Below are 96,253 nucleotides of genomic sequence, written 5' to 3'. Positions count from 1 at the left end.
TCTGCTTCCGCTTCAATCGGCGCTTTGCCATGGCTGAGATGACCGAGCGCATCGCCAATGCAGTCTGCTGCTGCATGCCTTGCACGGAGCGGGATCTCAGGCTTGCGGAGGCTTATGGGTAATCAAGTTATGGCTTGAGCTTTTCTTGCTATGGGAGGGAAACGTCTACAACGCCCCCATTGACGATCAATCGTGCCGATAAATTCATTAGACGGGATATGCTTATACCAATAAGCGCACTGATCGCAGTCCTGATCGTTCACCCTGCCTCCACAGATGCCCATACTGAGGCGGATACTAGCAGATTCAGTCCATAGCTAATGTAGCAACCGATCGTTAGCGCGAAATGACAATGCTTATCCAAACTCATTCCAACGGGAAAGAATCCAAGGCCACCTCGAAAACTTCGGGATCTACGGGATCCGCCAATTGAGACTCATTGCACCTTCAGGCCAAAATTGAGTGTTTCGTCTTGGTAGAGGCTATTTATCGAGGTGCTCATATGACTCTTCTCCAAGAGCGAACGAGTATCAAATACCATACTGATCCAAGAACTCAATGAATTCGTTAGTTTCGCTGCTGTCAATGCCTCTGCTGCTGCCTGTCGGGCTTGGCTGATCTATCCAATCCTCGCGAAAACTCACTCTCACTTTTCGCGCAAAGTCCTCATCTCCGGACAATAGCTCTTCGAAACTGCCTATCCAGTCAATTTGTAGCAATGATTTCAGCTGGGAATTGAAGTCGGTAATACTTTGCCGTGGACTAGATTGAAATTCTTTGGCAATCTTACGGAGTGTGTCGCGAAGTTGTAGCCAATCTTCTTCCTCAAATGTCATGTATCCTGCTGGGCTGAGATCGGTTACGAACTCAAGTACATCTTCTAGGCTGTTGAACCACTGAAAAGCGCCTACGCCCCCACCTATTGCGGGAGGTGCGTCCCCCCAAGCGAAAAGTCCCCAGGCGAACACGCGTGGATCACGATCACAGCTCTGCGAAGTGATCTCTTGACAGTGCTGTGTTAAGGCTTCGGGATCCCAGGCCATTGCGAAGGGGGCGCACATGATCTTAATGATAATAGCCGACTGTCTTCGCGCTCCCCGGGCAAGCATTGAAATGCTATTAACTTGGCCAGATACACGCAAGATGCAATGTTGTGTCAATGCCAAGTATAGAATCTCAAGCTATTCTTGGACCGCTATTTCGAAAGGGCACCTCGAAAAATTCGGAATCTGCGGGATCCGGCAATTGAGACTCATTTCCCCGTCAGGCCAGGCTTGAGGGCTCCGTCTTGGTGGAGGCAATTTTTCGAGGTGCCCATGTGTAGCCAACGACATGCCGGTGTCCCCTGAAAATCCCGCCTGTCAGAATAAACTTACGGCGACTCGAGTAAAGGATAGTTAGGAAGAGTCTGGAATAATCCAAAAACGACTGACCTAAGGATTGAGACTTGTGCCCCTCGGGGCTGTGTGTACGGCGCTTGCTCATCGATGGGAGCCCCATTCAGGGGCAGCGGCCTGCCTCAGAGGTGAACGATGGGGGCTGTCCAGAAAAGCCAGACCACCTCACCTATGCCTGCTTAGCCATACATTGTAATATTTGGCAATCCATTAGGTGACTTGCTATCTGATCTTGGCAGGCCCCGTGTCACTCTTAAGAGTTTGCTGAAAAAGCCCCTAGGCCGTCATGCCTTGAGCTTGACCTTTGGGCGCAGCGCCCGTGAACACTGAGCTCGAGGTCAGCTGTTCCCGGGCTGAATTGTCCTTGACGGGGTTTTCAGCAGTCTCTTAGGCAGCCCGTCGGCTCTTCGTACCCACATCTACGCTTGTCCAGCGTGCTTGTGCCTCTCTTATCTGCTGCGGTGCCCACAGGACACGACCTGTCCTCCCCGGCGTCGTCTTTATGAAATGGACACCAGCCTTTAGCCTTCCCATTTGGCGAAGCCTGTAGAGCGAAGCGCGTGAGATGCCAACTTCAACAGCGGCCTTCTCTGCACTTACCCAAGGCCCCGCATGTACTGCGGTAGTCATGAGATCAGCATGTAGAGATTGACAGCCTTCTGGAGTTAGCGGTGTTGCGCCGCTTCGGCTGCGGCACTCTGCCTCACGCAGAGCCAATAGGCGATTGCCTTACACCAGGTCCCTGCCGAGGGGGTGCTGATGCGTCCGCCAGGAAGGACGTCTGGCGTATTTTGAATCTACACGGGCTTGTCTCAATCTGTCAACCGTCGGTAATTGAGACCCCTATTGATTGCAGCATCGATAGTCTCTTGATCACTCCAAGTGCCATAGACCGATTGATGTGTATTGACAGAGTGCCCCATTAATGCAGCAGCAATCCTCGGGCTTAATCCATAGCTTTGGTGCGCCCTTAGTGCATAGCCGTGCCGGAATCCATAGACAGTGCAACCCATGCGCGCAAGGAGCTGCCAAGACTCCTGGCGCACGAGGTAGCGCCTAGCTGCTTCTGCCACACCTCCTCCAAAAGGCGGCAGTGCCTCACCTGACTCCAACCGGTCGCGCAAGGACCACTCCTGCTCCCACTCTGGATGGAGAGCCCTGAGCGGCCGGGGCTTGGTGACCCCTCCCCCACTGCGCTTCTGGTAGTCACACCACAACTGCCCATCAGGCCGAGGCCGCAGATGGAGCAGCTCTACTGGCCGTAGCCCGTAGGCAGCGATCAGCCGCAGTGCGTAGCTCCACCGCTGGCCAGCCGCATCAATGGGAAGCGCCTCAAGTAGACCCAGAATCTGCTCATCCGAGAGCGGCACTGCCACTTCTTTGCTCGACAGGGCTTCTCCGACGAACCGGCGCAGGCTGCTAGGTGGTGTCCAACGGTCGGGCGGCAAGAGATCCTCGTCACAGGCCCAGCGGAGCATTGCCGCAACGTGCTGGACTGCGATCTGGCGGCGGCGGGCGCCTGCAGGCCACTTCTCCCCAAGCGTGCAAAGCAGTTCTTTGGCGTTGGTCGACCCTTCGACCACCTGTGACAACCGCTTCTCGGTTTGCCTGTAATCCTTGGCCCATGTAGTGGGTTTGATTCGCCCGCTGCGGACTTTGTCTTCGCCGAAGCGGGACCAAAGCCCCATGAGGTCTGGGGTCCCTGCTGGGGGGGCGGGAGCCGCCCTCTGGGTGCCGGTGAAGGGAGCAGCGGCCTCGACCAGCGAAGACCCTGCTGCAACCTGCTCCACGATCCGCTCTACAGCCGCCTGGATCTCCCGAGCCTGGGCCGGAACCCACGCATACGGCAGCACTACGGAGCGGCGGCTCCCATCAGCGAAGCGGACGAACAGCTTCGCCTTGCCCCTCATGGGGCTGACGCTCCAGGCCCGACCCACGGACGAGAGGAGGTTGGCCCGCAACCCCCGCACCCACAGAGCGGAGGCCGCTTCCTGCTGCTGGGATGCCATGAGCACTGAGAGCTGTGAGAGCTGAGTGAGAGCTGAGGGGAGCCTAATCGGGACAAAAGGCGACAAGCTGCGACAAGTGTGCAGCCAGGGCCATCCCAATGGCCAGAAGCCATGCGGTGCCTAATCTCAGGCCACATCAGGCGTGGCGGGCCACCACGGCGTAAGGTGGGGAGCAACGGGGCGTGGCGCAGCTTGGTAGCGCGGGTGCTTTGGGAGCACTAGGTCGCAGGTTCGAATCCTGTCGCCCCGACTGACTTTTCACTGATAGGCCAAGGGCCATGTGAGCAACTAGGTGAGCAAATCGCCTGGTGCTCACGTCTCCTGTGCTCTCCCCCATCAGGCCCTGACTGGGTATTTGCCTCAGGCGAAACCGCTCCACGGGAGCTTGGCCATGGGATTGATGCTCACTTCGGCATCGGCCTGGGGGAGCCCTCAGGGGAGGCTTGGAGCCCAGAGGTGAGCAAATTGTGAGCAGGGGCCGGCGCTGGAGCTGGGTGTCAGCGCGCCCGTAGGAGCCGGGCCCAAACACCAAACCCGATCACGGACTCCGACCCCGCTGATGCGGAACAGAGGACGTGATCGGGTTCAGGCACCGACTCTGATCTCATGGTTCAGGGCGCGGTTATTGCCTCAGGTGGCGCCGGCTCCAGCCGGTGATCGTGGCTTCCACGTTCTCCAGATGCCACTGCAGGGGGCCTTTGCCTTTGGTGCAGCCCCAGCGGCGGAAGTGTTTGCCGGGTTGCAGAACACCCCGCAGCCGCAGCTGACGGAGTGTCTCGCGGCTGATACCCAGCCATTCACACACCTCTGCGGTGGTGATCCAGGCCCGTTGCCGGCTGGCGCCTTGGGTGCTGCTCATCTTTCACTCTCCAGTAACGCCACCACGGCCGGATCCCAGAGGATCTGCTGGCGGCGCTCTCCCTGACTGCAGAGCGGCAGGGCGACGCCCCAGTCGCGACCGGCTTCTGTGAGCTGCCAGTCGTCGTCCTCGTTGCGCTGCTGCAATCCGGCGGCAGCGAGCCGCTGGTAGGTGTGGCGGAGCGTGCCATCCAGTCGGTCAGCTAACTGATCAGCCGTCAGCCAGGCCACCCCTGCGCGCTGCGAGACGCTTTGCTTCACGTCAGCGGCGGCGGGACTGCTGTTGGTCTGGATCTCCTCCAGGACGCTGAGTAGGGCCTCGGCATGGGATACGCCGGTGAGGTGGATGATCTCGTCGGCTCCGCGCAGTGCCTCGGCTGCGGTCTGCCTGCGGATCGCCTCGATGCTGCGTCGCGGCAGCTCCCTGTTGCCCTCTTGCCGGCGCTGCAGGGCGGGCAGCAGCTCGTGGGTGAGCCAGCGCCGCATCCGCGGTGCGCTGGGGTTGTCGCTGTTCAGCAGCCTGCGTAGCAGCGTGGCTTCGTTGATCAGCGCCAGGGTGAAACCACCTACACCGGGACCCTCCTCTGAATGGAGGCAGTCCTCCTCATCGCGTCGGTTCGCCATGGCCCAGACCATCGGGCTCTCCGCCAGCGCGGCGCAGGCATCGGCGACGACGATCCAGGCCTCGCCGTGTTGATCGGTGCTCACCCGGATGCGGTGCCCCTCGAACAGGTAGGGCACCAGAGCTGACGTGTTGCTCATGGCTGGGGAGATGAGAGGACAGGGGCGTCATGCCGCGACGCGAACACTGCAGAGCTGAATTGCCGCGGGGCCGCGGCCAGGGGAGCCGGCACCGGGCCCGCGAGGACCAGCAGCACCGTGCTCAGCTGAAGGGCCAGCACCAGCCACAGCAGCCATTGCAGCTGCCGTAGGTCGCCCAGTCGCACGGTGGTGGTGATGGGCCGGCGCGTGCGGCAGAAGGCCGGCAACTGGGGCTGGGCCAGAGGCCGCGGCATGCGGCCGGGGTGTTGGGGGTGGGCCATCAGAACGGCACCTCCTCATCGGCAAACTCATCGCCGTAGTCCTCCCCATCCGCCAGCGGGATCGCCCGCTGCTGGCGGGCAGCAGCTTCATCGGCCCTGTAGGCCTGCTCCGCCGCCTCGATCCAGGCAGCATCGGTGCCCTCGAGGATTCTCAACGGCCCGTAGAAGCCGATCGTGACGTTGCGCGGCACCGCATCGGCGGCGGCCTGGTCTTCGATCTTGGGGCCCTTGGGGTTGCCGTCCTGGTCGTACTGCTGCGCCCAGCGGGTCTCCAGCACCAGCACATCCCCCACATTCAGCCGGCCGTGGCGGTGCTGGCGCCGTGCCTCGATCCACTCGCCGAAACCCTTGGCCTTGAGGATCAAGCGCACCCGGTCTCCCGGTGCTGGAACGCCGCCCTCATCGCCGATGCGGGCCTCCATCGTCGTGCCCGGCATGGCGATCGCATGCACCACCATCTCCTGCTTGACCTTGGGCCGACCCTGGCGGTCGGTGCCGTTGGGGATCGGCTCCATCGCGCCGCTGCTGAGGTTCTTGCGCAACCGGTCGCGCTGCTCGGGCCGCACGATCGCCAGATAGGCCACCTCACCGAGGCGCTGCTGACGGATCACCGGCGCCGCGATGCGGTTGCCGTCGTTGATTTCAATCGCCATGGGACTTGCTCGAAAGAGTGGACGGGGAAGAGGTCAGGGGCAGCAGGGGCTCCAGACCGGCGCCCAGCCGCAGCAGGTGATGGGCGGCGCCGGAGAGGCTCAGCTGGTGCTCAGCGGACAGCTGCCGCACCTGCCGGTAGACATCGCTGTGCACGCAGACGCACAGGTAGTGGCGGCCGTGCTGTGAGCGCGGCTGGGGCCTGGCGTAGGCGCGGCGGCAGACGCTCATGGCGTTCCCCCCGCCAGCTCGCGCTCGAACACGTCGATGAAGTCCTTGTGGCGCCGCTGGGTGATGCGGTCCTTGATCGTGCGCACCTCCCTGGGCACCTGGAAGTGATGGCGGAACTCGATCGTGAAGCGCTTGCGCGCCGCCTGAGGCATCGCCCCCAGGAACTGGTGCAGGGTGGCGATCTCCTCTGCCGATAACGGCTCCAGGCCGGAGTCGCTGGCTTCGGGGCCATCCGGGGTCCCGGTGTCCCACTCGTCCTCTGCTGCTTCAGGGTCGTCAGCAGCGGGGGCGGCGGCCGCAACGCCGGTGGCGGCAGAGGTCACGCCTGCGGAGCCCGAATCCAACGGCCGAGGCTGTTTCGGCTCGATAGTCCGAGGCAGTATGCCCACGGGAATGCCCAGCAGGCCCGCCAGCAGGGAGGCGGTGAGCGCATGCCAGGCCGCACTGCCCTCCTGCGGTGCCTGGGCTTCGCTGAACTCCTCGGCGCCGCCGCGGTGCCGCAGGGTCACCCGCAGCACTTCGTGCTCCTCGCTGATCAGCTTCTGAGCGCTGAACGAGAAGCCCAGGGCAAAGGCAGGCGCCGCCGCCTGAACGACCTCCTGCATGGAGGTCTCGGCGATGGCGGCCATCTGGGACTGGAACTGGGCCAGGCCCTCGGCCCACTGGGCGCGGGCCTGCTCGCGGCTCTGCAACAGGGCCTGGTTGAGATCAAAGGCGGAGGTGGGACCTGGCGTCGGCTCCATCCGCCCGCAAGGGGTGGTGGTCATCGAAGGCACTGCGGGACCGGCGCCCGCTTGTCCAAAATATTAGCGGCTCGCTAATCCGAATCTGTATCTTGCACAACGCAAGACATGGCGTACTCCGAGCCTGTTCATGCTTGCCTCAGCTGGCGCTCGACTTGGTGGACCATTCCTCCAGCCAGCGCTGCGGCAGCCACGCCTCTCCGTCCCACATGCCCTGCAGCTGCTCGGCGGAGTAGGGCTCAAAGCCGGCCAGCATCGCCTGAAAGGCCTGCCGCTGCTTGGCTGGCGCCGCCTTGGCGGCGGAACTCAGGGCCTCCATCACGCCGATGCCGTGCTGCTTGGCGGTCTGCACCAGCTGGCCGCGCCACTGCTCGCTCAGCTTCGCTGCTTCTGCGGCATCGACCTCAGGCTGGGTCGGCACCGCAGGCGCCTGGTAGGCGGCCGGCACCGGCAGCAGGCCCAGGTGGCAGCTCCAGAACTCCGCTGGGCCCCACACCCGCCCCTCGTCATCCACCAGGGGCTTGGCCTGGCTGATCAGGTCCTTGAGGGCGCGGGTGCGCACGCCACTGAAATCCCTGGCGGCCAGGCGGCGATTCACCTCGGCGAGGGCAAAGAAGCTCTCCGGGCGTGGCTTGGGCGCCTTGCCGTTCTCGAACACGCTCAGGGTGCTCGGGGCCATCACTTCAAAGCCGGCCTCCTTGGCCCATTTGTAGGCCGTGTACTGGGTCCAGTTGTTCAGCTCCCGCCAGCGCCTCAGCATCCGGCCGAACTGCTGACCGGCTTCGAGCTGTTTGGCCTCGATGTACCGGTACTCAGAGGACATCAGGACTGGGATCTGGCCATTAGCGAAAGGCTAAGGCTTCTGCTGCCGATTGGAATTGACAGCACCGTGATGCCAACGGCCATTGGCCCTGGCCCGCTGCCGCCAGTGCCGGCCCTTGCCGCGCCGAACATCAGGCTCCACCAGGCCAGAGGAAACGGCTTGATCGGGAGGGAGCAGCGGCGCTGGCCAGCAGATGGCCTCCTGCAGCCGCCGCTCCAGGTGTTGGCGTTGCTCCGGCTCCAACAGCGCCACCGGCTCCACGATGCGGCTGTCGGGTCCCAGGGTCCAGTCGTCGCGCTGACAGCCGTAGACCCAATCACGGCCGTCGGGTGCCTGCGCCCAATGCAGGGCGCCGAGCTGGTCGCGATCGATCGCGATCTCCAGCTGCCAGCCGCTGGCCAGATCCAGTCGAATTCGCCCCCACCAGATCTCACTCCAGGGCCGATCCGCCAGGAAGGCCTCCCCTGCCAGCAGCGCCAGCAAGGCCTGCTGGATCTCGGCGGCGCAACAGCGGCTCAGGGGGAGCAGAGCAGGTGACGCAAGCCATTGCCACGGCACCAGAGCGCCCACTCCCCCGGTGCAATCGGGTTGCCGCAGCACAGGCAGCGGCCGGGATGGCGCACGCGGATGCGGCGAAAGCCCGCCGGGCCTTGCCCCTGCTCCACGCCCGTCGCCACAGGTGGTTTGGCGAGCGAAGGGCGATGGGTGGCGATCTGGAGCCCGTGCTCGCGAATCAGGCGACAGGCCAGGAAGGCGCTGGTGCGCGCCTCCTCCAGATGGGGCGAGGCGCTCATCGCCACCAGCTTCTCGACCTTGGCCAGCGCCTTCTGCGCTGCTGCTCCAGCGTCCATTGCCACTCAGCTCATCGGTTCAGCCTAGCGAGCCTGAGTCAGTGTCGATAGGCTGGTTCGGTCCATCGAAGTCCCCCATGGCTCCGCTGATGACCCCGCTCTCGGTGCAGTTCACCCCCGAGCAGCAGGCCTGGCTGGACCGGCGCACCCGCGGCGGTCTGCTGTCCCGTTCCTCCGTGATCCGCCTGATCGTGGCCGAGGCGATGGAACGCGAGCAGCTCGCCAGCAAGCCCCGCCAGCGCCAGGGGCTCCATGGCCAGCGCTGAACACGCTGCACCCACACAGGTCTGCATCGACCACGGCGCCGCCCAGCAGTTCCTCTCCCTGCTGGGCAAGGACCTTGCCAGCGCCCGGCTGCGCGCCTTCCCCCACCGCGCCAACCCCGCCAAGGCGGTGATCGGTGCCCGCAAAGGGCCCTTCGATTTGGCGGTAGCGGAGCAGTGGCAGCGGGAAGGCCGCGGCATCTACCTGGTGATCAATGACGGCGGTGACCGCAAGAGCGAGATCACGGCCTGCCGGGCGTTCTTCGTGGAGTGGGACGACCGGCCGATCGACTGGCAGCTGAACGCCTGGCGGCAGCTGGGCTTGCCGGAGCCCTCGCTGATCGTGCTCAGCGGCGGCAAGTCGGCCCACTGCTACTGGCTGCTGGAGCAGCCCATCCCGCCGCTGGAGTGGGCGCCACTGCAGGCCGAGCTGATCGCCTATGCCGGCGGCGATCCCCACTGCAAGGACGCCTCGCGGGTGATGCGGCTGCCGGGCTGCTGGTACGTGGATGCCGCCGGTGAGCCCACCGCTCTGGTGGAGCTGGTGCACGTGAGCGGCCAGCGCTACGTGACGGAGGACCTCGCCCTGGCGCTGCTGCCCGATGAGTTCGCCGCACCAGCTGCCGGCACCGCACCGCAACCAGCGATTCCCCTGCAGCAGCCCAACGACGGCCCAGGCACTGGGATTCCACTGCCCGAGCTGGGCGACGAGGACTTCGGGCCGCCACGGCCGCTGGAGCAGATCCGCACCGCCCTGGCTGCCATCCCCAGGCGCGTGGCCGGCAGCAACACCTACGCCGACTACCGCAACCTTCTCTGGGGACTGATCCAGGCCTGCGAGCAGGTCGGCCACGACCGGGAGCTGGCGATCGCCCTGATGGAGGCCCACAGCCCATCGGCCAGCTGCGGCTGGGACATCCGCCAGGTGGCCAGCTCGGGCGGCGAGCAGATCAGCGCCGCCACCTTCTGGTTCCACGCTCGTCAGCACGGCTGGCTGCCGCCGGAGCCGGCCCACACCCCCAGGCCTCCCGGGGCGCAGGCCACAGGCAGCCGCCGAAACCAGGGCGACACGGGCGGGCGCCATCCCGGTGGCAAGAGCAGCGACCACTCCAGCAGCAGCAATGCCAGGGGCGCCAAGGGAGCTGGGTCTGGAGCTGGTCCGCAGCGCTTCTCGCCTCGGCCCGACACCCGGGTGCGCTGGGGAAAGGTGCACCTACCGATCAACCGCCGCCTCAACGCCTTGGAACACTGCATCCGCTCCCTGGTAGGTCGAGAGCGCAACAGCCTGCGCCGCTCCGCCCGCGTGCGCGAGGCCCATTCAGCCCTCCAGCTCAAGACCGCCCTGCGGCTGCAGGAGATCGGCCAGCTGATTCTCGAGGCCCACGACCTGCGAACCGGCAACCGCTTCCGCGGTCTTGATCAGGCCGAGCGCCTGGCGATGCCGCAACCGGTTGTGGCGTGGGAGATCCCCGGCTGCATCCCCCGCCGCGACCTCTCGATCGTGGGCGGCCGGGCCAAGGTGGGCAAGACGCGGCTGGTGCATGCCCTGGCCCGCTGCCTGCTCTGCGCCGAGGACTTTCTCGGCTTCGGGGGGCCGGAGGAACCGCGGCCGGTGATCCTGGTGACCGATGACCAGGGGGACGGCGACACCGCCCAGATGCTGCAGCAGCTGGGGATCTGGGATCACCCGTTGCTGCTCTGGTCACGCCGGTTCCGGGCCACCGAGGCCAACCTCGATGCCTTGTTGGCCTGTCTGGCCGCCCACCCTGGGGCAGTGGTGATCCTCGACTCGCTGCGCTCGATCACGCGCAGCTGCTGCTTTGGCGAAAACGACCCGGAGATGGGGTCTCTGATCTACGACCTCAAGCACCAGATCACCGATGCCGGCGGCACGCTGCTGCTGATCCACCACTGCAACAAGGCCAACGACACCACCGGCACTGAGGCCCTCTCGGGCCACAACGCCATCGCCGGGGCTGCCAACACGATCCTCACCCTGCACTACCTGGCCAAGGGCAATCGGCTGATCAAGGACTCCCCCCAGCGCCGCCTGGTGCGTGAGGCCCGCTCCGGACCACCGGCGGATCTGGTGGTGGCGATCGACGGCAGCAGCGGAGCGTTCGCCCGACTGGGCACTTACGACGACCTGCAGGAAAAGCAGGAGCAGGAGAGCGATCTTGATCGCGCTGGCCAGCGGGTGCGCAAGGCGAGCGAGAAGCAGAAGGAGGCTCTGCGCTATCTCCAGGCCCTGCATGCCAGCGGCCTGGCCGGTATCGGTTTGCTGGAGCTGCTGCAGGCGATCGACGCGGCGCCGGCGGAGGCGCGCTTGAAACGGGAATTGGAGGGAGAGGCGCTGAGCACCTACAACGCGCTCGGCCGTTTCCTCAGCAAGCTCGACGGCCTGGTGACGACCACCCGGGTGGGCACCAGCGGCCAGAGCTACTACCTCCGCTACGGCCTCAGCGATACCGGCGCGGAGTGGCTGGCGCGTGAGTTCGATCTGTAGGGGGTGCTTCTTTGCATTCTTTGCACTCCACTGCAGCGCAACCGATCTGGCCGGTTGCACGGCGTGCGATCTGCCCCACACGCTTTCGATTCTTTCTGCCATCCCGGAGCCTCAGCAACGCAACGCCGCTGCTGCCAACGCTCATCCCATAGGGGCTGAATTCATCGCTTTCTTTCCCCTCCACTGCGCCGCAAGCGTTCTCAGGGATTTCAGGGGTTCATTTCTTTGGCCACTCTTTGCCTTCTTTCAGTGGCGGGGTCTGCGGCCTGCTGGGGGCCAAAGAATGTCAAAGAATCGAAAGAATGCGCTGCGCCCAGACCGGCTCAGAACCCTTGCGCCAGAGGGGAATACAAAGAAACGAACGAATTTGGTGTATCACGTGAGGTTCTGGTGATCAGGCGTTCTCCCACACCAACCAGCAGATCTGCTGCCGCTGTCCCCAGCGACTGGCTGACTCCGATCCCAGGCCTGCGGCGCACCGACCCGGAGCACCGCTACTGGCTGGGGGATCACCTGTTCGCCGTGTCCGTCACCGGTGTGGTCGGCTCCAGCAAGAGCGACTGGGCGATGGCGCGCATCGAAGCCACCCGCCACCTCTGGGAGCCGCGAGGCCACACCGTGCACCTGGCGTTAGAGGCCCTGCTGCACAGCCGCTTTCATCCCCTGCCCCAACAACGCCAGCAAGCAAGCCGGCAGCTGGAGCGCCTGCGCTCTGGCAACTACCGGGACTGGATCGAGCCGCTGCTTGCCCACCCCCACTGGCGGCAGGTGACGGTGATCGCCTCCGAGCGGCCCACCTGCTGCCTGATCCGCAACCTGGCCGGCACCTACGACACCGGCTACATCCAGCACACCAACGGCCTGCGGGTGCTCGCCGACCTCAAGACCCTCTCGCGCCCAGGCTCGGGCAGCTACTGCACCCGCGCGCAGCTGGGGGGCTACATGGCGCTGGATGCGACCTGGGGCGTGGAGTACGACGCCGGGCAGACGATCTGGGCCCGGCCGGGTGAGACCCGCTTCTCGCCGCTGTATTCCCGCGAGGAGTGCCTAGCGGCGTGGGCAGCGGCATGGGCGGGCTACGTGAGTCGCTTTCGGCCGTGGTGACGCGCTATCCGAATCACCTTATTCGGACTATCGAGCCGCTATCCTGCATGGCAGGCCCTGCTGCCTGCACCGCACGACGCTTCTCTTGTTCTCGCCCATGGCTGCCAGCTCCACCACTCCTCCAGCCGCTGGCGACGGTGATCTCGATGCGCTGCTGGATCGCATCACCGTCCTCAAAGCTGAGCAAAAGGCGATCGAGGCAGCACTGACACCGCTGCTGGAGCAGCTCAGCGGCGCCCTGGAGGCCGGCGAGCTGGATGCGAACTTCTCCCACAACGACTGCAGCTTCTGCTGGTCCGCCGGGCGGATCAGCTACGTCTACCCCGAGCCACTGCAACAGCAGGAGCAGGCACTGAAGCAGGCGCAGCGGTTGGCGGTCGCCAGCGGGACGGCCAGCCAGAAGCAGGGCAAGGCGTTCTGGACGATCAAGCCGGGCCGGAGCTGAGCGATGGCCAATCCCCAGAAGCGCAAGGGGGATGCGGCGGAGCGAGAGGCGGCGCTGCTGCTGAGCGAGCTGCTGGGGATGACGGTGCGCCGCCGACTGGGGGCAGGGCGGACCACCAGCGCTGGCGGGGATACCGGTGATCTCGATGGCGTACCTGGCCATGTGATCCAGGTGGCCAGCTGGGCCAACACCGCCGCCGCGGCTCGTACCAAGCCCGAGGAAGCCGGGCTGCAGTCCGTCCATGCCGGTGCTCCGTTCGCTGCGACCTTGGTCCGCTTCCGCGGAGGCACCTGGCGGGTTGTGCTCACTCCCCAGCAGTGGGCTGCCTACGTGAGCTGGATCCTGCAGCAGTCGCCCCAGGGGACGGCGCTCCCTGATCTGCCGCCCAGTAGTGGAGGTGGAGCATGAGCCCCGAGCAGCCACCGACAGCGGGCGCTTGCTCAGACGCGGTCGCTGAGTCGCTGGAGGAGCTGCGTGCTGCCCCGCCCCAGCAGGACGACGACGGCAACCCGATCTGGCCGGCCGCCGACCCCAGCAGGCCGGTGGGCAAGGGCAACCCGCCACGGGGCCGCCGCAGCAAAACCCACAAGCCCCGCGCCACCCACATGGAGGTGGAGACCCGCATCGCTGAGGCGCAGCTGTGGATCGCGCAACGGCTGCCGCTGGCCGTAATCAGGGAAAAAGCTGCCCAGAACTGGGGAATCACCAACATCAAAACGGTGAGCCGCTACCTCGCCCAGGCGCGGCAGCGGATGGTGGAGGAGCTGATCACCGACCGCCGCCGTCACCAGGCCGAGCAGATCTTTGCCCTGAACGATTGCGCCCGCCGGGCGATGGACGCCGAGCAGTTCAACGCAGCGGTCGGCGCTTTCCGAGTGATTGCTGAGATCGGTGGCCTGCTGCGGGCACCGATCAAGCCGCCGGAGCCACGGGCATGACGGCGAGCACCGCCGCCACTGCGATGCCAGCACCAGTGCTCACGTCACCGGCCGCTGCAGAAGGCGGATTGCTGTTGCCTGAGCTCGACCCTTGGGGCGACGGCGGTCTGCTGCACCTCCCCACGGCTACTGCTGCCGAGCCAACGGAACCCCAGAGCCTGCGCAGCTTCATCGCTGAGGCCTACCCCCGCTACGGCTTCCACCGCTGGGCCGATGTGCTGATTGAGCTGCTGCAGGCCGTTGCCGATGGCCAGCTGAGCCGGCTGATCGTGACCTGTCCGCCGCGGCTGGGGAAGAGCCTCCTGGTGTCCAAGCTGTTCCCGGCCTACTTCCTGCAGCGCTTCCCGCAGCTCTTCGCGGCGATCGCCTCCTATTCGGCCGAGCTGGCCTATGCCCACTCCCGCGAGGCCCGTCACTTTTACCGGGTGACTGGCCATCTGCTCGCCCGCGACTCGGCGGCGGTGGGCAACTGGCTCACCCGCCAGCGGGGTGGCTGCATCGCCGCCGGGGTGGATGGACCGTTCACCGGCAAGGGCTACAGCCTGGGAATCATCGACGACCCCTACAAGGGCCCTGGTGATGCCGCATCCCCGGCGCTGCGGCAGAAGCTGATCGACTGGCTGCGCTCGGTATGGCTGACGCGGGCCGAGCCGGCCTCGGTGCTGGGGCCAGACGGCAGGGAGCAGCCGAACCTCTCGGCCCAGGTGGTTGTGCTGACCCGCTGGGACCACCAGGACGTGATCGGTTGGCTGCTGGAGCAGGAACTGGGTGAAGCGCCGCAGCACTGGACCGTTCTGGATCTGCCGGCCATCGCCGAGGACCCGGCAGAACGGCCCAAGCTGCCGCCCACCTGCACCCTGATCCCCGACTGGCGCCAGGAGGGTGAGGCGCTGTGCCCCGAGCGGTTCCCGCTGCCGGAGCTGATCAAGATCCGAGCCCGTCTGGGTACCTACTGGTGGGCGGCGCTGTACCAGCAGCGCCCCAGCCCGGCATCAGGCTCGATCTTCCTGCGCAACTGGATCCGACCTCCAGAGGCCCGCCCGCAGGGAGAGCGCCACTACGCCCTGCTGGCGCTCTCTTGTGACCTGAGCTTCAAGGGGGAGGCGGAGAGCGACTACTGCGGCTTCTGCCTGGCCGGCCTGCTGGCACCACCACCGAGATCCCTCAACCCGCGCACAGGCGAACCCGAGGGGCCGCCTCAAATCACCGCCTTGGAGATGGAAGTGCTCTGGGCGGCCCGGCACCGCTTTGGCCTGCCGGAGGTGATCCGCTTCCTGCTGGGCTGCCTGGAGGCCCTCGAGCAGCAGGGCCTACGGCCCCATGCGGTGCTGATCGAGGACGCCGCCAACGGCCCGGCTGTGCTGCAGACGCTCAGACGTCGGGTGCCGGGGATGCTGCCGATCACCGCTCGCGGCAGCAAGGAAACCCGCGCCCATGCCGTCGCCCCCCTGATGGAAGCAGGGCAGATCCGTTTTCACCACCGGGCCCAGCCGCTGGTGGAAGAGGCGATCCGCTTCCCCAAGGGCAGCAAAGACCTGGTGGATGCCTTCTGCCACGGCGCCCTGTGGCTGGAGGGCCGCTACTGGAAGGCCCAGGGCATCCAGCCGGTGGTGACGCCATTGCTGGTGAGCCGATGAGTTGGTCGATGGTGTCCGCGGTGCGTGAACATTCAGCGCCATCGGTGCTCGAGATCCCAGCCTCTGGAGTGCTGGCGCCGGTCGTTGTGCAGCTGGTTCTGCCGATCGCGGTGGTGCTGGTGGGTGATGCCGCTGGCGTGGAGCGGATGCTGCAGCAACAGCGTTACCGCAGGCCAGCGTGCCACGCCCGAGCAGTGCAGCTGGAGATCAATCTCCAGTCCTCAGCGCGTCATCCGCCCAGACTCCAGGGTCAGCGGCCTCCTCGGCGCAGGCCCCGGCGAGAACGGCCGGTGCGGCCCCATGCCGCGGCCGATGCCCTGGCACTGCAGCACAGGGACCTGGCGGAGAAGATCGCCGGCAACTTCGCTCGCCGCACCGTTCATCCCAAGGAGGACCTGCTGCAGCTGGCAATGATCGGCCTGATCAAAGCAGCGCGGCGCTACGACCCCTCAAGGGGCCCATTCCGGCCTTACGGGCGCACTTATGCGAACGGGGAGATCACACACTTTCTGCGGGACAACGGCTTCCTACTGAAGGTGCCGCCGACGTGGCGGGAGATCCATACGCGGGGGCAGCGGTTGCTTACCTCAGGGGTTGACGTGGGTGAGATGCTGAGGCGAATAGGAGTCAGCCGTGAGCAGTGGATTCAGATTGTCGATGCATGCTCAGTACGGGTGGTTGCTTTCCCTGTTGAGTGAACGCCTGAATTAAGCCGCGCCGCGAAGCGGCGTCGGCTTGAATGAACTGCTAGCCCTCAAAGACTGGGCGGAAGAAGCTGCGCTCATAGCTAATAATGCAGCGCGTTTCCTCAGCATACTTGAAGGCAGCTAGACACTCAGGGTCTTGGAGCGACTTGATGCGGTACTCCTCATAGAGCGCCATGCTGGGAAACGTGAACATTGCCAACGCGACATTGTTTGCGCCCTCGGAGGGCAAGAAGTATCCGTGATGCTTGCCGCCAAATTTTTCGACGAGTGGAATCCAGACCTTGCCGTAATGCTCAAATTCTTTGAGCTTGAACGGGTCGATGATGTATCGAAGATAACAGGTAATCATGATCTCTTTCTTGAGGACTAACGCCCTGCTCACCTGCCGCAGAGATCTTAAAAGACTAGCGGGCCTTCGTGGAGGCGGACAAGTCTAGCGGGATGTTATGCCGATATCTTCAGGCTATAAACATAGAAGTCTTGATCGCGAATCCAACCAGCCTGCTCATACAGATTTTGAGCGGCCTGGTTGCTGATAGCAGTTGAAAGCGTGAGTCTTATGGCTCCGAGCTCCTTTGCAAGCTCAGCCGCGGCCTTGAGGAGCATAGTTGCAATGCCTTGCTTGCGAGAACTCTCCACTACATACAAGTCATTGAGGATAAGGGTTCGTGCCAATGAAACAGAGGAAAAGCTCGGATAGAGTTGACAAAAACCCACAGCAGTCTCCTCGATCGTCGCAATGAAGAGGACTGATTCTCCATGTTTGAAACGCTCCAGCAGGAATCGCCTAGCTGCCTCAACATCACTATCGCTTCCATAAAAGACACGATAGGCATCCAGCAGCGGCGCGAGAAGCTGCAGATCCGAGAGGACGGCTTGTCTAGCTTGAACTTGCTTCATGACCTCAGTATGCAGCATAACGCTTGGCGGATGAACTGTACGCGTCTCAGCCGCGTACAGTTAGATCTGCATGCTGGGCATCACCGTTCGGTGTCATGAGTATCCAGGTCCTTCATGAAGATCACGCGGTCTTCACCCTCCCCGTCATAGCCCAAAGCGACGGGCACGCCGTCGACCTTGTAGTCGAATTCAAGGAGAGAGAGGCCAATGCGACGATGAAAGGCAATCGAGTTGCGATTGACCGGAGCTGTCACGCATAGAGCAGTGCGACAGCCAAGCGAGGCGGCCGTGGCAAAGAAATGCTCATAGAGGAGGCGCCCCAAACCCTCTCCACGACGTGCGGGATGCACGCCGAGGAATTGGATGTAGGCCTGGTCGGGAAAGGTCTGCGAAACGAACCCGATGAGGAACCCAACGATCTGACCTTCATCTACGGCGGTGAAGCTGGTGAAGCTGAAGTGGACGAAGAAGAGTTTGGGGAGCATTGCGGCCATATGCCGACCACCCCACCATTCATCAACTACCGAGATGATCGGTTGATAGTCGCCCTGCTTCACATGTCTGATGAAGACCTCGGTCATAGCCTCCTCCTCAGCAGACAGCATGTCCAACGTTTTAAATCAGCGGCGGGCTGAATTCTCCAATGTTGACAACCATCTGTGGTCCCGTCCGCTGCATTTGAATGTTCGGCGGCAAGTGTCTATAAAACCGCCTCGCATCCTTCCAGTCAATACGACATAACAATTGCCATCAGCATTGACAAAGACCACCAGCCAACCTAACCTAAGACAAGTCAAAGGTACCGCTTAAACCATGGCAACGCTTGAGCGTCCCGCGAAAGCCCAGCTTGACGAGGAGATCATGACTTCGCTTGGTAGCGAAAGTTCTCCCATTACTCTTGAGCAGATTCTTGCAAAGCTCAGAAGTACAAGCAGCAGCTCAAGATCTGTCTACATGCATGAGCTCGCCAGATCAATATGGCGATTAGCCGACGAAGGCAAAGTCATTGTCGAATCTGGACTAATCCGCAAACGTCATTAGCCTCCCTGCATGACTGCCCCTTCTCGGCACGATCGGCAGCACCCAATCTCAGAAAGAATAGATCAGCGCAATGAATTTCAGCGCGACAGAGATCGCATTCTTTATTCTGAGGCTTTCCGTAGGCTGCAGGGTGTAACTCAGGTTGTTTCTGCGGACGAAGGTTGGGTAGTCCATAATCGACTAACGCATTCGCTTAAAGTCGCACAGGTAGCAAGGAGGATTGCTGAACGGATTTTGGATGAAAATCCAGATCCTACTCTCCTAGAAAATCTAGGCGGACTGGATCCTGAGGTATGCGAAGCTGCTGGACTTGCTCATGATCTTGGACATCCGCCATTTGGCCATGTGGCTGAGGAAGCTCTTCAGCTTCTTACTGAAGATTCAGGCCACTTTGAAGGCAATGCTCAGACTTTTCGCATTCTTACAAAAATTGAACCGCACAGCAGTTCCTATCGCGGGCTTAACTTAACTCGAGCCACGTTGGCTGCCGTGACTAAGTACCCAATGGCAAGGACGCGGAGTGGTGGACCTCCTAATTCAAAGTACGGATATTATTCTCAATCCGAAGCTGATGAGTTTACCTTTGCCCATGCGCTGTTTGAGCCAGGAGACAGATTCAAATCTTTGGAGGCCGAGATTATGGACTTCGCAGATGATATTACATTCGCTATTCATGACACCGAGGATTTCTATCGTGCTGGCTTAATTCCATTGAATGAGCTGGGGTCTGACCTCGCTAGCGTTTTAACTCCTGAGGCTCTGCGATTAAAGGAAGATATTGATCGTCGCTGGAGAAAGCGTCCTTCCCCAGCTGTTTTCGAGGACAAGCATCTTGATGCCTTGAAAATGGTACTTGATCCCCTGCGCATGAGTTCTTCCTACTCCGGGCTTCAGGAAGAACGGATTGATATTAAGAAAGCGGCTTCACATTTGATATCTGACTGGATTCGACGAGGAATCAACTTAAATCCGGATTACACCAAAGGCCAGAGAAGAGTGGTATTTGACAGTAGAATACCTCTTCAAATCAAAATGCTCAAAGAACTTGTATGGACATACGTAATTGACAGGCCAAGCTTGGCCCTTCAGCAGGCTGGTTACAGGAGAATTATTAAAGTACTATTTTACTTCTTTTTGAAGAATCTAAAAAGGGGAGAGCTGCGAGCCATTCCGTTACAGTTTCATGGCTTGATAGCTGATCGAGATATGGGGAAGGAGTCTAACCATAGGATTGCCGCAGATATAATCTGTTCATTGACTGATAATCAGGCGCTCATTCTATATCGAAGAATTACTGGTAGCGATCCTGGAGGTATTCTCCGTGGTGCCATCTAGGCAACATGCTGGCTGCCGAACGCTATATGGGCGGACCCTCGCTAAGAGATGCTCCGGCCCTTCGTGGTACGCATAAGATCCCGAAATCATTACCAGTTGACCCCTAATCCCACTGCGTGCCAGCCACTTTCAGGCAGATCGCTCATCCAGCCTGGTTCTTATACGGGTCCGCATATGAACCCATGCCCCACGGTCTGTCCGACATTCTTGCGCCTGCCCGGATGATCTGACTGGAACCATGCAGATCCTGCATGGACCGTCCCGCCGCTCATTGCTCCCTCTGGCAATGGCTCTGATCTCACCAGTAGCCAGTGCCCAGTACCCGCCGCAGGTCAGTCACCTCAAGCAGCCCCACCTCCCCAACCACACCGCAGGCTCAACCCCCAGCTCAGCCCCCCTGGCTGGAACACCCAACCCTCAGCGGCCTACGTGACCGACTCCAGTTGGTCTACGACTGCTGGACCCTGCTGGAGCTCCCCGACGGCACCAGCCGCCGGCCGGTCTACCTGCCCCGCGGCATCGAGGAGCCCGAGACCTGCTACTTCAAGCGCCTGGAGGCGGCCCGTCCCACCGGCTTCTTCCGTGATGCCCTGCGCACCTACGCGGGGATGCTGTCGCGGCTGGCCTGGCAGGAGCTGCCTGATTCCCTGATCCGGGTGGCCACCGATGTGGATGGCCAGGGCACGGACCTGGGGGTGTTCCTGTTCTTGGCCGACCTGCTCACCCTGCGGGATGGCGGCTGCCTGATCCTGCAGCTGCCGCCCCAGCACCGCTGGCCCTCAGAAGGCGACCGGCTTGAGGCCATCGCCAAGGGAGACAGGCTCTCCCTACCCCGCCTGCAGCTGGTGCCCCGTGGCGACCTACTCAACTGGCGCCTGCCCACCGATACCGCCAGTGCGGCTCCGGCGTCGGGCCCGGTGGAGATCGTCTGGCGCGAACCGCGCCGTCAGGCCCTGCCGCCCCGTTTTGCCAGTGGCAATGCCGCAGTGCCCACGGTGGTGATCGACGCCCACGGCGGACTGGTGCCAGACCCGCAGGCCTGGCTCTACCGCAGCCTGTCGGTGACGGATGACGGCCTGGTGCTGCGCAGCTGGCAGGCCAACCCCAATCCCGGTGCTGCCGCTGGCTACGACGTGGTGCCAGCAGGGGAGCCGGAGCGGATGCCGCAGCGTTTTGATCTGCCGGCCCTCTGGTACTCGGTGGATGGCACCGCCTTTGGAGAAGGCGATCTGCCCCACTTGGGCCTGGCCCACCAGTACCTCAACCACTACCGCTGCCGCAGCGAATACGAGGATCTCCTCTCCCGCACCGCCCTGCCGGTGGGTGTGCGCACGGGGCTGGTCGATGCCTACGGCTTCCGGCGCAGTGATGGCGCTCTGGGCTCGGGTTCGGCTACTGGCGGCGCAGAAGGCCAGCGCCCCCAGCGCCTGGTGCTCTCCACCTCCTCCTTCATGGACCTGCCGGAAGGCGCCAAGTTCCAGTGGGTCGAGATTGAAGCCCGCTCGCTGGCTGAGCACCGGGCCTACCTGCAGCAGCTGGAGGAGGCCATGCGTCGTGACGCCCTGATCCCCGCCGGCGGCCACGGTCCAGCCCGGACCGAGCTGGAGGTCTCGCTCACCGCCGGCCAGAGCTTTGCGGTGCTGCAATCGCTGGCAGGCCAGAAGGCCTCGATGCTCAGCACCCTGCTGCGCCAGTGGACCAGCCTCACCGGCGAGAAGCTGACGGATTCGCCGGCTTGCAGCGTGGAGATCAGCCCGCTGGTGCCGCCCCAGCCCCCGCGCCAACCCCAGCCATCGGTGCAGGAGTGGCTGGTGCTGCATGAGCGGGGAGTGATTGACGGCGTGGAGCTGCGCCAGCAGCTGGGGCTGGGCGAGATCAATGGGGGCAGCGGCAGCTGAGCTGGCTGGCAACGGAGGGCATGACCCAGACCTCCCCGCCCACCTGCACCTGGCTCCCCGGTGATGCTGAGGCTCTACGCGTCGCCCTCTCCATCCCCGTCACCAGTGCTGCCCTTGCGGCCCTGAACCGGGAGATGGCCCTGCTGCAGGCCCATTACCCCACGGGGGTTTGCACGGCTCAGGGCCACCTCGATGCCATCGCCCTCCTGGATCAGCAGCTGGCGGCGCTGACCCCGGCACAGGTGAACAGACCGGTGCGCACCAAGCGCAAGGGTGTTGCCGGTGGCGTTGTGCCCAACCCCCTGCCGCTGAGCAAGTTGGCAGTGGTCGAGTACGCCACCGAGCTACTGCTGGAGGAAACCGAGAGTGAGTGGAACCCTGCGGGGCCGTCCCCGGCGATGGTGCTGAACCGGCAGCGCAGCCAGCACATCGGCCAGCTGGCGCTGCTGCTGCCGCGGCTGCAGAACTGGCGCCTGTGCAACCCAGATCCCTTCCGGGGATCCCTGGTGCGGGGCTGAGCGATGGAGCAGCCCCTCTCGCCCCTGAACCAGGGCCTCAATCCTCTGCGAGGTGCTCCGCTGTGGGGCCAGCTGGTGTCTCTGCCTGAAGCCGCCCCGGCGATCGACAGCCGGGTGGCTCAGCCTGCTGCGACTCCCCTGTGGCTGGCGCTGCAGCCCTACGCCAATGCCCGCCTCTGCCTGTTTGAGGTGGACCGGCCCGAGAGCCGCAATCCGGTTCCCATCCGCCGACATGTGATCGACTGCTTCTTGGAGCAGAACGGCATCGTCAGCGGCTACAACGACACCGCTCTCACCGACCCAGGCGACGTGCTGCTGCGCGGCTACCTCTGCCGGGCGGCGATCCTGCCGGTGAGCACCAGCAACACCTTCGACTGGCTAGCGGCCGAGCTGAATTGGGCCACACCAGGCTTCCGCGACGAGGCGCCGCTGCCCTGGGACCCAACGCTGCTGGGCACGGTGCAGGCCCCCTGCCAGGGGGTGATGTGGCTCGGGGACCTGGCACTGCTGCAACCGGAGGGCGGGCTGCCCAGTGGCGGGCGGGCCCAGTTCGCCGGCTGCCAGGTGATGCACTTCGGGGCGGATTACGGCCCCGGCGGTATCGGGCTGCTGCTGCAGCCGCTGCTGGGGGAAGCGATCCAGCTGGTACTCAGGCCGCACAGCGTCTTGGTGCTCAGGGATGGCGACACCCTGAACCTGATCGCCGAGCGCTACGGCACCACCGTGGCCACGCTGCGGCGGATCAACCCCCAGCTGGAAAGCACCCAGACCATCACCTCCATTGATGGGGATTCGCTGGCCGTGCTGGCTGGCCGCCATGGCACTACCGAAACCAAGCTGCGCAGCCTCAACCCGGTGCTGCAGCAGAGCGAGACCTACATCAGCGTCGAAGGCGACACGCTCAGCAGCGTGGCGGCCGAGCAGAACCTCAGCCTCTCTCTGCTGCGCCAGTTCAACCCGGAGCTGAGCAGCTGGCCCAGCGAGGAACCGCTGCCGGCTGGCACCACCCTGCTCCTGCCCGTCTACCGCTCCACCACTTCCATCCCGGCGGGGATGCAGTTGCTGGTGCCTGGTTATCTGCCCTCCACGCCGCTACCGGCGGGGGAGTGGACCTACCTGCCGGCCCGGCGCTCTGCTCCCGTGCTGGATGAGCTGCCTGAGCAGGGCTTTTGAGGAGCTGGCAACAGGGAGAGCGAGCGCAGCCCGGACGGGGCGCCCGCAGCACCACAGCCGTGATGGGTGATGCCCTCCTCCTTCTTCTCCTCTGATTCCAGCGGCGCCAACAGTGGCGCTGCTCCAGGTCCCATGGTCCCTCCTGGCCGATGGCAGACCTACCGCCAACAGCAGCAACAACCCAACCAGGTCCCTGCTGGCTCTGCTCCACCTGCCGCTGACTCCGACCTGCTCGACAGCGACGGCGCCGTTGACGTGGCTCTGGATGCTGCCGACGGCGACGACACCCTCGACCTCTCCCTGCCACAGGACTCCAGCCCCAGCGACAACGACGAACCTCCTGCCGCTGCTCCCAGCAGTGCTGATCCCCTGCGGGCCGAACGCCGCCGCAGCAACCAGCTCGAAAAAGAACTGCGCAAGGCCCGAGCCCAGCTCTCGCGCTTCTCGGAGATCAACCCGGACGAGTACGCCCGCCTGCAGGACGCCGAGCGCAAGCGCGAGGAGTTCGAACGCCAGGTGGGCGAGCGCGAACGCCAGCTCAACGAGGCCAACCTGCGCCGCGTGCGCAGCGTCGAAAAGGAACGGGACGAGGCCCGCTCCCAGGTGCAGAACCTGCGCAAGGAGCGCTTGATGGAACGGCTGTTTTCAGAAGCGGAAGGCCGGGTGGGCGGTGATGAACGGGGGACGTTCTTTGACACCTTCGTGACGCTGTGCGGTGGCCACTTCCAGCTGGGCGAGGTGGACGGCCGCGAGCGGCTGCTGCCGGTGGATGGCAAGGGCCAGCCCCTCACAGCCGACGGTGTCGCCCTCAGCGATGGCGACTACATGGAGGAGCTGCGCCGCCACCCGGTGTACAGCTTCCTGTTCCAGCAGCGCAGCGGGCTGTACTCGGCGGCTGTGCCTGAGAGCGGTCACGAGCACGGCGGAGCCGTGAACCTGCAGACCCTGAGCACCGCCGAGCTCTACCTGGAGGCCGTCAAGGGCACCACCCCCCGGGCGGCTGCACCGCGGCGCTGATCAACCCGCCGGGAGGGAGCAATGGCCTGGTACCTGGTGTTCTGGCGCAACCGATCCACCGCCACGGTGGTGCCGGCCGCCAGTGCCAGCCAGGCCCGTTCCCGCGCCCAACGCAAACAGAAGCGGGGTTACGGGGCGATCGTGGCCGCCCGCCGCGCCAATCCAAACGACACTCGGCTGATTCGCCGGGGTGTCTGGGTACGCCGCCGCCGCGATGGCTCCAGCCCCCAGTTCGGCTCTGCTCGCTCCAAAGCCCGTGCCGGGCGGTATCGCAGCCGTTACCGGTACTGGCTGGGTGCTCACCGCCAACCCATCCCTTGAGCAGTCGGGCTAGTTGGAGTGAGTGGCGCCCAACGATCTGCAGGACGTTGGGCGGTACGCCGATCGGTCATAGCCGTGCAACGGAGCTGGCGTCGGCAATGCGGCTCCGCTTTGCTGTGCCTCAGCGCTTTACGCAACTCGCGCAAAGGATCAGGAAATCCATCGCCTCAATTCCAGCCTCAGCAGTGCTGGCCATTGCCCGCGGCTTGTGGCAGAGGAGTGACGGGAAGAAGGATCTGCGCCTCCAAAAACTTCTCAATTTCTCGGGCGTCTTCGAGTGTTAGGACTCGCTTTCGTTCGGGGTGGCTTTGTCGTCGTGATTGAGCGGCTTGCCATGCACCAAGAAGTCGCTGCCCACGTGCCATTCCCCAGGCAGAGAAGAACTCTCGCTCAATTGTCTGCTGCGTTGTGATTGCCTCATCGCGCCCAAGTTCTATGGCCGTTAGAACCGAGCGTGCGATCGAGTGCAATCTGCGATCCAGGCTGGCCAGAATTACGATCTTGCCAGTGGTGGCGATGTTGCGACAATCTTCCATCCAGGCATAGATCAAGGCGAGATCCCATGCTTGGTTGCGAATTCCTTTAAGAGCCTTGCCTCGATCTTGGCTGCGCAGTTGCTTGAACAAGCCGCCACGGCAGGAATTGGGCGCGAGATACCGATTGGCAAGAATTAACCCTGGCAAGAGGAAGCATAGATCTTCCTCCATCCAGCGGATTAACTCCAGCATCCTGGCCTCGGCGCCCATCTCACTCAGTTCCAGGGTGGCAATCTTCAGGCAAGCCGCATAACTTGCGCTCCACCGATTTAATCTTTTGGCGTAATTGTCCTCCCTCGCGCTGTTTCCTTCCCAGTCGCCAAGTCGCTCTGCTTTGAAGCGATCAGCTCGACCCGTTGCCAGGTCGGCCCAGTGCTGCGGATGCGTATGGTCGATGCGACGAAACAGAGCTAACTGCTCCTCAGCATCTGCATGCGAGCAGCCAGATCCCAACTCATAGAGCGCCGTGTTTGGCTCCACCACGGCCTCCGTGATCTGCGCCAGCACCTGGATGCCGCAGGCCACCCGATGCTCTTCGCTCAACGGCTTACCTTGAACCACCTCCACTAGGCGGCTCAGCACATTGCGGTCGTAGCGGAAGCCGAAGCTCGTCTCCTCCAGCAACTGGTCATGCAGATAGGTCGCCGGGTCATATGCGTCCACTCCTACGCGCTCATACCCAGTAGTGAACACATCCCGCTGCCTCAGCTGCGCCTGGATAACATCCAGGGTGGGGTTGTCCACCGGGAGCCAGACCAACGCTTGCATCAGGGGTTGGCTGGCTCAGGGGGTGAGGTAATTCTGGCGGGGGCGGTCGTCTGACGTCAGTGGGCGCTTGGCCCCGCTTCCCTGGGGCGTAAGGAGTTGTGGCAGACGGTTGCATAGGCATGCAGCAGGGTCTCGGCCTGCTTCTCGATGCCGTCTGCTCGCTGTGCCTTCCCCAACTCTCGCGACTGATGGTTTGCTTGCCACTGATGTCCATGTTGGCCGGCTCAGCCTGTGAAGACCGGAAAGCCCGGCCACCAACCGGCAGCCGGGCCTGCGCCCCCAGGCTCAGCAGACCGAGACGGTGCAGCCTGGGGTGCCCTGCAGCTTGCGGGCAAAGGCGAACGCCTTCTCGGCAGGGATCAGCCGCCTCTTCTTGACGGGCTTGCCGCGGCGGCCCAGGAACTCGACCTCACAGGGGGTGGTGCCGAGCTTCTGGACTCCTGGCTGATAGCGGTGAACCACAAGCAGGCGGACTTCGCAGACGGGGCCTTGGGGAGTGGCCATGGCTGGGGTGGAGCGGAGAACACCGACCAGACGCCCCGCAGGCGCAGTGCTGGCCAGGGGCGAGCAGCGCGAGCCTCGCGTCAGCCCTGGCCAGCGCAAGCCGCAGGGGCAGGCTGCGGAGGGGTTTCGCTCCGCCCGGCCAGCCACGCCCCACTGGCCCTCATGCGGATTCGTGCTGAGCACCCACCGCGCCCGAGGACAGGCGCTGCTCCGCCAACCCTGGGATCGAGGCACAGGCAAGGGGGCCGCAGCTGCAGCCCCCAAACCATGGCGCTCAGGCCATCTGCAGCTTCTGCACAGACAGTGGCTGGCGCTGCAGCTCGAGCTCACAGCGCTGCATCAGCTCCTGCTGGGCTAACAGCCGCTCATCCAGCGCATCGACCCGTGCCAGACACTGCTGGATCGCGGGGATCACCTCCTCCTCCAGCAGGGTGATCTCTTCTTCTCCATAGGGCTGCTCGATCCAGGTGCGGCGCAGCGGCAGCCCACGACGCCGCAGCAGGATCTCCTCCACCGCGCGCAGCGTGGATTCGAGCAGCAGGAACGGATCTTCTTCTGGCCTGCAGAACGGGGAGGTGGCAGCGGAATTGCCTGCAGTGAGCGTGGCCATGACGATCGGCGCCAGGTGTGGCGCAGCGACGGGACCGATCCCAGCGGAGGCGCGGCCGCAGGACGGGCCTCAGACTGGAGAGGCCCGGAGCAAGCCCTCCTCCCGCTCCCAGGCTTTAACGGTCCATGCGCGTCAGCGCTGCACCGCCCAGCAGCGCCAGCAGCAGCTTGAGGGTGGAATCAAAGCCGCCCTGCAGCTGCTCCAGCGTGCCGGGGCAGATCTGGCCAACAGGCCGGCCCTCCAGCGCCCGCTGACCGCAGACCCCAGCGGCGAGGGAATGGATCAGCAGCTGGGTGCCGATCACCACCGCCAGGATCTTGAAGATGAACCGCTCGCGGTCGAACGGCGGCTTGGGCGGTCTGGCCCCAGCCGGTGGCAGCACCAGCCCCGGGGTCACTGTTTTTCCTGGAACACCCCCACATAGACGGTGCCATGCCGGTAGAGGGGCAGCACCTTGTCGCGCAGATCGGCGTTGTGCAGGCGAACGCAACCGAGGGTGGGGTGCAGGGGTTGCTGCGCTGCCCAGGCGCCGGGCCAGCCGCAGGCTGATCCACCACCGTGGAGCATGATCCCGGCCCGGCCGTGGGCGGCCTCCTGGCCCTCCAGCTCCTCCATGTCGAAGGAATACCAGCCGTAGCCCATGGCGGTATCGGAGCAGGGCGGGTTGGGGTTCTGCTCGTAATCGGCGTAGAGCTGGCCAAGCCTGTAGAGCCCTGGCGGGGTGTCGGTGCTGTTCTGGCTCCAGTCGGTATCCGCCCCCTGGCCGCGGGCCAGGCAGGGGATCTTCCAGAGGAACTGGCCGGTGTGGTCGTAGGCCTCCATGTCCTCATCCCGGTCATTCACCAGCAGGTAGGTGTCTCCGGGCTGGACGGGGGCTGCCAGCTGCGGGCCGGCCATGCCAGCTTCCTCTGAACCGCGGGGATCGAGGCCGCCGTCGGGGACTGCTGGTGCCGGGGGCGCAGCGGGTTTCTGGCTGAAGGTGAGCGCCCAGGGGGCCTGCTCATCAAGGACGGCCTCGCTGCCGGGCAGGGCAGCGATCGCGGCATGAAGGGTCCAGACGCCGGAAACCTGCTGGGGTTCACCGCGAAAGGCTTCAAAGCGGTCCTGGAACCGCTCGGGGGTCATGGGGCTGGCCATCGGCGTGGTGCTGCTGAGCCCTGTTGCCAGTGCTGGCTTGGGGCCGCCGGCTGCGGGCAAAAAGAGAGCCCCGGCCGCAGCCGGGGCCAAGGGCCCGAAGACCAAGGGCCCGAGGGATTCGCCCCCTCAGAAGGGCAGCTCGCTTTCGGGGAAGGAGCTCACCAGCGGCGGATTGAGCCGCTGGCGATCAAAGAGGACATCGGCGCAGAGGCGCTCCAGCCGCTCCAGGGGGGTGGGGAGATGGGTGGAGGCCTCCTCGCAGAGCAGCTCCAGGGTGCGGGAGCTGAGGAGCTGGAAGGCGCGGATGCGGGATGCGGAAGCCATGGCAGGCGTAGCGGAGACCCCGAAGCAGGCCGGGCGGGGTCAAGGGGCAGCCCCCTCTGCAATGCGGAGCGCAGCGAAGCCAACGCACCAGTCCGGCTGACTCGCGTCAGCCCTTGAGGCCGCCCGGACCATGAGGAGGGCTGCGCGTAGCCGATCCACAGAGCGCCGGTGGGGCAGGGGCCCAGGCCGCTACCGGGCACGGGATTGGAAACCGGTGCCGCCCACTGCTGTCACAGCGACGAACTGGCCAACAGGGGAACGCTCAGCCTTGGCCGCCGATCACCCGCTGCAGCACCTGCTGGGATTCCGTCTGCAAGGCCAGCGGCAGCAGCCCGATGCGCCGTTTCACCAGTGGCATCGCCAGGGTTGTCATGCGGCTGAGCCGGATCCTCGAGCTCACCTTTAGGCCGGTGTCTGAGAAGCCTGGATGATCGGCAGGGATGTCGAGCTCATCGCGGCCTGGCGGCCCGCTGACGTTGGAGCTGATGAAGGCCAGCAACACATCCCCATGGCGCTCACTGGTGGTGATCACCAAGGCCGGCCGAGGCTTGGCCGCAGGCCCATCCGTGAATGGGAAGGCGACCAGCACGATGTCGTAGCGGCTCAGCATCAGCAGGCGCCGATCGCTTCTCCGTCCGAGAAGCTGTAGAGGTCAGGCTCAGCCGCCAGGTCGTCAAAGGCACCCCCGGCCATCGCCATCTCAGCCAGGGCCCCGTGACTCAGGTCGCTGCTGTCCTGCTCCAGCTGCCTGAGCAGCCAGCGGCGATCGTCAGCCGGCAGGCTGCGGATCACCGCAAGCAGGTTCTCAATGAGCTGGGGATTGGTCATCGCCCCAGGCTAAACAGCCTGAACCTCAGGGTTCACCCTGCCCACAAGCGACCTGGCAACAGCTGCTGTTGTCACTGGGGCCAGGCCCCTGGAGCGTGCCCTTGGGCCTGACCTTGATCGAGGCGCAGAAATACGCCCGCAGAGCAGCTCCAGGGTGCGGGAGCTGAGGAGCTGGAAGGCGCGGATGCGGGATGCGGAAGCCATGGCAGGCGTAGCGGAGACCCCGAAGCAGGCCGGGCGGGGTCAAGGGGCAGCCCCCTCCCTCTGCAATGCGGAGCGCAGCGAAGCCATCGAACAAGCCGGCTGACTCGCGTCAGCCCTTGAGGCCGCCCGGACCATGAGGAGGGCTGCGCGTAGCCGATCCACAGAGCGCCGGTGGGGCAGGGACTGGATCAGCCCTGTCCGGCACTTAGCACCTGCGGCGAGAAGGCCCGCATGACGATGCGTTGCAGCTGGTAACGAGGGATGTGGATCCCGCCGCTGCTCTTGCTGTCTCCAGCCGCCGGATCCATTCTGGCTGCAACGGGATTCGGAGGCTCCATCGATGGAAGACACCCCCCCTGAGCAGCAGCCAGGAGTGCGCTGACGATCCGGCCCCTGCTCCAACACTCTCGACGGATCTACTGACGTTCCTGGCGTGTCAAGCCAGTCGCCGTCCATTGCACCGCCTCAGGTGCCCCGGACCCAACGGAACGTCCCGATTGACACCTGGCCCCAGGTGCCAGCGCCGGCAACTCCGACCACAACCGAAGACACCCTGATCTGCAAACGATCAACCGACCGCGCAGCTGCGCCCGTCCCCCTTGGGACGGCACCACGGCTGAGCAGACAAACGCCCGGGGCCAGCACTCCGGGCTTTGTTGTGCTCTGCACCCAGGTGGGGCCTCATTCCGACAAAGCTGCTCACTCGCTGCCCGTAACAGGGTGGCGGCGACCAAGCAGGGTCTTTGTGAGCTCCATACCTTTTCCGGGCTCACTCCAGGGGCACACTTCAATACAGATTCCGCAGCCACGTGTTTCAGCAAAATAGGGTGCGCACTTGTCAAAGTTGACATACCATCTCTTCTGGCCTCTCACAGTCTGCTTTTCGGAAAAAATCGCGTGAGGCGGGCAATTGGTTTCGCAAATCCGGCAGTTACGGCAAAGGTCGTCAACACCCAGGTCGCGCGGCTGATCGATCGCAAGGGGCAAATCGGTCAGCACCGTGGCCAAGCGCACGTTGGAGCCGAATTCAGCAGTGATCAAGGATCCATGTTTGCCGAGCTGGCCAAGACCAGCCTCAATGGCAATGGGAACATGAAGCACTTCAGTGCTGGAGCCTGGGGCTAGATTGGTGGACGCCTGAGCTGGGTGGCCCAGGGATCGAATGAAGTTCGCAAGCTTGATGGCTACTCGATTGACCTGCCGGTAGGCATCCATGATCTCCCGATTGGAGCGCTGGCTCGGCGTATGCAGCATCTCTTCTCGATCCATAGGCCATGCCACTGAGATCGCATACTGAAAATCGGGCGATGAGTCCCGGTAGCAAAAACTTGCATCCATCTTGGTGATGCCCGCCAGGCTCGCGCCGAAGCGCCTCGCCGCCTCTTTGATCAGGAGGGCGGCATCTGAAGGGTCTGGAGGGGCGGTATTTCTGCGTGCCACAATTCCAACGCGACCACCGTCCTGCCAAAAGATTTGTGCAATCTGTCGGTGAATTGAGGTGGGCTCCATAACCTGGAAATACCAGTCCAGCTTTCCCCAGGCGCGCTTGTAGGAGTCACCGAAAAATACATGGTCAGGCTGGCGGGCAGCCTCCTCGCCCAAGCCATTGATCACATTGCCTGAAAGTGGCGTCTTACGGTAAGCAAATGGATAATCCGTTGCTGGGTAATCGACTTTCATGTGGCGAGCACGCCTTCGAAGTAGCCCGGCATTAGGAGTCAGATCAGCCGGTTGAAATGACAGGTGAGGGAAAGCCTGACTTTGTGGCGGCCCAGGCATGTCTTCCAGCCAGATTGTCTCGCCTTTGTCGATCTTCCGCTGCTGCAGCCAGCGAAGGAGCGGGAATATTGAGTGGGTGGCGATCCCGACAGCAATGGTGAAAGACTTGCTTTTGAAATGTACCATCAGAAGCTTGCTGTAGTCGTTCAACCGGTCGCCAAGCGACGCCGGAGGCGCGAATTTGTGAATGCTCATGGCTTTCGTTCATGAATGAAAGTGCGATCGAGAAGGTTCGGGCTTCCTGTATGCCCGTGCAACAAGATGCGCACACAGGATCGGCTTCTTTCTTCGGGATTTTCAAATGGTTGGCTGGTCAAGCCAAGAAGTGCGCGCACAAATCCAAAACCCTCCAAAAGCCCGAGAAGCTGTTCAGCAAGATCATTGGCACTGTGTTTAGACTTCAGATAGCCAAGATCAACGCCTTGCTGGATCAAGCGTGATAGATCATCTTGTGTTCGACCATAGGCGCAGGAGTAAAAGTCTCCGGCGAGATCGCGGTGTGAACGCGCCTCTTCAAACATCAGCTGTGAGAATCTGATGATCTCAGGTTGATTGAGAAATCTCAGAAGCTTCGAACCAAAACTGATCAGGGCTTCAACGAATTCTTCCTCTGTCTCAACATCAGTAGGAACACCCTGCTCAAAGCTTTCAACCTCAGCTTCCACGACTGCTCGAAGGACCCCATTGAGTCCCTCGAAGTGCCGGTACAGCGTCGCCTTGGAAACCGACGCAGCCTGGGCAAGGTCATCAGTCGAGACCCTGGCGAAACCTTGGCTGAAAAACAGCTCTTTGGCCGCCAGGAGGATTCGAGACCGGGGAGGGCTTGCGGCGCGGACCATCGGACAAAGCAATCGAAGGACGACTTGGCACCAGCATCAATCAGGCCAAACAGTACCGTACCGTACTCATGTTCACACTGTGGCTCGCTTCCGACGCTCCGGCTGGCTTGGCTGCTACGGCTGGTGTTGGTGGTCGCTTGCTGCAGGGGGGAATCGAGGGAGGGCTGTGCTTCTTGCAGCAGCTCCTCAGCCAGGGCTCGCTGTCGAGCGCGACTCGAAGACCCGGTACGCCTCTGCCCGTCGGCGCTCAGTTCCTCGGTGGCTCCCACTGCGGCGCACAAACCTTCCAGCCGGCCTGCAGCTTTTGGGTCCAAAGCTTGATCGCTTCCCCGCGGGTGAGCTCCTTGCGGCGCTTGAGCAGCGCCGGCTCCCCGGCAGGCATCACCTCTCCCAGCGTCACCTCCAGCGACTGGCTCCAGCGGTCGTAGCGGAGCGGCTTGAAGTGGAGCACGTTGCGACCGTCGCTGATCCAGCCCTCCCGGGGCGAAAGCGGCGGGCGACCGGGCCGGTCGACGACGTTCATTGAGCTCTGCTCAGGCCACCTCCGGTGCCCAGCCCGTCTGGCGCACCATGTCGTCGGTCCAGCCCTGGCAGCGGTTGGTGAGGTGCTCGCCCTGGGCGATCAGGCCCTGGTGCAGCTGGCAGGTGAGCAGTGGGATGCAGTTCGCTCCGGCGTGATGCCTGAACCAGTGGCAGGTCATGCAGACCTTGCGGCTGCGGGCTGGCACCAGCACCTCCTGTCCCAGGTAGGGCCACTCCTCGATCGGTGCATCAAGCCGTTGTTCCAGCGGAGAAGCCCCCCGACTCGCAGCCACTCCCATGCAACCACTCGATGCGTACGCCTGTACTAGCACGAAAGGTCTGGGTTGGCGGCGGCTCTGGACGGCCGCAGGCTTCAAGCGCGCAGGGCCTCGATGGAGTCCGGCAGCTCCTCGTAGCTGATGCCTGGGCCATAGGCCCGGATCAGCGGTTGCAGTCCGATCGATTTCCGTCCTCCATGCAGCTTTCCCGTGGGGACCACCCAAAACCGCCACTGGCTGAGGTCCTGGGGATCCACCAGTTCGGGGTCCTGCTCTGCCAGCAGGCAGAAGACGTAGGCGCTGGCAACCCGGTGCTCTCCGGGATCGAGGCCCAAGGCCCGGTGGACCAGCCACTCGGCATAGGCACCTCGGGTGCGGTTCTCCAGCAAATGGCCGGAGTTCCAACGGAGGAACGCGTCGAGGTCGCTCATGGCCGGCTGATCTCTGGGCGCAACGGCACAAAGATCCGATTGCCGTTGGCCTTGTTGGTGAAGACGGCATTGCCCTGCACGTAGATCTCCCGCACCCACAGCCCGCCCAGACTGTCCCGCAGGGTGGAGAGGGGGAAGCCTTCCTGAATCAGCCGGTAGGTCATCGCCTTGCCGTCCTTCCAGACGATCCGCACGGTGCCGTCGCTGCTGTGGCTGTCGCGGCAGGGGATCGGCCGGTCGTTGTAGGCGCAGTTCTTCCAGGGTTCGGCGCGGCTGGGGGCTCCGCCGATCAGCAGGGCCGCCATCGCGGCGATCCCCCAAGCCGACCTGGCACGGTGGCACCGGCCAAGCGCGGAAGGTAGGCACCGCAGCCGCTCACGCATCAGTACCACCATCCACCGCTTGCACTACCCGCAGGATGGAGGCGGTGGACCGTGACGCGCACTGTTCTCGATGCGGTGCTCGCCGAGGGGACGGGCCGATGTGGCGTGATCAACAGACACCCCTCCGCAGAGCGGCGCAGAACCGGATGGCCTGCAGGACCTGGCAACAGGAGCTGTTGTCACTGGGGCCAGGCCCCTGGAGCGTGCCCTTGGGCCTGACCTTGATCGAAGCGCAGAAATACGCCCGCCGCGCTGAACAGCTGGCGGTGCTCAAGACCTTCGCGGAAGGGGAGCTACTGCGCCGCCTTCCCTTCCGCAACCTTGTTGGTGGCTCATTGAGCTTCCCGGCAGAGACCAAGCTGCCCCGCGTCGGTTTCCGGGCCGTCAACGAGGGCTACCGCCAGAGCTACGGGGTGATCAACTCCGATTCGGAGTTCGTGCACCTGTTCGGCGGCGACCTGGATGTGGACCGCTCGATCGTGGACCTGCAGGGTCCTGAGGCCAGAGCAGCCCAGACCGAGATGAAGGTGCGCTCGATGCGGCTGACCCTGGAAGCCGCAATCATCAACGGCGATGACACCTTCGATCCGCGGGCGTTCAACGGGCTGAGCAAGCGCCTGGCGCCTGGCGAGGACCAGACGATCGACAACGGCGGCAGCACGCTCAACCTGCTGGCGCTGGAGGCGCTGAGCGACAGCGTGATCGGCTACGGCGGCGACAAGGTGCTGATCGCCAGCAAGGCCGCCCGCCGCCAGATCAGCACCGCCTCCCGCCAGGCCGGCGGCGACCTCTATGAAGTGATCGACGGCCGCCACTATTTCGAGGGGATCGAGATCCTGCTGGTGGAGGAGGACGCCGAGGGCAACGCGGTGCTCGGCTACGACGAACCCGCTGGCACCACCTCCATCTACTGCTGCGTGCTGGGTGATGCGGCGGTCTGCGGCCTGCAGGGCCCGTTCGAGGGGCGCTACGGCATCTCGGTGCGCGACTTCGGGGAGGTGCATGACGCGCCGGTGTTCCGCACGCGGGTGGATTGGTACGTGGGCTTTGCCGTGTGCAACCGCAAGGCCGCCGCGCGCCTGTTCAACGTGGCGCCCATGCCGCTGGTGCTGCCCTGAACCCTTCATCCCATCCCTACCGGAGACCCTTCCATGACCTCTCACGCCACCCGGCTGCTCGACGCCCAGACGGTGCTCGTCGGCTGGATCAACCACTCCGCCACCGACTGCTATGAGCACACCCGCAGCAGCGGTGATGTGGTGAACCTCGGCACCGATCTCGATGCCTCCGCGTCCTTTGTGTTGGTGGCCTCCCACCCCGGCCACAGCGAGGCCGTGACCGTGACCCTGGAGCTGGCGCCGCTGCTGGCCGATGGCAACGCCGGCAGCTGGATCACCGCCGCGGCCGTCGCCATCCCCGCCGCTGGCGGCAAGGTGGAGGCGATCATCAGCGGCGCCGCCCTGCTGATCAACCCGGCCGACAGCGCGCTGATCACCCCGCCCTGCCTGCGATTGGCGCGGGCGACGGTTTCGCCTGGCACTCCTGCCGGGATGACCGTGGCGCTCACCGCCAACCAGGGGCTGTGAGGTGAGCGCCATGGGCAACCCACTCGACACCCTCAATGTGGCGGCCGGAGCCGAGGCCCTGCCGCTGGAGCTGCTGCAGCCTCTCGACAGCAACAACCCCGCCTCCACGCCTGTTCGCCTCTCGGGCCCGGAGCAGCGGCTCAACGTCACACCGGATCCGGGTGTAGGCGATGCCTCGCTGCTGCCGCCCAGCCAGCTGCTGATCGGCAAGGACGGTGCGACTCGCTCGATCTGGCCGGTGCACCTGGCCGGCTGGCAGGCCCTGGGCTGGCAGTTGCTCAGCCCTTCCGGTGGTGGCGAAGAACAGGCCCCACCCGAGCAGGAGCCGCCGGAGATGGAGCCAGAGCCCGTGGATCTGCTGGACCTCGAGCCTGAGCCGCCGGACGCGACGGAGCCTGCCTCGCCAGTAGATGAGTCCACGCCCACCGGTGAGCCGACGGACACCAGCAGCGCGGCTGGCGAGGCCCTGCTGGCCTCACAGCCCACCGACTTCCAGGCCATGACCAAGGCCCAGATCGTGGAGTTCTGCTCCACCGTCTACGGCGTGGAGCTCGATGGCAGCCAGACCAAGGCTGAACTCGTGGAGCAGGCCACGGCGCTGGAAGCCCAGGCCAGCGGCAGCAGCACGGCCACCAGCGAGGGCACTGGTGTTGCCAGCAGCGATCCTGCCGATCTCGCGGCCCTGGAGCTGGGGGATGCCCTGCTCTGATCCCAGCCAGCGCTGCCCCGGCCAGCGGATCCCTGGCTGGGGGCTGGCAACAGCTGAGCAGCACTGCCCTGGCGCCAATGGCCACTCCCAATCCGGCTGTGCTGGCCGAGCTGACGGCCCAGTGCCGCAGCAGCAGCCGGCCGCAGGGGGTGATCTTCCTGGGCCAGGCCCAGCTGCAGGACGGCGGCACCCCTGAACCACCGCCGTCCGGGGGTGTCAGTGCCGTGCAGGCCCTGGCGCCGCTCATCAGTGCCACTGCCGGCGATGGGGTGGTGGTGATCGCGCTGGACCTGCGCCTGCTCAGCCCCCTACCTCCTTGATCTTTCCTCAACCGCCTTCCCCTTCTGCACGGATCACCATGGCCACCACCACCGAGAGCCGCACCGCCGGCCGTTCCCTGCCCCAGCCGACCGATCTGCTGCTGGTGCAGCGCGGCAGCACGCCCTACCGGGCCACTGCTGATGAGGTCAAGGCGTTCATGCTCAGCCCGGCCACCGCGGCGGCGATCGGGGCGATCAGGCCCGGTACCAACCTCTCGGTGGATGCCGACGGCACCCTCCATGCCGCCATCCCCGGCGCGCTCACCTACAGGGGCGCGATCGACCCCACCACCACCGAGGCCCCGGCTGGGGCTGTGGCCGGAGATGTGTACCTGGCCAGCAGCGCCGGCCCTGCCCTGGCGAGCTGGAGCGGCATCGCCGGAGCGGAGATCGCCCAGGGGGATCTGTTGCTGTTTGACGGCACGAGCTGGAGCGCCAACGCCGCCCTGGGGCCCGATGGCGCCGGGGTGATCCGCATCCAGGTGGCCGTTCCGCTGGCCGTCGATGAGAGCGATCCCGCCCAACCGCTGCTCAGCGTGGTCCTGGCCACGGCCGAGGCGTCGGGGGTAGTGCAGCTGGCCGACCCATTGGCGCTGGCAGACGGCACGCCCGGGCGGGTGGTGGATGCGGCCCAGCTGCAGGCGGCGATGGCCACTGCCCAGCCGGCCGGGGACTACATGCCGCTGGACCTGAGCACCCTGCCGGCTCTGCCCTGAGCGCCGCAGCAGATGACCCTCCAACCAGGCGACCTGCTGGCGATCACCCGTCCCGCTGGGCCCCAGGCCGGCACCTACCAGCTGCCGGCAGCGGCGCTGGCAGAGCTGGCTGGCCCGATACCGGTGCTGGGCATCAGCGGCGTGCTCTGGTCGACCGTGCGCTCGGCGGCGGACAACAGCTGGCAGGCGATCTGCTGGTCGCCGGAGTTGCAGCTCTACGTCTGCGTGGCCAACAGCGGTAGCGGCAATCGGGTGATGACCTCCAGCGATGGCATTCGCTGGAGCCCCCAACCGGCGGCCGCTGATCAGAACTGGGTGGCGCTCTGCTGGGCCGCTGCGCTGGGGCTGTTTGTCGCCGTCAGCGACAGCGGCACGGGCCAGCGGGTGATGACCTCTCAGGATGGCCGCAGCTGGAACCTGCGCCAGACGCCGGCCGACAACAACTGGACCTCGATCTGCTGGGCGCCCGAGCTAGGCCTGCTGGTGGCCGTGGCCAGCAGCGGCACGGGCAACCGCGTGATGATCAGCTCCAATGGCCTCACCTGGACGGCCGGCCCTGCTGCCGCGGATCAGGAATGGCGCTCCATCTGCTGGGCGCCTCAACTGGGGTTGTTGGTGGCGGTGAGCAGCACCGGCAGCAACCAGCGGGTGATGACCTCAAGCGATGGCCGCAACTGGACGCTGCGCACAGCCGCCGCAGCCAACAGCTGGACGGCGCTCTGCTGGGCGGCTGAGCTGGGTCTACTGGTGGCGGTGAGCAGCAGCGGCCGTGGCAACCGGGTGATGACCTCAGCCGATGGCATCACCTGGACGAGCAGGACCTCGGCGGCCGACAACGCCTGGACCGCCCTCTGCTGGGCGCCGGAGCGGGAGCTGTTGGTGGCGGTCAGCAGCAGCGGCACCGGCAACCGGATCATGACCAGCGCCGATGGCCTGAACTGGACGGTGCGCAGCTCCCCCGCCGATCTGGGGTGGCGCTCGCTCTGCTGGTCGCCCCAGCACAGGCAGTTTGCGGCAGTGAGCAACAGCGGTGCTGGCAACCGGGTGATGGTGAGCCCCTGACCCATGCCTGACACCACGACACCCCTGCCGGAGATTGGCTCGCGCTGCTGGCGCAACCTGATCAGCCCAGAGACCGGGGCCACAGTGCTCAACCTGGCGGCAGACAGCAGCGACACCGATCCGATGGTGGAGCTGACCTACGACGAGGGCGGCAGTGGCTGGTGGCCGCTCTCCACGCTGGTGTTTGAGCAGAGCTGAGGGAAGGGGCCTCAGCCCGCCCCCACCAGCTGCTGGCGCAGGGCAGCAATGGCCTTCTTCTGAGCCCGCTGCACCGACATGGCGCTGATCTCCAACCGCTCAGCCGCAGCCCGCAGCGACAGGCTCTCCAGGACCGTGAGCCGGAGCGCTGTGGCCTGGGCGGCAGGCAGCTGCTCGACGAGCTGCTCCAGGGCCGGCCCGGCGAGGGAGGACTCCAGCGCCGGCTCAGCGGCAGGAGCCGCCAGCTGCTCAAGCAGGGAGTGCTCACCAGCGACGGGGGCATCGAGGCTGGTGTGGCCGAGCGGGCAGGTGCCTTTCTAATGCTCGCGGCGTGAGACCCGCACCAGGCGGACGCGATCACGCAGGTGGTGCTGCAGGGCCCCGGCGATGCAGCGGCGCAGATAGGGCCCAGCGGGCTCACCTGCCCTGCAGCGGGGAGCGGAGCGCACCAGGGCCTCCCGTGCCACCTGGATCAGATCCTCCCGCTCCACCAACGGGAACAGGCGCCGGGCGGTGGCGGAAGCCAGGGCATCGGCGAGCGACAGGTGCTCCAGCACCAGGGCATCGCGGGCCCGCAGGGCAGAACGGCTGAGAGCCGGGGACTGCTCCTGGCGGCGGCGGAGGGAGGAAGCGGGGGAAGCCATCGGCAGGACGGCGGAGAATCCCACCCCCACCGGCCGGCCGCAGCGCCGTGACAAGGACGCCCGACAGCGGAGGGCGCCTGGCCCGATCCTTGACGCGACGTGAGGACTGGACGAGGGATGCGGTGGGTGTGCGCCGGCCCAGTGGCCAATCCCCTCCCCTACTGCCGGTGCTGCAGGGCCCCAGCTGAGAGACCGCCAGATCGACCCGTCAGGACGTTGCTGTGAGCCGCTTCGGGCTGGGACCTGCTGCTTTCACCCGCTGGCTTGGGAGAGATTTGATCCATCGCTCCAGGAAGCCCAAGCCCACGGGCGATGTGGCGACACCCGAAAGCCGGAGGCGGAGTGCCTCCGGCCACGGGGGCTCAGAGCACCCGCACCTCGGCCTGGGGACCGAGCGCCCGCTGCTGATTGGCAGCCAGGATCAGGGCCTCTTCCCGGGGCACGTAGTGCGGCTCGGAGGTGATGTGGCCCTCGCGATCGAGGAAGAGCACACGCAGCAGCTGACCGGCGGCATCAAGGAGATGCACCGAGATGATGCGGATCGGGCAGGAGCGGCTGAGGGGAGTGGCGGCCATGGCTGGGCTGGCGAACGACACCGCCGTCAAGCCCCGGCGCCGCCTGCGCCGCGCAAGGGGCGCGGAGCGCAGCGCAGCGACTCGCTTCAGCCCTTGCGCGGTGCGCAAGCCGGGGCAGGCCGGGTGGCGTGATCGCCAGACCACAGGGACGCCTTCCCGTTTCGCTGCCCGGAGGTTCAGCTCTACAGGAGGAACTGGCTGGTGGAGTATGCGCCTATCGGCAGCGGCCGCCAGGTGCACTGGGCCACGACCGGGCTGGACCAAGGCGGATTCGGTATGGGCTGGCGTTGTTGCTGTGAGGGTCTGTGAACCTCCGCTGGCAGTCGCAGCTCCCGGCGGCAGCGCCATAACCCCAGTGCTGCAGGGCATCGCCGCAGGCGTATGCAACTTCTGGATTGTTCTCTGACTCGATGTGGCCTGGGGCAGGGTGCGGCACGAGGCAGAATTGACCCTGAATGGCCAGCCGCATGGTTTTTCTACCCCCCACCTCGGATTTTCCGCCTGACCCCGAGCCCTTGAGTCGGGAGGATCTGAACAGCACCTACCTCGAGCTACGCAACTGCTACAAGAGCTCGATTCGCAGCCGCGGCCAGCACCGCAGCTTGGCCAACAAGGCACGAGATGAAACGGCACAGCTCAAGCAGCGCCTGCTGGATCTTGCCGCACGGGAAGCATCAGTCCGCAAGGACGTGTACGAAATGCTGGAAATCGTCACCGCCCTGGCCGGTGACATTGAAGACGCTGGCGACGATCTGGTGAATGAATTCGGCCGCTACAAGCTCGGCCGCAAGACCTATCAAGGCGGTTCTTTCCTTGGTGGCCTCGTGCAGGCCGTGATCCGCTTCATCAACCGCTGGACCCACACCAAGGAGCGGGTGGTACAGCTGGATCAGAAGCGTCAGGAGTTCATCGAGAAGACCAAGAATCTGCCGCCGCTCCCCCTGGGTGGGAACGGCCACGGCGGCCCCGTGAACCAGACGGAACCGTCTTCTCCCGCCAAGGTGGAGCTCGTGGACAGCCCAGCAGCCCAGCAGGCCCAGGAGGTCAAGGCCGATGGGACAACTCACTGACACCCTGCGGGCCACGTTGCGGGACCTGGCCCAATCCGACGCCAGGCTCTACCGCGGGTTGCACGAGGAGCTGGGCGACACCAAACCAGCCAGCAACTCGCCCGCAGCGCTGCTGGACGGTGACGCCCCTGCCAGTCGAGAAGAACTGGAGGGCCTGTCGATCGCTGCACTCTGGACACTCTGCAAGGCGCGCGGCATCAAGGGCCTCAGCAAGGGCCCGGTGCCGAAACAGGTGGATGCCCTGCTCAGCCACCCGGATGGGCCGCCCCTGCGGAGCGCCCTACCCGTCAAGGCCACCAAGGGCAGCAAGGGTGGGGCATCTGGCGGCAAGGCCATGGCCAAGGCTGGCGCCGCCGAGCTGCAGCTCCTGGAGCAGCGCCTCGATCGGGTGGAGCAGCTGGTGGTGCTGATCGCCCAGCAGGTGGGGGTCCCCCCTGCAGCGATCGCCCAAGTGACGACACCTGCAGCCCTTCCGTCAACCTGAATTACTTCTGTGCTGGCGCCAGCCCATGGCGGTGAACCGGGAGACGCTGGAGAAGCTGGGCCGCATCCTGCTGCGCGGCCTGCGCATCGGCGCCAGCACGGTGTCGATTGTGGAGCTGCTGCGCAACGACTGGACCGGCGGCATCAGCGCCGGTGTGGCCTGGTTGGTGTTCCTGCAGGTGGAGCGACGGCTGCCGCCCCTCAGCTCGGAGCCCGAGGACTGATCCGCAGCTCGGAGTAGCCGGTGGCCGGGTCGAGCTCCCGGCTGAACTGCCAGTCCGGCAGCAGGCCCAGCAGCAGCTCGGCGGTGGTGCGCACCAGCGAGCCGGCGCAGAGGTGACCGCCGATCACGGCGCCGCTGCTGTCGGCAACAGCGATGTGCAGATGGGCGCCATCGGGCGAAAGCGTCCCGGCCAGGCTGAGGATCTCCAGGTCGCCGCGGATCACCGTGGCCTCGGCAGCTCCCGCCAACCTCAGCTGCACCACCGTCAGGCTGCCCACGGAGCTGATCACGCAGCCGGCCTGTGCGTCTTGTTCGGCCATCCAGGTCTGCAGTGCCCGGCGCAGGTCAGCGCCCGGCTGCAGGCGCAACGGCACCACCTTCATGGGGGCGGCCCCTCCACAAGCCCCTGGACCATCACCAAGGCATCGACGTAACCCAACTGCTCGTGGCGGAACGCCCCCGGCAGGGTTCCCACCAGCTGAAAGCCGTTGCGCTGCCAGCAACCGATGCCGGCGCTGTTGGTGCTCACCACCAGGTTGTACTGCATCGCCCGGAACCCCAGCCGCCGCGCCGCCTGCAGGGAGTGCTGACAGAGGCGGCTGCCGACACCCTGGCGCCGGCACTGCTCGGCCACCACATAGCCCGCGTTGGCCACATGGGCACCGAGAGCCAGGGAGTTGGGCCTGAGGTAGTACGTGCCCACAAGGGCACCGGTCGCATCCACGGCCACCATCACCGCGTGGCTCTGCTCCACCCAGGCCACCCGGGCCTCGGCTTCGCAGATCGCCGGGTCGTGCGGGAAGGTTTCGCCGGCGCGGAACACCGGCTCCAGCAGCGCCCACACCCCCGGCCAGTCGGCCGCCTCATAGGGGCGGATCTGCAGGGGCGATCGGGAGGAGGTCAGAGCAGCGCAGGTGTGACCATGTGATTGTCTCGCCAACAGGAAGGCGCCCCGTGGGGGGCGCCTTAGCACCGGTCGCGGATCTGAGCCTTGGCATCTGGGACTCGATCGGGTCGGGTGTCTGTGGTTCACGCGTTGTCTGTCTGGGGCCTGACAGGAAAGGACTGGAGATCACGTCTGGGAGAAGAGATGCTCGGGGCTTGACCTTCTCGGTTGTGATCCCGGCTCGGGTTATGCAGCCCGAGATTTAAGAACGCGGGAAACAGAACTGGCGTATCGCTCTCTGCGGTTACGGGATGACGCTCGCGCCGCGTCACCGAGTTCACCTTGTGTGTGTCGCATCGTTGGCGCACCTCCGCTGAGCGCACCGGCTCGGGTGTTCCCTGGCCGGACTCTGTTGGAGGGCGAGGGTCGGGTTGGCTCCCGGGCCTCCCCTCAAGTTCAAGGTACGTCGTTTTTCAGGTGGTAGTGGCCCTTTGGAGTGCCTGTTCCCGTACCGCCAGAAACCCTGTCAGCGCAACGCTTCACAGGCTTGTCCATCGCCGTTGCCATCGAGATAGGTGTGCCCCTGGCACAGCAGCTCCTGAGCACGGGCATAGGAGCCGATCTCCTTGCAGCTGTAGCGGCGGCCGCCAGGGGTTGTGCCATCGGGGATCACCGTTGTGCTGCGGCATCGCCGGAAATCTCAGGTCTGGGTGATCCCACCCGGCACCTGCCAGACCCCGTAGCGCAGCCGGCTGGCGCGAAACTCGGCGCACAGAACCTCCTTAGCATCGCAGCCGCTCAGATACTGCCGCTAGCGCTAAGCCGCAGCGTCCTCGATGATCGCCGTGGTGGAGGCCTCCACCGCGCGGGCCACCTCCTTCAGGGCGGGATCGGCCGAGAGGCTGGCGAGCATCGCCTCGGGCCGGATCATGCCGATGCGGGTCTGGCCAGTTTCGGTGTAGACGGAGATCCGGCAGGGCAGCGCCATGTTGAGCGCCATTGTGGTGCTGAGCAATGCGGCGGCCTGCTGGGGGTTGCACACCTCGAAGATGCGGCACTGCTCCAGGAACGGCTGACCTTTACTGCGCAGGGTGTGGCCCAGATCATGCACGGCCAGCACGCCGAAGCCATGCTGCGCCACCGCCTTCTGTAGGGCGGCGCTGGCCTCCTCGAAGGATTTCGGCGTGTCGATGATGAAGAACTGATCCATCGGTGGCCTCAGCGTGTGCCGTACCAACTGCGATACCACTGGGACATCTGCTGGATTTCATCGCTCTGCACCCGCACCATGGCCTGCTGCAACTGACGAAGCTCCGGGTGCTGCGAATTGGTCTGGGCCATCGAGGCCATCATCACGCCCATCTGGTGGTGGGGAATCATCTGCTCAATGAAGGCACGGTCGAAGTCAGGGGCTGCGCTCAGGGCAGAGAGGTTCGTGCCACCACCCATCTGTCCCATGCCCATGCCCATGCCCCCGCCCATGCCCATTCCTCCACCCATGCCCATGCCGTTCTGCCAACCCCAGCCTGTGCCCGGTCCCCAACTGGGCACATCTTTGCCGTACCACTGCTCGTACCAGGCACGCATCTGGGCGTTCTCGCGGGTCTGACTGGCCTTGATGCTCTTCGCCAGGGCCTTGATCTCGGGCCGCTGGGCGCGGGTGAGGGCGAGATCGGCCATGGCGATCGCCCCGTCGTGGTGGGGGATCATCATCACGACGAACTGCTGATCCGAATAGCCCATCCCCATCTGGCCCGGGCCACCCACGCCTCCTCGATACCCGGGCATGCCGGCACCGCCCATACCCTGGGACAGGCACCGGGTGCCAGCCCAAAGGGAGACCGCGATGATGCCTCCCGTGGCCAGCAGCAGGGCTGGCCGTCCGAAGACTCTTCGGCGTGGTTCGATGTTGGCCATCCTTTCGACGCCGCTCGCGAACTGTCCATCTCCAAGGTGGCCACGGGCTTGCGAGTGGATTGACAATCCAGCCAAATGTTCATGCGACCTCCGCTGGCCGGGGGCTGATCAGACGTTGAGATTCGGGCAGATCACGGCCATGTTCGGCGCTGGATCGCTCTGCCAGTTCTGCAGCAGGCTTTGCAGTTCCCTCCTGAACAGACGCAGCTCCCGCAGCCGTTCGTCCACCAGATCGATCTGCCGTTGGAGCTGCCGCTGGATGTCGCCGCAGGGGAGCTCACCGGCATCGTGCACCGCCAGGCACTCCTGAATGTCATCAAGAGTCAGTCCGAGGCTCTTGAGCCGCCGGATGAAGTCCAGGCGCCGCAGGCTCTCCTCACCGAACAGGCGGTAACCGCCTTCGCTGCGGCCCACCGCCGGCAGCAGGCCGAGCTCTTCGTAGTAGCGGAGCGTTTTCACGGGCAGGCCACTGCGGCTGGCCAGGGCGCCGATCTTCATGCCGACAGGCACTGGCGCCGCCCCTGGAGGGCGGCCGGCCCGTGGTGTGGCGGCGGAGCGGGAGGCGGCGGGTGCAGGTGCGGGAGCGGGAGTGACGGCGGCCATGGGCAAACACACTCTCCATTACTGGGGAGACTCTAACCATCTCTGTCCGCCGTCGTTCTCCCGGCAGGCCGTTTGAATCCACCAGGGCCTTGACTCTCCAGTCAACTGAACGCCATAGGTTGAAGGGATCGTCACCCGCAGCGCCCCGGCGCTGCCTCCAGGTCCCCCAATGAGCACTCCGTCCGCCAACCCTCCCTGCTGCCATGCCGAGGATCCAGGCGGTGCGGCCGATGGCATGGAGCGGGAGCTGGCCCGGGAACTCACCCAGCTGCGCCGCAAGGTGAGTGTGGCGGTCGTGCTCACCGTGCTGGTGATGCTCTCCAGCCTGCCCCACATGCTCGGGGTCCACAGCCTGCCCTTCCTGCCGAGCTGGTTCACCAGCCCCTGGACCCAGCTGATCCTCACCACGCCGGTGCTGTTCTGGTGCGGCCGGGGCTTCTTCAGCGGCGCCGCCTCGGCCTTTCGGCAGCATGGCGCCGACATGAACACCCTGGTGGCGGCCGGCACCGGCATCGCCTGGCTCACCTCGCTGTTCAGCACCGTCTTTCCCCAGCTGCTGATCGCCGAGGGCCTGCCGGCAGACGTCTATTACGAAGTCGCCGCCGTGATCCTCACCATGGTGCTGCTGGGCAACCTGCTGGAGGCCCGCGCCCGGGGGCAGACCTCCGAGGCCATCCGGCGTCTGCTGCAGCTCCAGCCCCCCACCGCCCGGGTGCTGCGCAACGGCCAGCCGGTGCAGATCCCCGTGTCCCAGCTGGTGGTGGACGATCTGGTGCAGGTGCGCCCGGGCGAGAAGCTGCCCACCGATGGGGTGGTGAGTGAGGGCAGCTCCTGGGTGGAGGAATCGATGCTCACAGGGGAGCCCACACCTGTGGCCAAGGCGGCGGGCGATGCGGTGATCGGCGCCTCGATGAACCGCAGCGGCAGCTTCACCTTCCGGGTCAGCCGGGTGGGAGGCGACACGGTGCTGGCCCAGATCGTGGAGCTGGTGCGCCAGGCCCAGAGCTCCCGCACCCGGGTGCAGCGGGTGGCTGATCAGGTGGTGAGCTGGTTCGCGCCGGTGGTGATCGCCCTGGCCATCGCCGCCTTCGTGGTCTGGTTCCTGGTGAGCGGCAATGCGGTGCTGGCGATGCTGTTTCTGGTGAGCGTGCTGGTGATCGCCTGTCCCTGCGCCCTGGGCCTGGCCACCCCCACCTCGATCATGGTGGCCTCCGGCAAGGGGGCGGAGAACGGCCTGATCTTCCGCAGCGCCGAGGCGCTCGAAACCGCCGGCACGCTGCGCACCATCGTGCTCGACAAGACCGGCACCCTCACCCGCGGCCAGCCGGAGGTGACCCAGTTCGAGCGGCTCTCCGGTGGCGCGCTGCCGGCTGACAGCCTGCTGGCCCTGACGGCCGCACTGGAATCCCGCTCGGAGCATCCCCTGGCCGAGGCGATCGTGGCCTATGCCACAGGCCAGCTACAGCCGGGGGACCTGCCGGCGGTGACGGACTTCGAGGCCGTGGCGGGTCGCGGCGTGCAGGGGGTCGTCGATGGCCAGCAGGTGTGGGTCGGCACCCCCCGCTGGTTCCCCGAGCTCGGCATCGACACCACGGCCCTTCAGCCCCTGGTGGAGCGCCTGGAGGCCCTCGCCTGCAGTGTGGCCGCCGTGGTGGTGGACGGGCGGATCGAGGCCTGCTTCGGGGTGGCCGATCCGCTCAAACCCAGTGCCACGGCAGCGGTGGCGGCCCTGCGGCGGCTGGGTCTGCAGGTGGTGATGCTCAGCGGTGACGCCCGCCGCACCGCCGAGGTGGTGGCCGCCCAGGTGGGGATCGAGCGGGTGGTGGCCGAGGTGCGTCCCGCCGACAAGGCCTCGGTGGTGCAACGGCTGCAGGCGCAGGGGGAGGGCCCGGTGGCGATGGTGGGTGACGGCATCAACGACGCCCCCGCCCTGGCCCAGGCCGACGTGGGCCTCGCCATGGGCACCGGCACCGATGTGGCGATCGCCGCCAGCGACGTCACCCTGATCTCCGGCAACCTGGCCGGCGTGCCGGCGGCGATCGAGCTCAGCCGTCACACCATGGCCAACATCCGCCAGAACCTGTTCTTCGCCTTCGCCTACAACGTGGCCGGCATCCCGATCGCCGCCGGTGTGCTGTTCCCCCTCACCGGCTGGCTGCTGAGCCCGATGCTGGCCGGCGCCGCCATGGCCTTCAGCTCCGTGTCGGTGGTGAGCAATGCCCTGCGGCTGCGCCGCTTCCGGCCTGCGCCCCTGCCGAGGGCGGCCTGATGACGCTCCCAGAGTTGATGTTGCTTCTGCCGGCCGCCGCCACCAGTGCCGCCAGCACCGCCCCGCTCTGGCGCAGCATCGAGCAACCCCTGCTGCTGAAGCTGCTGGTGGCCGGCGCGGGGCTGGTGCTGATCGTCTGGGAGCTGTGGTGGTTCCTCGGCCGCCATGGCACGGGCGTGGCGGCCCGCGAGGGCGAGCACGGCCTGCAGGAGATCACCATCACCGTGGATGGGGGCTATGCGCCCTCGCGAATCCGGGTGAAGGCCGGCCAGCCGGTGCGGCTCAGCTTTCACCGGATCGATCCGAGCGGCTGCGTGGCCAAGGTGATCTTCCCCGATTTCCACCAATCCCTCGATCTGCCCCTGGATGCCACCACCTCCGTGGACTTGCCGGCCAAGGCTGCCGGCAGCTATCCGTTCCACTGCGGCATGAACATGGTGCGGGGCAGGCTTGAGGTGGAGTGACCCGGGGCGGCGCGGTCCAGGTTGGTCGCGAGCGCTCAGGCGCTGATCTCCAGGGTGCCCATCATGCCCAGCTCCTCGTGATCGAGGATGTGGCAGTGATACACCGTGCGTCCGGCGAAATCATCGAACCGGGTGCGAATTCGTACGCTTTCACCTGGGCGCAACAGCACCACATCCCTCCAGGCGCGCCACGGCTCCGGCGTGCCGTTGCGGCTGATCACCTGGAAGGGGTTGATGTGCACGTGAAAGGGGTGGTCCATCACGCCGTCGTTCACCAGGTCCCACTCCTCGGTATCACCGAGGCGCACGGAGGTGTCGATCCGGCCGTGGTCGAAGGCCCGGCCATTGATCAGGAACACCATGCCCAGGCCGGGGGCCATGCCGTGGTTGAGCACGAAGCGGCGGCGGCGCACCGGCGCCGGCAGGGGCTCCACCGGCAGCAGGCGCTCGGGCAGCGGCAGGGGCGTCACCGAGCCCGCGTAGTTCAGGGTGGCGATCGGCACCGGAGCCTGCTGCTCAAAGCCTGATCCCATCCTTCCTCTGCCCATTCCCATTCCCATTCCTCTGCCCATGCCCATGCCCATGCCCATGCCCATGCCCATGCGGTTGCCCATACCGCCCATCATTCCGCCGGCACCCCTGGCGTAAGGAAGGTTCAGCAGCCGGTAACGACCGCCCGTCCGCTCGCCCCGCACCAGCACCTCAGCCCGCTCGCCGGGGGCCAGCAGCAGTTCCGGCAGCTCCACCGGGGTCTCGATGGCACCGCCATCGGTGGCGATCAGGTGGAAGGGGTGATCCTCGAGGGCCAACCGCCAGAAGCGGGCATTGGAGGCGTTCACGATCCGCAACCGCAGCAGACCCCCTGAGGGGATCGAAAGCGCCGGGTTCACCTGGCCGTTGACGGTGAGCACCGCTCCTTCGCGCCCCAGCATCATCCCCATGCCCATCGGGCTGGAACCCGCCTCACCGGGAAGGTCTTTGAGGAAAAGCACCTGCTCCTCGGCGGCGCGGACTTCGGGGATCTGATCCAGGGCACCGCGCACGATGAACACCCCTCCGAGGCCGCCGAACACCTGATCGGCCACCGTGCCATGTCGGTGGGGGTGGTAATAGAAAGTGCCGGCAGGATGGTCGGCCGGCAGGGTGAAGGCGTAGCTGTGGCTTGCGCCGGGGGCCACGCTCACGAACACGTTGTCAGCACTGCCGCCGGGAGAGATGTGGAGGCCGTGGTAGTGCAGGTTGGTGGGGCGAGACAGGCGGTTGACCAGCTCGATCCGCACTGCATCGCCGGGTTCGGCCTCCAGCAGGGGCCCAGGCAGCAGGCCGTTGTAGGTGAGGGCCCTGGACGGGCCGCCCGGGATCGCCACATTGGTTTCCTGGGCCACCAGTTCCAGGTCCAGGCGTCCGCCGCTGGAGCGCAGGCGGGCCTGAGCTGGTACACCCGTGCTGGCTTGGGATCGAAGCTGGGCAGTGCGTCCCAGCAGGGCTGAGCCGGTGGCGATGGCTGAAGCACCACCGACCATGGCAAGAAAGGAACGGCGACCAAGATGCAAGACCATCTCTCCCTCAGGCCTCGATCTGCAGGAAGGTGCGGCGGGAGCCATCGCGACCGAAGGAGTAAACCGTGTAGGACTCGCTACGCAGGGATGATTCCATGCCCGGCGAACCGAGGGGCATTCCCGGCACGGCGATTCCCACCACCGCCGGTCGCTGCCGCAGCAGCTGATCGATCGCCTCGGCAGGGACGTGCCCCTCGATCACAAAACCAGCCACCTTGGCGGTGTGACAGGACGCCAAGTCTCCTGGGACGTTCAATGAGCTCTTGACCGCTTCCAGGTCGGCCACAACGTGATCCTTCACGCTGAAGCCGTTGGCACGCAGGTGGTCGAGCCACCCCTTGCAGCAACCGCAGCTGGCCGTGCGGTAGGCCGTCACCTGGCGGCTGGTTGCCAAGGCGTCGGTCGACGCTGTACTCAGGGCCACTGACGACCGGACGGTGGACGGCGACAGCCAGTAGCCGATGCCAACCACGGAGAGCCCCGCCAGGATCGTGGCCAGCAGCCACCCCCGGCGGTGCGACCGCGACGTACCGCCAGAGGTGGAATGATCTGGATCGGGTTGCGGCACGTCCATTCCTAGCCGATGAGTGAAGGATTGAACTCATCTTAAAGGCTCTATTTGACTGGAGAGTCAAGGGATGACTGAATCTGTGGCCTGCAAGCAGAGCCACTCCTTTGCGGGCGCCCGGCTGCCGGGAGGGCTCAGAGGGCAAAGAGCCTGTCGTATTTGTAGTACTCCGGTTTGCGCAAGCCCTCCAACGCCAGCATCCGCCGCAGCTCGATGATCTCGGCCCTCTGGGCCACGATCACCTCCCGCGCGAAGCGCCGGATGGTGGGGTTGGTGCTCTTGGCCCGGGCATCGTGAGCCATCATCAACGCCCCAGCGTGGTGCTCGATCATGCCCTCAAGGAACCAGACCACCCGGTTCTCCTTTGTGGGTCCGTCGCCCATCATCCGCATGCCGTCGATCTGGGACTGGCTCATGCGGGTCAGGCCGGCGAGGCTGTTTGGATCGCCGCCGCTCGCCAGCGTCACTGGATAGACGGGGGCCTGGGGATACCAGGCCTTGCGCCACAGCCCCATCGCCCGGATCTCTTTGGCCTGATCCCTCCAGATTGAATTTCCGAGCGCCCCAACACCGGGTTGGCCGATCCCGAAGACGAACTCGCTCATGCGCAGGGCCCCCGTGTGGTGCTGCACCATGCCGTCGATGAAGCGCAGGTCGTAGGTGGAGCCAGCCGGGCCCACGTCATGAGCATGGGCGCCTTGGGCAGGGGCGGATCCAGCAGGGGCAGACATCCCAGGCATGTCCATCATCCCTGGCATGCCTTGGTGTCCTTCGTGATTCATGCCACCGGGCATCTGGGCCAGGGCAGGAACTGCCACGGTGAGGGCAGAGGCGAGACCGATCAAGGTTGGCGTGAAGCGGGAAGGGCGCATGGCGGCAGGTTGAGGCCACCTCACCGTATAGTCTCCTGTGGTCTGGAGAGTCAAGGGCAAGGGCGCAGCAAATCCGCGCCGGCCGATGCCGGTCCTCCAAGACTTGACTCTCCCCCCTCAAGCGCCAACAAGTGCTGGGCGTGGGTGGGCCAGTCCTTCGATCCCGATCGCATTGAAATCCGTGTTGTCCTCGAAAGCACGGAAGACTGGTTGATCATCAATGACGATGTCATGGATTACCCCATCCATCTGCACCTCAATCCCTTCCAGGTGACCACCCGTGTTGGCCGCGCCGAATCCCAGCGCCACTGAAATGACAAGGTGCTGGTGCGCTCGGGAGAGGGGAGGTGCGCCTTCGGCTGAGCGTTCTCGATTTCGCAGGTCGCACTGTTTCCAACTGCCACAACCTCGATCACATTGATGCGCCACGTCCTAACCCTGTTGCTGACCTGTTGGCTTGCAGCTCCTTCGTTGGCGGCTGAATTAGAGGCCTGTCGGAACCTGCTGGAGCAACGCAATGCCCTGGCCGAGCAGGCCATCAAGGCCGAAATCGCCCTGGTTCGAACCATCCGTGAACGGATCTGCCCGGTCCTCAGCCAGCAGGCCGATGGGGCCAATGCCAACGACCGCAACGAGCGGACCATCGACTACCAGGCCCTGCTCGACTGCCGCCACAAGGCGGAAGAACAGCTGCTACGCAGCCAGCGGGTTCTCTACGTCAACCGCAGGCAGTTCAGGTTCTACACGGCGGCTGGAGCCGAGCTGGCCCGGCAAGCCGATGGGCTGGATCAGCTGTTGCAGGATCGAGAGTGCTCCCAGCTGCGTTGATCAACAACCTGCGGAAACACGGACCCACCCAGACCCTTGACCCTGAAGTGACTACAGGCTGTTTGCTGGGGTCTGGATGACAGGACCATGGCGGAACATTGCTGCAACAGCGGAACCAGCGGACAGAAGGCCGGAGCCACCACGGAACCGGAGCCGGCAAGCGGCAGAGAAACGCTGTTTCGGATCAGCGCCATGGATTGCGCCACCGAGGAAACCGAGATCCGCCATGCCCTTTCAGGTGTCGACGGCATCCGCAGCCTGAGGTTCCTGCTGGCCGAGCGCGTGCTGGCGATCGATGCGGATGCAGCCGCGCTCAACTCCGCCCTTGCGGCGATCCGCCGTTTGGGATTCAATCCGGAGCCGATCAGCGCCGATCACCGGCCGTCCGCCGCCCAGACCCGCGCCGAACGGCGCCTTGAACGAATCCGCCTGGGGGGTTCCCTGGCATTGGCGCTCACGGCGGAGCTGCTGCATCTGGTCGTTCCCGCCTACCCGGGCCATGAGCTGGTGGAGATCGGGATCGCCCTCGCCGCGATCGCCCTGGCGGGCTTCTCCGTGTTTCGCAAAGGCCTGGCCGCCCTGCGCCAGGGCCGGCTCAACATCAATGCGCTGATGAGCGTCGCGGTCACGGGCGCCTTCCTGATCGGCCGCTTCCCGGAAGCCGCCATGGTGATGGCGCTCTATGCCGTGGCCGAGGCGATCGAAGCGCGGGCGGTGGAGCGGGCTCGCCAGGCGATCACCAGCCTGATGGCCCTGGCTCCCGACGAGGCGGAGATCCGCCAGAGCGATGGCCGCTGGCAACGCGTGGCCGCCAGTGCTGTGGCCATCGCCGATGTGGTGCGTGTCCGCCCAGGTGAACGGCTGCCGCTTGATGGCACGGTGCTTTCCGGCGAGAGTGCGATCAACCAGGCCCCGATCACCGGCGAAAGCCTGCCGGTTGACAAAGGCCCAGGCGATGCGGTGTTTGCGGGCACGATCAACCAGGGCGGCGCCCTGGAAATCCAGGTGACGGCGCCGGCTTCGCTCAGCACCCTGGCGCGCATCATCCAGGCCGTGGAGGAAGCGCAGGCCTCCCGTGCTCCGATCCAGCGCTTCGTCGATCGCTTTGCGGCCCGCTACACCCCGGCGGTGTTCGTGGTGGCCCTGGCCGTTGCCCTGCTGGCGCCGCCCTTGCTCGGATTCACGCCGCTTCAGGCGATCTACAAGGCGCTGGTGCTGCTGGTGATCGCCTGCCCCTGTGCGCTGGTGATCGCTACACCGGTCACGGTGGTGAGCGGCCTGGCCACCGCCGCCCGCCGCGGCATCATCATCAAAGGCGGCCTCTATATCGAGGAGGCCCGCAAGATCAAGGTGCTGGCCCTCGACAAGACCGGAACGATCACCCTGGGCCAGCCCAAGCTGGTGGCCTTCTCCTCACGGCGAGAAGGGGCGGACGCTGGCGCTCTGAAACAGCTGGCCAGCAGCCTGGCGGAGCGCTCCGACCATCCGGTGTCGCGGGCGGTGGCCGCCGGCCTTGATGGCGAGCGGCTGGCTGTGGAGGCCTTCGAGGCCCTGCCGGGGCGCGGGGTGCGGGGCGTGATTGCGGGGCGGCCACTGATGCTGGCCAATCACCGCTGGATCGAGGAGCTGGGGCTTTGCTCCAGCGACCTGGAAGCATCGATGCAGGTTCACGAGCGCCAGGGCCATTCGCTCAGCCTGCTGGCCGATGACAGCGGCGTGCTCGCCCTGATCGCCGTCGCCGACACCGTTCGGCCCAGCTCGGCGACGGCCATGGAGGCCCTGCGGTCCCTAGGCGTCACTCCAGTGATGCTCACGGGTGACAACGCAGCCACCGCCTCTGCGATTGCGGCCGTGGCCGGCATCGAGCAGGTGAAGAGCAACCTGCTGCCCCAGGAGAAGCTCGAGGCGGTGGCCGATCTGCAGGCCCGCTACGGATTCGCGGCCATGGCCGGCGATGGCATCAACGACGCCCCGGCCCTGGCCCAGGCGGACATCGGCTTTGCGATGGGGGCAGCCGGCACCCACATCGCCATCGAAGCCGCCGATGTGGTGATCATGAACGACGATCTGATGCGCGTACCGGAAACGATCGCCCTCTCTCGCCGCACCTTTCGCATCCTGCGCCAGAACATCGCGCTGGCGTTGGGAATCAAGGCCCTGTTTCTGGTGCTCACCGTGGCCGGAAATGCCACCATGTGGATGGCGGTCTTCGCGGACATGGGCACCAGCTTGATCGTGATCGCCAATGGCCTGCGGCTGCTACGCACTCCCACGCTTGGCAAGATCAAGGGCTGAGCCTGGTCGGAAATGGTCAGATCTGAGCCTTGTCGATTCCAGCCGAACGGTTCAATTCCATGAGGATGCCACAGGTCTTCACCTCATCCGGTTGCTGACAAAGCTCTCTGAGCTGCCGTAGCTGATCCTGGAGTTTGTGCAACTCATTCACGCGGGCATCGACCTCGGCGATCTTCTCGTCCAGCAGGGCATTCACCGTCAGACAGCTTCCGGACGGTGTGTCGAGCACCTTGATCAGGATGCGGACCTCCTCCAGGCTCATGTCAAGGCTGCGGCAGTAGCGGATGAAGCGCAACTGCTCCACATGCCGCGGCGAATAGAGGCGATAGTTGCCATCCGTGCGCTGTGGCAGCGGCAGCAAGTGCTCGCGTTCGTAATAGCGGATGGTTTCGATCTTGACCCCGGTGGACCGTGCCAACTCGCCGATCTGCATGGATTCATCCCCTTGGGTAGGTGGCAAGTCGGGCGGACAAGCCTCCCTGGCGCAACGCTAGGCCCTTGACCCTGAAGCCACTTCAGGCTTTTCAATGGCCGTATCTCAGCCGTTCTCTCCCCCTGTGAGCAGCGCTACGCGAACCAAACCTCTCTCCAGCCGTCGATCTAGCCAGGAGCCAGGCCGGCCCTGGGTGCGGCTCACCATGGCCGTGCTCGCCACGATCGGCATAATCGACACCGGCTCGATCACCGCCAAGCGCTGGGGTTGGATCGGCAGCCTCTCCTGTCCGGGCGGCAGCGATGGCTGCGACAAGGTGCTCGGCAGCGCCTGGGGCACGCTGCTGGGCCAGCCGCTTTCTCTGTTTGGATGCCTGGCCTACACCACGGTGCTCCTGCTGGCCCTGATGCCGTTGCTGCGAGGAGGTCTGCGGGCCCCAGCCTCGGAGGGCAATCGCTGGGCTCTGTTCCTCGTCAGCTGCGGCATGGCCGTCTTCAGCCTGGTGCTGATGGGGCTCCTGGTCTTCGAGATCAAGGCCTTCTGCACCTTCTGTGTGGTGTCGGCCGCCCTCAGCCTCGCGCTGTTCCTGTTGAGCCTTGTTGGAGGTGGCTGGATCGACCGCAGCCAACTGATCTTTCGCGGAGTGATGACAGTCCTCCTTGTTGGTCTGCTGGGGCTGGGCTGGGCAGCATCGGCGGACCAACCTGTCGCTCAAAGCGGACGGGCGGCTCCAGCTGTCATCAGCGCCAGTTCGCCGGCCAAGATTGCCCTGGCGGAGCATCTGAGCAGCGTCGGCGCCCGGGTGTTCACGGCGTACTGGTGCCCCCACTGCCATGACCAGAAGGAGGCCTTCGGCAAGGAGGCCGCCGCCAAGCTCCAGGTGATCGAATGCGCCGAAGACGGCGCCAACAGCCAGGCGCAGCTGTGCAAGCAGCAGGGGGTTCAGGGCTATCCCAGCTGGCAGATCAAGGGCGTCGTGGATTCGGGCGTCAAGCCACTGAACACCCTCGCTGATCTCAGTGGCTACACCGGTCCGCGTGACTTCTGAGCAGGCCGTGATCCCTTCCCCAGGGCGGGGTCAGCCCAGCCATGCCCCAGCAGGATCGCCGCCACCCTCGCCTTACCCTCCAACTCCGCTGGCGTCGCTTCATGCCTGATGCACCGCTCGGCACGGCCGCGCGCACCAATGCCCAGACGGTGGAGGTGCCTGCAGGCCTGGGCATGCTGCGCACCTTCATGCGGGTGCTGGGCCCCGGCTACCTGGTGGCCGTGGGCTACATGGATCCGGGCAACTGGGCCACCGATCTTGCGGCGGGCTCCCAGTTCGGCTACCGCCTGCTCTGGGTGATCGGGCTCTCCAGCCTGATGGCGATGGTGCTCCAGTCGCTCTGCTGCCGGCTGGGCATCGCCACAAGGCTGGACCTGGCCCAGGCCTGCAGCCGTCTGCTGCCGCGGTTCTGGCGAATCCCCCTCTGGTTGCTGGCCGAAGTGGCGATCATTGCCTGCGACCTGGCCGAGCTGGTGGGCAGCGCCATTGCCCTGCAGCTGCTTTTCGGTCTTCCATTGCCCTGGGGGGTGGGCCTCACGGCCGCCGACACCCTGTTGCTGCTGGCGCTGCAGCGCTTCGGGATCCGGCGGCTGGAGGCCCTGGTGATCGCCCTGGTCGCCCTGGTCGGGGGTTGCTTCGCGGTGGAAATGTTCTTGCTGCAGCCCAACTGGAGCCAGGTGGGCCAGGGCTTCCTTCCCCAGGCCGCCAGCCTCAGGGACGGGCAGCAGCTGTTTCTGGCGGCCGGCATTCTCGGTGCCACGGTGATGCCCCACAACCTCTATCTCCATTCCTCGCTGGTGCAGACCCGCCACTGGAGCGCGGCGAAGGGAGCAACGCGCAGGGCACTCGCCTTCAGCACCTGGGACACCCTGATCGCCCTCAGTCTGGCCTTTCTGATCAATGTCTCGATCCTGGTGCTGGCCGCCGGCAGCTTCTACGGACGGCTACCGCAGCCGGTCACGGATCTGAGCGAGGCCTACCGGCTGCTGACGCCGATGCTGGGCACGTCGCTCGCCAGCGTGCTGTTCGGCGTGGTCCTGCTGGCGGCGGGCCAGAGCTCGACGCTCACCGCCACCATGGCCGGCCAGATCGTGATGGAGGGGTTCCTGCAGATCCGTCTGCCGGACTGGAAGCGGCGGCTGCTCACCCGCGGTCTCGCGCTGATCCCGGCGATGGCCACAGTGATCCTGTTCGGTGAACGGGCCACAACAAATCTGCTGGTGCTGAGCCAGGTGGTGCTGTCTCTGCAGTTGCCCTTCGCGGTGATCCCGCTGGTGTGGTTCTGCGGCCGCCGGGGCCTGATGGGCGATCTGAAAGCACCGCTCTGGCTCCAGGCCGCGGGCTGGATCTGCGCCAGCGTGATTGTGCTGATCAACCTCTCGATGCTGAGCGCGGTGTTGCGGGGCGTCTGAACCGTTGACAAAAGCAGCCTCTCCTCAGACCCATGACGAGCAAAAAACACTGGGACACGATCTGAGCATCCAAGGCCACTGAGTCGTTGAGCTGATACCAGAGGCACCACGGTGACCAAGCGGCTGGATGCCTGGAGCCTCATACCACCACAAGCTGCAGCAAACCGCGCTCCAATCCCACGAGTGCGGAGACACCGATCAGGGGCAACACGCCCCAGGGGAAGCGCAGCAGCAGGGTCAGCGACATGAAGATCAGGAAGAGTGCAAGGGCATCGAGCTGGCCAGTGTTTTCCCCATTTGGGCCTGCTCTGATGGCTGGTCAGCGCCACCAGGTCAGCGAGGTGCTGGACTTCTGGTTCGTTCAGAGCCGGCCGCGCCAGCCGTCGACAGCAGCATGTAGTGGCGCGGGGGGAGGCGAAGACCATTGGGGGAGAGAGGTTGACGGGAGGTGGTCAGGCGCCTTCTCACCGAGACGCCCCAAGGCGGCATCCCGCCAGCTCAGCCTGGGCCCTGCTGATCCGTTCAGCCCAGGGCCTGTTTGAACGCGAACAGCCCAAAGGCGATGAACAGGCCACCGCTCAGCTGATAGAGCAACTCTTCGCTGATGCGACCTCCGATCCACTTGCCGGCCCCCACCGCCAGCCAAGTGACCAGGGCGTGGCCGACCAGGGTGCCCTCCAGCAGGCCCGCGAAGGTGAAGGCCGGTGCGGTGGCCAGAAAGATGGTGGTGAACTGGGTGCGATCGCCCAGCTCGGCGATGAACACCAGCACGAAGGCCTCCCAGATCACCGCCCAGGTGGTGCTGATGCGGCGCCGGCTCTCCGCCTCATCAATGCTCTGCTGGGCTTCCTGCTCCTCCTCGTCCGCCTCATTCGCCTCCATGCCCTGGGCGTCGACGAGCAGCTTGAGACCAAAACCGACGAACAGCGCCGCCGCCAGCCACGGCACCACCGTGGCGGGCAGCAGCTCCCGCAGGCCGTAGCCCAGACCCAGCGAGATCAGGGTGACGGCCGTGAGGGCTGCAAAGGCGCCGATGAAGACATCCCGGCCGCGGTGACGCGCCGCCAGGATCAGCGCCATTAAGAAGGTCTTGTCACCCAGTTCGGCCAGGGTGATGGCGGTGAAGCTTGCCCCAAAAGCTGCCACCGCTGGATCGGAAGGAAGAGGAGTGCTCATCGCCGCAGGTTGCGCCGCAGCTCATGAAGAAGTCATGAGGTTTGCGGCGGATCCACGGCAGTTGTGAGCTCCACCAGCAGTACACACAGGCCGGGCCGGCTCTCGCCGAGGCGTAGCTCACCGCCGTGGCGGCGGGCGATGGCGCGGCCGATTGCCAGTCCCAGCCCGCTGTGGCCGCCGCGATCGGCGCCACTCCAGAAGCGATCGAACACCTGCTCCCGCTGGGCCGCCGGGATGCCGGGCCCCTGATCGCGTACTGCCACCTGCACCTGCCGTTTCGTCGTTGTCACGTCGAGGCTCACCCGGCCTCCCTCGGGGCTGTGGCGAATGGCATTGAGCACCAGGTTGGTGAACAGGCGCAGCAGTTCCTCGCTGTCGCCCTCCACCAGAACGCTGTGCTCTTCCGGCGCGGGACTGAGCCGCAGCTGGATCGCGCGCGCGGCCGCCTGGGGTGCGTAGCAGCGGATGAGATCCTCCAGCAGTTCCAGCAGATCGAACCGCTGCCAGTCCCGAGGTCGCCCGTCACTGCCGTCGCAGCTCTGCTGCAGCCGGGCCAGGGTCAGCAGATCCTCCAGCAGCTCGCCCATCCGACGGCTGAGGCGGTCGAGCTCAGGCCAGGCCAGGCCGGGGTGTGGGCGCAGTTCCAGCGGCACCCCCGCCAGCAGGGTGCGCAGGGCCGTGAGTGGATGGCGCAACTCGTGGGAGGCATCGGCGGTGAAGCGCTGCAAGGCACGCAGGTGCTCCTGCATGGGGAGGAAGGCAGCCCGCAGCATGCGGCGGCCCGCCAACAGAGCCGCCAGAGCGGTGACGATGCCACCTAGCAGCAGACCGCGGCGCAGCCGTTCCAGATCGGCCAGAGCGGCACGGTCCGAGAGGGCCACCCGCACGTAACCAAGCCGTTGTTCCGTCGAAGTTGCGCCCGCCGCCTGGGGGAGGTTGTTCCCACTGGGATCGGCCCCAGCGTGCAGCGGCTCCGTTTGGACCACCTGAACGAGGCTGACGCCACCCGGCCAGCGCTGCCAGCTCGGGATGGAGGTGGACTGCGGCAGTGCCTCTTGCATGGCCGGCACGGCCAGGAAGCCCTGTTCGCTGAGCAACTGGCCATGTCGTATCGAACCATTGCACCCGCTGCTGAACCAACGCCGGAACGGCGATCCGCTGCGGACCGGCCCGGAACTTGGCACGCCCTTCCGCCTCGCCCATCTCATGGGCGATCAGGGGCAGCTGGGCCGCGGCCGTGGCGGCCAGCTGGCCAGCTCGGTGCGCTGGTCCTCGCCCCGCTGCACAGCGATGCCCCAATAGAGGGTGCCGGAGAAGGACAGCAGCAGCAGCAACGCGAAGCCGCCACCCTGCAGGAGGAGCCGGCGTTTGAGCTGCAGCGGATCAGTCGGTAGCGCTTGCGTGGAGCCGGCAGCCATGGCCATACACCGTTTCGATCAGGTTCGGATCACAGCCAGCGGCAGTGAGCTTCTGACGCAGGTTGCGCATCTGGGCGCGTAGGGCGTCCTCGCCGACGACGCGGCGGCCATCGGCGCAGGCGTGCAGCAGCTCACTCTTGCGGCAGCTGGCGCCGCGGGCGCGCAGCAGCTGCTCCAGCAGCAGGGCCTCCTTGGGGGTGAGCTCCAGGGGATGCCCACGCACCAACGCCACGGTCTGACCGGGCTGGAGCGCCAGCGGACCCAGCACAACTGGCTCTGCAGGGGGCGATTGGCGCGGCGCAGCAGGGCCGCCAGCCGCACCCGCAACAGCTCGGGATCGAAAGGCTTGACGACGTAGTCATCGGCGCCTCCCTCGAAGCCGAGCAGCTTGTCGGTGCGTCCATCACGGGCGGTGAGCATCAGCACCAGCGGCTGATGGCACGGCAGCCGGCGCAGCTGCCGGCAGAGCGTCAGGCCGTCGGTGTCGGGCAAGCCGAGATCGAGCAGCACCAGATCGAAGCGCTCCTGCTTCAGCCAGCCCATCGCCTCGCCCCCCGTGCCCGCGACCTCAAGGCCATAGCCCCACTGGAGCAGCAGCCGTTGCATGGCCTCCTGGAGGGTCGGGTCGTCCTCGACGAGCAGGAGCTTCATGGCCGTCCCACTCCCTGATCAGAGGGCTCCATCCGTCTGAGCCGCGCTCTCCAGTTGCAGCGTGCTCTTGCGGATTCCAAACGCTTCCAGCCGTCGCTGGGCCGAGGCCAGGAGCTGATCCCGGCTGAGACCCTCACGCAGCAGGCGATCGGGATCAATCACCACATGCGCGGTGAGGGCTGTGCGGGAGGTGCTCAGCCCCCAGACATGCAGTTTCTCCACCTCAAGCACTGCAGGCAGCGACGCCAGAGCCTGCTCCACCTCCATGAGATCGACATGGCGCGGGGCGGCGTCGAGGGTGAGGGCGAGCGCCTCGCGCAACAGGCCCAGGGCGCTCCAGATCACCGCGGCCCCCACGCCAATGGCCGTGACGGCATCGAGCCACAGCCAGCTGGTGGCCCCCACCACCAGGGCGCTCAGCAGCACCGCCACCGAGACGGCGGCATCGGTGAGCAGATGCAGCACCGCCGCCCGCTGGTTGAGGTCGTGGTGGTGGTCGTGGCCGAACAGGCGGGCCGAGAGCAGGTTGATGGCGATGCCGGCGGCCGCCGCCCAGGCCACCGGGCCCACGATCAGCGGCACCGGGTTGAACAGACGCTGGATCGCTTCCACCACCACCACCGCACCGGCCGCGAAGATCAGCAGGCCGTTCACCAGCGACACGATCTGGGTGCTGCGGCCGAATCCGTAGGTGAAGCGCCCGCGGGCCGGCCGGCGGCTGAGACGATCCGCCCCCCAGCCCAGGGCCAGGCCGACCACATCGCCGAGGTTGTGGAGGGCATCGCCGATCAGCGCCAGCGAGCCGAAGCCAAAGCCCACCACCAGCTGCAGGGCAGTGAGGCCGCTGTTGAGGGCGATGCTCCAGCGGAAGGCCCTTCCGGCCTGACCGTCTGGTTGCTGGCCATGGCTGTGGTCGTGATGGTGATCATCGCCAGGCCCATGGGGGTGATCGTGAGGTTCTGCTCCGTGCCCGTGCTGGCCGCCCATGGCTCAGGTCTCCTGCTGGGCCGTCAGGTAGAGGGCGATCATCTCCTCCATCCCCTGCTGGGTGCGGCCATGGGGCCTGAGGCCCTTGGCGGCCCAGACCCGATCGAGCTCCATGCGCAGCTCTTCTGGAATCCAGCAGGAGAGCAGCACCTTGCCTTCTCGGCTGGAGGAACAGCGCTTGGCGGCCATCGACACCCCCGTGGTCATTACCAAACTGTATACATGTAGATGACTTGGTCTGCCCTCCCTTGACCACTGCCGTCCAATCCTCCAGATCCGCTCACCGCCGTTCCTACCTCTGGCGTCATGGCGGGCGAACCCTTGAAATCGCCATGACGGACCAGGGGGGCAGCGGCCCGGCCTGGTTGCTGCTGCCGGCGCTGAGCACGATCTCCAGCCGTCAGGAATGGCAGCCCTTCTGCGATGCCATTCCTGACGGCCCGGGTGAGCCATCCGAGCGACCCCGGCTGATCAGCCTTGACTGGCCAGGGTTCGGGGAGAGTGATCGGCCTCGGCTGCCGTACGACGCCGAGCTCCTGGCCCTGTTCCTGGCTGATGTCCGACGCGAGGTCTGCCCGACCGACTGTGGTCTGATCGCCGCTGGCCATGCCGCCGGCATCGCCCTGCTCGCCGCTGAGCACCATGGCCTGGAGTTTCGCGAGTGGGTGTTGGTGGCCCCCACCTGGCGCGGGCCGCTGCCGACGATGGCCGGCCGCCGTAGCCGCGCTTTCCCGGCGATCCGTTCCCTGGTGGAGGCGCCGCTGCTCGGGCCCCTGCTCTACTGGCTCAACACCACCACAGCCATGCTCGGCTGGATGAGCCGCCGCCACGTGGATGTGGCCGGTCACGGCCTGAGCCCCGAGGGCCTTGCTGCGCGGCAGCGGATCGCCCGCCAGCTGGGGGCACGTTTCGCCAGCTCTTCCTTCGTGACCGGAGGCCTCGATCCCTACGACGCCCCCCAGGGCTGGCTTGAAGCAGCACAAGACCTGAAGAGTCCGCTGACGGTGGCGATCGCCGACCAGGCGCCGCCGAAATCCCTTGCAGCGATGCAGGCCCTGGCGGCGGTGGCCGATCACACCCTGCATCTCCCCGGCCGGCTTGGGGCCCATGAGGAATGCGGGCGGGAGCTGGCCGCCCTGCTCCGCCGATGCTGAGATACCTGGCCCCCCTGCCCCGTGGTGTGTGTCTGGTGGGCCTGATCAGCCGGGTGAGAGGCAAGTCAGTGGCCAGCTGACAACCGGACCATGAACACGGCTCCCTGTCCTGCTGCAGACCGAACAGTGATCGCACCGCCATGGTGACGTGCGATCGCCTGAGCGATGGCTAACCCCAGGCCCGTGCCCCCCTGCTGCCGGGATCGGGCCGCATCAAGCCGGGTAAAGCGATCGAAGATCCTCGCCTGCTGATCGACGGGGATTCCAGGGCCACTGTCGCTGATGGCCAGCACAACCTCCCGGCCCTGCTTGTCCAGCCTCACGTCGACAACACCGTCTGCCGGGGTGTAGTGAATGGCATTGCTGAGCAGGTTGATCACGAGCCTGCTGAGCTCCGATTCAACGCCCAGAACCCTGGCGCAAGGGCTGAGGTGCTCCGCCTTGAGGCTGACCTGAGCAGCAGCGGCCACTTCACTGAACTCCTCCACCACATCCATCACGATCTCGGTGAGATCACAAACCTCCTTGAGGCCTTGAGGCGAGGATCGCTCCAGGCTCGCGAGCAGCAGCAGATCAGCAATCAGCTGCTGCAGCCTCCGCCCCTGGGCCAGAACCCGATCCAGACTGGTCACCTGCATGTTGCTGGTGGAAGGATCGGCTGTGCTGCGCTCCGCCTCCACGACGGCCAACAGGTTGGCCAGTGGTGTTCGCAGTTCATGGGCCACATCAGCGCTGAATTGTTCCTGGCGCCGGTAGGCCTCCAGCAGAGGAGCCATGGCCAGCCCCGCCAACCACCAGCTGGCTACGGCTACCCCCACCATCGCTAGAAGGAAGACCCCATGGCCCAGCCACCACAAGCGGTTCGCTTCGGCATCGAGGTGCTCCAGGCTGCTTGAGATCTGCAGGTAGCCCCAGATCGGTTCGCCGGGGCCATGGGAGTGATGCAGGTGAATCGCATAGGTGCCCCAGCGTTCTCCGGCTCGCTCACCGGTCAATGCCCAGCCCAGCAGCCCAGGTTTCTGCCTCACCGGCAAGGCGCCAGGGGAGTTGGCGATCAGAACCCCGTGGTGATTGAACACTCGCAGCTTGTAGCGGTCGGGATCGCTTGCACTGATCGCATGCCGATGGATCAGATCCGTCGGCGGAATGCAGGGCTTGCCTGCCAGGCAGAGGCCCGGCAGCACCGCAGCCAGGGCGCCGGAGGGCCGGGCCTCCGGCGGCAAGGCGGGCTTGAGACTGTCGTGCAGCGTGCCGGCGAGGCTCTGCAATTCACGCCTGATCGCCGTTTCCTGGGTCTGCAGCAGCAACCGGCCCATGGCAAAGCCGGCTGCATAGAGCAGTGTGCCCATCACCAGCAACGACAGGCCTGCCAGGCGCAAGCGGGCGCGCCACAGCAATCTTGGCGTTGAGGAACGGTGATGGCTCACGTCTCCGCGGTCGCAGGCGGTGCGAGCCGATACCCCTTGCTGGGCACCGTTTCGATCGGCGAGGGAAGGCCGTGGGCCGCCAGCTTGCGCCGCAGCAGCCGCACTTGGGCAGCCACCACGTTGCTCACCGGGTCCTGATGCAGATCCCACAGTTGATGGCGCAGCCGTGAGCCGGGAATGATCTGGCCTGGATGCTTCAGGAAATAGGCCATCAACTGCTGCTCCTTGGCCGACAGTTCCACGCGCACCTCACCGGTGGTGGTCGTGACCAGCAGCGTGCCTACATTGGGATCCAATCGATAACTACCGGCTGCCAACAAGGGCTCCCGGTAGCCGGGGTGGCGCCGCTGCAGGGCCCTGATCCTCGCCAGCAGCTCCTCCATCGCAAAAGGTTTGCTGAGGTAGTCATCAGCACCCGCATCGAGGCCCTCCACCCGATCGGCAGTCTCGGCGCGGGCCGTGAGCAACAACACCGGTAGCCCCATGCCAGCGGCCCGGGCGCGCCGGCAAAGGTCAACACCGCTCAGATCCGGCAGCATCCAATCGAGGATGGCGAGGTCGTAACGGGCAAGTTTACCGCTCAGCAGGCTCCAACCCTCCAGACCGCCGGAGCAGTAATCCACCACATGGCCCTGGCGTTGCAGCACCGTCTGGACAGCTGCAGCCAGATCCTCTTCGTCTTCCACCAGCAGGATCCGCAGCAACATCAGGGGTGGGCTCCGGATGGCAGATGCTAGTGAGTGCCGGCGATTTCACCTGTTTTTCATCCCGGTTGCTCCATCCTCCGCCCATCCACCGTTCCCATGGGCCTTGGTCAACCGATTCCTGCAGCTGGCCGCTCGAGCCAGCCTCTCCACCGCTGCCCTGCTCGCCATCGCCACGGCATCACCGCTAGCCAGGGCCCACGTGGGCCACGGTGATGAGTTCCAGCAGCAGGGGGATGTGCGCCAGGTGAAGCGCAATGCCGACAGCGATGGGCTGCTGGGTGTGGCCACGGCCAAGCCCGAACAAGGACCTGATGGCCTCACCGTGCCCGCCACTGCACTGGTGGATGCCGATGGCAAGTCCCTGCTGTTCGTGCAGACCGAGAAGACCTACGACCCAGTCTTCGTGCAGACCGGAGCCAACCAGGGAGACCGCGTGGTCGTGACGGAGGGAATCGATAACACCGATGACGTGGTGCTGTCGGGTGTGCTCTCGCTCTACGCCGAATCGAAGAAGACCCAGCAGGTGGAGGCTCCTGCGGCTGATGCCGGTGCTGTTGCCAAGGCCGAGGACGGTTCCAACTCCAGCGGCAACCTGCCGTTGATCGCTGGCACAGCCGGTGTTGCCGCGGTGGTGGCCGCAGGGGCGGTGCTGATCAACCGCCGCGGCAAGCAGGGCGAATGATCGAAAAGCTGCTCAACACCACGCTGCGGTTCTCGATCGCCCGTCGTTGGCTGATCGTGGCCGCTGCGGTGGTCATCAGTCTCTGGGGCCTGCTGGCCGTGAGCCAGATGCCGCTGGATGTTTTTCCGCCCTTTGCACCGCCGCAGGTGGATGTACAGACCAGCGCTGACGGCCTCTCGCCTGAGGAGGTGGAAGCCCGGATCACCCTGCCGATTGAATCGGCCGTGAACGGCATCCCCGGCGTGGAGACGGTGCGCTCCTCCTCCAAGGCGGGCCTGTCGATGGTGCAGGTGGTGTTCCACCAGAACGCCGACATCTACCGCGCTCGCCAGTCGGTGGCGGAGCGGTTGCAGCAGGTGAGCACCCAGCTTCCCGCCAATGCCGCCGCACCGGAGTTGTCGCCGCTTGTGTCACCGCTCGGCACGATCCTGCAGGTGGCCTTCACGGTGAAAGGCGATGGCGCCACATCCTTGATGGATCTGCAGCAGCTGTTGCTGCGCTCCTATCGCCAGGCCATCCTGGCGGTCCCTGGTGTGGCCCAGGTGACGATCTACGGGGGTGATGAGCAGCAGTTCCAGGTGCTGATCGACCCCCAGGAACTGCAGGTGCAGAACGTCTCGCTCCAAGCAGTAATGGAGGGGGTCTCCAATGCCATGGCCACCAGCCCCGGAGGCTTCCTGATTGCCGGCGGCCAGGAGCGGCTGATCCGCCCGATGGGACAGATCGAGCAAGTCAGCGACCTGGCTGATGCAGCGGTGCGCAACGAGCAGGGGCAACCGGTGCTGCTTTCCACCCTGGCGGAGGTCAAACGCGACGCGGCTCTCAAACGGGGTGACGCCAGCTTCAACGGCAAGCCCGCCGCCGTGCTGATGGTGACCAAGCAGCCCGACGTGGACACACCCACCGTGACCCGCGCGGTGGAGCGACGCCTGGCCGAACTGAACCGAACCCTGCCGGCGGATGTGCAGACCCACGTCACCTTTCGGCAGAGCAACTTCATTGACAGCGCCATCCGCAATGTGAGCGAGTCGCTGCTGCAGGGGGTGGTGATCGTCTCGGTGGTGATCGTGCTGTTCCTGATGAACTGGCGGGCCGCCATAATCAGCCTCAGCGCCATTCCGCTTTCGCTGCTGATCGGCCTGATGCTGATGAAAGCGCTTGGGCTGGGGATCAACACCATGACCCTGGGCGGGCTGGTGGTGGCGATCGGCTCGGTGGTCGACGACTCGATCGTCGACATGGAGAACTGCTACCGGGGCCTGTGCCGCAACCAGGCGAGCAGCACGCCCAAATCACCGCTGCAAGTGGTGTTTGACACCTCGCTGGAGGTGCGCCAGCCCGTGCTGTTCTCCACCGTGATCATTGCGGTGGTGTTCGCGCCGATCTTCTCGCTCACCGGCGTGGAAGGACGGATCTTTGCGCCCATGGGCCTGGCTTACCTGCTCTGCATCGGCAGCTCCACCCTGGTAGCAGTGACCCTGTCACCTGCCCTCTGCGCCATCCTGCTGGCGCCGGTTCAGCTGCCGGAGGAGAACACCTGGATCGCCAACCAGGCCCAGCGCCTCTATCGCCCTGTGCTGGATCTGGCCCTGGCCTCCCCGCAGCGGGTGCTGGCCATGGCCCTTGCTCTGGTGATCGCCACCACCCTCATCCTGCCGGCACTGGGACGGGTGTTTCTGCCCGAGTTCCGTGAAAAGTCGCTGGTGAATTCGATGGTGCTTTACCCCGGGGTGTCGCTGGAGATGACCAATCGGGCCGGCCTGGCCCTGACCCGTTCGCTGCAGAACAACCCTCTGTTCGAGTGGGTGCAGGTGCGCACCGGCCGCGCGCCTGGTGATGCCGATGGTGCGGGTGTGAACCTTGCCCATGTGGATGTGGAACTCAGCGATCAGGCGATGGCCAACCGCCCAGCCGCCATTGCTGAACTGCGGCAGGCGTTTCAGAAGCTGCCGGGCGTGGCTTCCAACATCGGCGGCTTCATCTCCCACCGCATGGATGAGGTGCTCTCCGGGGTCCGCAGTGCCATCGCGATCAAGATCTACGGCACCGATCTGGGCGAGCTGCGCCGCATCGGCGAGGCCGTGGAGACAGCGATCAAGCCGATCACCGGAGTGGTGGATCTGCAGCTGGAGCCCCAGCTGCCCATCCCCCAGTTGCAGATCCACTACGACCGCCCCCTGGCCTCGGCCCTTGGCCTCAGCATTGAAAAGCTGTCGCAGGCCGTGGAGATTGCCTTCAACGGCAAGGTGGTGGGCCACGTGGTGGAAGCCGGCGTGCGCAGCGATGTGCTGGTGCAGCTGCAGCCGGACGCGCGCGCAAACCTGGAGGCCATTCGCTCGGTGCCGGTGGCCTTCTCCAATGGCATGACGGTGCCGCTGGGCAGCGTCGCCTGGATCGACGAAGGCCTCGGCTCCAACGTCGTCAACCGGGAGGACGTCTCCCGCATGATCGTGGTCTCCACCAACGTCAGCGGCCGGCCCCTCGGCACTGTCGTCAAAGACATCCAGCGCACCATCGCCCGTGAGGTGCCACTGCCTCAGGGCTACACGATCCGCTACGGCGGTCAGTTCGAATCAGAAGAACGGGCAACCGCGTCTCTGGTCTTCTACAGCGCTGTTGCCGCAGTGGTGATCAGTGTGCTGATGGTGATTTCGGTGAAATCAGTGCCCGCCACAGTGGCGATCATGCTCAACCTGCCCCTGGCCCTGATCGGAGGTGTGGTGGCGGTGTTGCTCACGGGAGGAGTGCTATCGATCGCCTCCTTGATCGGCTTCATCACGCTGTTTGGCATCGCCGTGCGCAATGGGCTGTTGCTGGTGGACAACTACAACCGCCGCCATGGCGCAGGGCAACCCCTGGGCGAGGTGATCCGTGAGGGAAGCCTGGAGCGCCTCAACGCCATCCTGATGACAGCCCTCTCCTCGGCCCTTGGCGCCTTGCCGTTGGCGCTGGCGTTCGGGGCCGGCAACGAAATCCTGCAGCCCCTGGCCGTTGTGGTGCTGGGCGGCCTGATCACCTCCACGGCGCTGACGCTGCTGGTGCTGCCCGCGCTGTACGTGCGCTTTGGCCGTTGGCTGTTGCCTCCTGTCGCAGCTCCGTCGCCCTCCCTCGTTGCGTCCCATCCATGAACCCGAGCCTGCATCGCATCAAGGATCGTCTGCGTCAGCCCCAGGTGCTGCTTCCTTTGGCCCTCGGAGGATCCCTGTTGCTGGGCATCGCGCTGGGGCGCCTCCAGCCGGGCCCAGCCACCGTGCCCGTGGCTAAAGAATCAGCAAGCACCACGCGCAGCGGCTCCCTTGCCTTCAGTGAAGAGCAATTGCGGCGCTCGGGGCTCAGCACCATTCGCCCAGATCTGAGCACGGGCACCGCACGTCCGATTTCCGGGTTTGTGGACGCAGCCGTCGGAGCGCGCTCCAGTGCAAGCATGCAGGTGGCCGGCCGCATCGTTCGCCTGCTGGTGGCACCAGGCGCTGCCGTCCAGGCCGGTGAGCCGATCGCTGAAGTTCAGAGCCCCGACGCGGCGGTGGTGCGAGCCGATGCGGATACAGCCCAGGCCACGGCGCAGTCCCTTGGTTATCAGTATCGCCTGGCCCTACCGATGGCCCAGCAGGGGGCGCTCTCGGCCCAGGAATTGGAGAGCCGCCGCATCGCCAGCGTCACCGCAGCCAATGCCGCCAGGGCGGCGGCAGCCAAGGCCATGGCGATGGGACAGCCCGATGCCATGGGACGCCTGCTGATCCGCAGTCCGATCCGTGGCCAGATCGCCGCCGTGAAGACCTCCCCCGGGTCAGTGCTCCAGACCGGCGATGAGGTGGCCCAGATCAGCGATGCTCGCGGCAGCGAATTGCGCTTCCTGGTGTCGCCGGTGCTGGCCGCCAACCTGGAGATCGGCCAGCGACTGCGGGTGAGAGCAGGATCGCGGGATCTGCGGGCTCGCGTCTTGGCGGTGGTCCCCGACAGCGGCAGTGGAAATCGTGTCACCGTGGTGCGCGCCGAGACGGTGGATGCGCCCATGCCCCCTGCCGGCACGGCTGTGACGGCCTTTGTCCAGGTGCCGGCCTCCGCGCAACGGTTCACGGTGCCGGCGGATGCTGTTCAGTTGGTCAATGGCATGGCGGTGGTGTTCCGCTATCAACGGGGCGTAGTGGAGCCAGTTCCGGTGGTGGTGGGCCAGCAGTCCGCTGAGCGCGTTGAAATCCTGCAAGGCGTGCGCGGCAGCGAGATCCTGCTTAGTGGGAACACGGCAAAACTGCGTGATGCCCTGGCCGGGGAACGGCGACTAAGCGAGAACTGATCGAGCGTCCGAAAGCAGTCGATGGCCAAGTCTTCTCTCCGACGTGGACAGCTGGCTGGCCTGGCGGCCGCCGTCTTATTCGGCATCAGCGCCCCGCTGATCAGCACCGTGACTGGTTCTGGCTCGGCTCTGAGTATCGCCGGGCTGCTCTATGGGGGCGCCACCCTGGCCCTACTGACGGTGCGGCTGTTCCGAGACACCGAGGCCGAAACCTCCGTAGGCAGGCAGGACTGGCCAGCGCTCGCGGCCCTCACCCTGCTCGGCGGCGTGGTGGGACCGGTAGCCCTGGTGATGGGCCTGGCGCGCCTGCCCGCGGCCTCCAGCTCGCTGCTGCTCAACCTGGAGGCGGTGTTCACCCTGGCGATCGCCGTGCTGCTGGGGCGAGAGCACTTAGGCCGGCGGGGACTGCTTTCCGCTGGGCTCACGATCGCCGCGGCGGTGCTGCTCTCCGAGGGCTCCCTCAGCGGAGCCAATGCAGGGGGCAGTGCCCTGATCGCTTTGGCCACGTTGGCCTGGGGTATCGATAACAACCTCAGCCAGAGCCTCAGCCTGCGCAATCCGATCCAGATCGCCACCTGCAAGGCCGCGGGCGCGTCGCTGCCGATGCTGGCGCTGGCGTTGCTGCTCGGGCACCCCTTCCCGGCGCTGCCAGTCATGTTGGCATTGCTGGCGATCGGGGCCCTGGGCTACGGCATTTCGATCTGGCTGGATCTGCTGGCCCTGCGCGATCTCGGTGCTGCCCGCGAGGCGGTGCTGTTCTCCACCGCGCCGTTCGTGGGTGCCCTGTTCTCCCTGGTCATCCTGCGCGAGGCCTTCACGCCCCAGTTGCTGGTGGCCGCTGGCCTGATGGCCGCGGGTGTTCTGCTGCTGCTGCTGGAGCAGCACAGCCACTGGCATCGCCATGACGTGCTCCGTCATGCCCATCGCCACCGGCACGATCCACTCGGCGGCGATCCCCATCACGAGCACCGCCATCAACCCGAGGAGCTCGAGGGTGTCGCTGCCGATCAGCCCTTCTGGCACGCCCATGAGCATTGCCACGGGGAGCTGGAGCACGCACACCCACACGTCAGCGACACCCATCACCGCCATCGCCACTGAGCAGGCATCGGCTCTCGCCTGCTGGGGCATGCGACAGCAGGAGGTCGAATCAGCCCTGCGGCAGCGGCGAAAGTTCCCAATGCTGCGCACAGACCTGCCAGCCCTGCTGCCGCTTCTGGGCCCAGAGCCGGATCGCCTGCTCGCCTGTGAGCTCCCTGCGCAGCTTGGAATAGTGCTGGCTCTCCGCTGGGTATGAGCTCCCCGAGGGTCACCTCCAGGCTCTGGCTCCAGCGGTCGTAACGCCGTGGCATGAAGTGCAGCACCTGGCGGCCGTCGCTCAGCCAGCCTTCCCGGGGTGAGAGCGGCGGCCGGTCGGGCCTGTCCGTGAAGTTCATATGCCGCTCAGGCCACCTCCGGCGCCCAGCCCTTCTGCCGCACCAAGTCGTCGGTCCAGCCCTGGCAGCGGCTGGTGAGGTGCTCACCATGCGCGATCAGCCCTTGGTGCAGCTGGCAGGTGAGCACCGGGATGCAGTTCACCCCGGCGTGGTGGCAGAACCAGTGGCAGGTCATGCAGACCTTGCGGCTGCGGGTCTTCTGCAGGGTGCCCTCATCGAGGTAGGGCCACTCCTCGATCGGGGTTTCGAGCCGGGCATTCAGTGCTGCTGGTCGGGGGAGAGGGGCACCCATGACTCATGGCTAATGCGTACGCATGTACTAGCACGGTTGCCCCTGTCGTGTCCTGTCCTGTCCGATCAGCTCAGCCGTGGTGGAGAGCGGCTGTCTCTAGCTGTGACTGGTGCTGAACCAGAAACGTCTCAATCCAGTCGTGATGCCTGCGGTGGCAGATCCGATCCGCAATCGAGGGGGCATCAGCCGGCACCTGGAACCGCTTGCGGAAGGCCTTGCTGAACCCCTCCAGCACCGGCGCTGGCAGGGCCCGGATGGTGGCGTGCAGCTGACGAATGGTGGCAGGATCGAGAGGCATCAGGCCGGGATCCGGTTGTTGTGGTCGGGCTGTTGCATCAGCTGGAGCAGCTTGAACTGTTGCAGCTGCGGGTGGCGCAGGTTTCGATGTCGCCTCGCTCTGGGCCTCCTGAGTGAATGGGGCTCGGTGCTGAGCTGGAGCCGATGCATCGGGCACCACTCGCAACGCTGAGGGCCTGCCCGCTGGCTGGTTGGCGGGACGAGCACCTCCCCCACCAGCAGCCCCGGTCACCTCCCGCTGCTGCTTGTCGTAAAGCGCCAGACCGAAGGGATTGCCGAAGGTCATCAGCGCCCGCTTCATGGCGTCGGTTTCGGCCTCTTTGAGGGCGGATTCATGAGCCTGGCCCAGGTCGGTGTCGATGCCGTGGCCGGCCCCGCAGCCCTCGCGGATCAACGGGGCACCGGTGCCCTCGCCGACGGTGATGCGCACGCGGGCGGTGTAAGTGACCCCCCAGCCGGGGCGCTGCTCCCGGCTCGTGCCTCTGGCTCCGATGGTGCGCTCGCTCTGGTTGACGCAGCGGAGGGCGACGGTTTGGCGCTGCCAGCCGTCAAAGCCAAAGATCCGGTTGGCTTCCGCGATCACCTGCCAGCCCTCCAGATAGCTGACGGAGCTGCGGCCCTGCTCGCGCTGGCGCACCTTGGCGCGATCCAGTGGAGCGGAGAGGGCAGTGATCTGCTCGGCAGAGAAGGTGCAGGTCATGGCGGCGATGGGATGGGGTGGCGGAGATGAGGCGTGATGGCGGGGACGGGGAGAGATCAGCTCAGCTGGCGTTGCCTTCCGTGTTGAGCGGCTCGATCAACAACCAGCAGGGCGGCTCGCTGCAGAAGATGTGTTGGGGGGAGGGCCGGCGGCTGCCCTTGCGGGTGATCGGCACCACCCAGCTGCACAGCCGGGTCGACCAGATGTGGCCCCTGGGCCGGGAGCTGGTGGGGCGGTTGGTGCCGGTGGCGCTGGCGTAGCTGGAGAGATCCATGGCTCCGGTGATGGGTGATCGGTGGTGTGTCGCTCTGCTTGAGACGGCCTCTGGCCGTCAGTGGATGCGCCAGCTGCGGCGGGAGAGGAGGTGGGCGCCTTCGATGTGGCGGCCTGCTTTGAGGGCCTCTTTGATGGCGGCCTTGTCCGGCTTGCTGGTGGTGGTGACGGCGAGCCACTGGGGATCGAGGGCTTCCTCGTCGTCGATCTCGACGGCCTGAGACTTGCGGGAGGTGAGCTCGTGGTTGGGAAAGCTGAACCGGGTGGCCTTGGGCTGCAGGCGGGTCAGCACCAGCACGAGGGAGTGCTCCAGGGCATCGGCGCGGCTGTTGTCGCCGGCGGCCAGGGCGGTGAGCCGCTTGGCCTGCTGCTGGCGGTAGGCGGCCTGGCCGCGCAGGTGCTCGATCACCCAGCAAGTGGCATCGGCCTTGGCAGCGATGGCGGCCTTGTTGCCTTCATCGGCCAGCAGGGCGGTCTCGAGTTCGCCGAGGATCTGCTGGCGTTCGTCTGGTTCATCGGTTTCCAGCCGCTCGGCCAGCTGGGCAATGGCGGTGGTGAGCTCCTGGGACTCGATGCCTAGCTGCCAGAGGGAACCGGAACGCTGCAGGGTGCAGGACGGCCCGGCGGCCTGGGGGAGAGATGGGGAGAGCGGAGCGGCTGGGGCAGTGAGCGCGGCCATGGGGTGATGAATGAAGATGGAACACGAGAAGAACGGGGCGGCGATTGCCGCTCAAGCGGGGAGGGGCTCCGGCGAGAACGGCGGCGGCACCTCCATCACCACCACCGGCACCGGCGAACGGGCGGAGCAGCGGCGGGCCTGCTGAACCAGCGAGGCCGTGCCAGGCCCACCGGGGAAGGCGATCACCAGCACCGAGACGCTGAAGGCTGGGGAGGTGTGGGCCTGGGCTTCCACCAGGGCCTGCTCAAGCAGAAGGCGATTGCGGATGGGGCCGGCACTGCGGCCATAGCGGCGCCAATCAGCGGCGAGGGATTGAACCCGCCAGCCGAGCTGATGGGCCGCACGACCGATGGCGCGATCAGCGCCACGGGCCCCGCCATGAAGCAGCAGATGGACAGGCCGGCCACCGCTGCGCTGGAGCAGGGCGGAGGCGATGCGCTCCTGGGGCCAGACGAGATCACGGCCACCGGCGGCGACGATGACGACCGAGCGATGCGCCAGCACCGGCGGCGGCAGGAGACCAGGGAGAGGCAATGCAGCGGCCTGGGCCACTGCAGCAGAGGACAAGCTCATGAGCTACAGAGCAAACGAATGGGGCAAGTTGTCCGGGGATTTCGTTGCCGCAGGCGATGGGCTCGTGGCCTTTGGCGCAGCCCTTATTCTACCAGTACAAACGCACTTAGCAGTGAGCAGAGCGACTGCGGGGCAATGGATCTACGCAAAGCAAAGCCATGCCCTAACGGATCTAGAAGCTGATAATCAACCCCGCCAGATTCAACGCTGAATGCCCAGCTGGCCGCGCAGCCGCGCGAGGAAACCTGAGGCTTCACCCAAGCCCCATCGATGCGGGCGAGGGCACGGCACACCGCAGCCGCGGGAGAGCGACACTGCCCGCCACCCCCACACCGGCCCCGGAGCGGAGGGCGGCGGCGGCTGGCCGATGCACGCCACGGCGCAGCCGTGGCACGCTGAAGGACGGCCGTCGCCGACCGGAGCCCTGCGGTGCCTGCTCAGCTCTCTCGGGCAAAGGCCAGCAGTGCAGTGAGATCACCGCGGTCAGCTCGCTGAAGAGCGCTGATGTACTGCTGCCTCAGAGCTGAGGCATTCACCAGGGAACTGCTGCTGCCCCAGGAGAAGCGAGGTGCACCCAGCTGCTCGATCAACGCGTCAGCGATCAGGCGGGCGTGGCGACCGTTGCCGTTGGGGAAGGGGTGGATGGAGACCAGCCGGTGATGGAAACGGATGGCGATCAGATCCACCACATCCACCCGGTGCTCCACCTGGAAGGCGATGTCGGCCAGCAGGGCCGGGACTTGCATCCGGATCTGCCGCCAGTCGGCGCCGATGCTCTTGTCGCTGATCCGGTACTGACCGGCCCAACGCCAGCTTTGGCCAAACATCTCGCGGTGCAGGCGTCGCAGCCAGCTTTCTTCCAGCGGCCGGGGCCGTCGCTGGCGGGACAGCCAGAGCAGAGCAGCTTCGATGTTCTGCTGCTCCCATTCGTTCAGCTGGCTGCGATTCACCAGATGGGAGGGCAGCAGCCCCTCCAGCCCCTCCCCATCGAGAGGCGTCGCCCCGGCCGGTAGGTCCTCGTTCAACCCCATAGCCGGGTGCCGCTGGTGCGGAGGATCTCCTGAGCCATGGCTTCGAGCCGCTGCTGTGCTCCCTCGGATGGCGAATCGATGGGCTGCGCTTCCAGCGCCATGGTGCGGCCGGCGCGTTGCTGCCACTGCTGCGCCAGCCTCAGGGCCTGCTGCCTTCTCATCTCCCGCAGCGGCTGTCTTGGCACCAACGTGTACTGCAGCTCGCAGTCGAGCGCCTCGGCCACCCGCCGCAGGGTGCCGAGCGTGATGGCATCGGTCGCCTCGGCCTGTTCCAGCTTTCGCAACCCGGAAGCGGTGATTTCTAAGCGAGCCGCAAGTGCAGCGGAGGTCATGCCCAGGGCCTCACGGATGGACCGCAGCCAGCCCGCCGGCGGCCGTTGCGCCAGTGAATGGCTGGCGGCGTCCTGAAGCACCGCATCCATCTGAGCAAGCCGCAGCTCCTTGGGATTCATGGTGAATGCGAGCAATCAGTCCCGCAGGGGAACCACAAAGACAACGTATCACTCCTGTCATGAGCACACCAGGGGGAGTGATCCGTTGCTTCCTGGTACGGGGAAGGGAGCCATCGCTCGCGCCACGGGCAGTGTGTCCCTCTGGGCGTCGTGGATCGCAGTCGGGACGTTCATCGACCAAGGCGTGCCGCGGCCCGCTCGAAGGCGTCATCTACAACGTCGTCACCACACCACTTGCTGTAGGCCGCCAGGTGCGTTTCGACGCTATGGCCCATGGCGGCAGCGGCCACCTTCGGCGGCAGTTCGCAGATCAGGTGGGCGCGGTGGGCGTAGCCATGCCGGGCGGAATAGAGGACCAGCTTCTCCCCTTCTGCCTCGTACTGCTGCCGCAGATCCTGCCAGTGCCGGCGCCGGCGCATGTACAGACCCAGATCCTCGGCGCCGTAGCCCGGCCGCATCGGCGGTAGTGGCTGGGCTTTGAACTGTTCCAACAGGTCCCAGGCCTCAGCCCAGTCATCGCAGGGCAGCAGCCGCAGCGGTCTCGGCTTTGTCGCTCCTCGGCTGGTGTTCTTGCGGTAGTTGCACCACAGGCGGCCGCCGCGCAGCTGAAGGTGTTGCAGCTCCTCTGGTCTGAGGCCATAAGCCGCCAGCAACTGGAATGCGAGGCGCCAACGGGCATCCGGAATGGCCTCCACCAACTCCAGGATGTGCTTCACCTCGATCGGGGTGGTGATCGACCGACCCTCCCGCTTGCGGCCCACAAAGGGGTCGAGATCCAGAGGTGGGGCCCATTCCACAGCCAGAGCGCCGTTATCGACCCCCCATCGCAGCAGCGCCGCGGTCTGCTGCACCTGCATCTGCCGGCCACGGGAGCCAGGCTGATCAGACCAGCGAGCCGTCACTGCTTCCAGCAGTTCCCGGGGATTGGTTGGTGCTTTCTTGCTGGCGAGGATGGCCAGCAGTTCTGCCATTCGGCGCTGATAAACGGCGGCCCAGGTCCGGGGCTTGATGGCTCCGCTGCTCAGCTTTCGGGCTTTGAATCGCTCAACCAGCTCAGGCCAATCGATAGGGCCAGCATCCGGATCAGCTGTTGGCTCACCGATGGCCAGTGCGGCTGCAATGGCCCGATCGAGTGAAAGTCCCTCGCTATGGGCAGCGTGGATCGCCAGAACCGTCTCTCGGATCGCATCGGCCTGGTCATGGGCCCATTCGATGGGCAACAGAACCTGATGACGACCGCCGGCGCCATCGACCGTGAGGCGCGTACGCCCTCGCAGATCGGAAACCCGCCAGCCGCTGCTCGTGCCTCGCTGGGTGAGGGAGAGGCGCAGGCCGGAGCGGAGCACAGAAGCCCAGGCATCTGAGGCTCTAGAAGCTCCCATGTGAGCAAATATGTGAGCAAATCGACCCCCTCAGCTTGGCACGGGCTGCCGTGGGCTGCCATCCCCTTGCACGGCAAACAGCAGTGACAGCAGTGCTTTTCGGCCCAGACTCCAGTCCTGGCAATCGATCCCTCAAACCCGTAAAAGAGAGTTTTGGGAGCACTAGGTCGCAGGTTCGAATCCTGTCGCCCCGATTCCAGTTACACCAAGGGCTCTCGGGAAATCCGAGAGCCCTTTTTCTTTGGCAGAAATTGAGACTGTGTGCAGGTTGTGTGCAGAGGAGGTCTGGTCTCCAGCGATAAGCGCTGGTCGCATCTGCTGATCAACCTCGAGCGGATCGCCTTAGAGATCACACGTCGCACTGGGGTCTCGCGCGACCCATCTGGATTGAGGCCTGTCGGCACATCCCCGCCACGGGAGCTTGGAAATCAAGCGGTTCCGAAGCTTGCCGGGGATTTCTCAGGGCGCTGACATCCGCGTGCGCAAGTGGGTTTGTAGGCCGGTGACGCCTCGGCCAGCCCCCCGGACGAGGGGGCAAAGAGGCGGGGCCGGAAAGCTAATGCGTACGGGGATACACATTCATGAACACCCGCGCCCTCCAAGAGCACTGGGCAACCACAGCCACAGCCTGCAAAGCGCTGGGGATAGGACGAAGCACACTCCAAAAGCTGAAGGCTGCTGGCGTGCTGTCAGCCGGCCTCTGCTACTACCGCCGCGGCATGGGACAGACAGCCCCCTGCATGTGGAACATTTCCGAATGCCGGGCAGCCCTTCAGCGGCTCAGCGCCGCTGATCCAACGGCGCTGGAGACCTACCTCCTGCCAAGTCCCTCCAACGGAATGGAGGGCTGAGCCATGTCCACGCCAAACGAAGGCAATCGTGCATGGGTAACTTGCACCCCACAGTTGCGGGCACGTAATCAGGAGATCGATGTTCTCCCGATACGCGGTGTTGGAGAGAGCGAGACAAGACCCTTCAATAGGCGTCAGCGATGGATTGGCAGCAGCCGACGCCTCCCCTGTCCACTTTGCGGGAGGGCAAAGGATTCCAAGTGCCGACGCAGCCAGGACTTCATCAGCTGCTGGAAGGGAAGCAGCCACCACCCACCAGGACTGCGGCTGAGGGAGGTGATCACGATCGAAGGGCAACCTTGGGCCGTGGTCAACCTGAACGGTGGCTACGGCGGGAACAGCGTCGTCCTGATGAAGCCCCAGGTCACCCGCGCCGCGTTCAGCCGGTCGCCGGTCGTACGACGGAAGATCCGTACGGCGCTGGCACCGGAGCTGCGCCGCCAGCTGGCTCGGATCCGGCGGCAGTATCACGCGGTTCTGCGGGCCCGGGATCCCTACTGGCTGACGCCCGCCGAACTGCGCCGGGATCAGGCGATCGCTACCGCCTGCCTGGCCAGCCTGCAGGACTTCCTGCGGCAGCTGCACAGTCTCCGCCGTGAGGTGCCCGAGGCCGCCGAGCTGGTGCCCGTGGTGTTGCTCTGGCTCCAGCAGCTGGTGTTTGAGATCGAAGATTGCGTCCGCTTCGATCGCGTCATGCTCGGCAGCCCCACGGCTGCAGAGATCGAGGCCCTGACCGCCACACCGCAGGAGGTGGCGGCATGACGTACGACGACGACCTCACGCAACCGATCGACACCGCCAGCCCGCTCAAGGCCACCCGCGATGCGGCTCAGGCCGATGGTGCCGGTGTCGCCATGGCGGAGGCCATGGCCACGATGCGCGGATGGGTCGGGAAGATCAGCGGCAGCCAGCTGCAGGCCGATCTCACCGAACTGGCCGAAGCAAATGGCCTCCCCATCTCTGCCCTGCGGTCGATCTGGCAGGAGCTGGAGGCTGAACAGGAGACCGCCCACCGCCTCGAAGCAGAGGCCGCAGCCCTTGCTGCGGAAGCCGATCGGCAGGAGATCGGGCGGGCACTCACCCTGGATTACCTGCTGCCTGCATCGGTGGCCGAGGCCATCGAGACCCGCTCCCGCTATCTGCCGGTGTCCGGGCCATCGGCGGCGCTGCCCTTTCTCGCAGCTGTCGCCAGCTTGGCCAAGCTCGGCACCATGGTCACTGGCTCGGCCGCCTCCAACCTGGTTGTGCCGGTCAACCTCTACGCCTGCCTGGTGGGAGCCAGCGGCACTATGAAGAGCCCCGCCGGACGGCTGCTCGTGCGCCACCCGAGGGAACCACTGGAGGCCTCCCTGTGGGAACAGCACGAGGGGCGAATGGAAGCCTGGCACCGCGAGTGCCAGGGCCTCAAACGTAACGAATGCCCCGACCCGCCGCAACTCGCCCAGCTGCTGACGAACGACCACACCGGCGAGGCCCTGGCCAACACGCTGGCGATCAACGAACGGCAGGGACTCCCCCTGCTGATCTACCGCGACGAACTGAAAGCCCTGTTCGGCTCCCTGAACGCCTACCGCGGCGGCAAGGGTGGTGACCATGAGCAGCTGCTGGAGCTCTTCGACGGCGGCGGTATGACCTCCCTGCGGGTGGCTGGCCAGGGCCGCCAGTACCGGCGCTCGGCGGTGTCGATCTACGGCAGCACGCAAACCGAAGTACTGCGGCGCCTGGTGGCCAATGGCGACGATTCCGGCCTCTGGGCCCGGTTCCTATTCGCTCCGGTGCCTGCCGTCGCGGTAGCGCTGCCCGAAGACGATGACGACCGGGAAGCACTGGAGGCCGCGGATCACCTACAGCGTGTCGCCTCTCAGGTGCACGCCCTGAAGCCTCGCCCATACCGGCTCAGCGACGATGCCAGGGCTGCATTCCGCCAGTACCACCATGGGAAACAGGTGCTGGCGCTGGAGTCAACCCTGCCAGCCCATGCTGCACTGCACGGCAAGGCCGCCGGCAAGGCCCTACGGGTCGCTGGTGTCCTGCACCTGCTGGCCATCGCGACCAGGGAAGCGCCGGACACCGGCCCGATCGGCGCTGCCACGCTGGAGCGGGCAACCACCCTGGTGGATTGCCTCGATGCCTTTGCCCTGGGAATCCACGCGGAAGCCGCGGGCGGTGGCGCCACCCCGCTGCTGCAGCTGGTACACAGGATCGCGCAGGCCGCCCGAACTGACTTCAGCCCTGGAGAAGTGAGGATGAAGCTCAGCAAGCAGCAGCGGAAAGAGGCTGACCTTGCCTCAATCACCGCCGCGATGCAGGCGCTCCGCCGTGCGGGCTACGGCGAGGTGCAGGAGGGGAACCGCGGTGCGATCCGGTACCGGGCGACGGGAGAACTGCCATGAGGCCTGGTTCTATGGCAGAACTATGGCTCGGCAGCCATACCCCAGATCCCTTCCAGTGCAAGGGAAGTAACTCTATGTATGGTTGTATGGCTCTATTATCTCTTCCCTTCTCTTCCCCCTCCCAATGGCCAATTTCAACGGACAGGAGCCAGATCAGCCATACAGCCATACTTCAGGCCAGATCCATTCCAGCGCAAGGGATCTCAACTATGGCTGAGCAGCCATACTCCAGCCGTATCAGGCGCCAGAGCCATACCTCAGCCAGGCTCTGGAGCCACACGACGGCACCGCCCTGTCTGATGCTGGCCCAGTCGTACGACCGCAGGGAGGGGAGGCCATGACCGCCATCCCGCCCGCCTGGTTGCCCCCTTCCCACCATCCCGGCGCCTGACCTGCCCCGCCGCTCTCGCTCCCGCGCCCACCGCAAGCGACAGCTGATCATCGTCCGCGGCCTTCTTGCTGGTCTTGGGGTAATACTGGCCGATTAGGTCCACCAGTCCCCGCCAGGGAACGACCGCTTCCATTTTGCTGAGAAAGATTTCCTTGCGGGTGCGCTTCTTGGGCGAGTGGACTGCTCGTAGTCGCTGAACCCGAGCTGCTTGCCTCCCATCACCCCAGTACAGACTTGCGATCACGCGGCCATTTTCGCGTGGATCGGGAAGGTTTTCCAGAGTTTCCTTGGACCACCTAGTAGGCGCAAGTACTGCCGATCACAGAAAGATCGGCTTAGACAGCGGAAATAAGCGCATCCAAGCTCATTGCGCAAGAAGGACTCAGATTGGTCATGAAGATCGCCAATCAATCAGATTGATCGAGCAGATCAAGCGGAGATCCACCACTAGCAATATGCCGAAGTTGCTCATCAGAAAGCCCTCGGATGCGGCGCATTAACGAGCGGGCATCGTCCTCGTTGAGGACATGAACTCGGTCCGAGCGGTGACCGCGTGTCTTTTCGTACCAGATGATGGCGCCGAGATCCCCTGCATTGATCCTTTCCCAGAGCATTCTGCCCGCGACAGCGAGGCTGGATGTCCTGCCTTTTCTAAAGGCTGCGTTAACCTCCGGATCATGCAGCCAGACATAGAGCGTTCGCTCGCTCACCCGCAGCAGAGAGGCGATCTCGGAGACCGTCAAGCCAATCCCAGCGAAGTGTTCGATCTGATACAAGTCACGGCTGCTGACTGCCAAGCGTGGGCGCCCACCCTTGCCACAGTCGACCGAAGCTGTCTGGCGGAATGGGTCAAGCTGCTTGGGCATCGCCTGTGGCCTGTCTAGACACTTCTATCCACTAATTATGGCGGCGCGTTTCGGCTGTGTAGAGCAGCAGAGATGCACAGAAGTGCTTGCATCCATCAGTCGTCTGGATAATTCTCTGGCCCCAGGACTTCGCGGATCCAGAAACGAACAAGCAGCGGGAGCGGAGGGCAAGCAGCCACACGGACGGTTGCGCAGTACCAAGGTCGCCATTGGGACTCGGCCGTCCGGCAAGCGAGCTGGTTCACGGGAAGAGTGATGCTCTCCCAGTTAAAGAGAGCCAAGTGAGCCGATTCTCCTCGCCAAGACCCATCGACCTAAGTGTGCACGCCTCCAGCGGAAGCCGGCCAAGTGATCAATACGTATATTGCCCAAGTCGATGATGCGATGCATTAAGTCAAGCAGTAAGACCGCAACTGGGCGAGGGAAATTCCGGTGAGGGGGAGCGGGGCCCTGCTCCCATTGAATGTTGGTCAAGGACGATTCCAGCGATGCGGTCTGGGGATCCGAAGAGACCCCCAATTCAAAGGGATAGTGACGCCCATCACAAGACGCACAGTTCGCACATAACTGGCTTACAGAATCTATGGACAGCGACCTGGAAGCGATTTTCCACGAAGTGGACAACAGTCCTGAATTAGACGGGCTTGAATCATTGGCGATGGGCAGGCCAGAAATTAATACCCATGGGAGATTGAGCCATGGTGGGTGGTTCCATGGAAAGCGGACAGCATGCCAGTCAACGATCGGCAACCCCAGCTTGATCGAGCAAGAGCATCAGTTCGTATCTGCCCTTACTCTCAGCCCTATGAACTTCTGATCGGACTCCACAAGATCTGGGGCGATCAGCCTTGGATCACTGGCACCAGGTGTAGGCCGTATCGGGTGGCCCGGGATGTTCAGAAGATGCTCGATCTACAGGCCGTGGTGCAGAACCTTGGGAGGATCGGCCGCGGCAAGATGTGGCTGGTGGTCACCTCCCAGGAAAAGCTCACAGAGCTGGTGGGAGGGCTGGACGACAAGAGGGTGGAGTTGGCCCGGCTGAGCTGGTGCTCCCATGAAGCATGGGCGAGGCTGACCGGCATCCCTCACCGCCTGGAACCCATGGGCACGCCACGCACCCTGCTTGCGGTGGCACTGCTGGCCCTGCACACTTCGGCTGCCTGTGCCGCTGAACCCTGGCGTGAGGAGCCGGCTGTGGCAGCGCTGTTCCGCCAGGCGGGTGTGGAGGGCACCTTCGTGCTGCTGGATGAACGCAGCGGGGAGCTGCTCGGTCACAACCGCAGCCGGGCGGAGCAGCGCTTCTCGCCCGCTTCCACCTTCAAGATCGCCAATGCCCTGATCGGCCTGTCGCTGGGTGCCGTGCGCAGCGTCGAGGAAGTGATTCCCTACACCGGGGATGCCAACCCATTCATGCGTGAGTGGCTGCAGCCGATGGGGCTGCGCGGCGCCATGAAGGTGTCGAATGTGCCGCTCTATCAGGAGCTGGCCCGTCGCATCGGCCTGCAGCGCATGGGAGACGCGATTGGGCGCCTGCACTACGGCAACGAGCAGATCGGCAGCGACGTGACCACCTTCTGGTTGCGCGGGCCCCTGGCGATCAGCGCCATCGAGCAGACCCGCTTCCTCTCAGCCCTGGCCCACCGATCCCTCCCCTTCCCCCGCAAAGCCCAGGAGCAGGTGGCTGAGATCACCCAGGTGGAATCAGGCCCGGGCTGGAGCCTGCATGCCAAAACCGGCTGGCAAAATGCCCCGAGCGCCGGCGTGGGCTGGTGGGTGGGCTGGGTGCAGAAGGGGGACCAGATCACCCCCTTTGCCCTCAACATCGCCATGGCCGGCGCTGCCGATGCCCCCAAACGCGAGCAGCTGGGACGCAGCAGCCTGCAGTCCCTTGGGATCCTGCCAACACCGCCAAGGGGGCCTGTCCTTGCGCCATGAAGCGCCATTCATGAAGTGCCATTGCCCTTAGTGAAGAGCGGTTTCGTTCTCGCTCCAGCTCTTGCCCCCGACGGCCAGCCGTCCGATCGTGACTCCATCGACATCCGGGAGGCTCCAGAACATGGAAGACACCCCACCTGAGCAGAAGATAGGAGTGAGCTGACGATCCGGCCCCTGCTCCAACACTCTCGACGGATTTCTGACGTTCCTGGCGTGTCGCCAAGTCGCCGTCCATTGCACCGCTTCAGGTGCCCCGGACCCAACGGAACGTCCCGATTGACACCTGGCCCCAGGTGCCAGCGCCGGCAACTCCGACCACAACTGAAAACACCCTGATCTGACAACGATCAACCGACCGCACAGCTGCGCCCGGCCCCCTTGGGAAGGCACCACGGCTGAGCAGACAAACGCCCGAGGCCAACGCTCCGGGCTTTGTTGTGCTCAGGCCTGAACTTCGAGCACGTGCTGCATCATCTCCAGCAGCCCATTGGCCAGCGGGCGCGGGCTGCCAAGACGGGCGCTGCAGATCGATCCCGACAGCAACTCCTCTATGGAAACCAGCGCCATGTCCTGACCTTCCAGCAGTTGCAGCTGCTCCAAGGGCACTGACAGCTCAGCGGTAAAAACATGGGCCGTGCGCCGATGAAGTTGCTGCACCATGGCGAGCTGCAGGACCTGGGGCTGCCAGCTGATTTCCTCCAGCAGCTCACGCCGCACGGCCTGCTCCGGCGACTCACCAGGATTCATATGGCCCCAGAACAGACCCCAGCAACCTGGGGCGACGATGCTGGGACTCTCGTTGCGCAGCTGCATCAACCAGCGGCCGTCCCGCTGCAACATCGCCAGGGCAACGTCAACGGCCATAGCAGGCGATCTGGCAGCAGCTCGTGGTGGAAACCGCGAACACCATGAGCACTGACGGAGCAGGTCGCCCTCGCTCGCCGTCTGGGGCTGATCGATGTCCCGGTGGAGCGGGCTCTCTCTGCCCTGCGCAAGCTGCGCAATGCCTTCGCCCACTCCGCCGAATCGGCTTCGCGGGCTGATCCAGCCCACAGTGCCCGCCTGGCCGAGGAGCTCTGGTGCTTTGGGTGTGAGAAGGCTTGTGAGAAGACTCGGTGATTTCGCGCCCTTCGAGACCCTCTCGGCGAGGCCCTTGGCTTCGAGCAGCTGCTTGCAAGTCAGGCACTTGCTCTAGTTGCACCAATGGGTCTGAGCCTGTATCTCGTCTTGTGTGCGCACAATGCGCGCTGCAGGGGCGCTCTCGTGCGCACGGGCACCTGCGTCCCGTCTCCGTGGCTCGGCTCCGCGGTACTGAGGCTGGGCCCCAGGCGCATTCAGCGGAGGCCCACCGGCTGATCTCCGCGTCGGGTTCAGAGCCGTGGAGCAGACCGAGGTCCGCTGCCGTTCTCGCTGGCATGGCCTGATCAAGCGAAGGGCTACACGCTGTCCTTGGCTCAGGCTCCTCAGGACTCTCGTCTCTGCTGCGGTGAGGCTGAAATCATGACCACCCGATCACGGCCCTGCTCCTTGGCCTGGTACATGGCGGCGTCAGCGCGGGCGATCAAGGCATCGAGCGACTCATCCGGCTGCGCCACGGCCACACCCACGCAGATGCTCACCTGCAGGTCGCCCGCCTTCGTCGGTACGGGCACATGGGCTGCAAGCCGCAGCTTCTCGGCAATGGCCTTGGCATCCTCGGGGCCATGGAGGTCAGTGAGCACCACCATCAGCTCATCGCCGCCGATGCGGGCGGCAAGATCGGTGGATCGCAGACAGGAGCGCACCCGGATCCCGATCTCCTGCAGCACGGCATCGCCTGCCTGGTGGCCATGGATGTCGTTCACGTTCTTGAACCGGTCCAGGTCGCAGAAGAGCACTGCCAGCTTCTCGCCCCGGCGCTGGTGGCGAGCCATGAGGCGCTCAATCTGCCGGAACATCTCCTCCCGGTTGAACAGAGCGGTGAGGCTGTCGGTGCCAGCGCGGCGCAGCAACTCCTGTTCCTTGGCGACCTCCGTGTCGATGAGGCGGAAGGAGGCAATAAAGCCATCCATCCGACCCTTGGCGTCTCGGAAGGCACTGGCGTGGGTCTCGGCCCAGTGCCAGTGCCCATCCTTGGCACGCACACGATCGCGGGCCACGACCGTTTTTCCGGCCCGCAGACGCTCAAGATTCGCCTGGTACTGCTTCGCTGACCCGCGGTGTTCGAGGAAGTCGGTGCCGCGATGCCCGATCCACTCCTCGGGCCGCCAGCCCAGCACGGCGGTGAGTGAGGGCGACACCCAGCGCAGGGTGCCATTGGGGGCGATCTGGATCACCACGTCGGCGGCGTTCTCCGACAGGAGCCGGAACCGTTCCTCGGATCGCACCAGGTCCTGCTGGGCATTGATCTGATCGGTGATGTCGATGGCCTGGCCGATGAAGAAGTCCACCCGTCCATCGGGCCGGCGCACGCAGGACACGCTGACGTCCATCCAGCGGATGCTGACATCGCTGCGCAGGTAGCGCTTGCGGATCCGATAGCTGTCGCGCCGGTTGGCCTGGATCTCCTGCAGCAGCTGCTCCTCCCTGGCGATGTCATCGGAGTGGGTGACATCACGCCAGTGGATGGCGAGCGGGCGCTCTGGATCGAGGCCGAGCATCTCGCAAAGGGCTCTGTTCAGTCGGATCAGCCGACCATCGGCGTCCGAAAGGGCCACCCCAGCGGGGGCGGCATCAAAGGTGAGCCTGAGGATCTGCTCCTCGCGGTGGCGCTGCTCCAGCTCGCGGGTGCGCTGGTCGGAGAGCCACACCGCCGCGGCGGTGACGGCGCTGAGCCCCAGCAGCCGGGAGGCGAAATCGATGGAGAAGGGCTCTCCCCTCGTGTGGGCGGAGGCGATCGCCAGGACATAGGCCCCGACGATCAACGGGAGCATCTGGCGAGGCGCTGCGATGCTCGCCGAGAGCACCACCACGAAGAAATAGAACGTCAGCAGCGGAACGCTGCTCGGCAGCAGCAGATCCAGCAGAAAGATCCCGACCATCACCAGAGCCAGCCCCCAGAGCTTGGCGCGGCTCCCCGCGGCTTCTGGTGCGGCAGTGGTAGGGAGAAGAGCGATCACGAATCGCAGGAACTGGGCATGCGACCGCCGGGTTGGTAGCAACGTACCGGTGGGAGCTCAACGATCGAAGCACAGCAGAGCCTGGCGAGGCATCTCGCCGAAGGCGGCAACTTCATCGACTCGGCCAAGATCGATGTCAGTGGATCCTGGACCGTAGCGCAGGAGCTTCAGCTCGCTGCCCTTGCGAGAGCCCTTGAGCGCGATCTGCCACATTGTGACGCGCAACAGCGAAGGTAGAGCATAAGCAAATCTGTAGAGCTCCCTCCTGTGTGTGGCCTCCATAGCATGCTCACCAGCTGATAACGCTGGTTGTCTCGCCACTTCGGAGCCTTAGGGCACCGCCCTCCAATAAGGCCTGGTGGCGCCAGGGCTGTACTCGTTCTGGCCGCGGCGATCGTGGCCACCTACGCCCTCGATGCCTTCTTCAACCAGACGGTGCCGGTGCTCGGCTTTTACTGGGTGCCGGTGCTGTTGGCCACCAGCTTCGCCGGCGTTCGGCAGGTGGCCCTGCTCAACCTGCTGGCGTTGGTGCTGGCCACTTCCGTGGGCCTGCAGCTCGACCTCCTGCGCTCCAGTGCGTATCTGCTGCGTCTGCTGGCGGTGACCACCATCAGCCTGGTGTCCCTTCGCCTCACCCAGGTCCGTCAGCGGCAGGAGCGCCAGCTGCTCGCCACCACCAGTGAGCTGCAGGCCACCCTGCAGGCCATCCCCGATCAGCTCTGCGAAGTGGACCGAAGAGGCCTGGTGCTCAAGGCCCAGACCCACCAGGAGGCACTGGTGCCGCAGCACATCCCCTGCATGGTCGGCCGCCGGATCGATCAACTGCTAACCCCTTATGCCGCCTCCGAATTCCTGGAGGCCTTGGAGGAGGCCAACCGCGAGGGCTTCAGCTTCGGGCGCCAGATCTGCCTGCCCCTGGCCAGCGGCGAGCACTGGTTCGAGCTCTCGGTGGCCCGCAAGTGCCCCCCCCCGCGAACCGGAGCCCACCTTCGTGGTGCTCGTGCGGGATATCCAGGGCCGGAAGCAGGCCGAATCCCGGCTGGAGTCGCTGGCTTACTACGACCCTCTCACCGATCTCCCCAATCGCACCAACAGCAACAGCCTGCTTGAGCAGGCTCTGCGGACCACCCACCGTCAGGAGCAACCACTGGCCTGCCTGGTGCTGGGCCTGGATCGCTTCAAGGCCATCAACGGCTCGATCGGCTACGAAACCGGGGATGCCGTTCTGCGCGAGGTGGCCCAGCGTCTGAAGCAGTGTCTGCGGGAGAACGATCTGGTGGGCAGGATCGGCAGCGACGAATTCCTTGTGGCCCTCCCCGGTGCGGATGCCACCGAGGCGGCCCAGCTGTGCGCACGGCTGCAGGAGAGCCTCCGAGAGCCCCTTCCCCTGAGCCCGCACACCATCCATCTCACCAGCAGCACAGGCATCGCCCTCTTCCCCGTGGACGGCACCGACCGCGAGGTCCTCATGCGCAAGGCCGCCACGGCCATGTATCAAGCCAAGCGGATGGGAGGCGACCGGCTGCACTTCTTCACGGCGTCGCTCGAGCAGCAGGTGGTGCTGCAGGTGCGCCTGGCCAAGGCTCTGTATGGCGCCCTCGACCGCGAGGAGATGCGCCTCCTTTACCAGCCCCAGGTGGACGCCCGCACCGGTGAAGTGCTGGGTGCCGAAGCCCTGTTGCGCTGGAACCACCATGCCCTCGGCAACGTTTCCCCCCAGGAGTTCATCCCCATCGCCGAGAACACGGGACTGATCCTCCCGATCGGCCAGTGGGTGCTGCACGAGGCGATTCAGCAGCTGAAGCGCTGGCAGAACACGGGCCTGGCGATCCGGACGATGGCCGTGAACCTCTCCGCCGTGCAGTTCCGTCAGCGGAATCTGGCCGATCTGGTGCTGGGCTACCTCGAGGAGACCGGCCTGACCGGCTCCCGCCTGGAGCTGGAGCTCACCGAATCCGTGCTGATCGGGGATCCGGAGGCGGCCATCGCCGCGATGGACCGCTTCTCCAGCGCGGGCATCCAACTTTCGATCGACGATTTCGGCACCGGCTACTCCTCGCTGAGCTATCTGAAGCGTCTGCGGGTGAACAAGCTCAAGATCGATGCCTCCTTCGTCCGGGGTCTGGGCAGCAGCCAGCAGGACACCTCGATCGTGCAGGCGATCATCAACCTCGCCAAGGACCTGCAGATGGAGACGATCGCCGAGGGGGTGGAGGAGGAGTCCCAGCTCGAAGCCCTGCGCCAGATGGGCTGCGATCAGATCCAGGGCTACTACTTCGCCAAGCCCATGCCGGCAGAGGCGTTCGAGGCGTTCGCGCGTTCCCAGCTCCCGCCGTCCCAGGGGCCAGGGCCTGAGTCCTGTTGAGCAGTTCTACCGAAACCCACAGTTGCTCAGACTTACCGGGATTCCTCGCTTGAGCCTGCGAATCCGGCCTCAGCTCTCTGGCGAGCGCCCACAGCCTTGGTGCGCTCTAGGAGTTTGCGGAAAAACCGCCTGAGAAGCAGCGTTTTTCCCTCCTGAGAGCTGGTGCAGCTCCTTTTGGTCTGGTTTTCAGAGTTTCAGCGGCTCAGAGCTCCCCTTTTGGTGTGTTTTGCCCCTTTGGGGCTCCCTGATCACTGCCGTCTGGGCACACTTCTGGGCAACCACCTGTTCACGCCGCCGCCATCGTCGGTTTGAGCAGGTTGCCCAGGCGGATCAGGTTGTAGGCGATCACATTCAGGCCGTAGCCGAAGGCTTCTCCGAAGGAGTAGACCGCACTCACCTTCTCGGTGCCGCGCAGCTTGAACTGGCGCAGACCTCCCCACTGTTTGATCCAGCCAAACACCTTCTCGATGCCGCGGCGGGCATGGATCGACTTGGCGTAGCCCACGTGGCGGGTGGTACGGCCATCGATGGCGGAACCACCAGGGCGGCTGGTGTTCTGAGCGACATGCGGTGTCATGGCGATGCGGCGCATCTCGGCGACAAAGCCCTTGGTCGTAGTTCTTGTCGGCGCCGATCGTCTTTTGATGGGCACCGGGGACGGCAGCCGCCATCGCTTTGGCGGCATCCCTCTCCCCGGTGCCCGTCGCTTGTGTGACGCGGCAAGTCGACGATCAGGGCATGGCGGTTGTCCATGAGCACGTGCCCCCGGTAGCTGGGGAGTGCGGGGTGGGCATTGGACTTCCGGCACAGCAGCGCGTCTGGATCGACGCTGGAGCGATGGGTCTTGTTGCTGAGCTTGATGCCGCGGAAATCCCCTTTCGCTCTCTTCTTGCCGGGCTTTGGAGTGCCAAAACCCTCGCCCGGGCCTGACGGCGGGGGCGGTGGGTCCTCCTGAGCGTCGATCCGTTCCAGCGAGGCATGGGAGGCCCAGGCCTGCAGCAGGGTGCCATCCACTGAGAAGTGCTCGTCGCTGAGCAGCGGCTTGACCTCGGGAGCACCCATCAGCTTCTCGAGGAAACGCCCCATGACGTCGTCATTGAGAAGCCGCTCGCGGTTCTTGGTGAACGTGGTGGGGTGCCAGATCGGATCATCCGGGCTCAGCCCCACAAACCAGCGATACAGCAAGTTGTAGTGGAGCTGCTCCAGCAACAGGCGCTCGGAGCGGATGCCGTAGAACGCCTGCAGCAACGAGGCCAGCAGCAGTTGCTCCGGTGGCACCGAGGGCCGACCTTCTGCGGCGTAGAGCTCACAGAAGGTGGGATTGAGGCGATCGAGGGCCTGATCCGCCAGCTTCCGGATCCGCCGCAGCGGATGGCTGGCCGGGATCCGCTCCTCGATCGACACGTAGGAGAACAGGGAGCCGCTGCGCTCCCGTTGACCTCGCATCTGGGCTGGGCAGCTGTCCCATTTTCGCAGAGATGGCCGGGTTTTTCAGCGAACTCCTAAAGGGCACCTCGAAAAATTCGGGATCTTCGGGATCCGGCAATTGAGACTCATTGCCACTTCAGGCCAGGCTTGAGGGCTCCGTCTTGGTGGAGGCAATTTTTCGAGGTGCCCATCAACTGATGCCTGTGGAAAACGGGCTCGTGGGCTGATTCTTCAGCAAGCTCTTAAGCTTATTTAAGCCATGGCTATCAAAGAAACCTGAAGACTACACTGAAAACTGGAGGTCATTAGTCCCTTGGGTAAACTTATGAAATACGTCTGCCACTTCTTGATTGTAGTGCCTGCGCTGGTTGTCCTGCTGTTCTTCGCAGGCACTGACGGCATTTACGCCCAGCAAGGGGCATTGAGCGAAGACTGCAAATATAGACTGCTTAGAATAAAGAGAGCGTCTCAAGACGTAGTGGCAATGAAGGAGTTTTTGGGCAATCCTTCTCAGGTAGACATTTTGGAGGTGTCAATGGTTCCCGGCTTGGACTCGAGCTCTAGGATCGAGATGCTGCGCAAAGAACATCCGATACTAGGCAGCTTCATTGACGACGAATACAGAAAGGTCTATATAGTGGTCCCAAGAGCGTATGTTCAGGAGCGAATCAGTAGGAAAAGGTACACTTCACAGCAAGTAAGACGTCATCAGCAGTACTCTGACAGGCTGCGATCACGAATTAGATCTGGCGGGCTTGCGAATAAAGAGTTCGAATTAAAAACATGGATTGAAGATTTTAAGCGTGTATGTGAGAATAAACAGCAACAGCTGAATCAGCCTCCTCAGCAAAGAGGTGGGACTGGGAGCGGTGGGCTCTTGAACGTGAAGCCATCTGGACCAGTCCAAGTCCCACCTATTCCGAGGGAGCTATGGAAGTACTATAAGTACAATGACAGGAACCAACAACGGCTCCGGTGACAGCTTGAGACGCAGTGTTGACCATGAAGCGTTGAAGATTCTAGTACTACTGAATAGAGTTTGTATGATCACTGATGACTCCTGCTGACCGCAAGGACTTGTGAAAGTCTCAGGTTCCCACTGAAAAGGAGTTATGGGTCACGTCGATAATTACACTCATGGATGCGGGAAATACTGCCGAGAGCAAACCTTGTACAACAGTTGAGCAACAAGCCCCAGGTAATTCGGGCCTCCTGAGAAAGGGCAAAGCGGCTGCGCCGCAGTGAATCCGAGCAGATTTCAACTGTAGAATGTGCTCAATTCGGCTCGATATCGCCGAAAAGCAGTCCAGAGTTTTCCACATGTATCGGCGCGAGCATCGTCATCAGCTCTCGTTTGAGGATTTCTTCTTGCCGTTTGGCGGCAAACTCTCTGGTGACAATCGCTGGATCAAGCTTGCTGAGCTCATTCCCTGGGATGAGCTGGAGGACGACTACGCGTCGCAGTTCTGCAAAGGCTTTGGGGCACCTGCCAAGCCATTTCGAATGGCATTGGGTGCCCTGATCATCAAAGCTCGCATGGCGATCACAGACGAGGAGCTGGTTGAGCAACTCAAGGAAAATCCGTACCTGCAATTCTTCATTGGATTAGGGAACCTCTGGACAACGCCCCCTTAATAAGGGCCTAGAGTCGCGCTTTGTTCAGGATGAACTATTTGAGGGTGGATCGGTTGTTGATCAGCCTGAATTCACCTTTGTGGACGCTGAATCTTGCCCATTTGGGGTGGTGCCTGCCCCAAATGGGCACACCACTCCCCCAGTCATGTCTTGCATAGCAACTCATGGTGCGCCATGAATAGGTTGGAGAGGCCGGCCAGCACATTCACCTTGCAGCGGTTCTTGAGCATTCCACGCAGCCGGGTCTTTTGAAAGCCGAACTGGCGCTTGATCACGCGGAACGGATGCTCCACCTTGGCGCGGAAGTGAGCCTTTGCCGTCTCGATCAGGTCATCCACCCTCCCCTCGGGTGTATCCGGTAACGCGCGACGCTTGCCGGGACGCATGGCAGTACGGAAGCCGATACCCCTGCCTTCCATCTCGGGTCGCTTCTCAATCCCCTGGTACCCGGCATCTGCGTAGACCACTGTCTCTTCACCGTGCAGGAGTTCAGCGGCGGGAGTGAGGTCATGCACATTGGCGGCGGTCGTTTCCACCGAGTGGATGAGGCCGCTCTCGCTGTCCACCCCGATGTGAACCTACCGCTTCGCGGGCCTACGGCTACATCCCAAAGTGCCATTGCTTGCCCTTGCAGGTCTGGTGCATCTCAGGATCCCTCGCCCGCTTCTCATTCTTCGTGGAGCTTGGCGCCGCGATGATCGTGGCATCGATGATCGTGCCCTGCTTCATGGCCATGCCATTGGCCTTGAGGTGGGCCTTCACGGCTTCAAAGATCTGCGCGCCCAGATCCTTCTCCTCCAGTAGATGCCGGAACGCCAGGATCGTGGTCTCATCCGGGATCCGGTCGGTGATCAGGGCGATACCGGCAAAGCGGCGCATGGTCGCCACCTCAAGCAGCGCATCCTCCATCGCCGGATCGCTCAGGTCATACCACTGCTGCAGCAGATGAATCCGCAGCATGGTTTCCAACGGATAGGGCGGCCGACCGCCCTTGCTGCTGGTCCTGGGGTAGTGGGGTTCGATCAGATCGATCAGTGCTTTCCAGGGAACAACCGCCTCCATCTCAGCCAGAAATCGCTCTCGCCGGGTGCGCTTTTTGGCCGTGGACTGCTCGTAATCACCAAAACCGAACTGCTTGGCGTCCATCAAGCCTGTCCACGTCACCGATCACAGGGCCATTGTCGCGCAGGGTGGCGGGGTTTTCCAGAGTCTCCCTAACACAGCCATGCACCTACCCGCCACCGCAAAGCTACTGCGCCCACTGTGGGTATTCATCCATGGCTTTCTGCGGGCAGGTAATGGCCAGCGTTAGCCTTGGCTAGGGCTGTCTCTCTTGCCGTTTGGGTAGTCTCCGCAGTCCATGCTTTACCGTTGTCTGGCATCGTCATGCACAGATCAATCGCTCCGATTCGCAAACCCGTCAGGAAGATCTTTACCTGCTGACATGACAATAACTTGCGCGCTTGACTCACCGTTGTCCTCTGTGACTAGAGTGCTGATGAGATGTTCTCGTAAAGGCTAATGAATTATGCCGTGGACGCAAATTCCATCGCCAAATCGCTCGCAGCACGGTTGGCCATGGCCGGCGTGGCGACTCTTGTCAGCGCAGGAACCTTCTCTGCTGCTCTGGCCGCGCCTGTCATTCCAAGCATGATCGGCACATGGACAGTGGAAGGGAAGGGGGCCGTGCTTTGCAAAGTCGAAGCATCGAGATGCAAGACTCACCATCATGGTGATTTCAGTGATCTCAATGCCGTCGCTCAAATCACCAAGCAACAGGGCCGGGTTTTCCACGGAGTTTTCAAGTCCAAGTACGCAACGGAGAGGTTTGTCGGCACGCTCGGGCATGACAATGCCACCTTGTACATTGTTGATGAGGACGGCTTTACGGATGGAAGAATCGTCAGTCCCAACCAGATCCAGGTTGTTTATCGTCACACCTCAGATCTCGATTCCGTCGTCGACATTGGTACCTGGACCCGCCGCTGAGTGAGCCTGCTCAGAACAGCCAGCCGGGCCGCAGCAGCAACAGCAGGGCCAGGATCACCATCACCACTCCACTGATCAGCTTCAGCCACCGGCCCGTGCCTTCGGTGAGCTTGTTGCTGCTCAGCGCCAGCACGGCGAACCCAACCATCAGGGCGTCGTCGGCGATGTAGCCCACGATGTAGAGGCCCAGGTAGCCGTAATGAACGGCCGCAGCAAGGTTCTGTTGACTGAGCACAGCGGTGTAGACCGCCGGCAGCCCGGCGGTGCAGAGCAGCTCCACCGCGTTCACTACCACTGCCAGAGCCGCCACCGCGGCCAGTGCTGCCGGCAGGGACCTGCTCTGCATGACCCCGCGCATACGCGCGTAGAGACCCGGCTTGGCACTGGCGGGAATCGAGAGGGTAAAGCCCGGACCCTTGCGCCAGAACTCGCTCAGATTCACCACCCCCAGCACCAGGGCCAAGGAACCAAGTAGGAGCCGCAGCCAGGCGGTGAAGCCCAGCAGCAGGAAGACATTCAGCCAGGCCGCCATGAAGGCGTAGTAGACCGCCCCGCTGACGAAGACAAAGGTGCCGGCCACCAGGGCCATGCGCCCCCGGTCGCGCCAGTGGACCAGCAGCGAAAGCAGAAACAGCAGCACCCACATCGCGCAGGGGTTGAAGCCATCCAGCAGCCCCATGGCCAGGGTGAAGATCGGCAGGCCGAGCGTAGAGGCGCTGATGCTGCCGAAGCGGCCGAGGCTCACGTTGCCAGAGGCACGTTGACGTTGATCGATCAAGTCGAGCAGTTCCTTGCCGCGGCCCTCGGCGCCATCGAACCCCACCAGCACTTGGCCTTCGAGGACGAACGTGGGCACCCCAGGGGCACCGGTACCGGCCTGCCGGGAGTAGCGCAGCAGGTCGTCGATCGCGGCGGGATCGGATTCGAGCGGCCGCAGCCGCACCTGGATCCCTGGTCGCAGCTTTTGCAGTTCGGGAAGGAACGCCTTGGCGGCGGCACAATGGGGACAGCCCTCACGCACGAACACCTGAAGTTCCGCTCCCCCCATTGCGGGCTGGGCAGGAGCCAGCAAAGAGGTGAGCGCCAGCAGCAGGCCGAGCAGCATTCCCAGCATCGGCGGCAGCAGCCAGCCTTTCCGAGGCCTGCGCATCGTTTCCTCGTCAACGTGACCGAGTTATGGGGTCTGCCGCCACCAGCGCCAGGCCTCCACGTTGATCAGCAACCCGAAGACCGTGAGGGCCACCATCAGCACGATCTGATCGAGGCGGGCATCGGGCACCAGGATGTCGGCGATGAGATGGGGGACGTTGGTGACCGAATAGATGACGCTGAACCAGAAGTGGATCCGCCGCCAGGGCCGCCAGCGCATGGCCGGACCGACCGTGGTGGCGGCATAGGCGATCAGCACGATCGCGATCAGCGGCAGCAGGAAGTAGCCGAGCATCGCCCCGAACAGCCAGGGCAGCGCCCCCTCCTGCACATGGCTGTGGATCTCGGGCGACTGACCGTGGAACAGGGGCATCAGACCCAGGTCCACGTGGAAGAGCATCGCCAGCAGCCAGGCGATCCAGAGGGTGATCAGACGCAGGGCCTGGTTGATCGACGGGTTCATCGGCCTGGAGGCTTGTTCCTTCAGTGTGGGAAGCAACGAAGCAAGGGCCTTGCGATCTTGGTGGTTCGTGGCGGGTGGATCGACGCGTTGCAGCCAGGGTCGCGCTGCAGGAGCGCTGTCGAATCCGCTGCCCACAATCTGCACCCCGCCAACGTTCGCCAGGCCTACACGCCTTCTGTCGTCACCACGGGCTCACCGGCTGCCTTCCAGCCTTCGATGCTGGGTGCAAATCCCTTCACCTGGTGGCGGCCCTCCAGCTGCAGCGCCATCACTCCCATGGCAGAGCGAAAGCCGCTGGAGCAATAGAGCACCACCTCTCGCTCTGGGGAAATCTCAGCCACATGGCGGCTGAGATCGTTCAACGGTCTGTTGATGGCTCCGGCAATGTGTCCCGCCCGGTACTCAGCAGGGGTTCGCACGTCAATCAGCGACACGTTGCCGCTGGCGAGCAGGCGCTTCAGGGCTGGCACCGATCGGATCGCGTGAAAATCACTCGGCAGGCTGGAAAGGTACTGCTCCACTGCGGAGTCAATGGCAGCTGCCTCGCCTGCAGCCACCGTGGCATCCGGAGGGGCGATCACGGTGGCCGCAGCGGCACCCTGTGGCGCTGAGATCAGCAGGCAGAGGGCGAGGGCGAACCCCAGCAGGAGCGAGCTAAGGCGAGACATAGGGGGTTTCGATACATCCTAGGGGGATTGATCGTGCTGGAAGCCGGCGGTTTTCCTTATTCGGCACTCACCTTGCCTCGGAAGGCGATGTAGTTGTAGATGTTGTAGAAAAGCATGATAGGAATCAGTACACCGATGAACGTGAGCATGAACACCATCGAACTCACCGACGACGACGCCTGAAAGATCGTGACCGATGGCGGAATCACCGCTGGAAACACCATCACCCCCAGACCAGCAAAGCTGAGGATGAAAAGCAGTACGGTGTAAACAAAGGGCCATACCTCCTGCTGCATCGCCAGGCTGCGGAACAGCTGAACGATCAGGGCAACACCCAGCAGCGGCAACACCACGAAGAAGGGCAGGAACGCGGGATCGAACAGGCGCTGGCGCAGCGCTTCCGAGGCGAACGGTGCCGTGAAGGTGATCAGCAGGGCCCCGCCCAGGGTGGTGGCAGCCGCCAGGCGGGCCGTGCGCACATGCAACCGCTGCAGCTCACCACTGGTTTTGAGGATCAAGTAGGTGGAGCCGATCAGCACATAGCCCTGGATGAGCGTGAGAGCCACCACCAGGCTGCTGGGGTTCACCCAGCTCCAGGCGGAGCCTGTGAAGTGGCCTGCAGCATCGGTGGGGATGCCCGAAAGCACCGTGCCCAGACAGATGCCCTGGGAGCCAGCGGCCAGCACGCTGCCAATGCCGAACATCAGGTTCCAGGGCCGCTTGTTGGTGGCGTTTTCGCGGAACTCGAAGGCCACCGCCCGCAGGATCAGCCCCAGGATCATCAGGTAAATGGGGCCGTAGAGGGCCTTGAGGATGGTGCCATAGGCGAGGGGAAAGGCTCCGAACAGTGCCCCACCCATCAGGACCAGCCAGGTTTCGTTGGCATCCCACACATTCCCGAGGCTCGTCATCAGGATCGTGCGCTGGGATTCACTGGGGGAGGTGAGCGAGAGGATGCCCACCCCCAGATCAAAACCATCGAGGATCACATAGGGACTCCTGAAAAAGATTCTCGGCCCATCGGCGCCGGATTCGTCCGTTTGCTTCGCGTTAATCAGGCTGGCAAGCGCGGTGACATCAAGTCGGCCAGATCTCAAAAGCATGGCTTGCAGATGCCCT

The 96,253-nt window shown here is 64.9% G+C and carries 108 protein-coding genes, 1 tRNA gene and 5 pseudogenes; 46 read left to right on the top strand and 68 right to left on the bottom strand.

The window, feature by feature from the left end:
• Nucleotides 1–530 precede the first annotated feature (530 nt).
• Nucleotides 531–1,043, bottom strand: coding sequence for a hypothetical protein (locus tag VB716_RS03820; protein WP_323269774.1), 513 nt, complete (start codon nt 1,041–1,043; stop codon nt 531–533).
• 2,539 nt (nt 1,044–3,582) lie between these two features.
• Here VB716_RS03820 and VB716_RS03815 point away from each other — a divergent pair.
• Nucleotides 3,583–3,656, top strand: a tRNA-Pro gene (locus VB716_RS03815).
• A 372-nt stretch (nt 3,657–4,028) separates the two neighbouring features.
• Here VB716_RS03815 and VB716_RS03810 read toward each other — a convergent pair.
• The 9 genes from VB716_RS03810 to VB716_RS03770 form a co-directional block, all read right to left on the bottom strand.
• Complete coding sequence (locus tag VB716_RS03810; protein ID WP_323269773.1) at nt 4,029–4,265, bottom strand: helix-turn-helix domain-containing protein; 237 nt, start codon at nt 4,263–4,265, stop codon at nt 4,029–4,031.
• On the bottom strand, nt 4,262–5,026 hold the full coding sequence (locus tag VB716_RS03805) for a Bro-N domain-containing protein (protein WP_323269772.1): 765 nt from the start codon (nt 5,024–5,026) through the stop codon (nt 4,262–4,264). Before VB716_RS03805 ends, VB716_RS03810 begins: the two co-directional genes overlap by 4 nt.
• A complete protein-coding gene (locus VB716_RS03800) occupies nt 5,023–5,307 on the bottom strand; it encodes a hypothetical protein (RefSeq protein WP_323269771.1) in 285 nt (94 codons plus the stop codon). The genes VB716_RS03805 and VB716_RS03800 overlap by 4 nt, the downstream gene beginning before the upstream one ends.
• Nucleotides 5,307–5,960 carry a hypothetical protein gene (locus tag VB716_RS03795; RefSeq protein ID WP_323269770.1) on the bottom strand — a complete coding sequence of 218 codons (654 nt, stop codon included), beginning with the start codon at nt 5,958–5,960 and terminating at the stop codon, nt 5,307–5,309. Before VB716_RS03795 ends, VB716_RS03800 begins: the two co-directional genes overlap by 1 nt.
• On the bottom strand, nt 5,950–6,189 hold the full coding sequence (locus VB716_RS03790; RefSeq protein WP_197165867.1) for a hypothetical protein: 240 nt from the start codon (nt 6,187–6,189) through the stop codon (nt 5,950–5,952). The genes VB716_RS03795 and VB716_RS03790 overlap by 11 nt, the downstream gene beginning before the upstream one ends.
• Nucleotides 6,186–6,956, bottom strand: coding sequence for a hypothetical protein (locus tag VB716_RS03785; RefSeq protein WP_323269769.1), 771 nt, complete (start codon nt 6,954–6,956; stop codon nt 6,186–6,188). Before VB716_RS03785 ends, VB716_RS03790 begins: the two co-directional genes overlap by 4 nt.
• Nucleotides 6,957–7,071: 115 nt before the next feature.
• On the bottom strand, nt 7,072–7,755 hold the full coding sequence (locus VB716_RS03780) for a helix-turn-helix transcriptional regulator (RefSeq protein WP_323269768.1): 684 nt from the start codon (nt 7,753–7,755) through the stop codon (nt 7,072–7,074).
• Between the two features lie 30 nt (nt 7,756–7,785).
• On the bottom strand, nt 7,786–8,325 hold the full coding sequence (locus VB716_RS03775; RefSeq protein WP_323269767.1) for a hypothetical protein: 540 nt from the start codon (nt 8,323–8,325) through the stop codon (nt 7,786–7,788).
• A complete protein-coding gene (locus VB716_RS03770; protein WP_323269766.1) occupies nt 8,271–8,606 on the bottom strand; it encodes a hypothetical protein in 336 nt (111 codons plus the stop codon). The genes VB716_RS03775 and VB716_RS03770 overlap by 55 nt, the downstream gene beginning before the upstream one ends.
• An 89-nt stretch (nt 8,607–8,695) precedes the next feature.
• Here VB716_RS03770 and VB716_RS03765 point away from each other — a divergent pair, with 89 nt between their 5' ends.
• The 8 genes from VB716_RS03765 to VB716_RS03730 all read left to right on the top strand — a co-directional run bounded on the left by VB716_RS03765 (nt 8,696) and on the right by VB716_RS03730 (nt 16,197).
• On the top strand, nt 8,696–8,872 hold the full coding sequence (locus VB716_RS03765; protein ID WP_323269764.1) for a hypothetical protein: 177 nt from the start codon (nt 8,696–8,698) through the stop codon (nt 8,870–8,872).
• Nucleotides 8,859–11,375, top strand: coding sequence for an AAA family ATPase (locus tag VB716_RS03760; protein ID WP_323269763.1), 2,517 nt, complete (start codon nt 8,859–8,861; stop codon nt 11,373–11,375). The genes VB716_RS03765 and VB716_RS03760 overlap by 14 nt, the downstream gene beginning before the upstream one ends.
• Nucleotides 11,376–11,765: 390 nt before the next feature.
• Entirely contained in the window at nt 11,766–12,479 is a 714-nt protein-coding gene (locus VB716_RS03755) for a hypothetical protein (RefSeq protein ID WP_323269761.1), read from the top strand.
• Between the two features lie 97 nt (nt 12,480–12,576).
• Nucleotides 12,577–12,924, top strand: coding sequence for a hypothetical protein (locus tag VB716_RS03750; RefSeq protein ID WP_323269759.1), 348 nt, complete (start codon nt 12,577–12,579; stop codon nt 12,922–12,924).
• Between the two features lie 3 nt (nt 12,925–12,927).
• Nucleotides 12,928–13,332: a hypothetical protein gene (locus tag VB716_RS03745; RefSeq protein ID WP_323269757.1), complete on the top strand. Its 405-nt coding sequence runs from the start codon at nt 12,928–12,930 to the stop codon at nt 13,330–13,332.
• Nucleotides 13,329–13,862, top strand: a complete 534-nt coding sequence (locus VB716_RS03740; RefSeq protein WP_323269755.1) for a hypothetical protein — start codon at nt 13,329–13,331, stop codon at nt 13,860–13,862. The genes VB716_RS03745 and VB716_RS03740 overlap by 4 nt, the downstream gene beginning before the upstream one ends.
• Nucleotides 13,859–15,499 (top strand): terminase, encoded by a 1,641-nt coding sequence (locus tag VB716_RS03735; RefSeq protein WP_323269753.1) that lies wholly within the window; start codon nt 13,859–13,861, stop codon nt 15,497–15,499. Before VB716_RS03740 ends, VB716_RS03735 begins: the two co-directional genes overlap by 4 nt.
• Before the next feature lie 44 nt (nt 15,500–15,543).
• A complete protein-coding gene (locus VB716_RS03730) occupies nt 15,544–16,197 on the top strand; it encodes a sigma-70 family RNA polymerase sigma factor (RefSeq protein WP_323269751.1) in 654 nt (217 codons plus the stop codon).
• A gap of 49 nt (nt 16,198–16,246) precedes the next feature.
• Here VB716_RS03730 and VB716_RS03725 read toward each other — a convergent pair whose 3' ends face one another.
• The 3 genes from VB716_RS03725 to VB716_RS03715 all read right to left on the bottom strand — a co-directional run bounded on the left by VB716_RS03725 (nt 16,247) and on the right by VB716_RS03715 (nt 17,687).
• Entirely contained in the window at nt 16,247–16,588 is a 342-nt protein-coding gene (locus VB716_RS03725) for an NIPSNAP family protein (RefSeq protein WP_322757562.1), read from the bottom strand.
• Between the two features lie 62 nt (nt 16,589–16,650).
• On the bottom strand, nt 16,651–17,106 hold the full coding sequence (locus VB716_RS03720; protein ID WP_322757563.1) for a GNAT family N-acetyltransferase: 456 nt from the start codon (nt 17,104–17,106) through the stop codon (nt 16,651–16,653).
• Between the two features lie 80 nt (nt 17,107–17,186).
• The gene (locus VB716_RS03715; RefSeq protein ID WP_323269750.1) at nt 17,187–17,687 is read right to left on the bottom strand and encodes a GNAT family N-acetyltransferase; all 501 of its coding nucleotides are present in this window, start codon (nt 17,685–17,687) and stop codon (nt 17,187–17,189) included.
• Nucleotides 17,688–18,156: 469 nt separating this feature from the next.
• Between VB716_RS03715 and VB716_RS03710 the strand changes: the two genes are divergently transcribed.
• The 6 genes from VB716_RS03710 (at nt 18,157) to VB716_RS03685 (ending at nt 24,409) form a co-directional block, all read left to right on the top strand.
• Nucleotides 18,157–19,482, top strand: coding sequence for a dGTP triphosphohydrolase (locus VB716_RS03710; RefSeq protein WP_322757565.1), 1,326 nt, complete (start codon nt 18,157–18,159; stop codon nt 19,480–19,482).
• Between the two features lie 443 nt (nt 19,483–19,925).
• Entirely contained in the window at nt 19,926–21,380 is a 1,455-nt protein-coding gene (locus VB716_RS03705) for a DUF4055 domain-containing protein (RefSeq protein WP_323246948.1), read from the top strand.
• 20 nt (nt 21,381–21,400) lie between these two features.
• Nucleotides 21,401–21,898 (top strand): hypothetical protein, encoded by a 498-nt coding sequence (locus VB716_RS03700; RefSeq protein ID WP_322757567.1) that lies wholly within the window; start codon nt 21,401–21,403, stop codon nt 21,896–21,898.
• A gap of 3 nt (nt 21,899–21,901) precedes the next feature.
• A complete protein-coding gene (locus VB716_RS03695) occupies nt 21,902–23,071 on the top strand; it encodes a LysM peptidoglycan-binding domain-containing protein (RefSeq protein ID WP_322757568.1) in 1,170 nt (389 codons plus the stop codon).
• A gap of 69 nt (nt 23,072–23,140) precedes the next feature.
• A complete protein-coding gene (locus tag VB716_RS03690; RefSeq protein ID WP_323246951.1) occupies nt 23,141–24,088 on the top strand; it encodes a hypothetical protein in 948 nt (315 codons plus the stop codon).
• A gap of 21 nt (nt 24,089–24,109) precedes the next feature.
• A complete protein-coding gene (locus tag VB716_RS03685) occupies nt 24,110–24,409 on the top strand; it encodes a hypothetical protein (RefSeq protein WP_323246953.1) in 300 nt (99 codons plus the stop codon).
• 179 nt (nt 24,410–24,588) lie between these two features.
• Here VB716_RS03685 and VB716_RS03680 read toward each other — a convergent pair whose 3' ends face one another.
• From VB716_RS03680 to VB716_RS03615, 14 genes are all read right to left on the bottom strand, one after another.
• Nucleotides 24,589–25,689 (bottom strand): hypothetical protein, encoded by a 1,101-nt coding sequence (locus tag VB716_RS03680; RefSeq protein WP_323246955.1) that lies wholly within the window; start codon nt 25,687–25,689, stop codon nt 24,589–24,591.
• Between the two features lie 309 nt (nt 25,690–25,998).
• The gene (locus VB716_RS03675) at nt 25,999–26,217 is read right to left on the bottom strand and encodes a hypothetical protein (protein WP_323246957.1); all 219 of its coding nucleotides are present in this window, start codon (nt 26,215–26,217) and stop codon (nt 25,999–26,001) included.
• 274 nt (nt 26,218–26,491) lie between these two features.
• Nucleotides 26,492–26,827: a hypothetical protein gene (locus VB716_RS03670; protein ID WP_323246959.1), complete on the bottom strand. Its 336-nt coding sequence runs from the start codon at nt 26,825–26,827 to the stop codon at nt 26,492–26,494.
• Nucleotides 26,828–26,942: 115 nt separating this feature from the next.
• A complete protein-coding gene (locus VB716_RS03665) occupies nt 26,943–27,224 on the bottom strand; it encodes a hypothetical protein (RefSeq protein WP_323246961.1) in 282 nt (93 codons plus the stop codon).
• On the bottom strand, nt 27,221–27,964 hold the full coding sequence (locus VB716_RS03660; protein WP_323269748.1) for a L,D-transpeptidase: 744 nt from the start codon (nt 27,962–27,964) through the stop codon (nt 27,221–27,223). The genes VB716_RS03665 and VB716_RS03660 overlap by 4 nt, the downstream gene beginning before the upstream one ends.
• Before the next feature lie 126 nt (nt 27,965–28,090).
• A complete protein-coding gene (locus VB716_RS03655; protein WP_323246965.1) occupies nt 28,091–28,288 on the bottom strand; it encodes a hypothetical protein in 198 nt (65 codons plus the stop codon).
• Nucleotides 28,289–28,550: 262 nt separating this feature from the next.
• Nucleotides 28,551–28,898, bottom strand: coding sequence for a type II toxin-antitoxin system PemK/MazF family toxin (locus VB716_RS03650; protein WP_254942885.1), 348 nt, complete (start codon nt 28,896–28,898; stop codon nt 28,551–28,553).
• Nucleotides 28,898–29,116, bottom strand: coding sequence for a hypothetical protein (locus tag VB716_RS03645; RefSeq protein ID WP_323246967.1), 219 nt, complete (start codon nt 29,114–29,116; stop codon nt 28,898–28,900). The genes VB716_RS03650 and VB716_RS03645 overlap by 1 nt, the downstream gene beginning before the upstream one ends.
• A 903-nt stretch (nt 29,117–30,019) precedes the next feature.
• A complete protein-coding gene (locus tag VB716_RS03640) occupies nt 30,020–31,249 on the bottom strand; it encodes a 4Fe-4S dicluster domain-containing protein (protein WP_323269746.1) in 1,230 nt (409 codons plus the stop codon).
• 41 nt (nt 31,250–31,290) lie between these two features.
• The gene (locus tag VB716_RS03635) at nt 31,291–31,938 is read right to left on the bottom strand and encodes a TetR/AcrR family transcriptional regulator (RefSeq protein ID WP_323246969.1); all 648 of its coding nucleotides are present in this window, start codon (nt 31,936–31,938) and stop codon (nt 31,291–31,293) included.
• Nucleotides 31,939–32,185: 247 nt separating this feature from the next.
• Nucleotides 32,186–32,461, bottom strand: coding sequence for a DUF1651 domain-containing protein (locus VB716_RS03630; RefSeq protein WP_197169795.1), 276 nt, complete (start codon nt 32,459–32,461; stop codon nt 32,186–32,188).
• Between the two features lie 10 nt (nt 32,462–32,471).
• Entirely contained in the window at nt 32,472–32,759 is a 288-nt protein-coding gene (locus VB716_RS03625; RefSeq protein ID WP_197169796.1) for a galactose oxidase, read from the bottom strand.
• 74 nt (nt 32,760–32,833) lie between these two features.
• Nucleotides 32,834–33,169 carry a hypothetical protein gene (locus VB716_RS03620; protein ID WP_323269744.1) on the bottom strand — a complete coding sequence of 112 codons (336 nt, stop codon included), beginning with the start codon at nt 33,167–33,169 and terminating at the stop codon, nt 32,834–32,836.
• Nucleotides 33,166–33,474, bottom strand: coding sequence for a hypothetical protein (locus VB716_RS03615; protein WP_323269742.1), 309 nt, complete (start codon nt 33,472–33,474; stop codon nt 33,166–33,168). Before VB716_RS03615 ends, VB716_RS03620 begins: the two co-directional genes overlap by 4 nt.
• A gap of 287 nt (nt 33,475–33,761) precedes the next feature.
• Between VB716_RS03615 and VB716_RS03610 the strand changes: the two genes are divergently transcribed.
• The 7 genes from VB716_RS03610 to VB716_RS03580 all read left to right on the top strand — a co-directional run bounded on the left by VB716_RS03610 (nt 33,762) and on the right by VB716_RS03580 (nt 38,143).
• Nucleotides 33,762–34,670: a major capsid protein gene (locus VB716_RS03610; protein WP_416238077.1), complete on the top strand. Its 909-nt coding sequence runs from the start codon at nt 33,762–33,764 to the stop codon at nt 34,668–34,670.
• Nucleotides 34,671–34,703: 33 nt separating this feature from the next.
• Nucleotides 34,704–35,138 carry a hypothetical protein gene (locus tag VB716_RS03605; RefSeq protein ID WP_323246977.1) on the top strand — a complete coding sequence of 145 codons (435 nt, stop codon included), beginning with the start codon at nt 34,704–34,706 and terminating at the stop codon, nt 35,136–35,138.
• A gap of 10 nt (nt 35,139–35,148) precedes the next feature.
• The gene (locus VB716_RS03600; protein WP_323246979.1) at nt 35,149–35,847 is read left to right on the top strand and encodes a hypothetical protein; all 699 of its coding nucleotides are present in this window, start codon (nt 35,149–35,151) and stop codon (nt 35,845–35,847) included.
• Nucleotides 35,848–35,924: 77 nt separating this feature from the next.
• Nucleotides 35,925–36,167 (top strand): hypothetical protein, encoded by a 243-nt coding sequence (locus tag VB716_RS03595; protein ID WP_323246981.1) that lies wholly within the window; start codon nt 35,925–35,927, stop codon nt 36,165–36,167.
• A 38-nt stretch (nt 36,168–36,205) separates the two neighbouring features.
• Nucleotides 36,206–36,883 carry a hypothetical protein gene (locus VB716_RS03590; RefSeq protein WP_197169802.1) on the top strand — a complete coding sequence of 226 codons (678 nt, stop codon included), beginning with the start codon at nt 36,206–36,208 and terminating at the stop codon, nt 36,881–36,883.
• A gap of 12 nt (nt 36,884–36,895) precedes the next feature.
• Complete coding sequence (locus tag VB716_RS03585; RefSeq protein WP_323246983.1) at nt 36,896–37,945, top strand: hypothetical protein; 1,050 nt, start codon at nt 36,896–36,898, stop codon at nt 37,943–37,945.
• Nucleotides 37,946–37,948: 3 nt separating this feature from the next.
• Complete coding sequence (locus VB716_RS03580; protein ID WP_323246985.1) at nt 37,949–38,143, top strand: hypothetical protein; 195 nt, start codon at nt 37,949–37,951, stop codon at nt 38,141–38,143.
• Nucleotides 38,144–38,154: 11 nt separating this feature from the next.
• Here the strand turns inward: VB716_RS03580 and VB716_RS03575 are convergent, their stop codons facing one another.
• The 3 genes from VB716_RS03575 to VB716_RS03565 all read right to left on the bottom strand — a co-directional run bounded on the left by VB716_RS03575 (nt 38,155) and on the right by VB716_RS03565 (nt 39,362).
• Complete coding sequence (locus VB716_RS03575) at nt 38,155–38,334, bottom strand: sigma factor-like helix-turn-helix DNA-binding protein (protein ID WP_323269778.1); 180 nt, start codon at nt 38,332–38,334, stop codon at nt 38,155–38,157.
• 126 nt (nt 38,335–38,460) lie between these two features.
• Nucleotides 38,461–38,787: a sigma factor gene (locus VB716_RS03570; protein WP_323246987.1), complete on the bottom strand. Its 327-nt coding sequence runs from the start codon at nt 38,785–38,787 to the stop codon at nt 38,461–38,463.
• A 362-nt stretch (nt 38,788–39,149) separates the two neighbouring features.
• Nucleotides 39,150–39,362, bottom strand: a complete 213-nt coding sequence (locus VB716_RS03565; RefSeq protein WP_323246989.1) for a hypothetical protein — start codon at nt 39,360–39,362, stop codon at nt 39,150–39,152.
• Between the two features lie 467 nt (nt 39,363–39,829).
• Between VB716_RS03565 and VB716_RS03560 the strand changes: the two genes are divergently transcribed.
• From VB716_RS03560 to VB716_RS03550, 3 genes are read left to right on the top strand one after another with little or no spacing between them, the layout of a single operon-like run.
• Entirely contained in the window at nt 39,830–40,432 is a 603-nt protein-coding gene (locus tag VB716_RS03560; RefSeq protein WP_323246991.1) for a hypothetical protein, read from the top strand.
• Nucleotides 40,416–40,916: a hypothetical protein gene (locus VB716_RS03555; protein WP_323246993.1), complete on the top strand. Its 501-nt coding sequence runs from the start codon at nt 40,416–40,418 to the stop codon at nt 40,914–40,916. The genes VB716_RS03560 and VB716_RS03555 overlap by 17 nt, the downstream gene beginning before the upstream one ends.
• Before the next feature lie 25 nt (nt 40,917–40,941).
• Nucleotides 40,942–41,139: a hypothetical protein gene (locus tag VB716_RS03550; protein WP_323269740.1), complete on the top strand. Its 198-nt coding sequence runs from the start codon at nt 40,942–40,944 to the stop codon at nt 41,137–41,139.
• On the opposite strand, the gene VB716_RS03545 is transcribed toward VB716_RS03550, so the two are convergent.
• From VB716_RS03545 to VB716_RS03520, 6 genes are all read right to left on the bottom strand, one after another.
• Nucleotides 41,117–41,521, bottom strand: a complete 405-nt coding sequence (locus tag VB716_RS03545) for a PPC domain-containing DNA-binding protein (protein WP_323246995.1) — start codon at nt 41,519–41,521, stop codon at nt 41,117–41,119. The genes VB716_RS03550 and VB716_RS03545 overlap by 23 nt on opposite strands.
• Nucleotides 41,518–42,078, bottom strand: a complete 561-nt coding sequence (locus VB716_RS03540; RefSeq protein WP_323246997.1) for a GNAT family N-acetyltransferase — start codon at nt 42,076–42,078, stop codon at nt 41,518–41,520. The genes VB716_RS03545 and VB716_RS03540 overlap by 4 nt, the downstream gene beginning before the upstream one ends.
• Nucleotides 42,079–42,550: 472 nt before the next feature.
• The gene (locus tag VB716_RS03535) at nt 42,551–42,697 is read right to left on the bottom strand and encodes an excalibur calcium-binding domain-containing protein (RefSeq protein WP_323269738.1); all 147 of its coding nucleotides are present in this window, start codon (nt 42,695–42,697) and stop codon (nt 42,551–42,553) included.
• 144 nt (nt 42,698–42,841) lie between these two features.
• Nucleotides 42,842–43,234 (bottom strand): DUF302 domain-containing protein, encoded by a 393-nt coding sequence (locus tag VB716_RS03530; protein WP_186696702.1) that lies wholly within the window; start codon nt 43,232–43,234, stop codon nt 42,842–42,844.
• A gap of 8 nt (nt 43,235–43,242) precedes the next feature.
• Nucleotides 43,243–43,941, bottom strand: coding sequence for a DUF305 domain-containing protein (locus VB716_RS03525; protein ID WP_323269736.1), 699 nt, complete (start codon nt 43,939–43,941; stop codon nt 43,243–43,245).
• 108 nt (nt 43,942–44,049) lie between these two features.
• Nucleotides 44,050–44,544 (bottom strand): heavy metal-responsive transcriptional regulator, encoded by a 495-nt coding sequence (locus tag VB716_RS03520; protein WP_225875589.1) that lies wholly within the window; start codon nt 44,542–44,544, stop codon nt 44,050–44,052.
• A gap of 169 nt (nt 44,545–44,713) precedes the next feature.
• Here VB716_RS03520 and VB716_RS03515 point away from each other — a divergent pair, with 169 nt between their 5' ends.
• Both VB716_RS03515 and VB716_RS03510 read left to right on the top strand, forming a co-directional pair.
• Nucleotides 44,714–46,813, top strand: a complete 2,100-nt coding sequence (locus VB716_RS03515; protein WP_416238076.1) for a copper-translocating P-type ATPase — start codon at nt 44,714–44,716, stop codon at nt 46,811–46,813.
• Nucleotides 46,813–47,277, top strand: a complete 465-nt coding sequence (locus tag VB716_RS03510) for a cupredoxin domain-containing protein (protein WP_323269735.1) — start codon at nt 46,813–46,815, stop codon at nt 47,275–47,277. Before VB716_RS03515 ends, VB716_RS03510 begins: the two co-directional genes overlap by 1 nt.
• A 35-nt stretch (nt 47,278–47,312) precedes the next feature.
• Here the strand turns inward: VB716_RS03510 and VB716_RS03505 are convergent, their stop codons facing one another.
• The 3 genes from VB716_RS03505 to VB716_RS03495 form a co-directional block, all read right to left on the bottom strand.
• Complete coding sequence (locus VB716_RS03505; RefSeq protein WP_323269734.1) at nt 47,313–48,836, bottom strand: multicopper oxidase family protein; 1,524 nt, start codon at nt 48,834–48,836, stop codon at nt 47,313–47,315.
• Between the two features lie 7 nt (nt 48,837–48,843).
• Nucleotides 48,844–49,230, bottom strand: coding sequence for a DUF411 domain-containing protein (locus VB716_RS03500; RefSeq protein WP_225875591.1), 387 nt, complete (start codon nt 49,228–49,230; stop codon nt 48,844–48,846).
• 308 nt (nt 49,231–49,538) lie between these two features.
• Nucleotides 49,539–50,276, bottom strand: coding sequence for a DUF305 domain-containing protein (locus VB716_RS03495; RefSeq protein WP_323247011.1), 738 nt, complete (start codon nt 50,274–50,276; stop codon nt 49,539–49,541).
• A 144-nt stretch (nt 50,277–50,420) separates the two neighbouring features.
• On the opposite strand from VB716_RS03495, the gene VB716_RS03490 reads away from it, so the two are divergent.
• The 3 genes from VB716_RS03490 (at nt 50,421) to VB716_RS03480 (ending at nt 53,399) form a co-directional block, all read left to right on the top strand.
• Nucleotides 50,421–50,588, top strand: coding sequence for a multicopper oxidase domain-containing protein (locus VB716_RS03490; RefSeq protein WP_255460007.1), 168 nt, complete (start codon nt 50,421–50,423; stop codon nt 50,586–50,588).
• Between the two features lie 159 nt (nt 50,589–50,747).
• On the top strand, nt 50,748–51,104 hold the full coding sequence (locus tag VB716_RS03485) for a hypothetical protein (protein ID WP_186696709.1): 357 nt from the start codon (nt 50,748–50,750) through the stop codon (nt 51,102–51,104).
• Nucleotides 51,105–51,191: 87 nt separating this feature from the next.
• Nucleotides 51,192–53,399, top strand: coding sequence for a heavy metal translocating P-type ATPase (locus VB716_RS03480; RefSeq protein WP_323247013.1), 2,208 nt, complete (start codon nt 51,192–51,194; stop codon nt 53,397–53,399).
• Between the two features lie 16 nt (nt 53,400–53,415).
• Here VB716_RS03480 and cadR read toward each other — a convergent pair whose 3' ends face one another.
• The gene (cadR, locus tag VB716_RS03475) at nt 53,416–53,832 is read right to left on the bottom strand and encodes a Cd(II)/Pb(II)-responsive transcriptional regulator (protein ID WP_186696711.1); all 417 of its coding nucleotides are present in this window, start codon (nt 53,830–53,832) and stop codon (nt 53,416–53,418) included.
• Nucleotides 53,833–54,037: 205 nt separating this feature from the next.
• Here cadR and VB716_RS03470 point away from each other — a divergent pair, with 205 nt between their 5' ends.
• On the top strand, nt 54,038–54,880 hold the full coding sequence (locus VB716_RS03470) for a vitamin K epoxide reductase family protein (protein WP_370561495.1): 843 nt from the start codon (nt 54,038–54,040) through the stop codon (nt 54,878–54,880).
• A gap of 41 nt (nt 54,881–54,921) precedes the next feature.
• A complete protein-coding gene (locus VB716_RS03465) occupies nt 54,922–56,292 on the top strand; it encodes an Nramp family divalent metal transporter (RefSeq protein WP_323269733.1) in 1,371 nt (456 codons plus the stop codon).
• A 522-nt stretch (nt 56,293–56,814) separates the two neighbouring features.
• Here the strand turns inward: VB716_RS03465 and VB716_RS03460 are convergent.
• The 7 genes and pseudogenes from VB716_RS03460 to VB716_RS03435 all read right to left on the bottom strand — a co-directional run bounded on the left by VB716_RS03460 (nt 56,815) and on the right by VB716_RS03435 (nt 60,731).
• Nucleotides 56,815–57,468 carry a TMEM165/GDT1 family protein gene (locus VB716_RS03460; protein ID WP_186696714.1) on the bottom strand — a complete coding sequence of 218 codons (654 nt, stop codon included), beginning with the start codon at nt 57,466–57,468 and terminating at the stop codon, nt 56,815–56,817.
• Between the two features lie 32 nt (nt 57,469–57,500).
• A complete protein-coding gene (locus VB716_RS03455) occupies nt 57,501–58,565 on the bottom strand; it encodes a HAMP domain-containing sensor histidine kinase (protein WP_323269732.1) in 1,065 nt (354 codons plus the stop codon).
• Between the two features lie 117 nt (nt 58,566–58,682).
• Nucleotides 58,683–58,886: a hypothetical protein gene (locus VB716_RS03450; protein ID WP_323269731.1), complete on the bottom strand. Its 204-nt coding sequence runs from the start codon at nt 58,884–58,886 to the stop codon at nt 58,683–58,685.
• Nucleotides 58,852–59,109 (bottom strand): helix-turn-helix domain-containing protein, encoded by a 258-nt coding sequence (locus VB716_RS17430; protein WP_225875593.1) that lies wholly within the window; start codon nt 59,107–59,109, stop codon nt 58,852–58,854. The genes VB716_RS03450 and VB716_RS17430 overlap by 35 nt, the downstream gene beginning before the upstream one ends.
• Nucleotides 59,110–59,258: 149 nt before the next feature.
• A pseudogene (locus VB716_RS17425) lies at nt 59,259–59,492 on the bottom strand (response regulator); the annotation flags it as partial.
• A 63-nt stretch (nt 59,493–59,555) separates the two neighbouring features.
• Nucleotides 59,556–60,524, bottom strand: a complete 969-nt coding sequence (locus tag VB716_RS03440; protein WP_323269730.1) for a cation diffusion facilitator family transporter — start codon at nt 60,522–60,524, stop codon at nt 59,556–59,558.
• Nucleotides 60,525–60,527: 3 nt separating this feature from the next.
• On the bottom strand, nt 60,528–60,731 hold the full coding sequence (locus tag VB716_RS03435; protein WP_323243578.1) for a hypothetical protein: 204 nt from the start codon (nt 60,729–60,731) through the stop codon (nt 60,528–60,530).
• A 41-nt stretch (nt 60,732–60,772) separates the two neighbouring features.
• On the opposite strand from VB716_RS03435, the gene VB716_RS03430 reads away from it, so the two are divergent.
• Nucleotides 60,773–61,678 carry an alpha/beta fold hydrolase gene (locus VB716_RS03430; protein WP_323269729.1) on the top strand — a complete coding sequence of 302 codons (906 nt, stop codon included), beginning with the start codon at nt 60,773–60,775 and terminating at the stop codon, nt 61,676–61,678.
• Between the two features lie 65 nt (nt 61,679–61,743).
• Here the strand turns inward: VB716_RS03430 and rppB are convergent, their stop codons facing one another.
• Nucleotides 61,744–63,057: a two-component system sensor histidine kinase RppB gene (gene rppB, locus VB716_RS03425; RefSeq protein ID WP_323269728.1), complete on the bottom strand. Its 1,314-nt coding sequence runs from the start codon at nt 63,055–63,057 to the stop codon at nt 61,744–61,746.
• A 44-nt stretch (nt 63,058–63,101) separates the two neighbouring features.
• Nucleotides 63,102–63,806, bottom strand: a complete 705-nt coding sequence (rppA, locus tag VB716_RS03420) for a two-component system response regulator RppA (RefSeq protein WP_255460153.1) — start codon at nt 63,804–63,806, stop codon at nt 63,102–63,104.
• 109 nt (nt 63,807–63,915) lie between these two features.
• Here rppA and VB716_RS03415 point away from each other — a divergent pair, with 109 nt between their 5' ends.
• Genes VB716_RS03415 through VB716_RS03400 form a run of 4 tightly spaced genes read left to right on the top strand, consistent with a single transcriptional unit; the run spans nt 63,916 to nt 69,889 of the window.
• A complete protein-coding gene (locus tag VB716_RS03415; RefSeq protein WP_225875594.1) occupies nt 63,916–64,494 on the top strand; it encodes a hypothetical protein in 579 nt (192 codons plus the stop codon).
• Nucleotides 64,491–67,622: an efflux RND transporter permease subunit gene (locus VB716_RS03410; protein ID WP_323269727.1), complete on the top strand. Its 3,132-nt coding sequence runs from the start codon at nt 64,491–64,493 to the stop codon at nt 67,620–67,622. The genes VB716_RS03415 and VB716_RS03410 overlap by 4 nt, the downstream gene beginning before the upstream one ends.
• Complete coding sequence (locus VB716_RS03405; RefSeq protein ID WP_186696722.1) at nt 67,619–68,788, top strand: efflux RND transporter periplasmic adaptor subunit; 1,170 nt, start codon at nt 67,619–67,621, stop codon at nt 68,786–68,788. The genes VB716_RS03410 and VB716_RS03405 overlap by 4 nt, the downstream gene beginning before the upstream one ends.
• Before the next feature lie 21 nt (nt 68,789–68,809).
• Nucleotides 68,810–69,889: a DMT family transporter gene (locus VB716_RS03400; protein ID WP_323269725.1), complete on the top strand. Its 1,080-nt coding sequence runs from the start codon at nt 68,810–68,812 to the stop codon at nt 69,887–69,889.
• A gap of 49 nt (nt 69,890–69,938) precedes the next feature.
• Here the strand turns inward: VB716_RS03400 and VB716_RS03395 are convergent, their stop codons facing one another.
• The 9 genes from VB716_RS03395 to VB716_RS03355 all read right to left on the bottom strand — a co-directional run bounded on the left by VB716_RS03395 (nt 69,939) and on the right by VB716_RS03355 (nt 75,867).
• A complete protein-coding gene (locus VB716_RS03395) occupies nt 69,939–70,022 on the bottom strand; it encodes a hypothetical protein (RefSeq protein WP_323269775.1) in 84 nt (27 codons plus the stop codon).
• Nucleotides 70,023–70,231: 209 nt separating this feature from the next.
• Nucleotides 70,232–70,516: a galactose oxidase gene (locus VB716_RS03390; RefSeq protein ID WP_186696724.1), complete on the bottom strand. Its 285-nt coding sequence runs from the start codon at nt 70,514–70,516 to the stop codon at nt 70,232–70,234.
• 70 nt (nt 70,517–70,586) lie between these two features.
• The gene (locus VB716_RS03385) at nt 70,587–71,513 is read right to left on the bottom strand and encodes an RAD52 family DNA repair protein (RefSeq protein WP_186696725.1); all 927 of its coding nucleotides are present in this window, start codon (nt 71,511–71,513) and stop codon (nt 70,587–70,589) included.
• A 61-nt stretch (nt 71,514–71,574) separates the two neighbouring features.
• The gene (locus tag VB716_RS03380) at nt 71,575–71,787 is read right to left on the bottom strand and encodes a hypothetical protein (RefSeq protein WP_323269723.1); all 213 of its coding nucleotides are present in this window, start codon (nt 71,785–71,787) and stop codon (nt 71,575–71,577) included.
• 57 nt (nt 71,788–71,844) lie between these two features.
• Nucleotides 71,845–72,465: a siphovirus Gp157 family protein gene (locus VB716_RS03375; protein WP_186696727.1), complete on the bottom strand. Its 621-nt coding sequence runs from the start codon at nt 72,463–72,465 to the stop codon at nt 71,845–71,847.
• Between the two features lie 51 nt (nt 72,466–72,516).
• Entirely contained in the window at nt 72,517–73,038 is a 522-nt protein-coding gene (locus VB716_RS03370; protein WP_323269722.1) for an SLOG family protein, read from the bottom strand.
• A gap of 437 nt (nt 73,039–73,475) precedes the next feature.
• Nucleotides 73,476–74,069: a mobile mystery protein B gene (locus tag VB716_RS03365; protein WP_323269721.1), complete on the bottom strand. Its 594-nt coding sequence runs from the start codon at nt 74,067–74,069 to the stop codon at nt 73,476–73,478.
• Nucleotides 74,060–74,536 carry a mobile mystery protein A gene (locus VB716_RS03360; protein WP_323269720.1) on the bottom strand — a complete coding sequence of 159 codons (477 nt, stop codon included), beginning with the start codon at nt 74,534–74,536 and terminating at the stop codon, nt 74,060–74,062. Before VB716_RS03360 ends, VB716_RS03365 begins: the two co-directional genes overlap by 10 nt.
• Nucleotides 74,537–74,691: 155 nt before the next feature.
• Nucleotides 74,692–75,867 (bottom strand): hypothetical protein, encoded by a 1,176-nt coding sequence (locus VB716_RS03355; protein ID WP_323269719.1) that lies wholly within the window; start codon nt 75,865–75,867, stop codon nt 74,692–74,694.
• 719 nt (nt 75,868–76,586) lie between these two features.
• Between VB716_RS03355 and VB716_RS03350 the strand changes: the two genes are divergently transcribed.
• The 3 genes from VB716_RS03350 (at nt 76,587) to VB716_RS03340 (ending at nt 79,147) form a co-directional block, all read left to right on the top strand.
• Nucleotides 76,587–76,754 carry a hypothetical protein gene (locus VB716_RS03350; RefSeq protein WP_323269718.1) on the top strand — a complete coding sequence of 56 codons (168 nt, stop codon included), beginning with the start codon at nt 76,587–76,589 and terminating at the stop codon, nt 76,752–76,754.
• A gap of 306 nt (nt 76,755–77,060) precedes the next feature.
• Nucleotides 77,061–77,516 carry a hypothetical protein gene (locus VB716_RS03345; protein ID WP_323269717.1) on the top strand — a complete coding sequence of 152 codons (456 nt, stop codon included), beginning with the start codon at nt 77,061–77,063 and terminating at the stop codon, nt 77,514–77,516.
• Nucleotides 77,513–79,147: a DUF3987 domain-containing protein gene (locus tag VB716_RS03340; protein WP_323269716.1), complete on the top strand. Its 1,635-nt coding sequence runs from the start codon at nt 77,513–77,515 to the stop codon at nt 79,145–79,147. The genes VB716_RS03345 and VB716_RS03340 overlap by 4 nt, the downstream gene beginning before the upstream one ends.
• Nucleotides 79,148–79,945: 798 nt before the next feature.
• Here VB716_RS03340 and VB716_RS03335 read toward each other — a convergent pair.
• Nucleotides 79,946–80,314 carry a helix-turn-helix domain-containing protein gene (locus VB716_RS03335; protein WP_323269715.1) on the bottom strand — a complete coding sequence of 123 codons (369 nt, stop codon included), beginning with the start codon at nt 80,312–80,314 and terminating at the stop codon, nt 79,946–79,948.
• Nucleotides 80,315–81,505: 1,191 nt separating this feature from the next.
• On the opposite strand from VB716_RS03335, the gene blaOXA reads away from it, so the two are divergent.
• Complete coding sequence (gene blaOXA, locus VB716_RS03330) at nt 81,506–82,339, top strand: class D beta-lactamase (RefSeq protein ID WP_416238078.1); 834 nt, start codon at nt 81,506–81,508, stop codon at nt 82,337–82,339.
• Between the two features lie 441 nt (nt 82,340–82,780).
• Here blaOXA and VB716_RS03325 read toward each other — a convergent pair whose 3' ends face one another.
• The 3 genes from VB716_RS03325 to VB716_RS03315 all read right to left on the bottom strand — a co-directional run bounded on the left by VB716_RS03325 (nt 82,781) and on the right by VB716_RS03315 (nt 85,719).
• The gene (locus VB716_RS03325; RefSeq protein ID WP_323269713.1) at nt 82,781–83,203 is read right to left on the bottom strand and encodes an NUDIX hydrolase; all 423 of its coding nucleotides are present in this window, start codon (nt 83,201–83,203) and stop codon (nt 82,781–82,783) included.
• 599 nt (nt 83,204–83,802) lie between these two features.
• Nucleotides 83,803–85,437 carry a diguanylate cyclase domain-containing protein gene (locus tag VB716_RS03320; protein ID WP_322758091.1) on the bottom strand — a complete coding sequence of 545 codons (1,635 nt, stop codon included), beginning with the start codon at nt 85,435–85,437 and terminating at the stop codon, nt 83,803–83,805.
• Between the two features lie 57 nt (nt 85,438–85,494).
• Nucleotides 85,495–85,719 (bottom strand): hypothetical protein, encoded by a 225-nt coding sequence (locus VB716_RS03315; protein WP_322758092.1) that lies wholly within the window; start codon nt 85,717–85,719, stop codon nt 85,495–85,497.
• A 114-nt stretch (nt 85,720–85,833) separates the two neighbouring features.
• Between VB716_RS03315 and VB716_RS03310 the strand changes: the two genes are divergently transcribed.
• Complete coding sequence (locus VB716_RS03310) at nt 85,834–86,547, top strand: hypothetical protein (protein ID WP_323269712.1); 714 nt, start codon at nt 85,834–85,836, stop codon at nt 86,545–86,547.
• A complete protein-coding gene (locus tag VB716_RS03305) occupies nt 86,432–87,802 on the top strand; it encodes a bifunctional diguanylate cyclase/phosphodiesterase (RefSeq protein ID WP_323269710.1) in 1,371 nt (456 codons plus the stop codon). The genes VB716_RS03310 and VB716_RS03305 overlap by 116 nt, the downstream gene beginning before the upstream one ends.
• Before the next feature lie 286 nt (nt 87,803–88,088).
• Here the strand turns inward: VB716_RS03305 and VB716_RS03300 are convergent.
• Nucleotides 88,089–89,248: pseudogene (locus tag VB716_RS03300) on the bottom strand (IS5 family transposase).
• A gap of 295 nt (nt 89,249–89,543) precedes the next feature.
• On the opposite strand from VB716_RS03300, the gene VB716_RS03295 reads away from it, so the two are divergent.
• Together VB716_RS03295 and VB716_RS03290 are read left to right on the top strand one after the other, a co-directional pair.
• The gene (locus VB716_RS03295; protein ID WP_322758095.1) at nt 89,544–90,209 is read left to right on the top strand and encodes a hypothetical protein; all 666 of its coding nucleotides are present in this window, start codon (nt 89,544–89,546) and stop codon (nt 90,207–90,209) included.
• Between the two features lie 341 nt (nt 90,210–90,550).
• Nucleotides 90,551–90,838, top strand: a pseudogene (locus VB716_RS03290) (transposase); the annotation flags it as partial.
• A gap of 170 nt (nt 90,839–91,008) precedes the next feature.
• Here VB716_RS03290 and VB716_RS03285 read toward each other — a convergent pair.
• Nucleotides 91,009–92,011: pseudogene (locus tag VB716_RS03285) on the bottom strand (IS5 family transposase).
• 375 nt (nt 92,012–92,386) lie between these two features.
• Here VB716_RS03285 and VB716_RS03280 point away from each other — a divergent pair.
• The gene (locus tag VB716_RS03280) at nt 92,387–92,854 is read left to right on the top strand and encodes a hypothetical protein (RefSeq protein WP_322758096.1); all 468 of its coding nucleotides are present in this window, start codon (nt 92,387–92,389) and stop codon (nt 92,852–92,854) included.
• Nucleotides 92,855–92,864: 10 nt separating this feature from the next.
• On the opposite strand, the gene VB716_RS03275 is transcribed toward VB716_RS03280, so the two are convergent.
• From VB716_RS03275 to VB716_RS03260, 4 genes and pseudogenes are all read right to left on the bottom strand, one after another.
• On the bottom strand, nt 92,865–94,004 hold the full coding sequence (locus tag VB716_RS03275) for a glutaredoxin family protein (RefSeq protein ID WP_323269709.1): 1,140 nt from the start codon (nt 94,002–94,004) through the stop codon (nt 92,865–92,867).
• Between the two features lie 24 nt (nt 94,005–94,028).
• Complete coding sequence (locus VB716_RS03270; protein WP_323269707.1) at nt 94,029–94,466, bottom strand: hypothetical protein; 438 nt, start codon at nt 94,464–94,466, stop codon at nt 94,029–94,031.
• Nucleotides 94,467–94,630: 164 nt separating this feature from the next.
• Nucleotides 94,631–95,134, bottom strand: a complete 504-nt coding sequence (locus VB716_RS03265; protein ID WP_322758099.1) for a rhodanese-like domain-containing protein — start codon at nt 95,132–95,134, stop codon at nt 94,631–94,633.
• 56 nt (nt 95,135–95,190) lie between these two features.
• A pseudogene (locus tag VB716_RS03260) lies at nt 95,191–96,126 on the bottom strand (cytochrome d ubiquinol oxidase subunit II); the annotation flags it as partial.
• Nucleotides 96,127–96,253 lie beyond the last annotated feature (127 nt).

Source organism: Synechococcus sp. CCY9201, from assembly GCF_034931105.1.
Taxonomy (GTDB): domain Bacteria; phylum Cyanobacteriota; class Cyanobacteriia; order PCC-6307; family Cyanobiaceae; genus CBW1002.
The sequence above is the reverse complement of the archived record's forward strand: the minus strand, read 5'-3'. Positions and strand labels throughout refer to the sequence as shown.

Bases quoted from the DNA above. Each gene is read 5' to 3' on its own strand.
- VB716_RS03820 (WP_323269774.1), bottom strand. From the start codon at position 1,043: ATGGCCTGGGATCCCGAAGCCTTAACACAGCACTGTCAAGAGATCACT.
- VB716_RS03810 (WP_323269773.1), bottom strand. From the start codon at position 4,265: ATGAGCAGCACCCAAGGCGCCAGCCGGCAACGGGCCTGGATCACCACC.
- VB716_RS03805 (WP_323269772.1), bottom strand. From the start codon at position 5,026: ATGAGCAACACGTCAGCTCTGGTGCCCTACCTGTTCGAGGGGCACCGC.
- VB716_RS03800 (WP_323269771.1), bottom strand. From the start codon at position 5,307: ATGGCCCACCCCCAACACCCCGGCCGCATGCCGCGGCCTCTGGCCCAG.
- VB716_RS03795 (WP_323269770.1), bottom strand. From the start codon at position 5,960: ATGGCGATTGAAATCAACGACGGCAACCGCATCGCGGCGCCGGTGATC.
- VB716_RS03790 (WP_197165867.1), bottom strand. From the start codon at position 6,189: ATGAGCGTCTGCCGCCGCGCCTACGCCAGGCCCCAGCCGCGCTCACAG.
- VB716_RS03785 (WP_323269769.1), bottom strand. From the start codon at position 6,956: ATGACCACCACCCCTTGCGGGCGGATGGAGCCGACGCCAGGTCCCACC.
- VB716_RS03780 (WP_323269768.1), bottom strand. From the start codon at position 7,755: ATGTCCTCTGAGTACCGGTACATCGAGGCCAAACAGCTCGAAGCCGGT.
- VB716_RS03770 (WP_323269766.1), bottom strand. From the start codon at position 8,606: ATGGACGCTGGAGCAGCAGCGCAGAAGGCGCTGGCCAAGGTCGAGAAG.
- VB716_RS03765 (WP_323269764.1), top strand. From the start codon at position 8,696: ATGACCCCGCTCTCGGTGCAGTTCACCCCCGAGCAGCAGGCCTGGCTG.
- VB716_RS03760 (WP_323269763.1), top strand. From the start codon at position 8,859: ATGGCCAGCGCTGAACACGCTGCACCCACACAGGTCTGCATCGACCAC.
- VB716_RS03750 (WP_323269759.1), top strand. From the start codon at position 12,577: ATGGCTGCCAGCTCCACCACTCCTCCAGCCGCTGGCGACGGTGATCTC.
- VB716_RS03745 (WP_323269757.1), top strand. From the start codon at position 12,928: ATGGCCAATCCCCAGAAGCGCAAGGGGGATGCGGCGGAGCGAGAGGCG.
- VB716_RS03740 (WP_323269755.1), top strand. From the start codon at position 13,329: ATGAGCCCCGAGCAGCCACCGACAGCGGGCGCTTGCTCAGACGCGGTC.
- VB716_RS03735 (WP_323269753.1), top strand. From the start codon at position 13,859: ATGACGGCGAGCACCGCCGCCACTGCGATGCCAGCACCAGTGCTCACG.
- VB716_RS03720 (WP_322757563.1), bottom strand. From the start codon at position 17,106: ATGAAGCAAGTTCAAGCTAGACAAGCCGTCCTCTCGGATCTGCAGCTT.
- VB716_RS03715 (WP_323269750.1), bottom strand. From the start codon at position 17,687: ATGACCGAGGTCTTCATCAGACATGTGAAGCAGGGCGACTATCAACCG.
- VB716_RS03710 (WP_322757565.1), top strand. From the start codon at position 18,157: ATGACTGCCCCTTCTCGGCACGATCGGCAGCACCCAATCTCAGAAAGA.
- VB716_RS03700 (WP_322757567.1), top strand. From the start codon at position 21,401: ATGACCCAGACCTCCCCGCCCACCTGCACCTGGCTCCCCGGTGATGCT.
- VB716_RS03695 (WP_322757568.1), top strand. From the start codon at position 21,902: ATGGAGCAGCCCCTCTCGCCCCTGAACCAGGGCCTCAATCCTCTGCGA.
- VB716_RS03690 (WP_323246951.1), top strand. From the start codon at position 23,141: ATGCCCTCCTCCTTCTTCTCCTCTGATTCCAGCGGCGCCAACAGTGGC.
- VB716_RS03685 (WP_323246953.1), top strand. From the start codon at position 24,110: ATGGCCTGGTACCTGGTGTTCTGGCGCAACCGATCCACCGCCACGGTG.
- VB716_RS03675 (WP_323246957.1), bottom strand. From the start codon at position 26,217: ATGGCCACTCCCCAAGGCCCCGTCTGCGAAGTCCGCCTGCTTGTGGTT.
- VB716_RS03670 (WP_323246959.1), bottom strand. From the start codon at position 26,827: ATGGCCACGCTCACTGCAGGCAATTCCGCTGCCACCTCCCCGTTCTGC.
- VB716_RS03660 (WP_323269748.1), bottom strand. From the start codon at position 27,964: ATGGCCAGCCCCATGACCCCCGAGCGGTTCCAGGACCGCTTTGAAGCC.
- VB716_RS03655 (WP_323246965.1), bottom strand. From the start codon at position 28,288: ATGGCTTCCGCATCCCGCATCCGCGCCTTCCAGCTCCTCAGCTCCCGC.
- VB716_RS03650 (WP_254942885.1), bottom strand. From the start codon at position 28,898: ATGCTGAGCCGCTACGACATCGTGCTGGTCGCCTTCCCATTCACGGAT.
- VB716_RS03645 (WP_323246967.1), bottom strand. From the start codon at position 29,116: ATGACCAATCCCCAGCTCATTGAGAACCTGCTTGCGGTGATCCGCAGC.
- VB716_RS03635 (WP_323246969.1), bottom strand. From the start codon at position 31,938: ATGGTCCGCGCCGCAAGCCCTCCCCGGTCTCGAATCCTCCTGGCGGCC.
- VB716_RS03630 (WP_197169795.1), bottom strand. From the start codon at position 32,461: ATGAACGTCGTCGACCGGCCCGGTCGCCCGCCGCTTTCGCCCCGGGAG.
- VB716_RS03625 (WP_197169796.1), bottom strand. From the start codon at position 32,759: ATGGGAGTGGCTGCGAGTCGGGGGGCTTCTCCGCTGGAACAACGGCTT.
- VB716_RS03620 (WP_323269744.1), bottom strand. From the start codon at position 33,169: ATGAGCGACCTCGACGCGTTCCTCCGTTGGAACTCCGGCCATTTGCTG.
- VB716_RS03615 (WP_323269742.1), bottom strand. From the start codon at position 33,474: ATGGCGGCCCTGCTGATCGGCGGAGCCCCCAGCCGCGCCGAACCCTGG.
- VB716_RS03605 (WP_323246977.1), top strand. From the start codon at position 34,704: ATGACCTCTCACGCCACCCGGCTGCTCGACGCCCAGACGGTGCTCGTC.
- VB716_RS03600 (WP_323246979.1), top strand. From the start codon at position 35,149: ATGGGCAACCCACTCGACACCCTCAATGTGGCGGCCGGAGCCGAGGCC.
- VB716_RS03595 (WP_323246981.1), top strand. From the start codon at position 35,925: ATGGCCACTCCCAATCCGGCTGTGCTGGCCGAGCTGACGGCCCAGTGC.
- VB716_RS03590 (WP_197169802.1), top strand. From the start codon at position 36,206: ATGGCCACCACCACCGAGAGCCGCACCGCCGGCCGTTCCCTGCCCCAG.
- VB716_RS03585 (WP_323246983.1), top strand. From the start codon at position 36,896: ATGACCCTCCAACCAGGCGACCTGCTGGCGATCACCCGTCCCGCTGGG.
- VB716_RS03580 (WP_323246985.1), top strand. From the start codon at position 37,949: ATGCCTGACACCACGACACCCCTGCCGGAGATTGGCTCGCGCTGCTGG.
- VB716_RS03570 (WP_323246987.1), bottom strand. From the start codon at position 38,787: ATGGCTTCCCCCGCTTCCTCCCTCCGCCGCCGCCAGGAGCAGTCCCCG.
- VB716_RS03565 (WP_323246989.1), bottom strand. From the start codon at position 39,362: ATGGCCGCCACTCCCCTCAGCCGCTCCTGCCCGATCCGCATCATCTCG.
- VB716_RS03560 (WP_323246991.1), top strand. From the start codon at position 39,830: ATGGTTTTTCTACCCCCCACCTCGGATTTTCCGCCTGACCCCGAGCCC.
- VB716_RS03555 (WP_323246993.1), top strand. From the start codon at position 40,416: ATGGGACAACTCACTGACACCCTGCGGGCCACGTTGCGGGACCTGGCC.
- VB716_RS03550 (WP_323269740.1), top strand. From the start codon at position 40,942: ATGGCGGTGAACCGGGAGACGCTGGAGAAGCTGGGCCGCATCCTGCTG.
- VB716_RS03545 (WP_323246995.1), bottom strand. From the start codon at position 41,521: ATGAAGGTGGTGCCGTTGCGCCTGCAGCCGGGCGCTGACCTGCGCCGG.
- VB716_RS03530 (WP_186696702.1), bottom strand. From the start codon at position 43,234: ATGGATCAGTTCTTCATCATCGACACGCCGAAATCCTTCGAGGAGGCC.
- VB716_RS03525 (WP_323269736.1), bottom strand. From the start codon at position 43,941: ATGGCCAACATCGAACCACGCCGAAGAGTCTTCGGACGGCCAGCCCTG.
- VB716_RS03520 (WP_225875589.1), bottom strand. From the start codon at position 44,544: ATGGCCGCCGTCACTCCCGCTCCCGCACCTGCACCCGCCGCCTCCCGC.
- VB716_RS03515 (WP_416238076.1), top strand. From the start codon at position 44,714: ATGAGCACTCCGTCCGCCAACCCTCCCTGCTGCCATGCCGAGGATCCA.
- VB716_RS03510 (WP_323269735.1), top strand. From the start codon at position 46,813: ATGACGCTCCCAGAGTTGATGTTGCTTCTGCCGGCCGCCGCCACCAGT.
- VB716_RS03505 (WP_323269734.1), bottom strand. From the start codon at position 48,836: ATGGTCTTGCATCTTGGTCGCCGTTCCTTTCTTGCCATGGTCGGTGGT.
- VB716_RS03495 (WP_323247011.1), bottom strand. From the start codon at position 50,276: ATGCGCCCTTCCCGCTTCACGCCAACCTTGATCGGTCTCGCCTCTGCC.
- VB716_RS03480 (WP_323247013.1), top strand. From the start codon at position 51,192: ATGGCGGAACATTGCTGCAACAGCGGAACCAGCGGACAGAAGGCCGGA.
- cadR (WP_186696711.1), bottom strand. From the start codon at position 53,832: ATGCAGATCGGCGAGTTGGCACGGTCCACCGGGGTCAAGATCGAAACC.
- VB716_RS03470 (WP_370561495.1), top strand. From the start codon at position 54,038: ATGGCCGTGCTCGCCACGATCGGCATAATCGACACCGGCTCGATCACC.
- VB716_RS03465 (WP_323269733.1), top strand. From the start codon at position 54,922: ATGCCCCAGCAGGATCGCCGCCACCCTCGCCTTACCCTCCAACTCCGC.
- VB716_RS03460 (WP_186696714.1), bottom strand. From the start codon at position 57,468: ATGAGCACTCCTCTTCCTTCCGATCCAGCGGTGGCAGCTTTTGGGGCA.
- VB716_RS03450 (WP_323269731.1), bottom strand. From the start codon at position 58,886: ATGGCTGCCGGCTCCACGCAAGCGCTACCGACTGATCCGCTGCAGCTC.
- VB716_RS03440 (WP_323269730.1), bottom strand. From the start codon at position 60,524: ATGGGCGGCCAGCACGGGCACGGAGCAGAACCTCACGATCACCCCCAT.
- VB716_RS03435 (WP_323243578.1), bottom strand. From the start codon at position 60,731: ATGACCACGGGGGTGTCGATGGCCGCCAAGCGCTGTTCCTCCAGCCGA.
- VB716_RS03410 (WP_323269727.1), top strand. From the start codon at position 64,491: ATGATCGAAAAGCTGCTCAACACCACGCTGCGGTTCTCGATCGCCCGT.
- VB716_RS03405 (WP_186696722.1), top strand. From the start codon at position 67,619: ATGAACCCGAGCCTGCATCGCATCAAGGATCGTCTGCGTCAGCCCCAG.
- VB716_RS03400 (WP_323269725.1), top strand. From the start codon at position 68,810: ATGGCCAAGTCTTCTCTCCGACGTGGACAGCTGGCTGGCCTGGCGGCC.
- VB716_RS03390 (WP_186696724.1), bottom strand. From the start codon at position 70,516: ATGGGTGCCCCTCTCCCCCGACCAGCAGCACTGAATGCCCGGCTCGAA.
- VB716_RS03385 (WP_186696725.1), bottom strand. From the start codon at position 71,513: ATGACCTGCACCTTCTCTGCCGAGCAGATCACTGCCCTCTCCGCTCCA.
- VB716_RS03380 (WP_323269723.1), bottom strand. From the start codon at position 71,787: ATGGATCTCTCCAGCTACGCCAGCGCCACCGGCACCAACCGCCCCACC.
- VB716_RS03375 (WP_186696727.1), bottom strand. From the start codon at position 72,465: ATGGCCGCGCTCACTGCCCCAGCCGCTCCGCTCTCCCCATCTCTCCCC.
- VB716_RS03370 (WP_323269722.1), bottom strand. From the start codon at position 73,038: ATGAGCTTGTCCTCTGCTGCAGTGGCCCAGGCCGCTGCATTGCCTCTC.
- VB716_RS03365 (WP_323269721.1), bottom strand. From the start codon at position 74,069: ATGGGGTTGAACGAGGACCTACCGGCCGGGGCGACGCCTCTCGATGGG.
- VB716_RS03340 (WP_323269716.1), top strand. From the start codon at position 77,513: ATGACGTACGACGACGACCTCACGCAACCGATCGACACCGCCAGCCCG.
- blaOXA (WP_416238078.1), top strand. From the start codon at position 81,506: ATGGGCACGCCACGCACCCTGCTTGCGGTGGCACTGCTGGCCCTGCAC.
- VB716_RS03325 (WP_323269713.1), bottom strand. From the start codon at position 83,203: ATGGCCGTTGACGTTGCCCTGGCGATGTTGCAGCGGGACGGCCGCTGG.
- VB716_RS03315 (WP_322758092.1), bottom strand. From the start codon at position 85,719: ATGGAGGCCACACACAGGAGGGAGCTCTACAGATTTGCTTATGCTCTA.
- VB716_RS03280 (WP_322758096.1), top strand. From the start codon at position 92,387: ATGAATTATGCCGTGGACGCAAATTCCATCGCCAAATCGCTCGCAGCA.
- VB716_RS03275 (WP_323269709.1), bottom strand. From the start codon at position 94,004: ATGCGCAGGCCTCGGAAAGGCTGGCTGCTGCCGCCGATGCTGGGAATG.
- VB716_RS03270 (WP_323269707.1), bottom strand. From the start codon at position 94,466: ATGAACCCGTCGATCAACCAGGCCCTGCGTCTGATCACCCTCTGGATC.
- VB716_RS03265 (WP_322758099.1), bottom strand. From the start codon at position 95,134: ATGTCTCGCCTTAGCTCGCTCCTGCTGGGGTTCGCCCTCGCCCTCTGC.